115 protein-coding genes, 1 pseudogene and 1 riboswitch (2 of these 117 only partly in view) are annotated in these 115,343 nt (G+C 49.2%); of the genes and pseudogenes, 67 read left to right on the top strand and 49 right to left on the bottom strand.

Annotation, left to right across the window (positions count from 1 at the left end; translation table 11 throughout):
- The 10 genes from QQK89_RS25570 to QQK89_RS25525 all read left to right on the top strand — a co-directional run.
- Window positions 1–1,939 carry the 3' portion of a heavy metal translocating P-type ATPase gene (locus tag QQK89_RS25570; RefSeq protein WP_284241553.1) on the top strand. The gene continues 296 nt to the left of window position 1, outside the view, so only the last 1,939 of its 2,235 coding nucleotides appear in the window; its start codon lies off the left edge, out of view; its stop codon occupies window positions 1,937–1,939.
- Between the two features lie 31 nt (window positions 1,940–1,970).
- A riboswitch (cobalamin riboswitch) is annotated at window positions 1,971–2,202 on the top strand.
- A 145-nt stretch (window positions 2,203–2,347) separates the two neighbouring features.
- Window positions 2,348–3,349, top strand: coding sequence for an ABC transporter substrate-binding protein (locus tag QQK89_RS25565; protein WP_284241552.1), 1,002 nt, complete (start codon window positions 2,348–2,350; stop codon window positions 3,347–3,349).
- A 1-nt stretch (window position 3,350) separates the two neighbouring features.
- Entirely contained in the window at window positions 3,351–4,388 is a 1,038-nt protein-coding gene (locus QQK89_RS25560) for a FecCD family ABC transporter permease (RefSeq protein ID WP_284241551.1), read from the top strand.
- On the top strand, window positions 4,385–5,161 hold the full coding sequence (locus QQK89_RS25555) for a heme ABC transporter ATP-binding protein (RefSeq protein WP_284241550.1): 777 nt from the start codon (window positions 4,385–4,387) through the stop codon (window positions 5,159–5,161). Before QQK89_RS25560 ends, QQK89_RS25555 begins: the two co-directional genes overlap by 4 nt.
- Before the next feature lie 29 nt (window positions 5,162–5,190).
- Window positions 5,191–6,255: a nicotinate-nucleotide--dimethylbenzimidazole phosphoribosyltransferase gene (gene cobT, locus QQK89_RS25550; RefSeq protein WP_284241549.1), complete on the top strand. Its 1,065-nt coding sequence runs from the start codon at window positions 5,191–5,193 to the stop codon at window positions 6,253–6,255.
- Between the two features lie 12 nt (window positions 6,256–6,267).
- Window positions 6,268–6,876, top strand: coding sequence for a bifunctional adenosylcobinamide kinase/adenosylcobinamide-phosphate guanylyltransferase (gene cobU / locus QQK89_RS25545; RefSeq protein ID WP_284241548.1), 609 nt, complete (start codon window positions 6,268–6,270; stop codon window positions 6,874–6,876).
- On the top strand, window positions 6,873–7,853 hold the full coding sequence (gene cbiB / locus QQK89_RS25540; protein WP_284241573.1) for an adenosylcobinamide-phosphate synthase CbiB: 981 nt from the start codon (window positions 6,873–6,875) through the stop codon (window positions 7,851–7,853). The genes cobU and cbiB overlap by 4 nt, the downstream gene beginning before the upstream one ends.
- Window positions 7,835–8,647 carry an adenosylcobinamide-GDP ribazoletransferase gene (gene cobS / locus QQK89_RS25535; protein ID WP_284241547.1) on the top strand — a complete coding sequence of 271 codons (813 nt, stop codon included), beginning with the start codon at window positions 7,835–7,837 and terminating at the stop codon, window positions 8,645–8,647. Before cbiB ends, cobS begins: the two co-directional genes overlap by 19 nt.
- A gap of 23 nt (window positions 8,648–8,670) precedes the next feature.
- Window positions 8,671–9,762: a threonine-phosphate decarboxylase CobD gene (cobD, locus tag QQK89_RS25530; protein WP_284241546.1), complete on the top strand. Its 1,092-nt coding sequence runs from the start codon at window positions 8,671–8,673 to the stop codon at window positions 9,760–9,762.
- Window positions 9,759–10,469: an adenosylcobinamide amidohydrolase gene (locus QQK89_RS25525; RefSeq protein ID WP_284241545.1), complete on the top strand. Its 711-nt coding sequence runs from the start codon at window positions 9,759–9,761 to the stop codon at window positions 10,467–10,469. The genes cobD and QQK89_RS25525 overlap by 4 nt, the downstream gene beginning before the upstream one ends.
- A 55-nt stretch (window positions 10,470–10,524) precedes the next feature.
- Here QQK89_RS25525 and gluQRS read toward each other — a convergent pair whose 3' ends face one another.
- Window positions 10,525–11,493 carry a tRNA glutamyl-Q(34) synthetase GluQRS gene (gene gluQRS / locus QQK89_RS25520; RefSeq protein ID WP_284241544.1) on the bottom strand — a complete coding sequence of 323 codons (969 nt, stop codon included), beginning with the start codon at window positions 11,491–11,493 and terminating at the stop codon, window positions 10,525–10,527.
- Between the two features lie 125 nt (window positions 11,494–11,618).
- On the opposite strand from gluQRS, the gene corA reads away from it, so the two are divergent.
- The 13 genes from corA (at window position 11,619) to QQK89_RS25455 (ending at window position 25,854) form a co-directional block, all read left to right on the top strand.
- Window positions 11,619–12,572, top strand: a complete 954-nt coding sequence (corA, locus tag QQK89_RS25515) for a magnesium/cobalt transporter CorA (protein WP_284241543.1) — start codon at window positions 11,619–11,621, stop codon at window positions 12,570–12,572.
- Between the two features lie 50 nt (window positions 12,573–12,622).
- Window positions 12,623–13,426: a hypothetical protein gene (locus QQK89_RS25510; RefSeq protein ID WP_284241542.1), complete on the top strand. Its 804-nt coding sequence runs from the start codon at window positions 12,623–12,625 to the stop codon at window positions 13,424–13,426.
- 115 nt (window positions 13,427–13,541) lie between these two features.
- Window positions 13,542–16,028, top strand: coding sequence for an ATP-dependent helicase HrpB (gene hrpB, locus QQK89_RS25505; RefSeq protein WP_284241541.1), 2,487 nt, complete (start codon window positions 13,542–13,544; stop codon window positions 16,026–16,028).
- 28 nt (window positions 16,029–16,056) lie between these two features.
- Window positions 16,057–16,347: a DUF1294 domain-containing protein gene (locus tag QQK89_RS25500; protein ID WP_284241540.1), complete on the top strand. Its 291-nt coding sequence runs from the start codon at window positions 16,057–16,059 to the stop codon at window positions 16,345–16,347.
- A gap of 71 nt (window positions 16,348–16,418) precedes the next feature.
- Window positions 16,419–18,509: a HelD family protein gene (locus tag QQK89_RS25495; RefSeq protein ID WP_284241539.1), complete on the top strand. Its 2,091-nt coding sequence runs from the start codon at window positions 16,419–16,421 to the stop codon at window positions 18,507–18,509.
- A gap of 197 nt (window positions 18,510–18,706) precedes the next feature.
- On the top strand, window positions 18,707–19,444 hold the full coding sequence (locus QQK89_RS25490; RefSeq protein ID WP_284241538.1) for a DsbA family protein: 738 nt from the start codon (window positions 18,707–18,709) through the stop codon (window positions 19,442–19,444).
- A gap of 5 nt (window positions 19,445–19,449) precedes the next feature.
- Entirely contained in the window at window positions 19,450–19,902 is a 453-nt protein-coding gene (locus QQK89_RS25485; RefSeq protein WP_284241537.1) for a disulfide oxidoreductase, read from the top strand.
- A gap of 160 nt (window positions 19,903–20,062) precedes the next feature.
- On the top strand, window positions 20,063–20,752 hold the full coding sequence (gene modB, locus QQK89_RS25480; RefSeq protein ID WP_284241536.1) for a molybdate ABC transporter permease subunit: 690 nt from the start codon (window positions 20,063–20,065) through the stop codon (window positions 20,750–20,752).
- Between the two features lie 93 nt (window positions 20,753–20,845).
- On the top strand, window positions 20,846–21,949 hold the full coding sequence (locus QQK89_RS25475; protein WP_284241535.1) for a nitric oxide synthase oxygenase: 1,104 nt from the start codon (window positions 20,846–20,848) through the stop codon (window positions 21,947–21,949).
- A 22-nt stretch (window positions 21,950–21,971) separates the two neighbouring features.
- On the top strand, window positions 21,972–23,108 hold the full coding sequence (locus tag QQK89_RS25470) for a DUF3900 domain-containing protein (protein ID WP_284241534.1): 1,137 nt from the start codon (window positions 21,972–21,974) through the stop codon (window positions 23,106–23,108).
- Window positions 23,109–23,128: 20 nt separating this feature from the next.
- Entirely contained in the window at window positions 23,129–23,488 is a 360-nt protein-coding gene (locus QQK89_RS25465) for a Lin0512 family protein (RefSeq protein ID WP_284241533.1), read from the top strand.
- A gap of 129 nt (window positions 23,489–23,617) precedes the next feature.
- A complete protein-coding gene (locus QQK89_RS25460; protein ID WP_284241532.1) occupies window positions 23,618–24,916 on the top strand; it encodes a hemolysin family protein in 1,299 nt (432 codons plus the stop codon).
- Window positions 24,917–25,065: 149 nt separating this feature from the next.
- Window positions 25,066–25,854, top strand: a complete 789-nt coding sequence (locus QQK89_RS25455) for an undecaprenyl-diphosphate phosphatase (protein ID WP_284241531.1) — start codon at window positions 25,066–25,068, stop codon at window positions 25,852–25,854.
- Between the two features lie 65 nt (window positions 25,855–25,919).
- On the opposite strand, the gene QQK89_RS25450 is transcribed toward QQK89_RS25455, so the two are convergent.
- Entirely contained in the window at window positions 25,920–27,332 is a 1,413-nt protein-coding gene (locus QQK89_RS25450; protein WP_284241530.1) for a hypothetical protein, read from the bottom strand.
- A gap of 228 nt (window positions 27,333–27,560) precedes the next feature.
- Here QQK89_RS25450 and QQK89_RS25445 point away from each other — a divergent pair, with 228 nt between their 5' ends.
- A complete protein-coding gene (locus QQK89_RS25445; RefSeq protein ID WP_284241528.1) occupies window positions 27,561–27,839 on the top strand; it encodes a hypothetical protein in 279 nt (92 codons plus the stop codon).
- Between the two features lie 69 nt (window positions 27,840–27,908).
- Here QQK89_RS25445 and QQK89_RS25440 read toward each other — a convergent pair whose 3' ends face one another.
- Complete coding sequence (locus tag QQK89_RS25440; RefSeq protein WP_284241527.1) at window positions 27,909–28,538, bottom strand: DedA family protein; 630 nt, start codon at window positions 28,536–28,538, stop codon at window positions 27,909–27,911.
- Between the two features lie 194 nt (window positions 28,539–28,732).
- On the opposite strand from QQK89_RS25440, the gene QQK89_RS25435 reads away from it, so the two are divergent.
- The 24 genes from QQK89_RS25435 to QQK89_RS25320 all read left to right on the top strand — a co-directional run bounded on the left by QQK89_RS25435 (window position 28,733) and on the right by QQK89_RS25320 (window position 55,110).
- A complete protein-coding gene (locus QQK89_RS25435) occupies window positions 28,733–29,713 on the top strand; it encodes a serine hydrolase domain-containing protein (RefSeq protein WP_284241526.1) in 981 nt (326 codons plus the stop codon).
- 82 nt (window positions 29,714–29,795) lie between these two features.
- Window positions 29,796–31,757 carry a stalk domain-containing protein gene (locus tag QQK89_RS25430; protein ID WP_284241525.1) on the top strand — a complete coding sequence of 654 codons (1,962 nt, stop codon included), beginning with the start codon at window positions 29,796–29,798 and terminating at the stop codon, window positions 31,755–31,757.
- Between the two features lie 298 nt (window positions 31,758–32,055).
- Window positions 32,056–33,642 carry a PucR family transcriptional regulator gene (locus QQK89_RS25425; protein ID WP_284241523.1) on the top strand — a complete coding sequence of 529 codons (1,587 nt, stop codon included), beginning with the start codon at window positions 32,056–32,058 and terminating at the stop codon, window positions 33,640–33,642.
- 39 nt (window positions 33,643–33,681) lie between these two features.
- The gene (locus QQK89_RS25420) at window positions 33,682–35,007 is read left to right on the top strand and encodes a 5'-deoxyadenosine deaminase (protein WP_284241522.1); all 1,326 of its coding nucleotides are present in this window, start codon (window positions 33,682–33,684) and stop codon (window positions 35,005–35,007) included.
- A 63-nt stretch (window positions 35,008–35,070) separates the two neighbouring features.
- A complete protein-coding gene (locus tag QQK89_RS25415; protein ID WP_284241521.1) occupies window positions 35,071–36,153 on the top strand; it encodes an XdhC family protein in 1,083 nt (360 codons plus the stop codon).
- Window positions 36,074–36,676, top strand: coding sequence for a nucleotidyltransferase family protein (locus QQK89_RS25410; RefSeq protein ID WP_284241519.1), 603 nt, complete (start codon window positions 36,074–36,076; stop codon window positions 36,674–36,676). The genes QQK89_RS25415 and QQK89_RS25410 overlap by 80 nt, the downstream gene beginning before the upstream one ends.
- 184 nt (window positions 36,677–36,860) lie before the next feature.
- Entirely contained in the window at window positions 36,861–38,021 is a 1,161-nt protein-coding gene (locus tag QQK89_RS25405; protein ID WP_284241518.1) for a BMP family ABC transporter substrate-binding protein, read from the top strand.
- Between the two features lie 205 nt (window positions 38,022–38,226).
- Window positions 38,227–39,774 (top strand): ABC transporter ATP-binding protein, encoded by a 1,548-nt coding sequence (locus QQK89_RS25400; RefSeq protein ID WP_284241517.1) that lies wholly within the window; start codon window positions 38,227–38,229, stop codon window positions 39,772–39,774.
- On the top strand, window positions 39,771–40,892 hold the full coding sequence (locus QQK89_RS25395) for an ABC transporter permease (RefSeq protein ID WP_284241516.1): 1,122 nt from the start codon (window positions 39,771–39,773) through the stop codon (window positions 40,890–40,892). Before QQK89_RS25400 ends, QQK89_RS25395 begins: the two co-directional genes overlap by 4 nt.
- A gap of 17 nt (window positions 40,893–40,909) precedes the next feature.
- Window positions 40,910–41,839, top strand: coding sequence for an ABC transporter permease (locus tag QQK89_RS25390; RefSeq protein WP_284241515.1), 930 nt, complete (start codon window positions 40,910–40,912; stop codon window positions 41,837–41,839).
- Window positions 41,840–41,857: 18 nt separating this feature from the next.
- Complete coding sequence (locus QQK89_RS25385; protein WP_284241514.1) at window positions 41,858–42,751, top strand: FAD binding domain-containing protein; 894 nt, start codon at window positions 41,858–41,860, stop codon at window positions 42,749–42,751.
- A gap of 54 nt (window positions 42,752–42,805) precedes the next feature.
- Window positions 42,806–45,118 (top strand): xanthine dehydrogenase subunit D, encoded by a 2,313-nt coding sequence (gene pucD, locus QQK89_RS25380; RefSeq protein WP_284241513.1) that lies wholly within the window; start codon window positions 42,806–42,808, stop codon window positions 45,116–45,118.
- Window positions 45,115–45,636, top strand: coding sequence for a (2Fe-2S)-binding protein (locus QQK89_RS25375; protein ID WP_284241512.1), 522 nt, complete (start codon window positions 45,115–45,117; stop codon window positions 45,634–45,636). Before pucD ends, QQK89_RS25375 begins: the two co-directional genes overlap by 4 nt.
- On the top strand, window positions 45,617–46,108 hold the full coding sequence (gene uraD, locus QQK89_RS25370) for a 2-oxo-4-hydroxy-4-carboxy-5-ureidoimidazoline decarboxylase (protein ID WP_284241511.1): 492 nt from the start codon (window positions 45,617–45,619) through the stop codon (window positions 46,106–46,108). Before QQK89_RS25375 ends, uraD begins: the two co-directional genes overlap by 20 nt.
- A gap of 19 nt (window positions 46,109–46,127) precedes the next feature.
- Window positions 46,128–47,087 carry a factor-independent urate hydroxylase gene (gene pucL, locus QQK89_RS25365; protein WP_284241510.1) on the top strand — a complete coding sequence of 320 codons (960 nt, stop codon included), beginning with the start codon at window positions 46,128–46,130 and terminating at the stop codon, window positions 47,085–47,087.
- A gap of 5 nt (window positions 47,088–47,092) precedes the next feature.
- Window positions 47,093–47,470, top strand: a complete 378-nt coding sequence (uraH, locus tag QQK89_RS25360) for a hydroxyisourate hydrolase (protein ID WP_284241509.1) — start codon at window positions 47,093–47,095, stop codon at window positions 47,468–47,470.
- An 18-nt stretch (window positions 47,471–47,488) separates the two neighbouring features.
- The gene (locus QQK89_RS25355; protein WP_284241508.1) at window positions 47,489–48,889 is read left to right on the top strand and encodes an allantoinase; all 1,401 of its coding nucleotides are present in this window, start codon (window positions 47,489–47,491) and stop codon (window positions 48,887–48,889) included.
- 15 nt (window positions 48,890–48,904) lie between these two features.
- Window positions 48,905–50,161, top strand: coding sequence for an allantoate deiminase (gene allC, locus QQK89_RS25350; RefSeq protein WP_284241507.1), 1,257 nt, complete (start codon window positions 48,905–48,907; stop codon window positions 50,159–50,161).
- The gene (locus QQK89_RS25345; RefSeq protein ID WP_284241506.1) at window positions 50,158–51,399 is read left to right on the top strand and encodes a pyridoxal-phosphate-dependent aminotransferase family protein; all 1,242 of its coding nucleotides are present in this window, start codon (window positions 50,158–50,160) and stop codon (window positions 51,397–51,399) included. The genes allC and QQK89_RS25345 overlap by 4 nt, the downstream gene beginning before the upstream one ends.
- A gap of 102 nt (window positions 51,400–51,501) precedes the next feature.
- On the top strand, window positions 51,502–52,551 hold the full coding sequence (add, locus tag QQK89_RS25340; RefSeq protein WP_434481766.1) for an adenosine deaminase: 1,050 nt from the start codon (window positions 51,502–51,504) through the stop codon (window positions 52,549–52,551).
- A 99-nt stretch (window positions 52,552–52,650) separates the two neighbouring features.
- Window positions 52,651–53,322 carry a ThuA domain-containing protein gene (locus tag QQK89_RS25335; protein WP_284241503.1) on the top strand — a complete coding sequence of 224 codons (672 nt, stop codon included), beginning with the start codon at window positions 52,651–52,653 and terminating at the stop codon, window positions 53,320–53,322.
- A gap of 169 nt (window positions 53,323–53,491) precedes the next feature.
- A complete protein-coding gene (locus QQK89_RS25330; protein WP_284241502.1) occupies window positions 53,492–53,998 on the top strand; it encodes a metallophosphoesterase family protein in 507 nt (168 codons plus the stop codon).
- Window positions 53,973–54,806: a metallophosphoesterase gene (locus tag QQK89_RS25325; RefSeq protein WP_349816747.1), complete on the top strand. Its 834-nt coding sequence runs from the start codon at window positions 53,973–53,975 to the stop codon at window positions 54,804–54,806. Before QQK89_RS25330 ends, QQK89_RS25325 begins: the two co-directional genes overlap by 26 nt.
- Window positions 54,807–54,837: 31 nt before the next feature.
- Window positions 54,838–55,110 (top strand): HesB/YadR/YfhF family protein, encoded by a 273-nt coding sequence (locus tag QQK89_RS25320; RefSeq protein WP_284241501.1) that lies wholly within the window; start codon window positions 54,838–54,840, stop codon window positions 55,108–55,110.
- 86 nt (window positions 55,111–55,196) lie between these two features.
- On the opposite strand, the gene QQK89_RS25315 is transcribed toward QQK89_RS25320, so the two are convergent.
- Entirely contained in the window at window positions 55,197–55,844 is a 648-nt protein-coding gene (locus QQK89_RS25315) for a metal-dependent hydrolase (protein ID WP_284241500.1), read from the bottom strand.
- Between the two features lie 177 nt (window positions 55,845–56,021).
- Window positions 56,022–56,330 (bottom strand): hypothetical protein, encoded by a 309-nt coding sequence (locus tag QQK89_RS25310; protein ID WP_284241499.1) that lies wholly within the window; start codon window positions 56,328–56,330, stop codon window positions 56,022–56,024.
- A 143-nt stretch (window positions 56,331–56,473) separates the two neighbouring features.
- Here QQK89_RS25310 and QQK89_RS25305 point away from each other — a divergent pair, with 143 nt between their 5' ends.
- The 9 genes from QQK89_RS25305 (at window position 56,474) to QQK89_RS25265 (ending at window position 65,627) form a co-directional block, all read left to right on the top strand.
- Window positions 56,474–57,319 (top strand): HAD-IIB family hydrolase, encoded by an 846-nt coding sequence (locus QQK89_RS25305; RefSeq protein ID WP_284241498.1) that lies wholly within the window; start codon window positions 56,474–56,476, stop codon window positions 57,317–57,319.
- Between the two features lie 17 nt (window positions 57,320–57,336).
- Window positions 57,337–58,605 (top strand): D-alanyl-D-alanine carboxypeptidase family protein, encoded by a 1,269-nt coding sequence (locus tag QQK89_RS25300; protein ID WP_284241497.1) that lies wholly within the window; start codon window positions 57,337–57,339, stop codon window positions 58,603–58,605.
- Window positions 58,606–58,869: 264 nt separating this feature from the next.
- Complete coding sequence (locus tag QQK89_RS25295) at window positions 58,870–60,273, top strand: 8-oxoguanine deaminase (RefSeq protein WP_284241496.1); 1,404 nt, start codon at window positions 58,870–58,872, stop codon at window positions 60,271–60,273.
- Window positions 60,274–60,284: 11 nt separating this feature from the next.
- A complete protein-coding gene (locus tag QQK89_RS25290; protein WP_284241495.1) occupies window positions 60,285–60,797 on the top strand; it encodes an acyl-CoA thioesterase in 513 nt (170 codons plus the stop codon).
- A 303-nt stretch (window positions 60,798–61,100) separates the two neighbouring features.
- Complete coding sequence (locus QQK89_RS25285) at window positions 61,101–61,661, top strand: hypothetical protein (protein ID WP_284241494.1); 561 nt, start codon at window positions 61,101–61,103, stop codon at window positions 61,659–61,661.
- Between the two features lie 135 nt (window positions 61,662–61,796).
- A complete protein-coding gene (locus QQK89_RS25280) occupies window positions 61,797–62,519 on the top strand; it encodes an SDR family oxidoreductase (RefSeq protein WP_284241493.1) in 723 nt (240 codons plus the stop codon).
- Window positions 62,507–63,595 carry a threonine aldolase family protein gene (locus tag QQK89_RS25275; protein WP_284241571.1) on the top strand — a complete coding sequence of 363 codons (1,089 nt, stop codon included), beginning with the start codon at window positions 62,507–62,509 and terminating at the stop codon, window positions 63,593–63,595. Before QQK89_RS25280 ends, QQK89_RS25275 begins: the two co-directional genes overlap by 13 nt.
- 169 nt (window positions 63,596–63,764) lie before the next feature.
- Window positions 63,765–64,721, top strand: a complete 957-nt coding sequence (locus QQK89_RS25270; RefSeq protein WP_284241491.1) for an ATP-binding protein — start codon at window positions 63,765–63,767, stop codon at window positions 64,719–64,721.
- A gap of 24 nt (window positions 64,722–64,745) precedes the next feature.
- The gene (locus QQK89_RS25265; RefSeq protein ID WP_284241490.1) at window positions 64,746–65,627 is read left to right on the top strand and encodes a tetratricopeptide repeat protein; all 882 of its coding nucleotides are present in this window, start codon (window positions 64,746–64,748) and stop codon (window positions 65,625–65,627) included.
- A 591-nt stretch (window positions 65,628–66,218) separates the two neighbouring features.
- On the opposite strand, the pseudogene QQK89_RS29760 reads toward QQK89_RS25265, so the two are convergent.
- From QQK89_RS29760 to QQK89_RS25225, 9 genes and pseudogenes are all read right to left on the bottom strand, one after another.
- A pseudogene (locus tag QQK89_RS29760) lies at window positions 66,219–66,338 on the bottom strand (nitrous oxide reductase accessory protein NosL); the annotation flags it as partial.
- Window positions 66,339–66,556: 218 nt separating this feature from the next.
- Window positions 66,557–66,934: a FixH family protein gene (locus QQK89_RS25260; RefSeq protein WP_284241489.1), complete on the bottom strand. Its 378-nt coding sequence runs from the start codon at window positions 66,932–66,934 to the stop codon at window positions 66,557–66,559.
- Between the two features lie 155 nt (window positions 66,935–67,089).
- The gene (locus QQK89_RS25255) at window positions 67,090–67,284 is read right to left on the bottom strand and encodes a hypothetical protein (protein ID WP_284241488.1); all 195 of its coding nucleotides are present in this window, start codon (window positions 67,282–67,284) and stop codon (window positions 67,090–67,092) included.
- 147 nt (window positions 67,285–67,431) lie between these two features.
- Entirely contained in the window at window positions 67,432–67,854 is a 423-nt protein-coding gene (gene fosM / locus QQK89_RS25250) for a FosM family fosfomycin resistance protein (protein ID WP_284241486.1), read from the bottom strand.
- A 36-nt stretch (window positions 67,855–67,890) separates the two neighbouring features.
- Complete coding sequence (locus QQK89_RS25245) at window positions 67,891–69,108, bottom strand: MerR family transcriptional regulator (protein WP_284241485.1); 1,218 nt, start codon at window positions 69,106–69,108, stop codon at window positions 67,891–67,893.
- 108 nt (window positions 69,109–69,216) lie between these two features.
- Window positions 69,217–70,167: a GDP-mannose pyrophosphatase NudK gene (gene nudK, locus QQK89_RS25240; protein ID WP_284241484.1), complete on the bottom strand. Its 951-nt coding sequence runs from the start codon at window positions 70,165–70,167 to the stop codon at window positions 69,217–69,219.
- Window positions 70,168–70,783: 616 nt separating this feature from the next.
- The gene (locus QQK89_RS25235) at window positions 70,784–71,098 is read right to left on the bottom strand and encodes a hypothetical protein (protein ID WP_284241483.1); all 315 of its coding nucleotides are present in this window, start codon (window positions 71,096–71,098) and stop codon (window positions 70,784–70,786) included.
- A complete protein-coding gene (locus QQK89_RS25230) occupies window positions 71,095–71,460 on the bottom strand; it encodes a DUF6864 domain-containing function (protein WP_284241482.1) in 366 nt (121 codons plus the stop codon). Before QQK89_RS25230 ends, QQK89_RS25235 begins: the two co-directional genes overlap by 4 nt.
- A 157-nt stretch (window positions 71,461–71,617) precedes the next feature.
- Window positions 71,618–71,998: a MerR family transcriptional regulator gene (locus QQK89_RS25225; RefSeq protein WP_284241481.1), complete on the bottom strand. Its 381-nt coding sequence runs from the start codon at window positions 71,996–71,998 to the stop codon at window positions 71,618–71,620.
- 199 nt (window positions 71,999–72,197) lie between these two features.
- Between QQK89_RS25225 and QQK89_RS25220 the strand changes: the two genes are divergently transcribed.
- Both QQK89_RS25220 and msrA read left to right on the top strand, forming a co-directional pair.
- On the top strand, window positions 72,198–73,238 hold the full coding sequence (locus QQK89_RS25220) for an SDR family NAD(P)-dependent oxidoreductase (protein WP_284241480.1): 1,041 nt from the start codon (window positions 72,198–72,200) through the stop codon (window positions 73,236–73,238).
- A gap of 156 nt (window positions 73,239–73,394) precedes the next feature.
- Window positions 73,395–73,919: a peptide-methionine (S)-S-oxide reductase MsrA gene (gene msrA, locus QQK89_RS25215; protein ID WP_284241479.1), complete on the top strand. Its 525-nt coding sequence runs from the start codon at window positions 73,395–73,397 to the stop codon at window positions 73,917–73,919.
- A gap of 101 nt (window positions 73,920–74,020) precedes the next feature.
- Here msrA and QQK89_RS25210 read toward each other — a convergent pair whose 3' ends face one another.
- From QQK89_RS25210 to QQK89_RS25200, 3 genes are all read right to left on the bottom strand, one after another.
- A complete protein-coding gene (locus QQK89_RS25210) occupies window positions 74,021–74,272 on the bottom strand; it encodes a YolD-like family protein (RefSeq protein WP_284241478.1) in 252 nt (83 codons plus the stop codon).
- A gap of 339 nt (window positions 74,273–74,611) precedes the next feature.
- Complete coding sequence (locus QQK89_RS25205; RefSeq protein ID WP_284241477.1) at window positions 74,612–75,439, bottom strand: sugar phosphate isomerase/epimerase family protein; 828 nt, start codon at window positions 75,437–75,439, stop codon at window positions 74,612–74,614.
- A 22-nt stretch (window positions 75,440–75,461) separates the two neighbouring features.
- Window positions 75,462–76,655, bottom strand: a complete 1,194-nt coding sequence (locus tag QQK89_RS25200; RefSeq protein WP_284241476.1) for a Gfo/Idh/MocA family protein — start codon at window positions 76,653–76,655, stop codon at window positions 75,462–75,464.
- 16 nt (window positions 76,656–76,671) lie between these two features.
- Between QQK89_RS25200 and QQK89_RS25195 the strand changes: the two genes are divergently transcribed.
- Window positions 76,672–77,679 (top strand): AraC family transcriptional regulator, encoded by a 1,008-nt coding sequence (locus tag QQK89_RS25195; protein WP_284241475.1) that lies wholly within the window; start codon window positions 76,672–76,674, stop codon window positions 77,677–77,679.
- 90 nt (window positions 77,680–77,769) lie between these two features.
- Here the strand turns inward: QQK89_RS25195 and QQK89_RS25190 are convergent, their stop codons facing one another.
- A complete protein-coding gene (locus tag QQK89_RS25190) occupies window positions 77,770–78,765 on the bottom strand; it encodes a LysM peptidoglycan-binding domain-containing protein (RefSeq protein ID WP_284241474.1) in 996 nt (331 codons plus the stop codon).
- Between the two features lie 188 nt (window positions 78,766–78,953).
- Between QQK89_RS25190 and QQK89_RS25185 the strand changes: the two genes are divergently transcribed.
- Entirely contained in the window at window positions 78,954–80,057 is a 1,104-nt protein-coding gene (locus tag QQK89_RS25185) for an N-acetylmuramoyl-L-alanine amidase (RefSeq protein WP_284241473.1), read from the top strand.
- Window positions 80,058–80,152: 95 nt separating this feature from the next.
- Here the strand turns inward: QQK89_RS25185 and QQK89_RS25180 are convergent, their stop codons facing one another.
- From QQK89_RS25180 to QQK89_RS25140, 9 genes are all read right to left on the bottom strand, one after another.
- Entirely contained in the window at window positions 80,153–80,473 is a 321-nt protein-coding gene (locus QQK89_RS25180; RefSeq protein ID WP_284241472.1) for an NIPSNAP family protein, read from the bottom strand.
- Between the two features lie 34 nt (window positions 80,474–80,507).
- Complete coding sequence (locus QQK89_RS25175; RefSeq protein WP_284241471.1) at window positions 80,508–81,809, bottom strand: ankyrin repeat domain-containing protein; 1,302 nt, start codon at window positions 81,807–81,809, stop codon at window positions 80,508–80,510.
- Between the two features lie 163 nt (window positions 81,810–81,972).
- Window positions 81,973–82,566 (bottom strand): YjgB family protein, encoded by a 594-nt coding sequence (locus QQK89_RS25170; protein WP_284241470.1) that lies wholly within the window; start codon window positions 82,564–82,566, stop codon window positions 81,973–81,975.
- A gap of 130 nt (window positions 82,567–82,696) precedes the next feature.
- Window positions 82,697–83,254 (bottom strand): hypothetical protein, encoded by a 558-nt coding sequence (locus QQK89_RS25165; protein WP_284241469.1) that lies wholly within the window; start codon window positions 83,252–83,254, stop codon window positions 82,697–82,699.
- A 27-nt stretch (window positions 83,255–83,281) separates the two neighbouring features.
- Complete coding sequence (locus QQK89_RS25160; RefSeq protein ID WP_284241468.1) at window positions 83,282–84,352, bottom strand: SGNH/GDSL hydrolase family protein; 1,071 nt, start codon at window positions 84,350–84,352, stop codon at window positions 83,282–83,284.
- 24 nt (window positions 84,353–84,376) lie between these two features.
- On the bottom strand, window positions 84,377–85,969 hold the full coding sequence (locus QQK89_RS25155) for an MBOAT family O-acyltransferase (RefSeq protein ID WP_284241467.1): 1,593 nt from the start codon (window positions 85,967–85,969) through the stop codon (window positions 84,377–84,379).
- A gap of 9 nt (window positions 85,970–85,978) precedes the next feature.
- On the bottom strand, window positions 85,979–86,209 hold the full coding sequence (locus QQK89_RS25150; protein WP_284241466.1) for a phosphopantetheine-binding protein: 231 nt from the start codon (window positions 86,207–86,209) through the stop codon (window positions 85,979–85,981).
- Window positions 86,202–87,731 (bottom strand): amino acid adenylation domain-containing protein, encoded by a 1,530-nt coding sequence (locus QQK89_RS25145; RefSeq protein WP_284241465.1) that lies wholly within the window; start codon window positions 87,729–87,731, stop codon window positions 86,202–86,204. The genes QQK89_RS25150 and QQK89_RS25145 overlap by 8 nt, the downstream gene beginning before the upstream one ends.
- A 20-nt stretch (window positions 87,732–87,751) precedes the next feature.
- Window positions 87,752–88,687 (bottom strand): immunoglobulin-like domain-containing protein, encoded by a 936-nt coding sequence (locus QQK89_RS25140; RefSeq protein ID WP_284241464.1) that lies wholly within the window; start codon window positions 88,685–88,687, stop codon window positions 87,752–87,754.
- A gap of 124 nt (window positions 88,688–88,811) precedes the next feature.
- Between QQK89_RS25140 and QQK89_RS25135 the strand changes: the two genes are divergently transcribed.
- Window positions 88,812–89,561, top strand: a complete 750-nt coding sequence (locus tag QQK89_RS25135; RefSeq protein ID WP_284241462.1) for an aspartate/glutamate racemase family protein — start codon at window positions 88,812–88,814, stop codon at window positions 89,559–89,561.
- Here the strand turns inward: QQK89_RS25135 and QQK89_RS25130 are convergent.
- The 3 genes from QQK89_RS25130 to QQK89_RS25120 form a co-directional block, all read right to left on the bottom strand.
- Window positions 89,533–90,261 (bottom strand): aspartate/glutamate racemase family protein, encoded by a 729-nt coding sequence (locus tag QQK89_RS25130; protein WP_284241461.1) that lies wholly within the window; start codon window positions 90,259–90,261, stop codon window positions 89,533–89,535. The two genes, QQK89_RS25135 and QQK89_RS25130, sit on opposite strands and share 29 nt — an antisense overlap.
- Before the next feature lie 255 nt (window positions 90,262–90,516).
- The gene (locus tag QQK89_RS25125) at window positions 90,517–91,752 is read right to left on the bottom strand and encodes an amidohydrolase family protein (protein WP_284241460.1); all 1,236 of its coding nucleotides are present in this window, start codon (window positions 91,750–91,752) and stop codon (window positions 90,517–90,519) included.
- On the bottom strand, window positions 91,749–93,005 hold the full coding sequence (locus tag QQK89_RS25120; RefSeq protein ID WP_284241459.1) for an amidohydrolase: 1,257 nt from the start codon (window positions 93,003–93,005) through the stop codon (window positions 91,749–91,751). The genes QQK89_RS25125 and QQK89_RS25120 overlap by 4 nt, the downstream gene beginning before the upstream one ends.
- A gap of 186 nt (window positions 93,006–93,191) precedes the next feature.
- Here QQK89_RS25120 and QQK89_RS25115 point away from each other — a divergent pair, with 186 nt between their 5' ends.
- Together QQK89_RS25115 and QQK89_RS25110 are read left to right on the top strand one after the other, a co-directional pair.
- Window positions 93,192–94,124: a LysR family transcriptional regulator gene (locus tag QQK89_RS25115; RefSeq protein WP_284241458.1), complete on the top strand. Its 933-nt coding sequence runs from the start codon at window positions 93,192–93,194 to the stop codon at window positions 94,122–94,124.
- A gap of 61 nt (window positions 94,125–94,185) precedes the next feature.
- Window positions 94,186–95,157 (top strand): tRNA dihydrouridine synthase, encoded by a 972-nt coding sequence (locus tag QQK89_RS25110; RefSeq protein WP_284241457.1) that lies wholly within the window; start codon window positions 94,186–94,188, stop codon window positions 95,155–95,157.
- An 85-nt stretch (window positions 95,158–95,242) separates the two neighbouring features.
- On the opposite strand, the gene QQK89_RS25105 is transcribed toward QQK89_RS25110, so the two are convergent.
- The 10 genes from QQK89_RS25105 to QQK89_RS25060 all read right to left on the bottom strand — a co-directional run bounded on the left by QQK89_RS25105 (window position 95,243) and on the right by QQK89_RS25060 (window position 104,882).
- Window positions 95,243–96,280 (bottom strand): NAD(P)/FAD-dependent oxidoreductase, encoded by a 1,038-nt coding sequence (locus QQK89_RS25105; RefSeq protein WP_284241456.1) that lies wholly within the window; start codon window positions 96,278–96,280, stop codon window positions 95,243–95,245.
- 128 nt (window positions 96,281–96,408) lie between these two features.
- Window positions 96,409–97,995: an AraC family transcriptional regulator gene (locus QQK89_RS25100; RefSeq protein WP_284241455.1), complete on the bottom strand. Its 1,587-nt coding sequence runs from the start codon at window positions 97,993–97,995 to the stop codon at window positions 96,409–96,411.
- Window positions 97,996–98,118: 123 nt separating this feature from the next.
- Window positions 98,119–99,123: an ABC transporter substrate-binding protein gene (locus tag QQK89_RS25095; RefSeq protein WP_284241454.1), complete on the bottom strand. Its 1,005-nt coding sequence runs from the start codon at window positions 99,121–99,123 to the stop codon at window positions 98,119–98,121.
- Between the two features lie 215 nt (window positions 99,124–99,338).
- Window positions 99,339–100,217, bottom strand: coding sequence for an NAD-dependent epimerase/dehydratase family protein (locus QQK89_RS25090; protein ID WP_284241453.1), 879 nt, complete (start codon window positions 100,215–100,217; stop codon window positions 99,339–99,341).
- Complete coding sequence (locus QQK89_RS25085; RefSeq protein ID WP_284241452.1) at window positions 100,217–100,774, bottom strand: HAD family hydrolase; 558 nt, start codon at window positions 100,772–100,774, stop codon at window positions 100,217–100,219. Before QQK89_RS25085 ends, QQK89_RS25090 begins: the two co-directional genes overlap by 1 nt.
- 108 nt (window positions 100,775–100,882) lie before the next feature.
- Window positions 100,883–101,944 carry a zinc-dependent alcohol dehydrogenase gene (locus QQK89_RS25080; RefSeq protein WP_284241451.1) on the bottom strand — a complete coding sequence of 354 codons (1,062 nt, stop codon included), beginning with the start codon at window positions 101,942–101,944 and terminating at the stop codon, window positions 100,883–100,885.
- Window positions 101,945–101,971: 27 nt separating this feature from the next.
- The gene (locus QQK89_RS25075; protein ID WP_284241450.1) at window positions 101,972–102,967 is read right to left on the bottom strand and encodes a phytanoyl-CoA dioxygenase family protein; all 996 of its coding nucleotides are present in this window, start codon (window positions 102,965–102,967) and stop codon (window positions 101,972–101,974) included.
- 92 nt (window positions 102,968–103,059) lie between these two features.
- Window positions 103,060–103,968 (bottom strand): helix-turn-helix domain-containing protein, encoded by a 909-nt coding sequence (locus QQK89_RS25070; RefSeq protein WP_284241449.1) that lies wholly within the window; start codon window positions 103,966–103,968, stop codon window positions 103,060–103,062.
- Window positions 103,969–104,136: 168 nt separating this feature from the next.
- A complete protein-coding gene (locus tag QQK89_RS25065; protein ID WP_284241448.1) occupies window positions 104,137–104,397 on the bottom strand; it encodes a hypothetical protein in 261 nt (86 codons plus the stop codon).
- Window positions 104,398–104,594: 197 nt separating this feature from the next.
- Window positions 104,595–104,882, bottom strand: a complete 288-nt coding sequence (locus QQK89_RS25060) for a hypothetical protein (RefSeq protein WP_284241447.1) — start codon at window positions 104,880–104,882, stop codon at window positions 104,595–104,597.
- 198 nt (window positions 104,883–105,080) lie between these two features.
- On the opposite strand from QQK89_RS25060, the gene QQK89_RS25055 reads away from it, so the two are divergent.
- A complete protein-coding gene (locus tag QQK89_RS25055; protein WP_284241446.1) occupies window positions 105,081–105,497 on the top strand; it encodes a VOC family protein in 417 nt (138 codons plus the stop codon).
- An 85-nt stretch (window positions 105,498–105,582) separates the two neighbouring features.
- On the opposite strand, the gene QQK89_RS25050 is transcribed toward QQK89_RS25055, so the two are convergent.
- Window positions 105,583–105,777 (bottom strand): hypothetical protein, encoded by a 195-nt coding sequence (locus tag QQK89_RS25050; RefSeq protein ID WP_284241445.1) that lies wholly within the window; start codon window positions 105,775–105,777, stop codon window positions 105,583–105,585.
- 151 nt (window positions 105,778–105,928) lie between these two features.
- On the opposite strand from QQK89_RS25050, the gene QQK89_RS25045 reads away from it, so the two are divergent.
- Window positions 105,929–107,299: an S-layer homology domain-containing protein gene (locus tag QQK89_RS25045; RefSeq protein WP_284241444.1), complete on the top strand. Its 1,371-nt coding sequence runs from the start codon at window positions 105,929–105,931 to the stop codon at window positions 107,297–107,299.
- Window positions 107,300–107,307: 8 nt separating this feature from the next.
- Here QQK89_RS25045 and QQK89_RS25040 read toward each other — a convergent pair whose 3' ends face one another.
- The 4 genes from QQK89_RS25040 to rpmG all read right to left on the bottom strand — a co-directional run bounded on the left by QQK89_RS25040 (window position 107,308) and on the right by rpmG (window position 110,548).
- Complete coding sequence (locus QQK89_RS25040) at window positions 107,308–107,514, bottom strand: hypothetical protein (RefSeq protein WP_284241443.1); 207 nt, start codon at window positions 107,512–107,514, stop codon at window positions 107,308–107,310.
- Between the two features lie 225 nt (window positions 107,515–107,739).
- Window positions 107,740–108,795, bottom strand: coding sequence for a DUF4037 domain-containing protein (locus QQK89_RS25035; RefSeq protein ID WP_284241442.1), 1,056 nt, complete (start codon window positions 108,793–108,795; stop codon window positions 107,740–107,742).
- A gap of 37 nt (window positions 108,796–108,832) precedes the next feature.
- Window positions 108,833–110,278, bottom strand: a complete 1,446-nt coding sequence (locus tag QQK89_RS25030) for a sulfatase family protein (RefSeq protein ID WP_284241441.1) — start codon at window positions 110,276–110,278, stop codon at window positions 108,833–108,835.
- A 120-nt stretch (window positions 110,279–110,398) separates the two neighbouring features.
- Entirely contained in the window at window positions 110,399–110,548 is a 150-nt protein-coding gene (rpmG, locus tag QQK89_RS25025; protein WP_015844858.1) for a 50S ribosomal protein L33, read from the bottom strand.
- A 164-nt stretch (window positions 110,549–110,712) separates the two neighbouring features.
- On the opposite strand from rpmG, the gene QQK89_RS25020 reads away from it, so the two are divergent.
- Window positions 110,713–112,080, top strand: coding sequence for an APC family permease (locus tag QQK89_RS25020; RefSeq protein WP_284241440.1), 1,368 nt, complete (start codon window positions 110,713–110,715; stop codon window positions 112,078–112,080).
- Between the two features lie 54 nt (window positions 112,081–112,134).
- Here the strand turns inward: QQK89_RS25020 and QQK89_RS25015 are convergent, their stop codons facing one another.
- The 4 genes from QQK89_RS25015 to QQK89_RS25000 all read right to left on the bottom strand — a co-directional run.
- On the bottom strand, window positions 112,135–112,617 hold the full coding sequence (locus tag QQK89_RS25015; protein ID WP_284241439.1) for a DUF2975 domain-containing protein: 483 nt from the start codon (window positions 112,615–112,617) through the stop codon (window positions 112,135–112,137).
- Between the two features lie 191 nt (window positions 112,618–112,808).
- Entirely contained in the window at window positions 112,809–113,276 is a 468-nt protein-coding gene (locus tag QQK89_RS25010) for a hypothetical protein (protein ID WP_284241438.1), read from the bottom strand.
- Window positions 113,277–113,305: 29 nt separating this feature from the next.
- Window positions 113,306–114,214 (bottom strand): response regulator, encoded by a 909-nt coding sequence (locus tag QQK89_RS25005; RefSeq protein WP_284241437.1) that lies wholly within the window; start codon window positions 114,212–114,214, stop codon window positions 113,306–113,308.
- 4 nt (window positions 114,215–114,218) lie between these two features.
- On the bottom strand, window positions 114,219–115,343 hold the 3' portion of the coding sequence (locus QQK89_RS25000) for a sensor histidine kinase (RefSeq protein WP_284241436.1). Its footprint extends 165 nt past the window's final position; only the last 1,125 of its 1,290 coding nucleotides appear in the window; its start codon lies off the right edge, out of view — the gene reads right to left on this strand; the stop codon is at window positions 114,219–114,221.

Below are 115,343 nucleotides of genomic sequence, written 5' to 3'. Positions count from 1 at the left end.
GTTGCCGCTTCTGTCCGCCATGATTCAGCATCTGGCGCCATTTGCGCGGATCGAGCTGCCTGCCATGATGACCAATCCTTGGCTTCAGCTTGGACTAGCTACGATTATTCAATTTGTAATCGGCTTGCCGTTTTATATCGGGGCTTACCATGCGATTCGTTCGCGTGCGACAAATATGGACGTGCTTGTTGCAACCGGTACTTCGGCGGCTTATTTGTACAGCCATTATCTTGTGTTTAATGCGGACCGTACCGCTCTATTTGCGCATGAAGTGCCGCTATATTTCGAGACATCCGCCGTTGTTATAACCGCCGTTCTTCTGGGCAAGTTTATCGAAGCGTCCGTCACCTCAAGGGCGCAGCAGGATGCTTCTGGTTACAGCAAGCTGCTTAATGCGGTCGTGCGCGTGGAGCGGGCCGGAGTGGAGCTGGAGATCAAGACGGAATTCGTCCGCGAGAATGATTATGTGCTTGTTCAGGCCGGCCAGATCATTCCCGTTGACGGCATTGTCACAAGCGGCGAATCCGAAGTGGATGAGTCTTTACTCACGGGGGAAAGCGTGCCGCTTGGCAAACGTTCCGGCGACCAAGTATGGGCCGGCACGAAAAATGGCGGCAATACGCTGAGGATCCGGACAACGGCCGCCGGCTATGCGACGATGCTAAGCCGGATCGTGGATTTGGTCCGGCAAGCGCAAAGGTCCAAGTCCTTGATTCAGCGGCAAGTAGATGCGGTGTCCGCTTGGTTTGTTCCGACGATGCTGCTGCTTGCATTCGGTACGTTTGCGGTATGGGTAACCGCAGTAGATCCCGGCAATTGGACAACGGCATTCCGGTGCGCGGTTGCTGTTGTACTGGCGGCATGCCCTTGCGCGCTCGGATTAGCAACGCCAATCTCGCTTGTGGTTGCCTCCGGAAGACTGGCGAAACGGGGAATCGTCGTGAAAGAAGCCGGTGCGCTGGAGCGGTTAGCCCAGCTAAATATGCTTATCTTGGACAAGACGGGCACGTTGACCGAAGGAAAGCCGAAGATCAGCCGCATTCATGCACCGACGGGGAGCAAGCAAGGCTTGCTCAGGCTTGCCGCCGCGGTAGAGGCGAACTCCACTCATCCGCTTGCCATTGCCATTCGCGCGGAAGCCGTGCAAGCCGGACTGGTGCCGCCAACTGCCGCGGACTACTCTTATATGACGGGGAAAGGCGTCGAAGCTAACGTGGAACAGCGGAAGATCGGAGTGGGCAATGCAAGTTTTGTTGCGGCTAGAAATTGGACCTTCGGCAGTCCGACCATTCGAAGCTTCGCGGAAGAATGCCAGAAGCTTGGCGAAACGGTGCTTTATATCGCCGACAATAACCGGGTGATCGGGGCGATGTCTTTTTTTGATACGGTTAAGCCGCTCTCTAAATCCGCCGTGTCCAGGCTGCGCAAGGAAGGGGTGACGGTGCTGCTCGCAACTGGCGATCATCCGGCACCTGCGCTCAGCGCGGCGCAGACCGCGGGCATTCCGCACGAACGCGTATACGCGAATATGCTTCCGGAAGATAAGCTGGAGCTTGTTGACCAATTGAAGAAGCAGGATTACAAGGTGGGGATGGCGGGAGACGGCTGGAACGACGCGCCGGCTCTGGCAGCCGCGGATGTGGGTCTTGCCATGGGAGACGGGACCGACGCGGCCTTGACGGCTGGCCATATCACGCTGTTGCAGCCGCGGATGACGGCAATCCCCGAAGCGTTGCTGATCAGCCGCATGACGGTGCGCAACGTCCGGCAAAACTTGACGTTTGCATTTATTTATAACGCTCTCATTATTCCATTCGCCGCATGCGGCATGCTGCAGCCTTGGATGGCAGGCACGGCGATGGCGTTCAGCTCCGTTTCGGTCGTAGGCAACGCAATCCGCTTGGGAGCAAAGCTCAAAAAAGCGGCTGGACAATTCTAGAATATGGGTGGTATAGTTACGTAGGTCGAAATTGAATAATCGCGATACAGGTGCTGCGGAAGCGGAAGAATCAGCTGCTGCAAGCTTAATAGGGAAGTCCGGTTCAAATCCGGCACGGACCCGCCACTGTAAGAAGCGTTCTAAGCCTTCGTCATTACGAGGCTTTAGACCTTTGTGTCAGCAAACGTCACTGGAGCAATAACCGGGAAGACGCTGACGCAGATGCTTCAAGTCAGGAGACCTGCCTGTTCGCATGAACGCTGTACCTACGTGGAATTAGGGAAGTGTTGGAATGAGGGATCTCATCCTTCTTTGCGCATGCAAAGGGGATTTCCGGCATTTCCGGCACCTTTGCCGGGAATGCCTTTTTTATTTTCGTTTATCAAATAGAGGGAGTGCAAAGAAACCATGATGAAGAGGAACACAACAATTTCGAAGATGATGTTAGCCTTTATGCTAACGGCCATGCTTGTCTTTATGGCGGCATGCGGTGCGAATAACGCCAACAACAATGCAAATACGGGGAATGCAAACGCATCCGAGGCGCCGGTACAAAGCGAACAACCGGCAGACAGCCCTGCCGCTTCGGAGACAGCCTACCCGCTTACCGTAACGGATGCAACGGGGACGGAACTGACGTTTGAGAAAGCGCCAACGAAAGTCGTGTCTCTTGCGCCAAGCGAGACGGAAGTTCTTTACGCGGTTGGAGCGGCCGACGAAGTTGCCGGGGTGGATAGCTACAGCAACTATCCGGCAGAAGCGGCGGACAAGCCCAAGGTTGGCGATATGACGACCAATATTGAAGCGGTAGCCGCGCTTAATCCGGATCTTGTCCTGGCATCTTCCAGCATGAATGCCGATGCCGTTGAGCAGCTCCGTAAGCTGAACATTACGGTTCTTGCCACGGATCCGAAAACTTATGACGAAACAATTGCCAAAATCGAAACAATCGGTAAAATTATGAATAAGACGAGTGAGGCAGCGCAAGTCGCGACTCACATGCGCGACGTGAAACAACAAGTCACGGACGCCGTTAAGGATGCTCCGAAGAAACTCGTTTACTTGGAGTTCTCGCCGGGCTGGACGGTGGGCTCGGGCACTTTCCTGGACGAGCTCCTGACGATTGCCGGCGGCACGAACGTAGGCGCGGGGCAAGCGGGCTGGTATGAAGTTAGCGCAGAAGAAGTTGTGAAGGAAAATCCGGAAATTATCTTATATCCTGATCTTGGAGAGGATCCGAACCCGATCGTAACCGGTATTACAAGCCGCCCAGGCTGGAATGCGATTGACGCGGTGAAGAACAAACAGATGTTTGAGGTCGGCAACGACGAAACTTCCCGCGTAGGTCCGCGTCTGGCGGATGCGCTCTTACAGGTTGCAAAGGCGCTTCACCCGGATCTTGTGAAATAACATGAAAAGAAAATTAGCGGTCTATGGAGGAGCAGCCTTGCTCCTTCTTGCTGTTTCTATTGCTTTAAGTTTGTCGATCGGATCGTCGACGATATCGTTTGCCGACGTATGGGGAATTTTGTGGCATCAGCTGCCTTGGACGGATGATGCGGGCAACCGCTGGGGTGCCGGCGAGATCGCGATTGTTACGCAGGTCAGATTGTCGCGCGTTTTGCTTGGCGTATTGGTCGGGGCATGCCTAGGGCTTGCCGGGGCGGGTTTTCAAGGCGTCTTGCGCAATCCGTTAGCGGATCCGTATACGTTAGGCGTATCGTCGGGAAGTTCGGTAGGAGCGGCATTTCTCATTTTGTTCGGTTATCAGACGCTGCTTGGCGAGTGGACCATCCCGATTATCGCGTTCGCGACGGGGATGGCAACGCTGCTCGGCGTGTTTTTCCTTGCGCGCAGCAGAGGCGTTATGCAGATCGAAACGTTAGTGTTAGCCGGCGTTATTATTCAATCTTTCCTTGGCGCGTTTGTTTCGTTTATGGTATCGCTGTCCGACGATGTGATTAATCAGATCTTGTTCTGGCTCATGGGGTCGCTTGCGATGAAAAGCTGGGCGGACGTGTATATTGTTCTGCCATGCTTGATTATCGGACTTCCTCTATTGATCGCGTACGGACAAGCATTAAACCTGTTTGTGCTTGGCGAGCGGCATGCGGCTCATTTGGGCATAAGGGTAGAGCGGACAAAGTTGATCGTTCTGATTGGTTCCACGCTGTTGACGGCGGCAGCCGTATCGGTAAGCGGCGTGATCGGTTTTGTAGGGCTTGTCGTGCCTCATCTCATTCGGTTGATGGTGGGTCCTGATTACCGGCTGCTTATTCCTCTGTCGGCGATTGGCGGAGGCATGTTTATGTTATGGTCCGACACGATTGCCAGAATTGCGCTTGCTCCAAAAGAAATTCCCCTTGGTGTCGTAACCGCTCTGATCGGAGCTCCGTTTTTTGCTTATTTATTATACCGGCGCAAAAAAGGACAGGAGGGCCTCGGATGATTAACGTTCGACAAGTGAATATGCTGGTAGGCGGCCGTCCGGTGTTGAACAATGTCTCTTTCGATCTGGAACCATGCCGAATCCATGGGATTATCGGACCTAACGGAGTAGGGAAATCCACATTGCTTCAACTGCTGTCGGGGGTGAGGAAGCCATCCTCCGGAGAGGTCAGTCTGGATGGAGTCCGATTGTCTTCGTATTCCCGCAAAGCGCTTGCCCGCAAGCTCGCTGTCCTTCAACAGGGAGGACTGCCCCCGGCTGGATTTACGGTCCGCCAAGTTGTCGAGATGGGCCGTTTCCCTTATCAGAACTGGTTCGGCGACGAACGGGAAGATCATTCGATGCTGATCGACCATGCTTTGCAATCGATGGGACTTGCGGAGCTGTCAAATCGGACGCTCGATCAACTGAGCGGCGGGGAGCGGCAACGGGTTGCGCTCGCCAAAGTGATGGTTCAGGAGCCGGAAGTGATCTTACTGGATGAACCAACAACCTATCTGGACATCGGTTACCAGGTACAACTGCTGGATACGGTGCGGCAATGGCAACGGCAGCGAGGTTTGACCGTAGTGGCCGTCCTTCATGATTTGAATTTGGCAGCCTTGTATTGCGATCGGATTCTGGTGCTTCATAAAGGCGGGATTGCGGCAATGGGTGCGCCTCTTGATGTGCTGAGCGAAGCGTTGATCCGGGATGTTTATCTCACGGACGTGTCGATAGTCAAACACCCCGTAACCGGCACTCCGCAAATTTTGTTGCAGCCGAGTCCGTAAAATTGTAAGAAGAGAGGGTATATATACATATGGCGATTGAATTGGAGAAAGCTTTAGGCCAGGTTATAAAACGGATTGCGCCTTTTCGGGAAGAGTTGGCCTCGGAAGCCAAAGCGCATTCCGACCAGTTGACGAAGCCGACCGGAAGTCTGGGGAAACTTGAGGAAATTGCCTTCCGTTTGGCGGGTATCTCAGGCCGGCTATGGCCGGATTTGAGCCGTAAAGCGGTTGTCGTGATGGCTGGCGATCATGGCGTATGCGAGGAAGGCGTAAGCGCGTATCCGCAAGAAGTTACGCCTCAGATGGTATTCAATTTCCTGAATGGCGGTGCTGCCGTTAACGTGCTGGCCCGGCAGGCCGAAGCCGATGTATTTTGCGTGGACATGGGAGTTAACGCCGATTTGGACCATCCGATGTTGATCAGCCGCAAGGTTGTTCGCGGAACGGCCAACATGGCGAAGCAACCCGCGATGACGAGAGAAGAGGCGCTTCAAGCCGTCATGGCAGGCGTACAAGTCGCGGAAGAGTTAGCGGATAAGGGCTACACGTTGTTTGCGACCGGCGAGATGGGGATCGGCAATACGACTCCCAGCGCGGCGCTTACTTCCGTATTGACCGGTCTGTCGCCGGAGCTTTCGGTGGGACGCGGAACGGGGATCAACGAGGACGGCTGGCGGCATAAGATCGAAGTCGTTAAACGGGCAATATCAGTTAATCAACCTGATGCATCCGATCCGATCGATACGCTTGCCAAGGTAGGCGGCGCCGAAATTGCGGGAATGGCCGGATTTATGATTGGCGCTGCTGTCAGAGGTTGTCCGGTAGTTGTTGACGGATTTATTTCCTCGGTAGCCGCTCTCGTGGCCGTTCGGCTCGCGGAACAAGTGAAACCTTATTTGTTCGCTTCCCATTTGTCGCAAGAGCAAGGGCATGCCGTTGTATTGGAGTCGATAGGGCTCTCTCCCATGATTCAGCTTGATATGCGGCTAGGGGAAGGCACGGGCGCTGTCCTGTGTTTCCATTTCATAGACGCATCGCTCAAGCTCATGAGGGAAATGGCGACGTTTGCGAGTGCCGGAGTATCCAAGGAGTAGGTGACGCGAGTAATGGCCTATTTGGTAACTGGCGGGGCAAGAAGCGGCAAAAGCACCTTTGCGGAACAACTCGCTTCGCATCTTGGCGAGCAAGGCGTCTATATCGCGACCAGCCGCATCTGGGATGAGGAGATGGCGGAGCGGGTCGCGCTGCACCGGAATAACCGCGAACAAAGCGGTTTCCGGTGGGTGACGATCGAGGAACCGATGGCGTTATCCAGTCGGCTGCAGCAATTGGCAATGGAAGCGCAGAAGCTGAAGAAGCGGGGAGATCAACCGCCAGTAGTGCTTGTCGATTGCTTGACTTTGTGGCTGACCAACCTTCTCATGGAAGCAGAAGAACGGGAGAAGAGCGAGTCTAGTGCAACGGTTCAAGACTGGCTACTCAAACAGGTGGACGATTTGGATGCTATTGCCAAGGAAGCCGCCTATCCTCTCATCTTTGTGACTAACGAGGTGGGCGACGGCATCGTTCCCGCGTATCCGCTTGGGAGAAAGTTTCGCGATGAGGCAGGAAGATTGAATCAACGCATGGCGGGCGTTTGCGATAAAGTATTCCTCGTTACGGCGGGCATTCCGGTTGAATTAAAAGCGATTCAGTTTCAATGGGACAACTTATGATCTTTTATTCGCTGCAAGAAACGTTGCTTCTGATCGCCGCCGCAATCGGGATAGACTGGATCATCGGCGATCCGAAATGGCCGACCCATCCCGTGATTTGGATGGGTCGGCTTATTCGCATGCTGGAGACGCTGCTGCGCAGGAATGAAGCGGGTAGGAGCGCACGGCAGGTGAAATACCGCGGTATCCTTCTAACCGTAGTGACGCTTGTTATATCTTTTGTTGTCATATGGGGAATTACGGCTGTTGCAGCATGGATTCATCCATGGCTCGGTTATGCGGTCAGCGCTTGGTTTATCTCGACCACTATAGCCGTGAAGGGGCTTAGGGACGCCGCCATGCTTGTGTATCGTCCCTTAATTGCCGGGCGCTTGGAAGAAGCGCGTAAATACGTTGGTTACATCGTTGGCCGAGATACGGCGCATTTGTCGCCGTCCGAAGCTTCAAGAGCGGCCGTGGAGACGGTTGCCGAAAATACGGTGGATGCTTTTGTGTCGCCCATCCTATTTGCTCTTATTGGCGGTGCGCCGCTCGCCATGTTCTACAGAGCTGGAAATACGCTTGATTCCATGGTTGGTTACCGTAATGAGCGTTATGTTAACTTTGGTTGGTGTTCCGCCCGTACGGATGACGGATTGAATTATATTCCGGCACGACTCACAGGACTCCTGTTGATTATTGCGGCCTATCTCAACCGGGGGATGTCCGCATCGCGATCTTGGGCATCCATGCGCCAATTTGCCCATCGCCATCCCAGTCCAAACAGCGGAATCCCGGAGTCAGCGGTAGCCGGCGCGCTTGGGATTGAACTGGGCGGAATCAATTCGTATTTTGGACAGCCAAGCGAACGCGCCAGGATGGGCTGGCCGCTTAGAGCGCTGGACCCTTACGATATCGTCCGGTCCGTCCGGCTCTTGTATACGGTTAGTATTCTTATGATGGCTGGAGTGTTGGGCTTATGGTTAATTCTGTTCTAAAAAAGCATGGACAAGCGGTCGCTCTGGCGCTCCAGTTTCTTACCCGGATTCCTGTGCCGGTTGCCGTTCCGTTCGAACCGGTAATGCTGGCGCGGACCGTTATTTATTTTCCGGCTGCCGGTGTCATCGTTGGGGCTGTATTAGTTGGCGGGTTTGCCCTTCTGGAGCTAGTCTCCCCATCCATGCCGGCAGCGGTATTGCTGCTTGCGATTTGGACAGCCCTTAGCGGTGGCCTGCATCTGGATGGCTGGATGGATACGGCGGACGGCGTACTAAGTCACCGTTCCCGCGAGCGAATGTTGGAAATTATGAAGGACAGCCGAGTAGGGGCGATGGGGGTTATCGCGGCGGTATTGCTGCTGCTTTTCAAATTTTCCGTACTTGACGAGTGGTTGAGCCTTGGCGACAGTACGCATCGGTTATCCTTGCTCCTGATCATCCCCGTGTGGAGCAGATGGTGGATGGGAGCGGCTATTGCGGATTGGCCGAACGCCCGGCAAGGGGAAGGCATAGGAGCCTTGTTTCATTTGGCTTCAAGGCGGCATGTGGCAACGGGTTTGGTACTGGCGATTCTAATATCGCTAGTATGTTTGTCTCTTAACGGTTTAGATGGGCTGGAAACGCTGAGCATTGTGGCGGGTTGTTTGATCTTGACGATTGTTACGGGCTCGCTTATGGCCATGTGGCTTAACCGCAAGCTTGGCGGTTTGACGGGAGATACGTACGGTGCCATGAATGAAGCGGTGGAAGCCGTTTTATTGTTTGCGGCTTTGCTGGCGATTCGCGTTATTTAACGATGGGAAGAGGGGGAATTGGCATGCTGGAACGTTATGGACACGGAGGAGATTTAAGAACGGCGGAGGAGACCTTTGGGTTCCCTGCCCGGCAATTTATTGATTTCAGTTCGAATATGAATCCATATGGCCCGCCTGATGGCGTTAGACGCGTGCTTGTTCATTATGCGGAGCAGATCGACCGGTATCCCGATCCGGCCGTGAGGGGGCTGAGGAGCAAGCTCGCGCGGCTGCACCGCGTAGACGAACAATCGATCATGATCGGCAACGGGGCTGCCGAGCTGATTGATCTGGTTGTAAGGGCTTTAAAGCCTCCGGTTACCGCATTGGCTTATCCATGCTTTACGGAGTATGGCGACGCTGTGATGAAGTCAGGCGGCAAGATCGAACCGATTATGCTTTCTTCGGACAATTCGTTTGAATTAACGGAGTCGATGGCAGAACAGTCTAAAGCGAAATTTTACATGATTGGCTCGCCAAATAATCCTACGGGACAACTCGTTGATCCCGCTCTTATTATGAAGCTGGTCTATAATGGGGCAACGGTTGTCGTTGACGAAGCTTTTATGGATTTTATTCCGGAAGAAGAGAAGCTTACGCTTATTAGGGAAGCGGCTAACCATGAACGGTTGTTCGTCATCCGGTCCATGACGAAATTTTATGCGATTCCCGGCATTCGCCTCGGCTATATGGTTGGGGCTCCCCAGCAGATTGCGGCGATGCGGAGGCTTCAAGTGCCATGGAGCGTTAATTCGTTGGCGCAACAGATTGGAGAAGCGGTGTTGGAGGAGAAAGATTACGCGCTTCGCACGATGAATTGGCTGCAGGAAGAGAAACCGTGGCTCATTCAGAAGCTGGAGGGGCTTGGACTTCGGGTTATTCCCGGGAACGTCAATTATTTGCTCGTACAGCTGCCGGGCGTTCCGGGGTTAACAGCTGCCACTCTGCAATACGAAATGGGACGAATGGGACTACTGATCCGCGATGCTTCGCATTTCATTGGCCTCGATGAATCGTATTGCCGCTTTGCGGTGAAGCTCCGGCATCAGAATGAATGGCTGCTTGAAGCGCTGGGCCGGTGTTTGTCGAAGTTTCGGGAGGCTGGGAGAGCGTGAGTCAGCCGTTTCGCCAAGGAGATAAATATGATTCGAAGATATGGGAAGGCGTATGGTTACGGCTGTTAGAAGACCGTGTAGTTATCCATAGTCCAAGAAAATTAACGACGTTAAGTAATGCGATTCATACCGGAGGATTAGCCGAGGCGGATACCATCGTGAATTGGAAGGTACCGCTAGATTATGCGGGAACGGATCCTGCCAAGGACACATCCGACCAATTGGCAACCTGGGGATATGCGCCAGAACGCACAATAGGATTGCTTACCGCAGCGAAACTCACGCATGCTTCCGTAGCCGAAATGGAAGGCGACTGCTTCAAGTTGGTTTGCGTCACCACGGCGGGTACCCGCAATGCCGCGAGAGCAGGGTTGCCAAGAAATACGTTCTCTGCGTATTCGGCTGGCACCATCAATACGGTTCTACTTGTAGATGGTCAAATGACGGAATCGGCCATGACCAACGCGGTTATTACGTATGCGGAAGCCAAAGCGGCAGCCTTGCAGGATTTGCAGTTAAATGATTCGGAGACTAACCGGATCGCCACGGGAACAACAACTGATACGGTAGTCGTCGGAGTAAGCGGCAATGCGGTCTATTCCGCCGTTCATGCTTACGCCGGAACGGCAACAACGATTGGCAACGCAATAGGCCGTCTCGTATATGAGACGGTGCTGGAAGCTTGCCGGACACAACACGAGAGCTGATTCCAACTCACCGTACATGAGGGGCTGGAAAAAGCTCTCGTGTTGTTTAATCATGTTAATTAAAAAGTTGCTTCATCAAACCATCATGAATGGTAATCGGTTCCTTGGGGATCCGTATCGGATCGAATGACCGGATTAGTTCGTTTGCGGCAAGCGGTTCATACCGTTCAACTTGTCCGGCGAGATAAGCCAGCCACCCGACAATTCGTTCCGGCTTTACGCCGGCAGCTTTAAGCCCGGATAGCGAAGTATCGCCATGCCGTTTAGCAAGACGTTTCCCGTCTTCGCCCATCAAGAGCGGTACATGGGCGAACCGGGGAACAGGTAGGCCAAGCGCTTCATAGAGCAAGATCTGGCGAGGCGTAGAGTCGAGGAGATCGGCTCCGCGCAGAACGTCCGTGATTCGCATAGCGGCATCGTCCATCACGACGGCGAGCTGATAGCTGATAATGCCGTCAGCCCGGCGAACGACAAAATCGCCGCCTGCTCCCGGCGTGGACTGTTGTTTCCCCAATATTCCGTCCTCGAAGATGACAGATCTGCCGCCGTCGATCTTAAACCTCAAGGACGGTGCTTTGGAGTGCTGCCGCGCCTGACGCTCTTCTGGTGTTAAGTGGCGGCAAGTTCCCGCATAAGAAGGACCCTCCGAAGACAAGCCATGCGGTGCGCTGGCAACGGCTAGCAGCTCCGCCCGGCTGCAGAAGCAGGGATACAGCAAGCCGGACTTGTTTAATTTGTCTATGGCCTCTTCATAGAAGGAGATTCTCTCGCTTTGCGTATAAGGGGCATGGGGCCCTCCGGTATCAGGACCTTCATCCCAATCAAGTCCAAGCCAGCGAAGATCGGCGAGCGCTTGCTCGGCTAGCTCGGGCCGGCATCTTGGCCCGTCGATATCCTCCATCCGGAGTACGAACTTACCGTCTTGGCTTCGGATCTGCAGCCAGGCAAGCAATGCTGCCCAAGCGTTGCCCACATGCATCAGACCGGACGGCGTAGGCGCGAAGCGTCCGCGTATATTTGACATCCCGATCAACTCTCCTTTGTTGACACCGATGATAGCATGACTTTTTTGAGCGATGCAACTTTTTTACAGATTGACCTGAACGCGTTAGAATAAGAGAATCGTTGATTGCGATGGAGGATAAGGCAATGATTCGGATTAAAGGCTATACGAAACAAAAAACATGGATGAACGACATCAAGCTGGATGAGTTGAAGCAGCTGGATCTGGACTGGTATTGGTTTGATTTCAGCGAGCCGGTAGTGGCGGAGACCAAACTACTGGATACTTACTTTCACTTTCATCCGCTTGCGATCGAAGACTGTTGCCACTTGCTGCAGCGGCCCAAGCTAGACCATTATGACGATACGCATTTTTTCGTGCTGCATTCTATCGATCCAAGCAGCCTGGAGGTTCAAGAGGTCAATTTATTTATCGGCCCCCGGTTTATCGTCACTTATCACGTGAAGAACTCCGAAGAGATTAATGAAGCATGGAACAAAATTCAATCGGCTTCCAAGCTTGGCGACGACGGCTATTTATTTGCCGCCTATATGATCATCGATCAGCTTGTTGACCGGTATTTTCCTGCCGTGCAGGAGCTGGAGGAACAAGTGCTCGATATGGAGATCGGCAGCGGAAGCGACAGCTCGAACCAGATGACGATGGATGAAATTTTCAACATTCGTTCGAGGCTGCTGCGCCTCCGCAAAACCATCTTGCCGATGCGGGATTTGTTATACCGTACGCTAAATACGGAACGTATAGATGGTTTAACCGGTTATTTGGCGTTCTACCGGGATATTTACGACCATCTGTTGAAGCTCACGGAGATGACGGATGCCTCGCGCGAGATGACGGCCGATTTGCGCGACAGCTTTATGTCCTACAATTCGAACCGGATGAATGGGATTATGAAGACTTTGACCGTCATTACGACGATCTTTATGCCGCTCACCTTTTTGGCCGGCATATACGGCATGAACTTCAACAATATGCCGGAGCTTAGCTGGCATTGGGGTTATTTTGGCTTATTGGGTTTTATGGGCCTTATTGGCGTGGCGATGTATATCTGGTTCCGAAAAAAAGGCTGGTTTGATTAAGGAAAAGGTAATTTTCGTTATGGATTGGGGTAGCCATGGAGAAGCTGTCGATGAATGGACGCACAAGGAAGTTGTCCATCGCTGGGGTAATGGCCGTTATTTTGGTTCTATTGGGGCTGATGTTTGCGGGCATGATTTATTTGCTCTTCATCAAGAGTGATGGCTTGTCGCGAAATGAACATTATCCTACAGGCTACGTCTATATAGAGCTGGAAGCATCCAACGGGATGAAACTGCATGTTCTGGAGACAAACCCGTCTAACGTCACGCTTGCATCCATTCAGAACAATGTGGCGCTGTCGTCTTATTATGGGGTGAACGGTGGATTTTTTTATCAGGAGGCGCTGCTCAGCATGGCGGTTGTGGATGGCATGCCGGTTAACGGACCGCTAGGGCAGTACGGTTCCGGCGAGGAAAACACCAAGTACGCGCGCGGCACATTGGTGTGGGACGGCGCGACCGATCGACTGTCCGTACAAGTCGTGCGCAAGCGTTCAGAGTTAATAGTATCGGACTCCGCAAGATACTGGGCACAAGGCGGAATCAGCATGAGTCTGGGGCAAGATTCGGAGTGGGAGAAGCAGGCGGAGTTGGAACATGCGCCGTACCCGGATGACAATCGTTTTCGCTCCGCAGCGGTATTCGACCGTGAGGGAAAACTGTATTTGATTGTTAGCAGTACAAAAGGCTCTTTGGAATCCTTTCGCGAGGCCATTCTGGAAACAGTCGGCAAGGGCAAGCTGGAAGAGGGGATATTCCTCGACGGCGACGGCTCTTCGCAGCTCAAGTCCAAAGAGAAGGTATTAACCGGTGACCGTCGGCCGGTCGTTCAAATGATCAGGTTGATCAAATAATTTATGGCATTAATTAAAAAAAGATTCACGTCATTAATTAAAGTTGATTAACCACATTAATTAATGCGATTTGTTTATACATATTTATTGAGATAGAGAAGGAACGGGGAAATCTATGAATCAACTGCCGATAGATGCCGTGCTGCCTGAAGTATTGCGGGCTTTGCGGGAAGGGACGAATGCCGTATTAATCGCAGAACCTGGCGCCGGCAAAACGACGCGCGTTCCGCTGGCGCTGCTGGGGGAGCCTTGGCTTGCCGGGCGAAAGATCATCATGCTCGAACCGCGGCGGCTGGCTGCCCGTTCCGCTGCCAAATTTATGGCGGGAACGCTCGGCGAGAAGGTTGGCGAAACCGTCGGGTACCGCGTGAGGCTGGATACGAAGGTTAGTGCCAAGACAAGAATCGAAGTCGTTACCGAAGGCGTATTAACCCGCATGCTGCAGGAGGATCAAGGGCTGGAACAAGTTGGCGCGGTGCTGTTCGACGAGTTCCATGAGCGTCATCTGCACGGTGATCTTGGTCTCGCTTTAGCGCTGCAATCCCAGATGCTCCTGCGGGAGGATCTGCGGCTCATGGTTATGTCGGCAACGCTGAATGCGGAGCCGGTATCCGAATTGTTGGGCGGCGCGCCGGTTATCCGGAGCAGCGGACGAATGTTTCCCGTCGAGACGCGTTACCGCGCTTCTAGAATGGAAGGGAAAGTAGAACCGCATGTGGCTTCGACTATCATTCAAGCAATTCGCGAACAGGAAGGCGACGTGCTTGTATTCCTGCCCGGAGTGGGCGAGATTCGCCGCACGGCAAGTATTCTTGCTCAATCAGGTCTTCCCCCGCAGGTGCGGATTGCCGAATTGCATGGCAATCTGTCGCTGGAGGCGCAGGATGCCGCGGTTGCTCCTTGCAAGGATGGGGAGCGGAAAGTCGTGCTTGCCACTTCCATAGCCGAATCGAGCTTAACGGTAGAAGGCATACGCGTCGTAGTCGACAGCGGACTAATGCGGGTTCCGCGTTTCTCTCCCCGCACGGGAATGACAAGATTAGAGACAACGCCAGTATCGCAAGCTTCCGCTGATCAGCGGAGAGGACGCGCGGGAAGGCTAGCGCCCGGAATTTGCTATCGATTGTGGACCGAATTGGAACATCCTTATTTGCCGTTGCAAAACACGCCCGAGCTGCTGGAAGCCGATTTGGCTCCTCTTGCGCTCGAATTGTCCGTATGGGGCGTTGCCGATCCCGGTGAATTGATGTGGCTGGATGCTCCTCCTGAAGCCTCCTATCGTCAAGCAAGGGAGCTTCTGATGCTGCTGCATGCGCTGGATGGGGAAGGCCGCACTACCGGCTGGGGCAATCGTATTGCGCGGCTGGGTCTTCACCCGAGATTAGGTTTTATGCTGCTTAAGGCGGAAGAACTGAATTTGACGGCCGAAGCATGCGAGCTTGCCGCATTATTGAGCGAACGCGATCTGTTGCCGCAAGAGCGAACCGTGGATGTACAGCTTCGGCTTGACGCGCTTCATGGTCGTCATGGACGGGCGGAGGTTGACCGAAATGCCGTTCAGAGGATACGGGCACAAGCGAAACAGTGGAGACAGATGCTTGAGCCAAGCCGGGGAGAGAATGATTCGACCTGGAACGAGCCATCGCAGATTGGATTGCTTATCGCGCTGGCCTACCCGGACAGAATAGCCCAAAGAAGGACGGATGGACGCTATTTATTAGCAAACGGGAGAGGCGCCGTATTACCCGAGCTTCAGCCATTGTCGCGAATGGCCTTTCTAGCCGCTTGCGAACTGGATGATGCAGGCGGCGAAAGCCGTATTCGGCTGGCTGCCGAACTTCAAGTAGACAAGCTGGAGCAGGCGGCGGGCGAGCAGTTTCAAGTGGAAGAAGCCGTGGAATGGGATGCGGCCGCGCTTGCGGTCCGCGCCCGCCGGAGAGTGCGGCTCGGCGCCATTTTATTAAAGGAAACGCCGCTTCAGCAGCCAGCTCCGGAACGGATCGCACAAGCGCTCGCCGACGGGATCGCCCAAGCGGGGATGGGACTTCTTCCGATGTCCAAAGCAGCGAAACAGCTGCAAGCCAGAATGCTATTAATGGCGCGGCATAACAGCAGTTGGCCGGACGTATCCGAAGAAGCGCTGCTTGCTTCGGTTCATGACTGGCTGCTCCCTCATCTCTACGGCATGAAGAACCGGTCGGACCTGCAGAAACTTAATATGGTTCAACTGTTTGAAGGCCTGCTTAGCTGGGGACAGCGGCAAGAGCTGGAGGAGCAGGTACCAACGCATATGTCCGTACCAAGCGGTTCGCGCATTCCCATTGATTACAGCGATCCGGATGCTCCGTTTATCGCCGTACGGCTCCAGGAGTTGTTCGGCCTGCGTGAAACGCCGCGACTTGCTGGGGGCAGGCTTCCTCTGACGCTGCATCTATTGTCGCCCTCCCAGCGGCCGGTACAAGTTACAAGAGATTTGAGAAGCTTCTGGAATGAGGCTTATTTCGAAGTGAAGAAGGATTTGAAGGGGCGGTATCCGAAACATTATTGGCCGGACGATCCGTATGCGGCGCAGCCGACGAACCGGGTAAGACCGCGCAATTGACCTTTATCTATAGGAGGAACTTTAAATTTTGTTACTATTAATTATTTATTGGATTGTGATCAATTTTATTGCGTTTGCGCTCATGGGCATGGATAAAAGCTACGCTAGGCACAAGAAAAGACGGATACCGGAAAAAAGGCTGTTTGGCATCAGTGCCATTGGCGGTGCGCTGGGCGCTTGGATCGGCATGCAGGTATGGCGGCACAAAACCAAACATACATCCTTCCGTGTCGGCATCCCGTTGTTGTTCGTGCTGAATCTTGTCATCCTATATTACGTGATGGGACTCATCGGGATAAACGTTGGTTCCATTGCTTAATAGGTTTGTCTTATGGTATATTGGTTATTCGTTTTTTCAGAGAATACATTTCTTTTTAGGAGGTAACTGACATGACCACCGTTCAAAGTGCCTATCAAGAAGAGCAAGAAAGGCTGACTCGGTCGCTAGGCGATATTAAAAGTCAGCTGGCAGGCATCGGTCCCCGTTATACGGGCGACGACTTCACCGAGCAGATGCTCGATCTTCAGCGCGAGGAGCGCAGAAAAAGGCTAGAGGTTGCTTTTCGCGAACCTTATTTCGGACGAATTGATTTCGAGGAGCTTCCGGGCGGCGAGCAGAAGCCGCTGTATATCGGCAAAGCCGGCGTTGCGAAGCAAGGCAGCAACGAGTTGCTTGTCATCGATTGGCGCGCGCCAGTAGCGAGCTTGTTTTATTCATTTACAGGCGGGGAAGATGCGGCAACTTATACTGCGCCGGAAGGCGATATTGAAGGGTTTGTGCATCTGAAGCGCAATTTCATGGTGCGGCAAGGCGAACTTGTACGCATGGTTGACAGTTATGTAAGAGGGAAAGAAGAAGAGTCCGTAACGGACGAATTCCTGTTATACCGCTTAGGCGAGAACAAAGACAATAAGCTGCGGGACATCGTCTCGACGATTCAGCATGAGCAGGACCGAATTATCCGTTCCGAGCGCAACAAAGCGCTTTTCATCCAAGGGGTAGCCGGAAGTGGAAAAACAACCGTAGCCCTTCACCGGCTTGCATTCCTTCTGTATCAATATGCGGATCGGGTAAAAGCGGAGCGGATGATTATTTTTGCGCCGAACAGGATGTTTCTGGATTACATCTCCGGCGTGTTGCCGGAGCTTGGAGTCGGCGATATATTGCAAACGACGTTTGTGGATTGGTCGCTCGAGCTGCTTGGCCATGAAGTGACGATCCGGAGTGCTTCTGACGCGCTTGCTTATTGGTTCGAGGAGCACCGTACTGCCGAAGAAATGGCGAATGCAGCGGGCAGAATCAAAGGTTCGCTTGCCTTCAAGGAAGCGATCGACAACCGAATCGCCGAACTGGAACAGCGGATTGTTCCGGTCATTCCGTTTGAACCGTTGCCAGGGCTTGTATTGAAGCCCGAACAGATGATGGAATGGTACGAGACGGATTATGGCGACGAGACTTTGATGAAGAAACGGGACCGCTTGGTAAGCCGGATCCGCCGCTGGTTCGAATCGGAGCTCAAAATGCGCAAGATCGTAGATAAGAAGCTTCGTGCTAAAGCGCAAACTAAGTTGAATGCTTTTGCGAAAAAAATACCGTCCTATACGGCGCCTCAGCTGTATGCCGCCTTATTCCAAGGCAAACAAGCGGTATCCGTTATTCCGAAAGCAATCGCTTCCGCTACTGCCGCTTCCTTGAAAGAGGGGCAAGCGGAGGCGGAAGATCTAGCTCCGCTTGTGTATATTCATCTTCGTCTCTACGGCCTCACGATACCGGCGTACGACCATATCGTCATTGACGAAGCGCAGGACTACTCGCCGTTCCAGCTGGAAGCGTTGAAGCTGTGCCAAAGGACGCCTTCGATGACCGTTCTTGGCGACCTGCAGCAAGGTATTCATGCGTACGCGGGCATCAATAGCTGGACCGAGCTGACGGATTTGTTCAATGAGGAACAGACCGGGTTCTTCGAGCTTAACCGAAGCTACCGGTCGACAATGGAAATCATTGAGTTTGCGAACCGCATTCTCGGCGGCATGGGCGTTGGGGTGAAACCTGCCGTACCCGTGTTCCGGAGCGGCGATCCGGTTGAAGTGGTGCAGGCAGAACATGCAGCATGGCACAAGCAAATTGCGGATTCCGTAAGGGCGTGGCAGGCAACCGGCCATTTCCAGACGATATCGGTGATCGGCCGGACCGCTCAGCAATGCGCGGAGCTGCATGAATTCCTGCTGAAGGAAGGATTCGAAGCGTCTCTCGTCCAAAGCAAGCAGCCGGAGTATGGCGGAGGTTTATCCGTTGTTCCGGTGTATCTGTCGAAGGGGCTGGAGTTCGATGCGGTATTAATCGCGGATGCAGGAAGCGATATGTATACCCCGGATGACGCCAAACTTCTATACGTGGGCTGTACCAGGGCTCTTCATAAGCTGAAGCTGCTTCACCGCGAATCATTAACGTCATTAATTAAAGAAGAAATAACCGTTTAAATATGACAGTATTTCGTCATGTCTTAGCTAGTTATTGACATTAAAGCCCGTTGTAACTACACTGGCTACAAGTATAGGCAAATTCAAGCGGGAGCAGAGGTTTCGCGCATCCCGCTTAACTGCTCAAGACCGGTTCACGGGGCGACCTGTAACCGGACCTTGAGCAGCATTCATATGCCGGGGAGGATTGGACAAGTTTGGGCACTCAAGCAAAAGCTAAAACAAAGCAGCGGCCTCGGCCAACCGGCTATAAGCAGCCGGTCAAGAAGCAATCGAACAAATCGCTAATTGTGCTAACGCTGGCGATCGTAGCAGTTATCGTTGTTATTATTCTTGGCATCAATCATCAATCGAATCAACAGGCGGAACTGGCTAACAAGGTATACGATATCGATTATACGGGCTTGCCGGTGAAGGGGAATGCCGAAGCTCCAGTCAAGATTGTGGAGTTTGGCGATTACAAATGCCCGGTATGCCAATATTTTGCGCAGAATATTGAGCCTCAGCTGGAGAAAGATTTCATTGATACGGGCAAAGCTTCGTTATACTTTGCCAACTATACCTTTATCGGACCTGACTCTACGACTGCTGCACTCGCTGCGGAAGCGGTTCAGCAACAAGGCGGCGACGATGCCTTCTGGACGTATTACAAAACGATTTACGATAACCAGCAAGACGAGAAAAAAGAGTGGGCTACCTCCGATTACCTCGTACAGCTGGCGAAGAACGCTAATCTGTCAATCGACTTTGACAAGCTGAAGAAAGACATCGACGATAAGACGTATCAAGCGGATGTGAGTAAAGATAATGCGAAGGTTGGACCTCTTAATGTAACCGGAACGCCAACGCTCTTTATTAACGGTGTGCAATATACAGGCAATCTTGATTACGCGAGCATTAAAGCGGCAATCGACGAAGCCGTGAATAAGGAGTAGGAACCTTGACCACGACGACCGAATCCGAATTCGAAATCCATGAAAGCTGGTTTCAGCGGTATGGTTTATATCTGGCTTGGCTTGTCGCGTTAGTTGCTACATGCGGATCTTTGTATTTCAGCGAAATCCGCGGATTTATTCCATGCGATTTATGCTGGTATCAACGAATCTTTATGTATCCGCTTGTAATCGTACTTGGAATCGCAGCTTACCGGGGCGACCGGAGAATCATTGGTTATGTGCTTCCGATGAGCATCATCGGCATGTTGATCTCGATCTATCATAACTTCGAGATCTGGTTTCCGAAGGTTGGCGAAATGATGCCATGCCGGTCCGGCATACCATGCAATTATGACTATCTGAATTGGCTAGGTTTCATTACGATCCCGCTCATGGCTTTGACGGCATTTATTCTTATTATTATTTTCCTCGTTCTTGGCCGCGAGAAGAACAATTAATAGCATTAATCATAATCGCCCATTCCCTGACGGGTAAGGAAAAGCTTGCAAGAGCTGCCTTCCATCCTGCGGAATGCGGCGATTTTTGCTATTCGAATCATTTACACGTTGCTTGTTGCTTGTCTATAATGAAACACATCATGGGTTAGTATCGGAGTGAATGAGTTTGCCGGATTGGACGTTTGAACAATGGGCGGAACCTTTATTGCTGTCGCTCAAAATTTGCATTACCGCCAGCGTGTTTGCCGCCATATTGGGCGTATGGGCGGCATGGTGGATGACTCGCGGCAAAAGGCGGGGCAGACTGGTGATCGAGACCGTCTTTATGCTGCCTCTTGTCCTTCCGCCAACCGTCATCGGCTTCTTGCTGCTCGTTATGCTTGGCCGCCGAGGGTGGATTGGCATCGCCTACGAATGGTTATTCAGGCAGCCTATTATTTTCACTTGGATTGCCGGTGTAGTGGCGGCTGTCGTTGTTGCGTTCCCGCTTGTCTATCAAACGATGAAAACCGGCTTCCAAGGCGTAGAACGCCATTTGGAGGACGCGGCAAGATCGGCAGGGGCTAGTGAATGGCAGGTATTCCGCTTTGTTACGCTTCCTCTGGCAGGAAGAGCTTTTATCTCGTCCTATATTCTTGGATTTGCGAGAAGCCTAGGCGAGTTTGGCGCAACGCTGATGATTGCCGGTAATATCCCTGGCGTCACGCAGACTACTCCTACAGCCATTTATACGGCCGTCGAATCCGGCCACATGGGTCTGGCATGGTCCTGGACGGCAGCGATTATTGCGGTATCGTTCCTTATGTTAATTGTGACAGGACGGTTAAATGAATCGTTGAACAATAAGTGAACATGCCCCGATTCCACCCCGGTAAGGTGGCGGAAGGCCTAAAAATACGGTATCGTAGGAAGAAAGTCGTTATTTTGGAGAGTAGGCACGAACATGATTGCAACAGAAATGTACATAGAGGCAGAGCAGTTTATTGCCGTTTGTTATACAGAGCTTGGCAAGTCGGAAGCGGAAGCGAGAAGCCGTCTTGCTGAAATAGAACGATCCATAACCCAGTACGGCAGCTATGAACATACGTTGGAAGAGCTTAGACACGGAGCGAGAATGGCTTGGCGCAACAGCAACCGTTGCATCGGCCGTTTGTTCTGGCAATCGCTTGAGGTGATTGACGCTCGCTCCTTGCACGATGCCGATCAGATCGCCGAGCAAATATTTAGCCACATTAAATATGCGACAAACGAAGGGCGCGTCCGTCCGACCATAACCGTATTTGCGCCTCGGCAAGGGGATAAACAGATCCGAATCTGGAATCACCAGCTGGTGCGGTATGCCGGTTATAACACGGAGCAAGGAGTCGTTGGCGATCCTGCATCAATTGATTTTACCCGTGTCTGTACCTCATTAGGCTGGCGGGCTGCAGGTACCGATTACGATGTTCTCCCGCTTGTTATCCAAGTAGATGATGAGCAGCCCCGGTGGTATGAGCTGCCGGAAGGCCTTGTGAAGGAAGTGCCGTTGTCACACCCCGATATCGGGCGGTTTGAGGAATTGGGGCTTAGATGGTATGCCGTTCCGTTTATCTCGGACATGAAGCTGGAGATAGGCGGGGTCTCGTATACCGCCGCGCCTTTTAACGGCTGGTATATGGGAACGGAGATTGGCGCCCGCAATCTGGCGGACTTCAACCGTTACAATAAACTTCCGGATGTGGCCAAGCTGATGGGGCTGGACACCTCGACCAACACATCGCTATGGAAGGACCGCGCGCTTGTCGAACTGAATGTTGCCGTGATCCATTCGTTCAAGAAGCATGGCGTCAGCATTGTTGATCATCACACAGCGGCCGAGCAATTCATGCGGTTCGCCCAGCAGGAACAGAATAACGGGCGCAAGCTCACCGGCAATTGGTCCTGGCTCATTCCGCCGATGTCTCCGTCCACGACGCCGGTATGGCACCGCGGATTCGATAATACGGAACTAAAACCCGCATATAGCTACCAGGCTTTGCCTTATAGCCGGGATGATTATAAAGTCTGAAGACATGGGGGAAACATAAACAGTGGATTTCAGAATGGAATATTTATCTTTCTTTGTTATTGTCACGGATGGCGATGACAACTCTTCTACGAAGCGTTACAAGCACTTTCAGACGCTGGAGGAAGAGGATTACGAAGACAGCGAGATCAAGCGGTTTCTGGACGGCGAATTCACCCGGATCGTCAAAAGAAAAGTCGAGCGTAACCCAAACACCGAGAATGCGCCTACCAAGATCGGACGTTTCATGGTTGAACCAGGGTATGAACTCGGGAGCAATCAGAACTATAACTTGTTCCAACGGCTGAGGGATGCAGACAGCAAAGAACGGTTTATAGGCATCGCCGACGAGCTGGTACATATCTATATGGATACAACGGCGGTTCGCGGCGGAGCGTTTATCATAGCGAGAGCGAAGCTAAATACCTATTTCGACGAACCGTTCCTATTCCTGCTCAAATGCGACTTCGAACCAAAAATCGCGAGAATTTCCGACGAGCGCAGTCTGATCTCCCATGTGGAGATGGCAATCAGCGCAAGAGGAATGAAGTCGATCCAATATCCGCATATGCCGGAAGAAGGTTCGCTTGACCATTGGGAACTCAAAATCCATCAAGCCTCCCATGCCCGTTATTTCGAGGATTTCCTGAAGTTTGTTTCTTACGAGAAGCCGCTGCCGGAAGTGATGGGCGAGCAAGTGCTTGGCATGGTGCAGCAATACATGGAGGACAAATGGCAAGCGGAGCCCGAAAGCACGGAGCGGCGCGAGGAAGAAAACGCGATTGAAGTATGGGCGGCAAGCGAAAAACGCGAGCTGCAGGAATATTGGACGCATGAGCAGGTGACTACCGCTTCGGCGGCGCTTGTTGAGCAAAAGCCGGACTTGCCGTTTTCCTTCAAATTAGGCGGAGTTACGGTGAAAGGGCTGCTTGCGGATTTTGGCATCACTTTGCATTTCGCTAAACATAATGGACGTTATGTAGCCGTAATTGAAGGCGAGTCGTTTCAATTCGAGAAAGGCGTTTCGCCCGTCGAACTTTTGGCGCCTCCGGATTTGGAACAGATCTTGCCGATTATCGGCACCAACGTCAAAGAGGAAGAACCGGCGATTCAGCCTTACGAAGAGGCGGAAACAGCGCAAGACGATGACGTACCTTGGTAACGCAAACGGAGGGGTAAACGATGGACAACTTATTTATTATCGAGATCGGGATGGGCTGCGACCTGCACGGCCAGAACGTGACGAAAGCCGCGGTGCGCGCCGTTCAGAACGCCATTCACCATAATTCCATGCCAGGGCTTCGCTCCGTTCTCCCGGGCGGCACGCTGGACAATATGAAGGTTCATGTGAAGCTGGCGGTACCTTGCGATAAGGAACTGCTGGATGTCGAGCAGGTGAAGGCGGCGTTGCCTTACGGTCAGGTAACCATTGAAATCATGGACGGCGGCATGCTGACGACAAGCGGTGTAGTATTGCCGGACAAAGAGGATAAGAATGATCTGATCTACATCGTTAACGCGTCGGTGGAAGTCGGATATTAATAAGCGAGATGCAACTTGAACCGTATCCGGATCCAACAGATCCAGGTACGGTTTATTTTTGCAGGATTCATGCTCGGCGAAGCGGGGTAAAATACATGTAATTACGAACAGTGCCGAGGAGAGTCGCCTATGGTTGTTAAACTGATCTTGTTTGCGGTGCTGCTTTTTTGTTCTGCTTTCTTCGTAGCAACAGAATTCGCAGTCGTCCGTCTCCGCCCCAGCCGCGTGAATCAATTGGTGGCAGAAGGTGTCCGTAACGGGGCAGCCGTACAAAACGTCATTACGCATTTGGACAGTTACTTGTCAGCTTGCCAGCTTGGCATCACAATAACTGCGCTTGGACTTGGTTGGCTTGGAGAACCCACCGTGCACGATATTCTGGATCCGTTATTTCATAAGCTGGAAATTGGCGGAAACCTGGTCAATGTCTTATCGTTTATTTTGTCCTTCGCAGTCGTGACCTATCTTCATGTCGTGCTTGGCGAGCTTGCGCCAAAGACGGTTGCCATTATTAAGCCCGAGCAAATCAGCTTGGCGGTTGCTCCCATCATCATTATTTTTTATAAAGTGATGTTTCCGTTCATCTGGCTGCTGAATGGGTCTGCCAATAGTATCGTAAAATTGTTGGGATTCAAGCCCACGGGCGAACATGAAGCGCATTCGGAAGAAGAGATCAAAAGCATCATGTCGGAAAGTTTCGAAAGCGGGAAAATCAATCAAAGCGAGCTCAGCTACGTGAACCGGATTTTCGAATTCGACGAACGGTTGGCAAGAGAAATCATGGTTCCGCGCACGGATATGGTATGTCTGTACATGGAGAATTCCAAAGCCGACAATATTTCGATTATCCGGAAGGAGCAGTATACGCGGTTCCCGGTTGCAAAAGGCAGCAAAGACAACATTGTGGGCATTATCAATACGAAACAGTACTTTCTGCATTATTTCGGCAACAATGACACGGATGTCGCCACCATGCTTCAGCCTGTCATGTCCGTGCCCGAGGTCATGCCCATCAAGAAGCTTCTTCGTAAAATGCAGCAGGAGCGGGTTCATATCGCCGTATTGCTTGACGAATACGGAGGCACTTCGGGTCTTATTACCATCGAAGATATATTGGAGGAGATCGTTGGCGAAATTCGGGATGAATTTGATGCCGATGAAGTGAAGGAGATTGATGCCATCGAGCCGAATCGTTTCATTGTAGACGGCAAAGCATTGATCAGCGAAGTGAACGAAGCGATTGGCTGCCAACTGGAAAGTCATGACGTGGACTCGATTGGAGGCTGGTTATTTAATCAGTATCCCGACCTTAAGGTCGGGGAGTCTCAGGAATTCGAGCAGCTTACGTTCATCATTCGGGAGAAAGAGCGGCATCGGATCCGCAAGATTGAAATAATCGTCCGTGTCTTTAACCCCGTTAACGATTAAGGACTATTGTGCCGTATTCCGCTAACCGGGATGCGGCTTTTCGCCTAAAACGAACGTTGCTTTCGCTTGTCTTTTGCATGTGCTATGATATTAAGGTTGGTTACCGCAGAAAACAAAAAGAAAACATTTTAGGAGATGGAGGACTACATTTGGGAGATTTATTTAATGCCATTATTATGGGCATCATTGAAGGTCTTACGGAATTTTTGCCTGTCTCTTCTACAGGCCATTTGATTCTGACAGCAGATTTGTTAAACTTCCAGGATGACCGCGCAAAAGTCTTTGAGGTTGTTATCCAATTTGGCGCCGTACTAGCTGTCCTCGTGTTGTACTGGAGAAAGTTTCTCGGCTTGCTGAAATTCGATTTCAAAAAAGGATCGGGCGTTAACGCCATTCATTTCATGCTTGCCATGATTCCTGCCGGCGTTGCTGGCGTGTTGCTGCACGGCTTTATCAAAGATTATTTATTTAGCTCCGGAACGGTGCTTATTGGTCTCGTAGCAGGCGGTATTCTGATGATCGTAGCAGACCGGATGAAAAAGAAAATTACTGCGGAAGAGCTAGATGACATTACATACAAGCAAGCTTTTGCAATTGGTATGTTCCAGGTTCTCGCTTTGTGGCCAGGCTTCTCGCGTTCCGGATCGACGATCTCCGGCGGTATGTTCTTCGGCGCAAGCCAAAAAGCAGCTGCGGAATTTACATTCATGGTGTCGGTACCGATTATGGCGGGCGCCAGCGGCATCGACTTGATCAAAAGCCGTGAATTCCTCACGGCATCGGATGCTCCGCTGTTCATTATCGGCTTTGTTGCGGCGTTTATCGTTGCGATGATTGCGATTGTCACGTTCTTGAACCTGATCAAGCGCCTCAGCTTGTCGTGGTTCGCGTATTACCGGTTTGCGCTGGCTATCGTGTTTGCGTTTATTATTTTGTAACCAAGCAAAAAAGGATGACCCGTTTGGCTTAACGCCGGGGGTCATCCTTTTTTTTCATTGCGCGATTACACAAGGAACATAGCTACAATGGTTGTAACGCAAAGCCCGATAATAACCGGCTTCAAGTTGCGGCGCGCCAATTCGAACGGGCTTACGCCGCAGATTGCGGCAGCAGGGATAAGCGCCCATGGAACCAAGGTGCCTCCGCCAACCCAGATTGCCGCGACTTGGCCTAATGCCGTCAACGTTGCGACTCCCGAGCCGATTGCTCCGCCAAAGAGCTGAGCGATCGAACCCGCAAGCGAGATGCCGGAGAAGCCTGAACCGTCGAGTCCGGTTACCGCGCCAACAAGCGTAAGCGTAACAGACCCGACTTCTCCGTTCACCGGAACGCTGTTAGCTAGCGCAACGCCAAGATCGTTGACGATGCCTTGCGAACCTGCGGGAAGCGTATCGCCGAATATAGCCGTAAAGCCGGAGTCTCCAAGGTAGAAGAACGCCGCGATCGGGATGACGGGACCAAATACTTTAAATCCGAACAAGAACCCTTCGATCAAATAACTTGTTGTTTTTTCAAGACCTTTGTTCTTATGGGCCATCATGGTGATGAGAAGCAGGATAAAGATAGCCGTACCGCCAACAAGCGCGGTTGCATCGCCGCCTTGCAAGTCAAGCGCGAACATCGTTACGACGTCGGCGGCGAACAATAAGGGAATAAAGATGGCTAGCGCTATTTTGGTGCCGTACGACAGGACGTTTTTGTATTCAAGATCTTCGCCGCCGGTCAGTTCCTTGTCGCCTTCCACCTTGGATATGATGCCGTCATTCCATTTGCCGCTCTTCATGTCCTTGCGCATGAACCAGAAGGCCGATACGGTCGTTACAACGCCCATAACGATAACAAGCGGGATACTTGCCTGCATGACATCGCTGACCGGCAAACCAGCCGCATCGGCGGTCAACTTAGGAGCACCTTGGATAATATAATCGCCCGATAAGGCGATGCCGTGACCAAACAAGTTCATGGCCATGGCCGCGCCTAATGCCGGGAGACCGACCCTTAGCGCAACAGGCAGAAGCACGGCGCCGATTAGGGCTACCGCAGGCGACGGCCAGAAGAACCAGGAGGTAATCATCATGATAATGCCGATTCCCCAGAAAGCTAAGGCCGGCGTTGCAAGAAAGCGGGCAAATGGGGAAATCATAACTTCATTTATACCGGTCCGGATTAACACCCGGCTCATTGCGACAATTATGGATATAATGAGGATAGTGCCCATTAATTCTGTAATGGCATAAATAAAGCTGTTGAACACACCGCTGACGGAATCGCTAAGCGATTCGGTTGCCAGGAGGCCAAGCACGAAAATACCGACGATGCATATAAGCGACGTATCGCGTCTCATCACCATAAAGCCTATAATGGCGACGATAAAGACGAGATAAACCCAATGCAGCGCCACTAAATCAATGGCCATAGGAATATCACCCTCTCGTGGGATAAACGGTAGCGGGTTCCGCTTCCGTAATGTACAGTATGCAACGCACCGAATGGGCGTTCATCACGGCCGAGAGGAGTTTGTGACTAAGAAACGCGAAGCTTTATTGACGATTGACGAATGCAATAAACCGTATACAATAATAGACAGGCTGTTTTTTCACGAAAATTCGGAAATACGTTCATGCCGGAAGGAAGATTAGAACAGATGGAAAATGTAAAACTATTGGCTGCTTCAATGACTTATACGAGAGAAGAAGGCTATGTCGGCCGCATACAATTCGAGATGGAAGGCCAGCCGAATCAATATGAGATGACGATACATAGCCGGAAAAGAACGGAATGGGGATACGGTTTGTTTTTCCTCAACGAATCCGGTGACGAAGATCAGCTGTTAGCCGTGGAAGACATGCTGGAAGAGGATGACGAGCTGTTCGATTACCTCGTTAATGCGGCGGAAGAGCAACTGGATCCTAAGTTTAAATGAGCAAAAACCTCCGGCTTCCCTATGAAGGAAACCGGAGGTTTTTTCAATTTGCGGTGCGATCGGTCAATTTTATAAAGTGCGTTCGGCCTTTTCGTTTTTCTTGGCGTTGCTGCGGTTGCGAATGAACAGCCACACGCCAACTCCGGCCGCTATTGCAAGCAGGACATAAACGACAATCATGCCGTTATCGGCGATCGCATTGCCAATCGATTGCACGCGGTCGCCTACGAAAGTGCCGATAATAAAATAAACCAGAGTCCAGACAAAAGCGCTTGGATAAGCAAACAGGGCAAAACGTCTGTACGTCATTTTGTTCGTTCCGCCTACGAAAGGCATCACATGCCGCAGAACGGGGAGAACAAGGCCGATGCTAAGCGCAAAACCGCCGTATTTTTCGCTCATGTGCTGCGCTTGTTGAACGAATTTGTCCATGTTTTTTTTCTTCATGAACCAATCGAATACTTTGCTGCCCGCAAACCGGCCGATGGAATAATTAAACGTCATAGCCGAGCAGATTCCGAGGAATACCATTAAGTAAGCGGGTACCGGACTAAGCAGCCCGGAAGCTGCGAATGCACCGCCGGTCATGACGACTACTTCGTTAGGAACAGGCAAACCGATTAAACCAAGGCATAATACGAGAAAAAGCGAGACATATCCGAATTGCTCGATAACGGATACCAGGAAATCATATCCCATTGTAAATTCATCCCTTATTTAATTTGCTTGAATCAAGTGAAAATCATTGAAAGTCACTCCTATTAGGCTAACATAAATGGCGGAATTTCGATAGGTCACCCTATAGTGAAATCATGAGTACACCTATATAGGGTGACCCGCTTGAAGCGTTTCTAATACGGCAGATGCATCCTCATAAGAAAGGTTGATCCTGCATGACGACAACAGAGAAATTGGAGGATTCCTATCTGCGTATTGCCAAGCCATCCGAAGCGGATCTAGACGAGTCGAAGCTGATGCAGATGGCGGAATGGCTGGAGCCTTGGAAGATGAATTCCGTCCTTATTTTGCGGAATGAGACAATCGCTTGGGAATGGCATGCGAATGGAGAAGATGCGGTACTGCCGCTTCTCTCCTGTACCAAAAGTTTGTTGTCCGCTCTGATTGGCATTGCCATAGAAGAAGGGCATATTCAAGGCGTTGACCAGCCTGTGGCTGATTTTTTCGATCAAGTCCCGGATTCGCCCGTTCGAATCAAACATTTGCTTACGATGACTTCAGGCTGGGATTGGCCGGATTTCGACAAACCTTACAAAGCCATGAAAAAAGCGGAGGACCCGATCGGGTTTGTGACGGAGAGACCTCTCATAAGCGAGCCGGGAACGGCGTATTTGTATAATTCCGGGGGGTCTCATCTCTTATCCGCCATTCTGACAGCCGCTACAGGGCAAAGCGCGCTCGAATACGCGACAAGCCGCCTGTTCCTCCCGATGGGCTTCCGGCAAGCCAAATGGACGTCCCACAAAGGCATCAATGAAGGCGGGACCGGGCTGCAATTGTATGGCCGCGATTTGGCCAAGCTGGGACTTCTGTATTTGCGGGGAGGGGACTGGTTTGGCAAGCAGCTGATCCCATCCGCCTGGGTGGACGAGTCGACGCGTAGGCATCACCGGGGACTTCTTCACTACGAACCGCCCATCTATGGAGCGTACGGTTATCATTGGTGGCAGTCGCCTGCCGAGCATAATGGCGCGTTTGATTGTTATTTTGCCTTTGGGCACGGCGGGCAATATCTGCTTGTAGCACCGGATGAACGGCTCGTTGTTGTGGTTCGAAAAGCACTGGCGGGACGCAACGAAGCGGTCAAATCTCGTAATCTGATATTTGAACATATTGCGGGAGCCGCAAAAAAGTAGTCTTACGGGTGCAACCTTTTGCTCTAGGATGCGTTTAATCTATGTCTGTTCAAACCATTCCGATAGAGAAAAGGAGAATCCAATGTTTAAGAAAGTCAGCTTAGTCCTACTTGCTGCCTTGATGCTGTTTGCAATCCCTGTAGCGGCACAAGGGGCAACCGGCGGTCAGAATCAATTGATCCTTCTTCAAAAAACGAAACAAATGTACCATAACGGCAAGCTTTATTTGGCTGCACAGCCGCTCACGGAACTGAAAGGCACGACTTATATTTCCGCAACTGCCATTGCCGGCAGACTTGGAGCGAAGGTCCAATACGATGCGAACAAGAAGGAGTACGTTCTCACCAGCGCGGCAAATGAACTTCGTTACGCGGTAAACAAGTCTTCCTATACGGTTAACGGTACACGTTCCACGTTTACGGGCGCGCCATTCGTACAGCAAGGAAGCCTTATGATTCCGCTTCGTTCGGTATTGAAGCCATTCGGGATCGCCTTGACTACGATTCCTGCCCAGAAGAAGATCGTACTGAGCTGGACGACTAAGCCTGTAGCCAAATTCAACATTACAGCAGGGGTTGTATTTGCCGGTCAAACGGAAGTAACTTATGGCGACATGTCGTATTCGCCTAGCGGCGTTGCGATTGTGAACGAACGTTGGGAAGGCAAGCAGTCTGTTTTTGAGGAAGCGGGTACCTACACGGTAACCAAATGGGTTCAAGATGCTAACGGCGTCTGGAGTGATCCTTATTCGGTAACGATTAACGTCGTGCCGCCGAATCTTCCGCCAGAAGCTCGTTTTGCAACGGACAAGTCCTACTACAAGATGGGCGAACTTATTCAATATAATGATATAAGCACGGATGACGAGAACAAGATCACAAAACGCGAGTGGGTCAATAACGCAAAAGCTTTCTTCGAACCAGGAGAACAGACAATTACGTTGAAAGTAACGGATGCTCACGGTCTCACAAGCGAATTCTCCCAGACGGTATCGATTACGGACGAAACATTGTATACGAAGGAAGAGTTCGATCAGCTATTCACCGAGCAAGGCGAGAAATTCACGATTAACGGTGCAGGCGTACTGAAGCTCCCAACACAACCTTATACGGTTGTTTCCAACGGTCAACAAACGTTTATCCGCAGCAACAGCCCCGAGATGATTAATGACGAAGGTATCTATTATCAGGATACGGCTAGCGGAAACGTACGCTTCCTAATCCATAATCAGAATAACCGTCTTAATCCGGTGAAAGTCTATATTGTAGCAACAAACGAGAATGCTACGGCGGCAACCGTTACGGATGAGCGGATTGGTCTAGGCGGTCCTGCGCCGTATGTATCCCAAGCAGGCAAAGCGGCAACGGCCAATTATCTGATGTCCAGAACCGTTAATCCGGTTGGTACAGTTACGAACATTCCTGCAGGGCAAAGCCGGGTTATTCTTAGCCCGCTTAGCAGCAAAGAAGTGGTGAACGGCCGGATCATCACGCTTTATGCGGACGTGACGACTTCCGCACCGATCAAATTCAGCGTTGTTGTCGTAGATGCGAACAAAGACGTACTGCAGGCATTGCCGCAGCTTCCGATTCTTCCTCGCGACGGCAAACACGTACGCGGTACATTCGAGCAGGCGAACCGCAGCATCAACGTATTGCAGACGATTGGCGACGTGCCATCCCGCATGATTCTGGCTGACAAAGTGGTAGACACTCGCTTGTCCGGCTTTGATGTATTGACGGGCGACGCGATGTCCAATGACGGTAATAACGGAGCATTGTATGTCATGAATTTATGGCATGTACAGCCTCATACGCTTATTGCCTTGAATCCGCGCGGCGGGCATTATGCCGGCGCATTCCTCATCAACAACAAGCTCGTTTACGCGACGAATACTACGATTCTGAACAATGCCAACGAAGCAAGCGTTCTATATCGGACGGGAGATACGGAAGAGGCGGTATCCATCGTGTTTACGCCGGCTTCCGGCAGTAACCTGCCGATTAACCTGCTGTTCCTGCCATTGCCAGAAGCGAAGCAATAATAGCAATTATAAGTGAAGGAGTTGTCCCGAAAGGGGCGGCTCTTTTTTTGTGTGTGGTCAAAGTTCTGCGGGGAAGGGCCTTTCCGAGACCTCTGCTTCTAAGTCATATGTTACGCTGTTATGTCATATATTTGGTTGTTATATCCAAATTGTGAAGAATTGTGGACAGGTTTATCATAGTTTAAGAGTTTATGCCGTTAAATATATTCACATTTCTATTGATTAAAGGCAATCTCTGATTTAAGATGTTATATAAAATGACGTCAGAAGATGTTTACATTGGATGCGGAGGTGCGCTATGCATTTGACGGTAGAACAGGCGCTGAATGTTTTCCCTTTATCGGAAGGGAAATTAGTTGCCGGGACAGCAGGGCGCAATCGGATCGTGAAATCCGTCAACGTGATGGATGCCCCGGATATTACCGATTGGATCAAGGAAGGGGAAATGCTGTTTACGACGGCCTACCTGATCAAAGATCATCCGCAGGATGCAACGGAGCTGCTAGCCAAGCTGAACCAGCGGGGCTCGTCGGGGCTAGGGATTAAGCTCGGCCGATTCTGGGACGCGATTCCCGATCAACTAATCGCCTGCGCGGATGAACTCGGATTTCCATTAATAGAGCTACCCTATCAATTCACCTTCTCGGATCAGATGAGCGGTTTGTTTAAGGAAGAACTCCGCCGCAATACCGGCGTATTGCAAGATATATTCGACAAGCAAGTCCGACTGATGAGAATGGCGCTTAAGACCGACCATATTAATGAACTGTTTGATGCGGTGGCCGATATCATCGGGTTCCCTATGGCAATCGTAGGTTCCAGAGGGCAGATCATGTACAACAGTTCCCAAGTGACGGATTCGGAATTAACGGGCAGCTGGCCTTGGCCGCAGCAGCAGAAGTGGATGAAGAGCAAGCAATGGCAGGCGTTTCGGATTCCTCTAATGAAGCAAGCGCGGTGCACGGGATTTGTTCTTTTTTTCAATCCGCAGCTATTCTTGTCCACGATTGAAGAAAGTTTGTATTTGCAGGCTGCCGAGCTATTATCCTATCAGATGAATTTTAATTACGAGGATTATTTCGAGTTGTCGGTCCAAAAAGATTTCGGGGTTCTAATTAAACGGTATCTCCGCAACGGATTGCCCATTGATAAATTGGTAGAATATGCAGACCGCTGGGAGCTTGAAATTTTTCATGGCCAGTATACCTGCGTGCTTAGCGATTGCCCGCAAGTGTCTTCCGGACAACGAATGGATAAACTGGAGAAGCTGAAATCGGATTTTTTAAGCCATACGAAACTGCAGGAACGCAAGGGTATGCATATTGTAATGGAAGAAGGTTTATTATCTGTCTTCCCGGAGTTAGAAGGGCAAGCCGACGGGAGTCTGGGATCCGCTTTGCAAGCTTGTTTCGCATCGATCCAGCAGGGGAGCGGATGGAGCCCGCGCGCGATGGTCAGCAGCCGGAAGAAGAGAGCCGATCAGCTCTATGAAGCTTTTGATGAATGCAGGCAGACTCAAAGGCTGTCCAGCGAATGGGGAGTTGGGCAAGCTATTATTTCGTTTGATACGATGGATTTAGCCATCGTGTTCGAGCATGTGTCGAGAGATCGGATGGAAGCTTTCTGCAACCGCTGGCTTGGCGGACTCGTCAGCAAGGATCCGGATTATGCGAATGAGATGTTGCGCACGCTAGAGACTTACCTTGAACAAGACGGCCAGTTGAATGAAACGGCTAAGAAGCTGTATATCCATCGCAACACCGCGACCTACCGGATCGAGAAGTTGAGTGAACTATTAGGCGTTGATTTCAAGAAAATGAACGATTTGCTCAGGCTAAAGATTGCTTTCTTATTCCGCAAGCTGCTTATTAATGAACAATCTTAACGAGAATCAAATGGTCTACACAACAAAGGAGCGGGATACATGGGATCAACGTTAATCCGTAATGCCGTCATTATGACGATGAACGCGGCAGATGATATTTTCACAGGGGATGTTCTGGTAGAAGGGAATAAGATTACCCAAATTGGTCCGAATATTCAGGAAAATACAGCAGAACGCATCATTGATGCGGACGGAAAAGTACTTCTTCCCGGCTTCATCCAAACGCATATTCACTTGTGCCAAACCTTGTTCCGCGGACGTGCTGACGATCTTGAACTGATTGATTGGCTGAGACAACGGATATGGCCGCTAGAGGCAGCCCATAATGAAGAATCCGTCTATTATTCGGCGCTGCTTGGCATAGGGGAATTGATTCGAAGCGGGACGACAACCATTCTCGATATGGAGACGGTTAACCATACCGAATCCGCCTTCCAGGCTATTCTGGAGAGCGGTATACGGGCGGTATCCGGCAAGGTCATGATGGATCACGGAACCGAGGTGCCTCTAGCGCTTCAAGAAAAGACGGAGCAGTCGCTGAAGGAGAGCGTGGAGCTGCTTGAGAAGTGGCATGGCGCTGCTGGCGGGCGAATTGAATACGCGTTTTGTCCGCGGTTTGTAGTTTCTTGCACGGAAGATTTGCTCGTTGGCGTAAGAGACTTGTCGGCACAATACGGCGTGAAGGTACATACCCATGCGTCGGAGAACAAGGAAGAGATTTCGATCGTAGAATCGGAGCGCGGCATGCGCAACGTGGTTTATCTCGATCATATCGGTCTCGCGAAGCCAAATCTCATTCTGGCGCATAGCATATGGCTGGATGATGAGGAAAAACGGATTATTTGGGAAAGAGGCGTTAAGGTGACGCATTGCCCGGGTTCTAATCTTAAGCTGGCATCCGGTATTGCCGAGGTGCCGGCATTATTGGAAGAAGGTATCCATGTTGGGATTGGAGCGGATGGCGCGCCTTGCAACAATAACCTGGATATGTTCCAGGAAATGCGGCTAACGGCTTTCATTCAAAAGGTGCAGCATGGTCCAACCGTAATGGACGCCAAGAAAGTATTGCGTATGGCGACAATGGGCGGGGCGCATGTTCTTGGATTGGAGAACCAAATCGGAAGTATTGAGGTTGGCAAGCTGGCCGATTTGCAGTTGCTTGATTTGGAAGATTTCCATGTCTATCCTTCATTTGATGCGGACTGGTATTCGAGAGTAGTGTACGCAGCTACGCGCGGTGATGTAGATACCGTTATGATCGACGGTCAAATCGTGATGGAGAGACGCATTATGAAGACGGTCGATAAGCCGCTAGTTTTGCGGGAGGCAGACCGGACCCTAAAGGAATTGCTGGCAAGACTGTAAATTCGCAAGGTCTGCTAGTTTGTGACCGACATCCTGGATCGGCTTGGAAGGAGGGATTGCCAGATGGATATGATCAGTATCTTGCGGGCGATCAGGCAGCTTGAACAACCGGCAGTTCTCGCAACCGTCATTGAGGTAGAAGGGCACGCGTATCGCAAGGCAGGCGCGGCTATGCTGCTCTTGTCTAATGGGGAGTCCATCGGGACGGTAAGTCCGGGTTGCATAGAATCGGATCTGTTCGAGCGTATTTCATCCGTATGCGAGACGGGGCGTTATGTCGTTGTTGAATACAATATGGATCCTGACGAGGATCCGATATGGGGTGAAGCCGTAGGTTGCGGCGGAGTGATCAAGGTGTTGCTGGAGCCGGTATCAGGCGCATTCCGAGAACTGTTGCTCGAGGCGCTTCATGTGCTGGATACCGGTAGGGATGTTCGGATCGTTCGCAGCCTTCAGGGAGAAGAGCTTCATTATGAGATCGTCGCACAAGAAGGCGAGAAGTCTTCCGAGTTGGCCACCGATTGGGAATTCGACCTACTGTTATCCAACCGTCAACGAGTTATTTTGTTTGGAGCCGGTCCGGATGCCGTTCCCATCTACCAGCTGCTTGCGCAAAGCAGCTTCCATGTGATCGTAGCGGATTGGCGGCCAAACCTCCTGGGTTCCTTCCCTGGTGCCGAATGTTATATCGGAACGCCTGAGCGGCTGCGCAATCAATTGCAATTAAACCATGATGATGCCGTACTCGTGTGCAGTCATCAACTCTATTACGACCGGGAAATGATTCAATGGGCATTGACCGCCGGACCCCGGTACATTGGAGTAATGGGATCGTCCAAACGAATCGATCTATTATTTGACGGTCAAGTCCCGCCTCCTGCTGTCAAAGCTCCGGTTGGTTTGTCCATCGGAGCGGAAGGTCCTTACGAGATAGCGGTTAGCATCGCCGCGGAACTGATCGGATTACGCAAGCAATGGCGGAGTTTGGTTCGAGAAGATCATGATCCAAAGGGGGAGCAACATGAACGTGTCCGGCATTTATTTGGCGGCGGGGCAGAGCAGCCGCATGGGCAAACCGAAGTTGCCGCTCGAGCTTTCACCGGGCGTAGCGCTCGGCAGTATGGCTCTTCGTGTTCTATTGGCTAGCGGGCTCGGGCGGATATTTGCGGTCGTCCGCCCGGACGATCCGCTTCACTGGCTGCAGGAGATTAGGAATGATCCCCGATACGCTACTCAACTTCATATCGTCGTCTGCGAAGAAGCGAGTCTTGGAATGTCTTATTCCATTCGTGCGGGAGTAGACGCCGCGCTGTCCAGCCTCCCTGAATCCGATGCGGTTGTCATTGGGCTTGGTGACCAACCTTTTGTCACGGCTGCCATGGTGCGGCGTCTTCTTGCCGTTATGGAGGACAATCCAATGCTGGATTATGCCGCATCCTCCGTAGAAGGGATTGTAATGCCTCCTGCCGTCATTCGGCAATCGATGTTTCCGTCGCTTCGAGGTTTGAGAGGGGACATGGGAGCGCGGAAATTATTTAGCTCGGCGGAATATGCCGGCGAGATTATCGCTTATGGTGGCGAAGAAGCGGATCTCTTGCTTGATGTGGATGACGAACAAAGCCTTCGGGTTGCGGAACGGCGCTATCGTCGAAATCGGGATCGAAGATAAAATGTTATGTTTTATTACATGAGTAATGAGTTGAACGTGCATCATGCACAATGACATTTCGTAATTTTAGACCTCTCCACCAATCTCATGTCAGATATATTGACGTTGGTATATTGCGGAAGTATATTGAGACTACATCAGCCATACCGGTCATGATGATGATAGAGAGTCGGGGAGGAACTATATGAAACATCTTGCAAAAGCACGTTCAGTGGGGTTGGCTTTACTTGTACTTATGGTCGTTATATTGTCCGCTTGTTCCAGCAACAACAATAACAAGCCAAGCGAAACGGCCAACAGCGGCGGCAATGCTTCGTCATCTACGGAGCCGGCAGCAACAGATAGCGGCAAGAAGATGCCGCGCGTCGCATTTGTCTACATCGGTCCTCCAGGGGACGGCGGTTGGACGTTCGAACATGACAACGGCAGAAAGTACATGGAAGAAAAGCTTGGCATCAAAGCTGACACGGTTGAGAACGTACCGGAGAGCGCGGACGCAGAACGCGTTATCACCGAATTGGCTCAGAACCATGACGTTATTTTCACGACAAGCTTTGGTTACATGGATTACACGCTGAATGTTGCGAAGAAGTTCCCGAATGTGAAGTTCTTGCACACAGCGGGATACAAAACAGCGGATAACATGGGTACTTACTTCGGCAAGAACTATGAAGCTAGTTACCTGACGGGTATTGCCGCAGGCAAAATGACGAAATCCAATGTTATCGGCTATGTTGGCGCATTCCCGATTCCCGAAGTCATCTATAACATCAATGCGTTTGCCCTTGGTATCCAAAGCGTGAATCCGGATGCGAAAGTAGACGTGGTATGGAGCAACACCTGGTACGATCCAACAGCGGAACGTCAAGCGGCGATCAGCTTGCTGGACAAAGGAGCAGACGTGCTGCTCGCTTATCAAGATTCCCCCGCAACCTTGCAAGCGGCTGCCGAACGTGGAGCGCTCGCAGGCGGCAACGACTCGGATATGACCCGTTATGCGCCGGAAGCTTACTTAACGAACCCGACTTGGAACTGGGGTCCGTATTATACGCAAGTGGTACAGTCCGTCATTGACGGTACTTGGAAAAGCGAGCAATTCTCCGGCGATATGAAGGATGGCATGGTTGGTCTTGCTCCGCTTGGATCTAGCATCCCGGACGACGTGAAGAAGCTGGTTGAAGATGCGAAAGCCAAAATTCTAAGCGGCGAGCTGGATGTGTTCAGCGGACCAATTACGGATGCATCCGGCGCTTCGAAGCTGGAAGCCGGCAAAGCGCTCAGTCTTGAGCAAGTTTTGGAGATGAACTGGTTCGTAAAAGGCGTGGAAGGAACGATTCCTCAGTAACCTCAACCAGCCAAATGGCCGATCAACAAATCCCTTACCCAAGGGATTTGTTGATTTATAGGCCTGATCAATCTTCACAAATGGACTGGAATGACGTCCATTTGTGTGAACATTCTTTAAGCACATGCTTACGAAGCAAGAATCTTCACAAATGGACGGAAATGATGTCCATTTGTGTGAACATTCTTTTTAGGAGGAACCGCGAATGCTAGAAACCTACTCCGTGGAAATGCAGCGCATCGTCAAGCAATTCGGATCCGTCGTTGCCAATGACCAGGTTGATTTCAAGGCAAAAGCAGGAGAAGTGCATGCATTGCTTGGAGAGAATGGAGCCGGAAAAAGCACGATGATGTGCATGTTGTCCGGTGTCTATCGTCCAACAAGCGGCGAGATTTATATTCATGGCGAGAAAGCGAAGATCCGTTCGCCGAAGGATGCGATGAAGCTTGGAATCGGAATGGTATTTCAAAATTTCCGGCTCGTTCAAACGTTAACGGCAGCGGAAAATATTATTTTAGGCGAGAAATCATCGTTCTGGCGCGGACCGGGCTGGATGAAGAACAAGCAGGAAGAGATTGACGCGATTGCTACCAAATTCGGTCTCTCCGTTCCCGTTGACCGGCCCATCTGGCAATTGTCCGTCGGCGAGCAGCAGCGGGTTGAGATTGTGAAGACGTTGTACCGCGGCGCTGACCTGATCATTCTGGACGAACCAACTTCCGTGCTTACGCCGGGAGAAGCGGAGCAGCTCTTCGTGACGCTGGATCAGCTGAAGGCGGAGGGGAAATCGGTTATTATAACCACTCACAAACTGAAAGAGGTTATGGCCGTCTCCGACAGCATCTCCATCATGCGCAAAGGCAAGCTTACCCATAGCATGGCCGCATGCGATACGAATGAACGCGAGCTTGCAAGGCTAATGGTCGGCAAAGAGTTGACGGTTCAGAAGCCGCTGGCTAGCCGTCCAAAAGGCAAACCGCTTGTTATCGTGGATCAGCTTGACGTCTTTGCCGACCATGGCCGCAAAGCTCTGGATCAAATGGAGTTTAAGGTGCATGAAGGCGAGATCGTCGGGGTGGCCGGAGTAGCGGGCAACGGGCAGAAGGAGCTCGCGGAAGTACTGACGGGACTTCGTCCTTACCGGAAGGGAAGCATTACGTTTAACGGCAACCCTCTTAAAAACGCATCGGTACGCGGAGCCATCGAAGCAGGCATTGCCCATGTACCCGAGAACCGGATGAAAAGCGGCCTAGCCGGAAGCCTCGGCATCGTGGATAATCTGTTGTTCAAATCTTATCGCACGGGCGAACGTTCCCGCTTCGGCTTCCTTCGTTCAAGGGCGAACCGCAGCTGGTCGCAATCGCTAGTTGAGCAATTTGATGTTAAGACACCGGGTTTGGATACGCCCGTCAGACAACTCTCCGGGGGCAATCAGCAGAAGCTGCTGTTTGCTAGGGAAGTCGAGCAAGATCCGCTCTTCATGGTGGCGGTTCATCCGACGCAAGGGCTGGATGTCGGCGCGACGGAGGGCGTTCACCGATTATTGACGGAAATGCGCGGACAAGGCAAAAGCATCTTGCTCATTTCGGAAGACCTGGATGAGGTTATGCAGCTGTCCGACCGCATATTAGTAATCTATAACGGCCGCATGGTCGGAGAATTGGCGAGAGGGGAAGCGACCCGCGAACAAATCGGATTGTATATGGCCGGCGTGCGGGATGCGGAAGACTCTGAGGAGGAGAAGGTCGTATGAGCAAGCAGCCTGTACCAAGCACTCTAGCAATCGAACAACCGGATACGGCATCCCGCCGCAGCAAGCTGCTGTCCTTCAGAATTGAACTGGATCCTTCCAGGAAAGAAAGCCCGTGGTGGATGACAATCGTCTCCGTCCTGCTTGCTTTGATCTTCTGCGGCATCTTCATCGCAGCCAACGGCATGAACCCGATTACGGTTTATTCCAAAATGATTACGGGGGCATTTGGCACGACGTTTGGCATAACCGAAACGCTTGTCAAATCCATTCCGCTGCTCTTGTGCGGGATAGGCGTGGCGATCGCTTACCGGATCTCGGTCTGGAACATCGGGGCCGAAGGGCAATTCCTCGCCGGTGCGATGGCCGCAACGGCGGTCACCGTTTATTGGCCGAATTTGCCCGTCTACTTGGCAATTCCGGCTATGGTTGCAGCAGGAATCATAGGCGGCGGCATTTGGGGACTGTTAACGGCTATTCCGCGGACGTACTTCCAAGTGAATGAACTGATTACTTCCCTGATGCTTAACTACGTGGCGCTTCTAGCGCTCAACTATTTCGTATTTGGTCCTTGGAAAGATCCAAAAGGCTTTAATTTCCCGGGTACGCCAGTGTTCACAGAGGCGCAATCGCTACCGCTATTCGGAGATACGAGGCTGCATCTAGGCTTGGTATTTGCCATCGTCTGCGTTTTGCTCTACGCCTTCCTGATGAAATATACCCGCTGGGGATATGAGCTGCGCTTGATTGGCGCCAATCCGGAAGCGGCGAAAAACGCCGGGATCAAGATCAGCCGCCATATTTTGCTCGTTATGCTGATCAGCGGCGGGATGGCTGGCCTAGCCGGAATGGCGGAAGTATCGGGCGTCACTCACCGGCTCATGTACGGCATCTCGCCAGGTTATGGTTATACCGCCATTATCGTGGCTTGGCTGGCAAAGCTGAATCCGGTTGGCTTGGTTATTTCCTCGTTCCTGTTCGGCGGACTTATTGTCGGCGGTTTCAGCGTTCAGACGATTGGCCTTCCATCTTCGATCTCTTCGATGATACAAGGTGCGATCCTGTTCTTCTTGATCGCAGGCAATATGGCCAGCAAATTCCGTATCCGGAGACAAGGATAGAAGGGGTGGTGTAGACCATGGACGTATTTGTACAAATCATAGTAGCTGCCATCTCATCCGGCACACCTCTCTTGTTCGCAACGCTTGGCGGTATCTTGATCGAACGCTCGGGGATTATTCAACTCGGGGCAGAAGGTCTCATGCTGATGGGAGCGGTTATCGCTTGCATGACCTATCTCCACACCGGCAACTTGGCGCTTACATTAATTGCTGCATGTGCGATTAGCGCCGTGCTTGGCGTCGTCCACGCCTTTATGTGCGTCACGCTTAGAGCGAATCAGATTGTAAGCGGGCTTGCGTTAACGTTATTTGGAACCGGGCTTAGCGCGTATCTGGGCAAAAGCATTACCGGACAGCCGGTAGCCGGCGCAGTTCCGAAGGTAAACCTGACCTGGTTGGAAGACGTACCCGTAATTGGCGGAATATTCTCTCATCTCGATATCTTGACTTGGTTCAGCTTCATTCTTGTTATTGTCCTGCATCTCTATATTCACCGTACGTCCTGGGGCCTTCATCTAAGAGCGATCGGCGATAATCCGCCAACGGCTGATGTCATGGGCATCCGAGTTCAATCGTTCCGTTACGGCTATATCATTATCGGCTCCATGTTAATCGGCCTTGCCGGCGCAGATCTCTTGCTGGTCTATTCGCCAACTTGGATCGAAGGCATGACGGCAGGCAGAGGCTGGATTGCCGTAGCTCTTATTATTTTTGCCAGATGGAATCCGATCCGCGCTTTATTCTGTGCTTATTTCTTCGGAGCTTTGGATACGATTGGCTTCCGCATTCAGTTGATCGGCAGCGAGGTGCCATCCTACTTCCTGAAGATGATTCCTTACATTGTAACGATTCTGGTCCTGATGTTCCTTGGCTGGCGCAATCGCAATAAGCCGTCGGGCTCGCCGGAATCGCTTGGAACTCCTTATATCCGTGAACAAAGATTCTAATCGAAAGGGGATGGCGATATGGCTGCAAATGCACAAGGAGTGGCTGAGGCACCTTTCGTCTGGCATCCATCCAATACGGCGGAAGCCTGGCAACTGAAACAGACGTTTGGAGCGGAAGGTGTATTCACTGCAGGGGGCACGCTGCTTCGGACGCAATGGGAGTCGGGGCTGGCGGCCATGCCGACCCATCTCATTAATGTTGGGGCAATCGAAGAACTGCACAGACTTGGAATGGATGGAGAATCGCAAACAGGTCATATCGGAACGATGATTACGCTATCGGAAATACGGACCAGCCCGCTCATTCATAAAAACTTCCCGCTGTTGACGGAAGCCGCCAGGAACATTGCCGCCCCGTCGATCCGCAACTTAGCCACCATTGGCGGGAACGTATTATCGATGGTAGGGGACTCGATACCGGCTTTACTTCTCTATGATCCTGTCTTGCATTGGCATGACGGCTCCAATGGACTCGAAGAGCCGCTGTCTGAATGGCTATCCACCGCAGCCGTTCATGCCGCATGGAAGGAACGGCTTCTGATTGCAGTTGAGCTTGCCAAGCCAACTTTGGATACGAATACGAAGCGATTCGTCGCTTACCATAAAGTCGGCAGAAGGGATGCTTTTACGCCTTCCGTCATCACCGCCGCCATAAGCTTGCAGCTGGATCCCGATCATCGGCTAAGCGATGTGCGTATTGCGTTAGGCGGCGGACAAACGATACCGTCCCGGCTTGAGGCGGTGGAAGCTTTTCTAACCGGCAAACCTGCGGACAAGAAGGCGATTACCCAGGTTTACGGCATGATCCTCGAAAGCTTCGAACCAAAGGGAGATGCTTTCGTACCGGTTAGTTACCGTAAGAAAGCGGCTGCGAATCTGATCGCGTCGGAATTATGGAAAGCATCAAGGTGAATCCGCAAGCTTATTGGCGGCGGAACGCATGAGAGAGAGGACGGGTGGTCATACATGCTGTTGAATCGGAAAGGAAGCGGGGCACGTTGGCGGGTTCGCCCAGACGGACCGGATAAAGTAACCGGCAAGCTGGCGTATCTGACTGATATGACAAATCCAGACATGCTGATTGGCCGCGTATTGCGAAGCCCTCATCCGCATGCGCGGATTAAAGCGATCCGCACGGATCAAGCTGCGGCATTGGATGGCGTTCATGCCGTAATTACCCATAAGGATGTTCCGGGGCTTAACCGGTACGGCATTGCGCATCCGGATCAGCCGGTATTGTGCGAGGAGTTCGTCCGTTACGTAGGGGATGCCGTAGCAGCGGTTGCGGCAGAATCGGCAGAGATTGCCGAGCAAGCGCTCAAGCTGATTGAAGTTGATTACGAGCTGCTTACCATTGTAGACGATGCCGAATTTGCCTTAACAGGCGATGCGCCTCAGTTACATCCTCAAGGCAATCTGCTTCACCGCAAAACGTTCAGCCGCGGCGAGGTAAACGCTGCTTTCGAGCAGTGCGCGCATGTGGTGGAAGAGACCTACTATACGCCGCGGCAGATGCATACGTACATGGAGACCGAAGGGGGATTGTTCATCTTCGGCGAGGACGGACGGTTGACCGTCTATGCTCCTACTCAGCATGGATTTATGGACCGGATGCAGCTATCCCGCATATTAGCTATTCCGCAAAGCGAGATCAGAATTGTCTCCAGTCCAATCGGCGGGTCATTCGGAGGGAAAGACGAGTTAAACGTTCAGCCATACGGCGCGCTGCTGGCTAGAGTTACGAATCGGCCCGTGAAGTTCCATAATTCCAGATGGGAATCGGTTAGAGCCGGACTGAAACGGCATCCCATGAAAATCTCGATGAAAACCGGCGTAGACGGTAACGGCCGCTTAATTGCCCATCAAGTCCGGATTATTGCCGATACCGGCCCCTATGCAACGCTTGGCGCTGAAGTGCTGAACTTTGCCGTCGAGCATGTGATAGGCCCATACCGGTATGAGCATGTGGATGTTGATGGTTACTCGGTGTTTACGAATAACGGCATGTCCGGCGAGTTCCGCGGATTTGGCGGGAATCAGGCGATATTTGCGCTGGAGGGACAATTCGATCGTCTGGCAGAAAAGCTCGGCATGGATCCTTGGGAGCTCAGGCTTCTCAATATGAGAAAGCCGGATGATCCCGGTCCGTTTGACCAGCCGATTGCACAGACGGAAGGCGCAAAGCAAGTATCGGCCGCAATGACAGCCAGCAGCTTGTGGCAGGAACGGGGCAAGCATCTCGGTGCGGAAGACGAACATGCCGAACCTTGGATTCGAACAGGCGTCGGCGCGGCATTTACGATGCATGGTGCCGGACTTGGCTTCGGTATTCCGGATCCTGGCGCCGGGAAGCTGGTCCTAGCTTCCGACGGCAAGATTGAAGCGGTATTTAGTTACGAAGAGTTTGGCCAAGGTTTAATTGCCACGCTCGAACAAATGCTTGTGGAACAGTTCGGTTTTGCTTCTGAAGATATTCGTATCGTGATTGGCGATTCGGATGCGGTCATGGACGGCGGATCAACGACGGCATCCCGCGCGACCAGCATGATGTGGAAATCTTTGCAGAACTTACGGCCGCTGTTCGAAGAAGCCGTCCTTACGAAAGCTTCCGCTATTGTAGAGTTGCCTGCGGGGCAGCTGAGGTTTGGCGAAGGAGGCATTTACGCCATTGAACAAGGTTCGGATGCCCATGCGGCAGAACGGCTTATGACTTATCGCGAGCTCGCCGTCGCCATTGGCGAACCGGTCACTTGCACCACGCAGTTTCATTTTCCAACTTCGACAACCGATTTGGTAGGAGCCCATTTCCTCTATACCTATTCGGCGGTTGCCGTAAAGGTAGAAGTTAACCAGTTAACCGGACGGATTCGCGTTCTTCACCAATATCATGCGGTTGCTGCCGGACCGGTCATCAATCCGCAAGGTTTCTTGGGGCAAATCGAAGGCGGCAGCAGCATGGCGCTCGGATTCGCGCTTACTGAAGATGCCGTTATGAGCGAGGGTCAATATGTGACGAAAAATCTGGACACGTATCTGGTGCCGACGATAGCCGAACATCGCGGGACGATTGATGTCCATCCGATCGAAGATCTTCCGCAGGAAGATAACCACGGTCCGCGTGGAATTGGCGAAGTAGGATCGGTAACGCTCGCGCCAGCTATCGCGGCCGCAATCTATGATGCGGTAGGGATTCGGGTAACTAAACTTCCCGTTGATCCGGAAATTCTGCTCGCGGCATCAGTTGACCAATTACTGGAAAAGGCGGTGAGCGGAGAATGAAAGACTCGATAAACCCCCTGTCACCGCTCGACACAAGAGCGATCCCATGCACCATCAACGGCAATGATGTGAGTCTCCATGTACCGCCTGCCAAACGTTTGCTTCATGTATTAAGAGATGATCTAGCCATGACCGGGACCAAACGGTCCTGCGATATCGGCCGCTGCGGCGCTTGCATGGTAATGGTAGACGGCGCTGCGGTCAACTCCTGTCTGACGATGGCCTATCAATGCTCGGGCAAGTCGATTACAACGATCGAAGGCGTCTCCGCAGGGGGCATGGACCCGATTCAACGCGCTTTCCTGGAAGAAGGCGGATTCCAGTGCGGTTATTGCACGCCGGGAATGATTATTTCGGTTAAAGCGCTTCTTGATCATAATGCGGATCCGTCCCCGCTTGAGATTGAAGAAGCGTTATCCGGTAATATTTGCCGATGCACCGGTTACGGCGGCATTAAGAGAGCGGTTCAAAGAGCGATAGAGTGGAGGAAAGAAGGTTATGAATCTGGCAACGATTAATGAGCTGTCCAAAGAGTCCTTCATAGAAACCCTTGGCGCCATCTTCGAGCATTCGCCTTGGGTGGCTGAGGAAACGTACGGCCTTCGTCCTTTCGGGAGCGTTGACGAACTGCATGACGCGATGGTCAATGTTGTGCTCCGGGCAACAGCCGAGACGAAGCTTGCTTTGTTCAGGGAACATCCCGATCTGGCCACGCGAATCAAGATTGGCGAGTATTCGACGCTGGAGCAGCAAGGAGCGGGACTCGACAGGTTAACGCCGGAAGAATTTGAAATCTTCTCCTCAAGAAATAGGGAATACACCGGCAAGTTTGGTTTTCCATTTATATTAGCCGTACGCGGCAAGGATAAATCCGATATATTGGCCGCCATGGAAGCTAGAATTCATAACAGCCAGGAAGAAGAGGCGGAAGAGGCATTTTGGCAAATCGCCTGCATTACGAAATTTCGGTTGCATGATCTCATTACGTAAATAGAAGGGATGGATTGATATGCTTAAACTTCGCAGTGGTCGTACTCTTTATTATGGCAAAGGTGATGTTCTTACTTATCGCACTTATGCTAAGCCATTATCCGTAACCGCTATACCCGAATCTGCCTATATCGGTGACAGCAATGTCATCTTTTCTCATAACATCACATTCGCCGTAAGCAGCGAGCAACTTCTGACTTCGTTCACCGAAGGAGACAATTCGCTTGTAGTCGCCACGGATTCGATGAAAAACTTTATATTGCGCCACACGGCTGATTATGAAGGCAGCACGACGGAAGGTCTTCTCTCTTTTATAAGCACCAAATTTATGGACCGCTACCCGCATATCGATGCGGTAGAATTAAGCGCCGACCGGATTCCTTTTCAGACGCTGGAAGTAGCCTCTCCTTCCGGGGTAGGTTTGGAGCAAAGCCCGCTTGTATACCGCCGTTCCCATAACGATCATGCCAGCGCTTCGATGAAGCTGAACCGGAAGGACGGGGCGCCTGTCGTAGACACGCATGAATGCTCCATTACCGACCTGCAATTGATTAAAGTAAGCGGCAGCTCATTTTACGGCTTTGTCCGCGATGAATATACGACGTTGCCTGAAAGCTTCGATCGGCCTCTCTTTATATTCCTGGATATTTACTGGAAATACGATCAATTTGGCGATGCGGCCGACGCGGATCAAGGCCGTTATGTCCCTGCCGAGCAAATCCGCGATATTACTCATAACGTATTCCATGAGATGAAATCGCCATCCATACAATTCTTGATCTATCAAGTCGGCCTCCGTATTCTTACCCGCTTCCCGCAGTTGTTGGAGATCAGGTTCGAGTCCAATAACCGCACATGGGAGACGATCGTGGACAATACGGAAGCAGATCCGGCCGGCGTATATACCGAACCTCGCCCGCCATTTGGTTTCCAAGGCTTTACGATGACCCAAGAAGATTTGATAACGGACGGAGAGTGAAGCGGATGAGCGGCGGACGCATTACAACCCATGTGCTGGATACGTCTAGGGGCAAGCCTGCTATTGGAATAAACGTTGAGCTTTGGTTAATTGAGTCGTCTAATTCGGCGGAGAGCCGTACCTTATTAAGAACAGCGGCGACGAACGAGGATGGCAGGTTAGATGCTCCGCTGCTTGACAGTGATGAGATGCTGGCAGCCGTCTACGAGATCGTTTTTTGTGCGGGAGATTATTTCCGGGATGAGAAAAGGCGCCACATTCTCGAAGCCGAGCCCGTGTTCGACCGCGTGCCGATTCGATTCTATGCGGCGGATGCGGAAGCTCACTACCATATTCCGCTATTGGTCGCACCAGGCGGATATAGCACGTACCGCGGAAGTTAGAGTAGAGGAGGCAGCAGGATGAACCAGGTCTTTGATCGGATGATTCGAAACGGGAAGGTTGTTCTCCCAGGCGGAACCTATAAACGCGACATTGGCATAATAGACGGTAAAATCGCGGCGATCTCCCCATCGCTGGCCGATTCCGCCGCCGATGAAGTGCTGGATGCCGAAGGCCAATACGTGCTTCCCGGCATGATTGATATCCATGTTCACTTTAATGAACCCAATTTTGGCCATTGGGAAGGTTTTGCTACCGGGTCAGCGGCATTAGCCGCCGGAGGCTGCACCACTTACGTGGATATGCCGCTTAACGGCAACCCTCCTACGGTTACTCCTGAAGCGCTTGCTTTGAAAGGGAATCTAGCGGTAGGGAATTCTTCCGTAGACTATGCGTTCTGGGGCGGTCTTGTCCCGGGTAAGCTGGATCAGCTGGAGAAGATGGCGGCATTAGGCGTAAGAGGTTTCAAAGCATTTATGTCTAATCCCGGCGGAGAAGGCGAAGGCCGATTTCGTGAAGTCGACGATCTGACTTTATATGAAGGCATGCAACGGATTGCCGCGTTAGGCGGATTTGTTGCTCTTCACGCCGAAAGTGATGCCATTACTTCTCAATTAGCAGAGCGGGCCATACGGGAAGGGCGAACCGATGCCCGTGCTTTTGTCGCCTCCCGTCCGGTCATCGCCGAGCTTGAGGCGGTTAATAAAGCGATCTTATTCTCGGAGCAGACGGGCTGTGAGGTTCATTTTGTCCATATCAGCAGCACCCAGGCTATTGAATTGATCGATCAAGCCAAAAAACGCGGCGTTAAAGTGACGGTAGAGACATGCCCCCATTATCTGGTGCTGACGGATGAAGATATGGCAAACATCGGTCCCGCCGCCAAATGCGCGCCGCCGCTTCGCAGCGCGGAGCAACAAGATGGCTTGTGGCGGTTAATTGCGGAAGGCAAGCTGGATGTCATTGCTTCCGACCATTCTCCTTGTCCGCCGGAGCTGAAGTTTAGCGAAGAGCTTACCTTTTTCGAAGCATGGGGCGGCATTGCCGGCGCGCAGAACAGCCTGGAGCTTGTCTTTGACGAAGGTTATATCAAACGGCACATCCCACTGCATCAGCTAGTCGAGCTGCTGTCAGCCGGTCCCGCGAAGCGATTTGGCCTGTATCCGCAAAAAGGCGCCATTGCCGAAGGCGCAGATGCCGATCTAGTCTTTGTTGACGCAAGCCACTCTTACACGCTAACAGAGGAGCACTTGCAGCAGAGACACAAAATAAGTCCTTACCTTGGCCGCGAGTTTGCCTGCAAAGTGACAACAACTTTGGTAAGAGGCTTAACGGTCTATACCGAAGAACAAGGCGTTCACCCTGCTAGTCAAGGGCAGTTATTGCTAAAATCCGTAAATGCACCACAACAAACCCCATAGCAGGAGGCTGTTACGATGAGGATCCCGATGGAACAAGAAGCCGCCTCCTTTGTCTCTCGCCTTCTTGATGAGCTGGCCTCATTTGGTGCAGATGAACTCGGAGGGGTAACCCGTCTTTTATATACGCCCGAATGGCTGCAGGCGCAGCTATTCCTGGCGGAGAGAATGAAATCGCTTGGCATGGATGTCCGGTTCGACCGGGTCGGCAACCTATTTGGCCGGCTGGAAGGCAGCAGCAAGGAAGCGCCGGTCATACTAACCGGCTCGCATATCGATACCGTGCGTTCGGGAGGGAATTACGACGGTGCCTACGGCATAGCCGCAGGCATCGCGGCAGTTACGTATTTGAAGGATACGTACGGTCAACCGGTGAATACGTTAGAGATTGTCTCTTTCTGCGAGGAGGAAGGCAGTCGATTCCCGCTTACCTATTGGGGTTCGGGCAACATGACCGGCCTTTACGAATGGCAAAGCGGCGGAATCGTGTTTGATTCCGAGGGCATTAGCCTGCAGGAGGCGATGGAAGCGTCTGGCTTCGGCAAGCCGGAGCAGGAATCCAGCAAACGGGAAGATATCGGAGCTTTTGTCGAGATTCATATCGAGCAAGGACCGGTATTGGAACGTCAACGCAAACGGATTGGTATCGTAGAAGCGATAGTTGGCCAACGCCGCTACGTCGTCACGGTGCGTGGCGAGACCAATCATGCCGGAACGACACCGATGTCGATGCGCCATGATGCGCTTGTTGGCGCAGCCGAGATGATCCTTCAGCTCGAAGCCGATGCGCTTGTCAGCGGCGAACCGCTGGTCGCTACGGTTGGTCGGATTGAATGCGTGCCGAATACGCCAAATGTCGTGCCGGGCGAAGTCAGCTTTACGCTTGATATCCGACATATCGATGAATCGGCCATCACGAAGTTTTGCGATCAAGCGATTGCCAAATTTAACGAAATGGCCAAGTGGCGCGGATTGGAACTGTCCATTGTTCCATGGCTAGAAGCAAAACCCGCCCCGATGAACCGGGAACTAAGCGATAAGCTGGAAAGAATCGCGAATGATCTGTCCTTGCCCTATCGCCGCATGGTGAGCGGAGCGGGGCATGATGCCCAGATGTTCACCACGCAATGTCCGACGGCTATGCTGTTCGTGCCAAGCAAATCCGGTATCAGCCATTCGCCGCAGGAATATACATCGCCTGAAGAACTGGCCGAAGGGGTATCCGTATTGGCCGCATTACTATATGAGTTAGCCTACGAGGGGATATTGCCATGAAACGATATGCCGAACTAGCGCCATCCCAAAGAACGATAATGACGCCGGGTCCTGTTGAAGTGGATCCGAGAGTGCTGCGTGCGCTTTCCTATCCGATATTGGGCCAATTCGATCCACAATTCACCGCTTATATGAACGACACGATGGAGATGCTTCGCGCCTTGTTCCGTACGACGAATCATTGGGCGTTCCCGGTTGACGGCACTTCCCGTTCCGGTATCGAAGCGGTGCTGACTAGCCTGATCGAGCCGGGAGACAAAGTGTTGATCCCCATCTATGGCCGGTTTGGCAATCTGCTCTATGAGATTGCTGAGCGAGTTTGCGCCGAGGTTGCTTTTATTGAGAAGGAATGGGGCACCGTCTTCGATCCGGAGGAAGTAATCAGCGCCATTCACCGCGAGAAACCAGCTCTTGTGCTGATGGTACATGGGGAGACATCTACCGGCCGCATGCAGCCGCTCTCCGAAATCGGAAAGGCATGCCGCGAATTAGGCATCCTATTTGTTGTAGATGCCGTTGCTACGATAGGCGGAGTGCCCGTGAATACGGATGAATGGTGTATAGACGCCGTTATAGGCGGAACGCAAAAATGTTTGTCCGTTCCTTCGGGCATGGCTCCGATTACGTACAATGAACTTGCGGCGGCTAAGATAAATGCCCGCAAAACCATTGAACGAGGGCTCCGGACGGCAACGGATAGCGAGCTTCCCAACCTGGCTATCAAACGGCCCGTTATTCAGAGCAATTACTTCGATCTCGCTCAACTGCAGGACTATTGGAGCCCGGCCAGACTGAACCACCATACCGAGATGACTTCCATGTTATATGCTTTGCGAGAAGGTCTTCGTCTAGTGCTCGAAGAAGGGCTTGACGAACGTTTCGCCCGTCATCGCCTTCACGAATCGGCCTTGGTGGCAGGGCTTGAAGCGATGGGCCTTACCTTATACGGCGACCCGAACTGCAAGCTGCCGGTTGTTACGTGCATTACGATTCCTGAAGGCATTGACGGAGAATCCGTTCGAAGCATGTTGCTTCATACCTTCGGAATCGAGATCGCGAGTTCATTTGGCAGTCTGAAGGGGAAAATATGGCGGATCGGCACAATGGGCTATAGCTGCCGTCAGCCAAACGTGCTTCAGCTGCTTGGCGCGCTGGAAGCCGTGCTTATCCGTCACGGAGCGAAGCTTCACACCGGAGCGGGACTGCAGGCCGCACTGGATGTTTATGATCAAACATAGTAAAATGACGAAATGAGAAACGGTATCCACCTTTCAGGCTACTTGCCGGAAGGGAGATGCCGTTTTAGCTATCCATCATCCGTTAATCCTCCTGGAAGGAAGGTGTACATATTGAATCAAGCACAATACGAACAAATAAAGCTGCTGCCAAAGATTGACCTTCACGTGCATTTGGACGGCAGCGTGAAGCCGGATACGATACGTGATCTAGCTAAATCGCAAGGCAAAGCATTGCCTGTTGCTTCCGAAAATGATGATCTTACCCCGTGGATGCAAATCGATGAGAGCTGCACCAGCTTGGTCGAATATTTGAGCAAGTTTAACTTTGTGCTGCCGTTTATGCAGACAGCGGAATCGCTCGAACGCATAGCGGAAGAAATCGTGGAGCAAGCTGCCGCTTCGAATTGTCTATACGTGGAAGTAAGGTTTGCGCCTATACTCCATACGCTCGAGGGCTTGTCTGCTAGCGATGCGATTAAGCATACGATTGCCGGATTACGGCGTGGAGAACAAATGTTCGATGTCAAGGCGAGAGTTATCGTCATCTGCATGCGCCACGATTCGATAGAGAATAATCTCGAGGTTATCGACGCAGCGCGCGATTATTACGGCAAAGGCGTAGCAGCCGTTGATCTGGCAGGCGACGAAGCGGGATTTCCGCCAGGACTGCATCGCGAAGTGTTCGAACGGGCTAGTAAGTACAACTTGCCCATTACGATTCATGCGGGTGAAGCAGGCGGTTCGAATAATGTCAGAGAAGCCATTACTGAGCTTGGCGCGGCTAGAATCGGTCATGGTGTTCGGATCACGGAAGATCCTTCGGTTATGGAGTTAGTGAAATCCACGCGAACGCCGCTAGAGATGTGTCCGGTCAGCAACATCCAGACGAAAGCGGTAAGCGGTTGGGATACGTATCCGATTCGCCGATTTATGGAGGAAGGGATTCTCGTCACCGTCAACACGGATAATATGACGGTGTCGGGCACAACGATGAATCTCGAGTTTGAGATGCTTGCCGAGCATTGCGGATTTACGCTCGAGGAGCTTGCTCAGCTGACAAGGAACAGCGCGGAAGCGGCCTTTTTATCGGAAGAGGAGAAATCAGAACTCCGGGAAGCGGTTCAACAAGCGTTGCAAAAGCTTGGATTGTAAATCTTTTTTAAAGCAAACGGCAGGGATCAAATAAAGAACGGCGAACCTCCCATGTAGAGTTGAATGGATACGAATCACACAACAGGGAGGTCATGACCCATGCATAGACTATTAGCCGTAATCGGTGATTATTATCATCCGCATGCCGTGATTGAAGAAGGGTTAGAAGAGAGTCTGTCTTCGTGGCTCGCTAGCGGCAACGTAAGTTTGACTTATGTAACGGTAGACCGGCTTGCGCAAGCGCTGCTGGATAAGCCCGATGCGGTCATTCTGTTTAAAGACGACAAAATCAATCCGGCCGACGAGAACCCGGCACACTGGCTGGATCCGGAAACGGAACAAGCGATGCTTCAATACGTGTATGATGGCGGCGGTTGGTTTTCCTGGCATTCGGGCCTTGCTTCTTATCCGGAGGATGGGGCTTATGTCTCGATGACGAAAGGGTATTTCAAGTATCATCCTGAGCAGAAGCGGGTAAGGTTCGAACCCGTAGCTAGCGGGTCAGCGGATTCTAGCGAGCATCTTGCCATTAACCCGGCTTGGGAGTTTGATTCGTTAGAAGAACATTATTTCGTTTATTGCGATGAGGCAAACACCAATGTGTTCATGCGTACGTATTCGGAGGACGGAGAATCCATTGGCGGCTGGTCGCATGGCTACGGCAAAGGACGTGTATGCTGCCTGACGCCGGGCCATAACCTCCATACGCTCATTCTGTCCGAGATGAAACAGCTGGTAGAATCTATTGTAAGATGGTGCGCGCGAGCATAAAACCGCGATTCGCCGCTTAAGCTCCTTCTATAGAGGAGCTTCTTCTTTTTCTGCTATAATGGCGGTATGTACATATGGTGGTGCTCGTAGTGGAAAAAATAATCGCTTCAGCATGTGCAGCATTATTCCTAACGTGATCGAAATCGGATAACAAAGGAGCACAGCGCTAATGAAAATAATTGTCGTCTCGGATACCCATATGCCGCGTATGGCCAAAGCCCTCCCGCCAAGGCTTTTAGCGGAGCTCGCAAACGCCGATCTGATTATTCACGCCGGAGATTGGACCAGTTCATCCGTGTATAGCGAGTTGTCAAAGTTCGCGCCGGTCAAAGGGGTAGCCGGCAACAATGACGGCGAGATCATCGTCAAGAAGCTGGGATACAAAAAAATCGTAAGCGCAGGCGGTAAACGGATCGGCCTTGTGCATGGCCATCTTCCGTATTCCGGCAAGAAAGCCGAGCAGAACGCGGCACTGGCTTTTACGCCTAATCAGGTTGACGTGATCGTATTTGGCCATTCCCACGTTCCTTATATGAAGGAGCATAACGGCGTGCTGCTGTTTAATCCCGGCTCGCCAACGGCCAAGCGGAAACAGCCCCAATATTCGTTTGGCGTTATGCATATATCGGATGGGGAGTTAAAAGCACGGCATATTTTTTACGATAATAAGATATGACGCTACAAGTAACGCAACAAGGGAGGAAGGCATCATCGTATATATCCTTATCGGGCTAATTGCCCTCGCGGCTCTGATCTACAGCCTGTTTATTCTTCCAACGCAATGGCTGAAGATAGAGCGTATTCAATACAAGACGGGAGCGGGTATTAAAGTACTGCAGATCAGCGATATCCATATCGAACATATCCGGATTCCGGCAAGCCGTCTGAAGCGGTTGATCCGGTCCGAACGTCCCGCGTTTGTATGCATAACCGGCGACTTCACGGAGCTTGCCCCATATTTGAACAAGGTAGATCGTTATATCAAGGAACTAGCGTCTGCGGGCGTGCCTATGTTTGCGGTGTACGGGAATCACGATCATCATCTGGCTCCGGCTGACTTGCAGAAGTTGACACGTATGCTAGAGAAGGCTGGCGTCCGCCTGCTGCATAACGAAGTGTACCACGCGGGGCAATACGAGTTGATCGGCATAGACGACTGGACCAGCAAGAAGAGCGATCCGGACAAAGCATTCGAGAAGGCTGATCCGGCTAAACCTGCGATCGTGCTGACGCATGATCCGAACGTAGTGCTACATATCAAACATCCATTCACGTATCTCATGGCGGGTCATTTCCACGGGATGCAATTCCATCTTCCGTTTCTGTTCAAATATTTGCGGAAAGGCGCGTTGCCGGCGGCAGGTATTTATAAAGGCATGCATCAGATGGAGAACGGGATGATCTATATTTCGAAAGGGATTAGTCAGACCGGAACAAACGCCAGATTCCTGATCCGAAGCGAAGTGACGATCCATGAGTTATAAGAGAAAGCTTTGAAGAGGAGGTGAGAGACCGATGAAAATGAGCGTTACTCCTGCCGCAACGGCACTATTCAAGCAAGATTGGGGATTTCGAACACACGACAGCGTGCGCATCTTCGTACGTTACAGCGGCGGCGGAGAAGACGCCTTCGCCTTCGGGATTATGAAGGATACCGCCCGTTATCCTGCGGTAACAACCGTAGAGGACGGCATTACGTTCTATATGGAGGAAAATGATGCGTGGTACATGGATGGAAAAGACCTTACCATCGACTGCCGCAATGACAATATCGTATTTCTTCGTTAATTTCATGACTTGTATGCAAAAAGACGCTTCAACCATGTACAAACCTGGTTCTGAAGCGTCTTTTGCCGTTTGTTAGTACCCTTATCTTATAGAAACGGAATCTTGAATGATTTCTTGATCATGGGATACAGCCATTTCACTCCGCTTGGCGTTAACGTATCGGCAACCAGATGAGAGAGATAACCGATGACGGCAATCTGCATAAGGCCTTCCAGTTGCAGTTGCTGTTCCAAGCCCCAAGCAATCGCACCCCACGCAATAACCGCCCATACCGTATGGGTAAGCCCTCTGTGCTTGAGCCATGGCGCCCAAGCAATAAATACGCCTAGACCGATTAACCAACTGATGCTTAAGTTGACGCCTCCATATAACAAGGCAACGCCAACCGCGCTAACAAGCGCATTCCTGATCATGCCGCCTTGGACGACAAGTCCCAGCAGAAGGAGAGTAGCACAGGCAATGCTTAGCGGTATGTTCCAATACTTATCGCTTATGTACAAATAAACCGCAACGGCGGTAAGCAGCCAGCCGCTTCCTTGAAGAAGGTTGTGGAGCCACTTGGACAACTTGCCCGCTTTCGAGCTCAATAAGCTAGGCCCGTCGAGGTCGGCGCTTAATGCCGAGAAGGCCGCAACGGCAAGATAAGTTGCCGCATTGGCGATTGAGAACGGGTAATGGGCTGCGGCAGCCGCCCCGATTGCAACGCCGATCGTTAAATGAGTCGTGCCTTTCATGGGACCTCCTCTGACTGATTTGCAAGCATCAAACATATGTTCGCCTTCCTATTATAGCGCATATGCTCGGTTATTGCCACCTAGGTTAACATAAATATCCTTATGGTAACCTATCAAGTCAGAGATCAACAGCAGGGGCCGACCAATCCAATCAGTAGAAGACTTGCCGGTAGAAAATTAACGATTTTTCCTTGGACGGCGGTCAATTTCCTCGGACACGACAAATGCCAGTTCCTCGTTCCCGAACAAAGAGAGAACTTGAAGCAACGTTGCATCGTCAATATCGCCAGCTTGTTCCTTAGGTGCCGTTAATGTCATGGCTTCGACCAACCGTTCATTTGTGCCTTGCTCAGGATAAGCCTGCTTATACAACGCGACGGCATCCAATCCAACATTCACGCACCATTGGGCGAACACAAGAATCATTGTATCTTCATCCTGTTTATATCTTTCTATGATAATCTGTTCCATTTCTTTTGAATTCATTGCTATTTCTCCTTTAAGACGGTAATATAATGTACGAAAAATTATTCATAATAGACGGATTGTAATATTATTTTTGACAGAATACAATCTAGCATTTTACCATATATGTAAAACATATTCGATCAAACGAAGGAGGAACGGAATTGCCTTCTTGTTATTTAACGGATCTTGACGGTACCTTGCTTCGTGCTGACGAATCGATGTCGGATTATACGGTCCTTCAGTTGACGGAAGCGCTGGAAGCGGGCGTAATTATCAGCTATGCGACGGCGCGAAGTTATGCGAGTTCTTATCGGGTAACTTCTGCCATCCCGTGGCGGTACCCGATTGTATTGTATAATGGAGCAATGATCTTTGATCCTGCGTCGAAGCGGGTTATCGGTGGCCATTGGCTAAGTCCGGATCTATCCCATTTAATCATGGAAGCGGGACGGTCGCACGGGTTAGTCCCACTCGTGTTCGCTTTGGATGAAGAGGATCAGGAGAAGGTTCTGCACGAGAAGCTGTCGAGAAGCGGCGAGGTTGCGTTTTACAACAGTAGACCAAATGATCCTAGGTTTCGCGAATACGACAAAATTGCCATTACTGAAAATTATCGTTCTTTGATTATCACTTATATTGGTTTATTTGAGGAATTGGAGCCGTTGAAGCAACGGCTTGAGCAATTATGCGGGGGACTTGTTCATATTCAGTTCATAAAAGATGTCTATATTAAAGATCATTATTTTCTTGAACTAAGCCATCCTATGGCCAATAAAGGGGATGGCGTCCGGTTATGGGCACAACTCGTTGGCATGGAGCTCGAAGCGGTCACCGTATTTGGAGACAACTTGAACGACCTTGGCATGTTCCGAGCAGCAGGAAACCGAATCGCTGTAGCGGATGCCCATGAGCAGATTAAACAATTGGCGGATCGCGTCATCGGCACCAGTAACGAAGATGCAGTAGCCAGGTATATAGCATTAGAGCGGCAAGGTTTGACTACATGAGGATAAAGAGGGGAATTATGAGACCACTTCAAGGCCTGATTGTTATGTTATCTATGCTTCTTGTATTACTATCACCGACTGCCGTATTTGCGGAACAAGCTATCAGTACGGCGGAGGAACAGCAGGTGGAACAGGTTGACGGGCAATTGCCCGAGCTGACTCATTCGGGAGCAGCCATACTGATCGACGCCAAGTCGGGAGCCGTGCTCTGGGCACACAATGAAACCGAACGTCTTTATCCAGCCAGCATCACGAAGATCGTGACCGGCATTATTGCGCTTGAGCAGTCCGATCCTTCGGATATTGTAACGGTATCCAAGAACGCTCGCGGCGAGGATGGTACAAGAATCTACCTGGCAGAAGGCGAGCAGAAGCCAATGCTGGACCTGATCGAAGGGATGCTGATCAACTCGGGTAATGATGCGGCGACCGCTATTGCCGAGCATATAGACGGCACGAAGGAGCAATTTGCGGTACGCATGAATGAATTTGTCCATAAGCTTGGACTGTGGGATACCAATTTCGTTAATCCGAGCGGCTTGCCCGACGAGAATCAATACACGACCGCTAAAGACATGGCGAAGATTGCGCAATACGCGATGCAGAACGAACAGTTCCGGGAAGTTGTTTCGACAAAGTCGAAGCCATGGATCGGAGAAGAATGGGAGTCCAAGCTCATCAATCATAATAAGCTTCTGAGCAGCTATGAAGGCGCGATCGGCGTGAAGAACGGGTTTACCCAAGCGGCGGGATATACGTTGGTATCCGCGGCTGAGAGAGGCGATATGGAGCTGATTGGCGTTATTCTGAAAGGCGATACCGATTCGGGCGTGTACAAGGATATGAGCCAGCTTCTGGACTATGGCTTTGCCCATTTTACAAGCACGATGTATATGGCTGCTGACGAGAAGCGTACGTTTGTTGCGCGGGATTCCGGCAAACCCGTTAAATTTACTACCGACAAACCTCTGTACGTTACCGTTAAGGACGGCGTTGATCCTACCGTAGCGGTGGATGCGAACGGCAAAGTATACGTACAATCTTCGGAGGTGTATAACCCTTCCGAGCCGGCTGCAGCAATCATGCCGATCGTTCCGTTTGCGGAACAAGCGGAGGTCCAGATCGCGTCCGTAACGAATTCCAACCCTTTGACGAATAGTGATAACGTGAAATCAAAAGGCTGGAGTGTGGGGGTTACGGTTACCTGGTCGGTTATGTTATTGTTTATGCTGCTATCTGCTCGCGTCATGTATGTTAGGCAACGCAGAAGAAGATTATATAAATAATCGAATATAGAGGGCTGTCCCGATAAGGACGGCTCTTTTTTTATTGGAACGCTTCGGCATAAGCATGGACCACAAACGATTGGCGGTTTTTTAGGTATAGGTTACAATCCTTCCTCCAAACCACAGCTTTACTTGTCCGGTTCGTTTACAATAGGGCTAGTCAGACAAGGGGGAAATGGAAATGAACCATACAAGTGCGAGGCGCAAGGGCGTTCATAATATCGTTCAAATAGAGAATCCTATCTTTGAACGGGCGGTGACCCGATGAGTACTCTTCTGATCCGAAATGCCCGCAGCATTGTAACGATGGATGGCGAGAATCGAGTGATTCGCAATGGAGATATGTATATTGAGGGTCAAGAAATAATAGCCATTGGGGAGAAGCTGCCGTATGAAACGGCTGATCGCGTAATCGATGCTACGCACAAGATTGTTTATCCGGGTTTGATCAATACTCACCATCACCTATACCAAACGCTTACGCGCAATATCCCGCTGGCACAGGATTGCTCGTTATTCGACTGGCTGCTCACTTTGTATGAGATTTGGCGGCACTTGGAACCAGAGGACGTCTACCTAAGTGCCATGACCGGTCTTGGCGAGCTGCTCAAAAGCGGCTGTACAACTTCGTCGGATCATTTCTACGTATTTCCGAACGGTGTCTCCGAATATTTGCTCGATGAAGAGATCCGCGCGGCATCCGAGCTAGGCATACGATTCTTCCCGACTAGAGGATCCATGAGTCTAGGGAGGTCTAGTGGCGGACTTCCTCCGGACGAAGTGACTCAGACGGAATCGGTTATATTGCGGGATACCCAGCGCGTCATCGAGAAATATCATAACGCGAACCGGTTCTCGATGCTGCGTGTTGGCGTGGCGCCTTGCTCGCCATTCTCCGTGTCCAGGGATTTGCTGAAGGAGTCTTCTGCTCTTGCCCGCAGTTACGGCGTTCGGATGCATACCCACTTGGCGGAGACGATGGACGAGGAACAATTCTGTCTGGAGAAGCTAGGCGTTCGTCCGCTCGAATACATGGAGCAGACAGGATGGATCGGCGACGATGTTTGGTACGCACACGGCATTTGGTTTAACGATAGCGAAATACATAAGATGGGGGCTTGCGGTTGCGGTGTAGCGCATTGCCCGTCGAGCAACATGAAGTTGTCTTCCGGCGCTATTCCGATCCGCAAGCTGCTGGACGCAGGCGTGAAAGTAGGACTAGGCGTTGACGGTTCCGCATCAAACGATGCCTCCAACATGCTGTGGGATTTGCGAATGGCTTATCTTCTCCACAAGCATGAGCTTCAAGAGCGAGGATTAACGACAAACGAGACTTTGTCGATTGCTACCCGAGGTTCAGCTCGCGTATTGGGCTGGGAGAGCGATATAGGATCGCTTGAGGTCGGAAAAGCCGCGGATCTGTTCATGCTCGATTCGCGCAAATTAGGTTTTGCAGGGGCATTGTTTGATGACGCAGCGCTTCCGCTAACGGTAGGGGCTGCTCAGGCGGATATGACGATCGTAGGCGGACGTGTCGTTGTGGAGAACGGCATGCTGGTTGGCGTAGATGAGGAAAAGCTGGCGTTCCGGACGCAACTTGCCGCGGACCGGCTGGTGAACTCGGCAACCTTGCGCCTTGGCGTCGATTACAGAAAGTATAGAGGATAGGAGCGATTTCAATGGAAGAACGTTATTCGCGCGCATCCAGATGTTACAAAACGGCTCGGATATTCCCGACCGATGTTAATAATCACAATACGCTGTTTGGCGGCAAATTGATGGCGTATATCGACGATATTGCTTCCATTGCCGCAACCAAACATTGCCGTCGGGCAGTGGTGACAGCTTCAACGGACTCCGTTGACTTCCTGCATCCGATCCGTCCCAGCGATGCCGTTTGCCTCGAGTCGTTCGTGACGTGGACGGGCAGAACTTCCGTGGAAGTATTCGTTAAGGTCATTAAAGAAGATTTGTTAACAGGAGAGCGGACGGTAGCGGCCACCTCGTTCCTTACCTTTGTCGCTCTTAATCGAGACAACCGGCCGGTGCCGGTGCCGAAGGTTATTCCGGAATCCGAGGAAGAAACCAAACTGTACGAAACGGCTCCCCATCGAGCGGATATGCGCCGAATCCGGCGAGAGGAAAGCAAGAAATTCGCCGATTATTTGACGGTAAGCCATCCTTGGGATTAGCAGCCCGAACATAAAAAATGCGCATTCAGCTCGAATGCGCATTAACTACGTATTGAATGCAGCCATATACAAACAAGGCTAACACGACACATAATCCCACGATAATATACACTGCTTTACGTCCATTCATAATCTGCACCAGCTTTCTTATGTACATCGACTTCATCGATCTTTGATCTATTATATACGAATATGGTAGTAAAGTCATGGCGTCCCGGTCTTGCTTCATTCCCGGTTGTTACATATACTTTTATAATCGGGTTATACCGAAAGGAAGTATAGCAAGAGGGGAATGACGACAAAATGGAGCAAGCTTCCAAACCGCAGCAGGATGCCACCAACATTCCGCAGGAGGAATTTTTCGCTGCTGCCGCATTATTTTGCCGCGCATATCCTGTATTCGTCGCGGAGATTGACCGTGTAGAAGCCGAACGCGGAAAGCTGAACGATTTCCAGCTCATGCGCGCGGTTAACAAAGCCAAAGAAGGTATCGTTATCTTAGGCTGGGATTGCCGAAAAGCCGTTAATGCGTTATTTGATACGTATGTCGAGATTTACAAGCACAACAACAAGGAAAATGCCGATTATTGGGCGGAATCCACTTTTGGCTGCAGCAAGACGCTCTTCTTTGAACCTCCTGCTATGGAGGAAGAAGTAATAGAGGAGAACGGTATACCTCTGGCTTTGCGGATCGAGCATCTGTCTTCGCTTATTCATGAGCAAGAAGCAGAGCTTCTGCAAAATTACAGAGAGCTGTACCGGCTGAAGATTGCTGCCGCCCACGAGGCCGAAGCGGAAGCCGTCTACGAGGCAATAGAGGCGGCGCTTGAACCGATGGAGCAGAACAAGCAAGAGGAAGAGTAAAGCGCATGACAACAAAACCGCTGCCAGCTTGGCAGCGGTTTTGCCCGCGAGGGGCCGAAATCGATTTCAACGGTAACTTCGTGTGTTATACTCGAGTGTATTGCATTGCAGGTTGATGAGAGGAGACCGGAAGCCATGAGCAAATCGATCGTAGTAACGGGAGCAGACCGTGGGGTTGGACTGGCACTTGTAGCCAAATGGCTGGAAGGCGGCCATCGTGTTTTCGCGGGACAATATGCCGACAGCGCCGAGCTAACGGAATTGCAACAGAGATTCGAAGAGCGATTAACGGTTATACCGCTTGACGTATCTAATGATGCCAGTGTGAAGCATGCCTATGAACAGGTATTATCCCATACGGATAAGCTTGATGTTCTGATCAATAACGCAGCAATCTTGGGAGATATCCGAAATACGATTCAAGGCGATCTTCAGTATGAAGAAATGTTGAATGTATTTAATGTCAATGCGCTGGGAAGCCTGCGTATGAGTCAGGTTTTTACGCCCATGCTGCTGCAAAGCAATTCCAAGCTTATTGCCAATATCTCTTCCGAGGCGGGTAGCATAACGGACTGCCGTCGAGATGCCTGGTATGCATATTGCATGTCCAAAGCGGCGCTCAACATGCAGTCGAAGTTAATTCATAATAGTCTTAAGCCGCTTGGCGGAAGGGTTCTCGTCATCCATCCTGGTTGGGTGAAGACGCATATGCAAGGCAAGCTGGACGAAGCGGCAGAGCTTACTCCGGAACAATCCGCTGCTGGCATTACGCAGGTTATTCATGCGGCAATGGCTAGAGATGCATCCACGATGGATTGCGAATACATAGATTACGAAGGTAGGAAATTGAATTGGTAAAGACGCTCTTGGAAGTATTTAACGAGGTGAAATACCCGGTTGTTGGACACGGCAAACGGAACGTGCAAGTGTTAAAGGATACATTTGATCATTTGAGTGGCGATATCGATAGCGATATTTATGGAACGGGCAAAGTCATCGAGGATTTCCAAGCGAAAATCGCCGCTTATCTTGGCAAGCCGTCAGCCGTCTTTTTCCCAAGCGGAACAATGGCGCAGCAGATTGCCTTGCGGCAATGGTGCGACGAGAAAGGCAGCCGCAAGGTCGCGTATCATCCGCTTTGCCATCTGGAGATTCATGAGCAGGACGGGCTGAGGGAGCTTCATCACCTTGAGCCTGTGTTGCTAGCGGACAAGGACCGATTGATCACTCTGGAAGATGTACGGCAGATGGATGATGATGTTGCCTGCTTGCTGTTGGAGCTTCCGCAGCGCGAAATCGGCGGACAGCTGCCGGCTTTTGAAGAGCTGGAAGCTATAGCGGCCTATTGCCGGGATAAAGGCATCAAGCTTCACTTGGACGGGGCAAGACTTTATGAGATTTTGCCGTATTACGGGAAATCGGCTGCAGAGGTTTGCAGTTTGTTTGACAGTGTATATGTTTCGTTTTATAAAGGAATCGGAGGCATTGCCGGAGCTATTCTGGCCGGTGAAGAAGCGTTCACCAAGCAATCGAAGATCTGGAAGCGCCGACATGGCGGCGACTTGATCAGTCTCTATCCTTACATTATTAACGCAGATCAGGCCTTTGACGAACGGTTGTCGAAGATGGAGCATTACTACGAAGCCGCAGTCGAGTTGGCGGAAATGTACAATAATTGCGGGGGATTGACAACTCGCCCGGTGGTTCCGGTGTCCAATATGTTCCATGTCCATGCGGATATGCCGAAAGAGACGTTCGAGAAGGTCCTGATCGACGTGTACGAAGAAACAGGGATTGGTCTCACGGGCAACGTAAGAGAAGCCGGACAAGGATCCTATTACGAGGTCAGCTTAGGGGATCGTTACGAGGGAATTCCGAAAGATCTTTTGAAACAGGCTTTCGTACGTCTTCAAGCGAAAATGAACGATAAGTAGAATGGCATATGAAAATTAACAAAGAGGCCTATGCATGCAGCATAGGCCTCTTTGTTATTCTTCTTGTTTTACTCGCCTATCGCTCCGCTTCATGAGAATGTAAAACAAAAACTGAAAGGAATATGATAAAATTTTCAATAGCCATGTTACAGGCTAAGGAGGAATCAAAATGTCAGATTACGATGAATTATCGGAAAAACGTAAAAACAAGCTGAAGCTGATTCAGTTCAACAAAGATGACCAATCCTTGATTGAATCGGACAAACCTAAAGAAACGTTTGAAGATGTCGGCGGTTTGGAAGACGTCAAGAAGAAGATTCGGATGAATTTTATCCTTCCTCTCAAGCAACCGGAAATTTTCAAAGCTTATGGCAAGGAAGCCGGCGGCAGCTTGTTATTGTTTGGACCTCCGGGTTGCGGAAAAACGTTTCTGGCGCGCGCGGTTGCCGGCGAGATTGACGCTAATTTCATCCATATCGAGCTACAGGCTATCCTATCGATGTATGTCGGGCAAAGCGAACATAATTTGCATGATGTCTTCCAAAAAGCGAGAGAAAATAAACCTTGCGTTATATTCATCGATGAGCTGGATGCTATGGGCGGGAGCCGTCATCAAATGAGGCAACATCACGAACGAATGCTTGTTAACCAGCTTTTGACGGAGCTTGACGGACTGCAATCCGGTAATGACCAGGTATTTGTAATTGGGGCGACCAACACGCCATGGTATTTGGATTCCGCATTGAGACGTCCGGGAAGATTTAATCATCTTGTGTTTGTACCACCGCCTGAGGAAGCAGAACGTGCCACGATCTTGCAGTTGAAACTTGCGGGTAAGCCAACAGGTTCATTGAATCTGGACAAACTTTCCGCTGATACGAAGCTTTTCTCCGGGGCAGATCTCGAGCAGGTCGTAAATGATGCGGTTAATTCGGCTATGGAAAGAACTTTTGAGACTGGCGAAATCCAACCAATCACGCAAGATGATATGCGCAAGTCTGTAAAAGAACGAAAAGCAACTACTATTGAGTGGTTTGCAACAGCTAGGAACTATGCTACTTTTAGCGATGTAAATGGCGACTATCAGATCGTACTTGATTATGCGAAGAAGCATGGCATCAAATAACGGAAACGGCAGGAGGATTTCTACGTGGAAGACACGATAAGGCCAGAATCTCTTTCAGACTATAGCGCCGTATACCAGTTGATGAGCTGGAAACGGTATAAGGAAGCATTAGCCGAGACGGAGAAGCTGTTGCGGGAGGATCCTCAAAACCCCGATTCTTATGCGCTTTATGCGCAGATCTGTCTTCTAATGGGAGATTACGATAAAGCACAGCATTGGGTCGAGGAAGCGTTACGCCGGGATCCTGAGCATCAATTAGGATGGTATGTACGCGTATCCGTATTTTATGAGACCGAAAATGCGGCGGCATTTGATGAGGCACTCAAGGAAGCACAGCGAATTGACCCCTATGAAGCGCATTATTATTACTTGGAAGCCAATCAGCTCAACAAGAAGGGTAAATTCAAGGAGGCTAAGGCACGAATCGAGATCGCACTCGAGTTGGAGTCCGAGAATGCGCAATACCTGTCTATGTTGAGCTATATTGAAGCGCTGCTTGGGCAAGATGAGGTATCCCGAGAATTGGAACGCGAAGCACTTCGTTATGGTACCGAAGAGCCTGTTATTCTGATGTATCTGGCTTGGGCAGCCGCCAGGCGCGGTGATTATAAATTGCAAGAAACTTATATGCGCAGCGCAGTACGTTTGAACCCGGAAGAAAAACAATACCAGGACGAATATTTAGAGTCACTACGCCATCAATATCTGCTTTATCGAATTTGTTTGTGGCCAAATAAACTGTTTCGCAAAATGAAACGTTGGCAAATCTTTGTGATCTGGGCAGCAGGATGGATATTATTTAAACCATTGCTAATTCTATTCATTATCCTACATATTATCGCGCATTGGTCAACCAGAGCCATTGTGCATGTGAAAATCTTCGGTTGGCGCAGAAGGCGAACTTAAATGAAATAATCTAATCGGACTGATTCAGTAAACGTGAATCAGTCTATTTCTTATTTCTTACAATAACAATAATGAGGGGGTTGATAATGTTTTGTTGTAAGCGCTTGCATTATTAGGCATGACAATTGTGATAGAACGTGGATTTAAGTGAATGAATATTGGATAATTTGCGGTTTAGCGATACGATACGTAATTACGAATAATTTGAGTATAGATTAAGTAATAATCAATCAAACTGGTAACGCATGAAATTTACTAATAACGAAATTTATCATTTAAGTTGCAGCAGTTACAGTTACAGGATAATAAAAGTGTAGAAACAGAAATACAAAAAGAAACGATACATTAGAAACGGAAACGAAACTCAAACAATAAGACAAACAACTAACACAATGTAGAAAACACTAACACAATGTAGAAAACTGATGATAACGGCGATTCAGGGTTTTGTACTGCATAACTTCTTCACAAAACCCGTATTTTATACATATGTCTATAGATCGGTATAATCGTCAAAATCATCATCATCTCATCTATTATATTATAATTTTATCTACATTCATTTTAGCATTTAACGATTCTTTCCTTCCCATTCGTACAGCCGATATCGTCAAACTTCAAAGACTGCCCATCTACCGTAACGATTTGGGTTGCGAACGCATCGTCCTTAATTGACATGTTACAGATCGAGCATTTGTCCGTTTCCTCGTTACCCGTATTGAAGTGCCATCGCCATATTCTGGCACTTCAAAGACTGCCCATCTACCGTAACGATTTGGGTTGCGAACGCATCGTCCTTAATTGACATGTTACAGATCGAGCATTTGTCCGTTTCCTCGTTACCCGTATTGAAGTGCCATCGCCATATTCTGGCGTATAAACCTCGACGTACCGGCTGTATCACAATTGTTTATTCTCTGTTTGACCGATTAGAGCTGCAGGCTAATCTTTCTCTCGTGATCATCTTTCTTCAGAGAAACAATCGCCTTCCAATCGCCATTCATTGGAAGATAAACTTGGGTATGGTATTCTCCTATTCCACTTCTCTCCATTTGCTCCTTCAGCTTATGATTCATACCCGACATGGACATGGAAAGATTGATTCGAACACGGTCGACATCTACAAGATTTCCAGCTACATCTTTTATAACCAAGTTGTATTTGTGGACAGTGGTATCGCCTTTGTTTGGAGTGTCTTCAATCGATACTGTCAGACCATCCAGGAATGGACTTGATGACACCTTTGTTCCTAGACTGTAGACAGCCAGCAAGATAACCAACATAGCGATAGTTGCCGCAGCGTACATTTTATACCGCTTACTCTTCATCATGATTTGTACCGTAGGCTAATCACTTCTGCATGAATCATTTAATTTAACTCCTCGACTCTAATCTCTGTGAATAGTCTAGCATGGGGACAATAGCAACCACAAGACTAGTACAACAAACAGCAAAGATATAATTAACCGAAAACATTGTCTACCGAATTGTCCATAAAAGAATCGAACACGGACATGGCAAACGGAATCAGGTAAAATAAAGCAAATCCACAAACGCTTGGTCCAAGAAACATCAATGCTGCCGAAGTATCCTGTCGGATCCATTTTTTTATCTTTTTCGTCAACAGGTAACCACGCCAAAAACCCCACTTCTTCATTCACCGTTCCCTCCCCCATTCCATAGAGAATAGGGTAGAAAAATGAAATAAAAAGTAGGGTTATTTTTAAATTTCCCTTAAATGTCCTTTTACGCAATCGAATTTGATTGCGCGTAAGAAGCGCCGGGAATGCGGATAAGGAAGTCCTTAATCGAAAAACTCCATATGCGCTTTTTCTTGTTTGTAGTAATCTATTCTATCTTGTAGAGTACCTGTATGAAACTCAAACTTATGACCATCTGGGTCAGTAAAATAAATAGACTTTCTATCTTTTTCATCTCTTGGACGACTTGACAAGATGTTTACGTTAAATTCCATTAGTTTCTCGTACATTTCTTCAAAGTCATCTTCTTCTATTGAAAATGCTATATGTGTATAGGATTGGCTTATTTCATTACGGGAAATATCTTTTTCTACATTCAGGGCAATCCACATTCCATTCAAATCAAAATAAGCAGTACTTCTACCCTTAACTAACAATTTTGCATCAAAAACATTTTGATAAAACGCAATAGAATTCTCTAAATTAGAAACTGAAAATAAAAAGTGATTCAAACCTTTTGTAGACACCTTACCACCTCGTAATTAGACTTCTTAATTAAATAGTTATTTGGAAAATATCTTTCTGGACCGGAAAAAACCGGATTCCATCGTAATATAGATTTTTCCGTCTCTTTTCAAGATTTCCCTGTTCAAATAGGCTCTAAAGGCTTTTAATTTATCGCCCTTCAAATAGTTTCTTGCGTTCATAGGTGTTGAAGTCATGTAATGAATGAGTGGCTCCGCCTCATCTACCTCCATGTAATCTTCGTACCGCAATAACTCAACGTCTGAGAAGTGGGACGACAAAATCTCCTTTCCGTTATCCAAATGAAACCTCTCCATAACATCATCCAGCACTCTAAGTTCCGGGTCGAATGCTCTCGCTAGCTGCTCTATTTCCTGAAGATGTTCTCTGCTCATGGTTGAGGTATACAGGAGGCCATCGTTCTTAAGGATCCTACGGCATTCGGTCAGAGCTTGCCCGATATCGAGTACATGATAAAGCATGTGATTCGCAATAACCACATCAAACTCGCCATCGTGGAACGGAATGGATTGCGCGTCGGCGAGAAGAAAGGCAAAGCTGCCGCTGATCTCTTTTACATTGGCGCGAGCGGCCTCTAACATGCCGGGAGATGAATCGGTAAGCATGATGCTCCAGGAAGGTGGTATCCTGTCCCTATTTCGACTCCACAAGGAGGCATCTCCACAACCAAGTTCCAATATTTTCAGATCCGGTGCCGAGCCGAGCTGATCGAAGAACCATCGGTGCCAACCGATTTTATTGGCGCTGAAGGTATCGTACAACTGGATTCTGGCCTGCAGCCGGAGCGCGTTGCGGTACTGCTCTCCCCAATCTTTCTCGGTATGAATCGTCTGAATGATTTCGAACAAGCTATCCCATGACGTTTCCGCTTGATGGTTCTCCAGTACATCTAGTGCTTCATCGATTGCTTTGGATACATATTGCATGTGATCGATTTTGGCTCGGATCACTTCTTTTTGAAGGATGAGTGAGCTTCTTAAATCCTGCGCAAGAAATGAGCCTTCATGAATGATAGGCTTTATTTCGGCAAGACTCAGACCGATATATTTGAGCGAATGTATTTTTTGCAGCCGAACTAAGTCGTCTTTACTGTACATTCGGACAGAAGCATGGTTAACGTAAGATGGCTTCAGCAACCCGATCTGGTCATAATACCGCAAGGTTCGGAGGGTTAATCCCGTCCGTTTCACGATCTGTCCAGTCGTCCAATATTCTTTGTCTTCAGGCGCTGGCATCTACAAGCCCCCATAGCAACAAGTGTTAAGTTAATTATACAATCGACATCAAAAGAGGAGTACCTCCCCTTAGGATGAACTCCTCTTTTATCTATACTATACCCTCTCCTATACGATTCGAGGAATGTCTCTTATATCACTATAGACGATCTTTCCCATTCCTCGTGCCACGTTCACCATTTCATCGGCACCTTGGGAGGGCCCTCCGATTCGAAGAACCGCATCGCAATGTTTCAAAAGTCGAACGGAGGATGGATGGAAAATTCGATTAAAAATATCGTCTCCGATCTGCTGTGAACCTGCTTTCTCGATTAATGGAAGAGCATACCATTCGCCAAGTACAGGCAAATGGCCTGCCTCATATACCTGAAGCGCGGTATCGTTCATTAATTCGATGTTCCTCTGAATCAAATCCGGATTGTCTCCCGTTCCCGAACGATAAGGTCCCGCAATGAGGATATGCTGTTGTCTTAAAACGGGATCAAGCAGCCGATTGATTTGAGCGTATTGCAGCAGCATAATCGTTTTTCCGTCTTTGATCTCTCCTGTCTGTATCATATCGATCGCCTGCTGAAAGGGATATTCCAGCACTTCAATGTTTTCTTGCTCTTCCTTGACTCCTCCGCCCTCTCCAACTTTCATGTTTGAAGAATATTCCGCGACAAAAAAATGCAAAATTTCCGTTACGGATCCTGGCGACATGTAGGCTTCTCCGATTTTTTGTACGTTGGTTATTCGGTAACCGGTCTCTTCTTCGGTCTCCCGGCGGATGCTGTCTTCCGCGCTTTCCTTGTCCAACAAACCTGCGCAAGCTTCGATTAGTAACCCCGTCTCATTTCCGTTTACGTAAGTCGGGATCCGGAACTGCCGAGTCAAAATAATCGTCTGCTGCTCCCGATTATAGAGCAAGATTGTTGAACCGTTCCCTCGATCATATGATTCCCTAGACTGACTATTCCAGGAACCATCCCTTGCTTCACTCATGTAAGTAATTTTCTTAAGCACATACCAGTTATCGGACAAAATTTCCTCGTTTACGATTCGGATCTTTGGATTCATCGTATCCCTTCCTTTCGATGAATCTCATTATATCGGGTTACGCAACGTCACCTTCAAGTCTTTTTTCTTAATAAAACCAAATAAAAAAGTCGCAGCATATGCGACTTCCGTTTTGTGCATTTGGTGTTATCAAGCTTTTCTTGTATATCCATCCTCATATAATTCTAGTTAATTCACTGTTGATTACTCGATGTGCGGCAACAAAATGATCTTTCGGACTAATCCCAAACGATGCAAATTGAACTTTTGATTGATTGGTAATAAATTGAACTTCATACTGCTTAGCATTTCCCACAAAAAAGCTATTATAGGTGGATGCGTGCGGTTTCACAATAAACGAAACATGGTGTATTAATTTCTTCTTACCGTTTAATGCATACACTTTGATTGTCACTCTAGCCTTCTTATGTTGATTCTGATTTAACGAGTTTACAACAATATCTTTGGATACAATCTTATCTTTCTCCGTTAAATTATTCAGAGGTCCAGTCGTATATTTACGGATCGTACTCACACTCCCTTTCATTAACAAGACAGTATATGAAAGTCATTTCGCTATACTATCTTATTCATTCAGGGAGTTATGCGATTGGACGTCGCTGATTTTGCAACTCGACTAGCCTCCATCTTCTTTTGACCTCGATCCTATCAAGTAACCGATAATTGTCGATTCAACAGGTAGCACCACAAGCGTCCACATTTCCTTTAAACCAAAGTCAGGCGAACGATATTGGTCGGGGATCAGAGTATAGACCAGAGCGATGAGAAGCACGCCGAGCGTAATCGTACCGACGATATACAGGCGTACGTTCTCGCCTGAACCAAAGAATTTCCCTAGAAAGCCAAGTTCCGCTTTGCGTTTGTCGTTTTCCGCGTTCGCGGCGATGATCTTGCTGGCTACCTTCGGATCCTGAATTTCGATTTTGTTCATATCGGCACGACCCCCTCTCCCGCAAAGAAAGTAAAGGCCAACGTCCAGGATGTCGCATCGTAATTGATTGTCACTTCATAACGTAACGATAGTTTGCGGTTGTTCAACACGCCGAGCTGAATCATATCTTGATTACCGATTGGCTTCCCTCTCGGAAAATTAACGCAAGCGATGCGAACTTCGTTGTATCGGACCAGCTCAATATTCGTCATGAAGTCGTCTCGTTCCGATTCGTGTTCAATGCAAAATATGAATGTTAGCGGATCGCTCTCTTCCGACAATATAATTTCGATCGGATTCATTCCATAGGCCAGTACACGGCCGTGATATACGGCTTCGAATCCGCCGGACTTAATTTTCATCGTTTACACCTCCGCGGTAAGTTGTTATCGTACAATCTCATTACTATAGTGTACGGGCAGGGGTTTAAATTCATGTCTATCGATCGATCATACCGGCATAGCAGCCGAAATAAAAACAGCGTTACCGGTTTAATCGGAAACGCTGTTCTTTGTTAGCTTACGTTTGATTAGCTTGACTTTGTTTGATTTCGGCATACCGTGACAGTTTAAATTCCACTAGTAGAAGCGCTTGATCAATTTGCTCTTTTTGCTGCATGAGCTTATCACGTTGTTTTTTTACGATCTCTTCACGATGCTCGATTGAAAACCTCGTATCATCGAGCGGCATAATCATAATTTTTTTCATTTCCTCAATACTCATACCAATGCTTCTAAAACATTGAATCATTTGCAAGTTGTATATATCTGTACCATTGAATATCCGATACCCATTATTATCACGTTCTATATTGGGCAATAACCCGGCTTTGTCATAATAACGGATTGTATCTGTCTGCATACCTAATTTCTGTGAAACCTCTTTAATTGTATATTTCATGGACCCACCATTCTTTCCGTATTCATTTGTCTGAATACTATCTTCTTACAGTACTTTAGTCAATTATGCAAACTTATGTGTTCTTCAGCTAATTCATATGAAAATATTGTTCTTGCCTTGGAGTGCACTCCAATGTCTATAATTCGTGTCAGACAATTTTGATACAAGTATTTAACTATAGAAGACGGAGATGATCACAATGAAGGTGTTGACTGTACAATCCCCTATTCAATCTCATTACGGCGCTAAAACAACAGCCAAAGAAATCCTTAAGAATATGGATTTGAGCGGGAAAAACGTCATCGTAACCGGCGGTTATTCCGGTGTTGGACTTGAAACGACCAAAGCTTTAGCCAATGCGGGAGCTAATGTTTTCTTGCCAGTTCGGAGTATGCAAAAAACGGAACAACTGTTGAAAGGGTTGCCCTCCATTGAAAGATATCCTATGGATTTAATGGTACCTTCATCAATTGATGCTTTCTCAAGCTGGTTTTTGGAAAAAAACATTCCATTGCATATTCTTATAAACAACGGTGGAATTATGAATCCCCCATTAAGAAGAGATTCGCGCGGATATGAGTCTCAATTTTCCACCAATCATTTAGGCCATTTTCAATTAACCGCGAGACTCTTTCCTGCCCTGAAGCTGTCAAACGGAGCTCGTGTTATATCCATATCGTCTAGAGCACAGCGTTTAGGCGGAGTATTATTCGATGATCCTCATTTCGAGCATACGGAATATAACGGCATGCGGGCGTATGCGCAATCAAAGTCAGCGAATGTATTGTTTGCTGTGTGGTTGGATCTGATTGGTCAAGAGCAAGGAGTGCGCGCTTTTGCCGTCCATCCGGGCTTAATTCCAACTACTAATTTAGGAATCCGTAAATTTGAGAATGATCCATCCAAATTAAAACGCGGAATTGCCAGGATTATTCCTGCGATCATGAGAGCGTTACATGTAACCGAACTCATTAATATAAGCAAAAGAGCAAGAAAGATGAGTGTTGCAGATGAGTTCAAAACGATCCAGCAAGGAGCTGCAACATCCATATGGTGTGCAGTAAGCAGTGATTTAGAAGGAATGGGAGGTGTCTATTGCGAAGACTGCAATATTGCATATTCAGTGCCTGCCGACAGCAATGAACCATATGGCATACGCCCCTGGGCAATTGACCCTCTCCTTGCAGAGAAGTTATGGAGATTGAGTGAGGAACTAACAGGTGTAGCTTTTAAAATATGACGACGGTAAAGAGCTAGTGGATGAATTAAAACTAATTATATCTAGATATCATTGAATATAACAAAATATAATTGTGTTTTAGAATATGATCACTTATTATTAGAAATTAAATAGCATCGTTTGAAGCTACATCTAACTAGAAAAGAGGAATGAAATATGCTGCAAAAAGCAACTTTTGCAGGGGGTTGCTTCTGGTGTATGGTAAGCCCCTTCGAGGAACAACCTGGTATTCACGGGATCTTATCCGGATATATGGGAGGACATATTGAGAATCCGACCTATGAGCAAGTACTGACAGGTGAATCAGGTCATCTGGAAGTCGTTCAAATTACCTTTGATCCGGACATTTTCCCTTATGAGAAGTTATTAGAACTTTACTGGCCCCAGATCGATCCGACAGATGCGATTGGCCAAGGAAATGACCGTAAAAGCCAATACCGTGCTGCTATCTTGTATCATAATGAAGAACAAAAAACATTGGCACTCAAGTCGCGTGAAGATCTAGCCAATAGCGGACGCTTCGATAACCCGGTTGTAACGGCAATTGAGGAAGCATCGGTATTCTATCCGGCTGAAGAATATCATCAAGGTTATCATAAGAAGAACCCTGAACATTATAAAGAATCCCGTATTTATTCAGGTAGAGAAGCTATTATTGAAAAATATTGGAGCAATAATTAAGGCACAAAAAAAGCAATAGGCAATCAATATCGCCTTTTGCTTTTTATTTTTTATATTATTTTGCTAATTCATAGGATCTATAGATGCCTGGCAGACCTAACTCAATCCCTTGGATAATTCATGTTCATAATATCCATGAAAGGAACCTTATCCAACCCGTCTGCCGTATTCACATGGACCTTGCCTGTTCTGGAATCCATCGCTACGATTTGTCCCCGTACGCTCTCTTCTCTTCCCCAAACGGTCAACAGAATCACGGATTCCTCCTGAAAAGCCTCCACCAGCTGATTTCCTATCTCCTCCAGAACGAATTCGTCTCTGGTAGGTCTCTTCGGTACTTTCTTTTTTGCCACGTTCGTCACGCCCTCGCTTAATATCTTGAAACTTTATTATAATATCTTTGCACCTGACAAGTCTTCTATATTCGTTCACGAATACGTACAAAAATTTTCCTGTTAAATATCAAAACCACGATATACGCTGCTTTGATGGGAATTTTGCAACTTCGACCAGCAAAAGATGTATTTACTTCAACAGACACAGATCGCTCTTAAGCTATCTAAAAAAGAGAAGCACTACAATTCTCAATGAGAATTATAGCACTCCTCCTACCTACTAATCATAAAAAGCCGCAATTTATGCGGCTTACATATGTTACTATATTCTTCTCGTCCGAAAGAGTCCTTAGACCTCTATTCCCATGCCATCTCAGCATGCTCCAGTAGCCGCTTCAGTGCACGAACAGCAGTCACGACACGTTTCGGATTGCTGGCATGCGGCAGGTAACTGGAGAGATGCGGCTCCACGGACAGGAATCCGTCGTACCCGCGTTCCCGGAGCGCACGCAGCAACTCTTCTATTTGTCCCTCTCCCACTCCCGCCGGAACAAACTGCCTTGGGTCGCTTGTCGCGTCCTTGACATGGATATACGCCGTGTATGTTTCCAATTTGGGATAGGCATCGCTCATCGGCTTGACATGGTTGATGACGAAATTTCCTGGGTCAAATGCGAGCCGTAGCGAATCCGAAGCGCAGTGCTGCAGGATATCGAGACAGCGATCGTCTGTGGCGCCATACAAGTGATCGTCATTCTCCAGAATTAGAATGACTCGATTCTGTTCGGCAATCGTGGCCAATTGCTTCATCCGGTTCAGCACTTCATCCCGGCAATCATCCAAGCTACTGTTCTCCGGCAGATAATAAGAGAAGAGTCGAATATATGTGGTGCCAAGCGTATGCGCAGCTACAATCGCTTTGTGCAGGCTTTCGATTTGCGGCGCAAACTCGTCCTGGAGCGAATATTTACCTATAGGAGACGCAATGGATGAGATGCCGAAGCCGCGTGCTTCGGTGATTGCACGAATTTGCCTGAGCTCCTCGCCGGTCAAATCAAGGACATTTTTGCCCCATACACCGCGCAGCTCTATATAGGAAAGCCCCTCTTGCTGTAGAACGTCCAACTGTTCTTCAAGATCATGCGAGATTTCATCGGCGAAGCAGGTCAATTTAACTTGTGCCATGATTCCTCTCCCCCCATTCCAATTATTTAGTCGTTCCAAAGGATGCGGACATGTCTTCGCTCGAAGCTCGCGAACGGACAGCTTTCTTCACATAGCTCGAGGTGCGGATGCGTTCTTCTAGCTCCGCTTGGAATGCATCCCCGTCGATTGGCACCGTAATGGGACGCTTCTGAAACGAAGACAACATGATGCCGTTCGCCAATGTCAGTGAACCAAGCCCTTCTGGACCTTCTGCAATCAAGTCGACCTGCTGGCCGAGCAAACGCTGTATCAAGCGTTCCGTCACGATATGATGGCCATTCGGCGCATCGGCATGGACGAATATTTCTTCCGGGGTAATGTCCCATTCGGCAAAACGCTGATCCGTATCTCTTGTAAATTCGTGCATCGATTGCGGATATCGGTAATGCAGCAATTTGCCGTTTTCCAGTATCAATTTTCCCAAATCGCCGACGATTTCCATTCTGTTCGTGCCCGGCAGCTCCGCTGTCGTTACGATGAGATGCCCTACCATGCCCCCGGGATGCTCGAAATACGCCGTGACTTCATCCTCGACCTCAATATCATGATATTTGCCAATATGCGCATGGCCTGAAATCAATTCCGGCAGTCCAAACAGCCATTGGTACATATCAAGCGTATGCGGACATTGGTTCGTCAAGATACCGCCGCCTTCACCTGCCCAAGTCGCGCGCCAGCCTCCGCTATCGTAATACGCTTGGGATCGAAACCACTTCGTATGTATCCATGTCGCGCGTGTAAGCTTGCCGAGCAAACCGCTTTCCATGATTTCTTTGAGTTTGGCGTAATAAGGGAGTGTCCGCTCTTGAAACATAATGGCAAATTGCAGGTCTGGATGATGTAATTTGGCAGCTTCGTATGCTTGAATCATTTCCTTCGCGGCATTGACATGCACTGCGATCGGCTTTTCACACATCACATGAATGCCCCGTTTGAACGCTTCTATCGCAATGAAGGGATGATCATAATGCGGAACGGCGACGATTACAACATCGATTTTTGCGTGGTCCAGCATATCGACGGCATCGTAATACGCTGAAGCCCCGCAGTCTTTCGCCGTGGAATCCGCGATCTCTTTGTTCGTGTCGCAGACAGCGACGAGTTTTACATGATCCATCTTGCGTAAATAATTCACATGATGCGCTCCGATGCTGCCGATTCCGACAAGTCCGAATGTAATGATACGATCGCTCATAAGGTGAACCTCCTGATTGCGGTTTAATGAATTCGCTGTATTTATCGAATGGATTGGAACCAACCCTACTCCCATCCTATCGCATATCAATTACAACTTCCTTGACGAAATTGCCATGAAAGTGGATAATATTGCTCAAAATAACAAGGGGAGATTCCGTTTGATCAATGAGTATATCGCCCAGTTCGACGAGCATGTTCATTTTCTGCACGCGGTCCGGACACCGCCGTTCAGTATCCATTTCCATCTGCATCAAGGCTGCGAAATCTTCTTTCTGATCCGGGGCGATGTAAACTATTTTGTCGATAAAGCCGTTTATCCTCTTCAGATCGGCGATCTGATCATTACGAACGAGCATGAAATCCATAAGCCTGCTCTCCTGTCAGATTCGCTTTATGAGCGCGTAACCATTGAATTCAACCCGGCGCTTATCGCCTTATTTCAGACGGAGCAACTGCAGTTGCTTCAATGCTTCTATAACCGCCCGATCGGCGAGCATAACAAAATCGCGCTGAACGAACAGGAGAAATCGCAGCTCGCTGAGCTGTTTGCCAAGTATAACGACTTTACAAAGCATCCTCGTCCAGAATCCCCAGTCCTAAAGCTAGGTTGCCTGCTCGAAATTCTAGTTGCGATTCAACGCAGCTACAATCGGAATCAAGAGAATCAGGACAAGAACAGTGGCATGGATTTGCCGCCGAAGCTAGCTCCTATTCTGACCTATCTCGATCAGCATCTGGCCGAGGATTTGTCGCTGGAACGTCTCGAAAGCCTGTTTTACATTAGCAAATACCATCTAAGCAGGCTGTTCAAAAAGCATACCGGAAGCACGATTCACGAGTATATTATCTACAAGCGCATCGCATTGGCCAAAACCCTGCTAAGAGAAGGGCGCAGCGTTACAGAGGCCAGCATGGATGCGGGATTTAACGATTATTCCGGCTTCCTTCGCATGTTCAAAAAGAAGGTCGGCGTCCTGCCCAAACATTACGCGAAGCAAAGCCAAGTTTCTCTGCTCAAGTGAATTCGACCACCTATAGAAACAGAGCAGCAGCAGTCATGGACTTGAAAATAAAGTCCTAGACTGCTGCTGCTCTGTTGTATTCAATGCGACCTAAGCCTTTGGAATTTTCAGCACCGTCCCGGCTTTCACATCGTTAATATTTACAATGTGATTGTATTTCGCGATAACCATCACATAGTTGTCGGAGCCATAATAGATTTTGGAGATGCTGTAGAGCGTCTCGCCGCTCTTTACGGTATGAATGGATGATCCTACTGCCCCATTTTCTTCATCAGGCCTGTCGTTTTTCAGGGAAGGAATGACGAGGTTGGTACCTGCTTTCAATCCTGCATTTTTATCAAGCTTGTTTTCTTTCGCGATAGCATCCACATATCCCGCCGATTTGTAGAACATTCTCGAAACTTCTGACAGCGTATCGCCTGCTCGGACCAGATAGGTAGCGGGCAAATGTATTTTCGAATAGTCTTTGGTTCCTTGCTGGCCGATATCTATTGAGCTGGTTGTTGATGACAAGGCAGGAATCTTAAGCGTATCTCCAACTTTCATATCATTAATAAGCAAGATATGGTTATGCTCTGCAATGAGCGAGTAATAATCCTTAGATTGATAGAACTTCTGGGATATCAAGCGTAGCGTGTCGCCTTTTTGGACCACATAGGTGGTTGAAAGCTTCTTCGTTTTAGTAAGGGCTTCCGTTGATTGCAAAGGTTTTTCTGTCTGTGCAGGCTTAGGATTCTCCGTCTGTTTATCGCTTTCACTGACCGGTGTGTTAGATGCGGAAGGAGCAGGTTCTTCTGTCACATCATCGTAATCCTGTGTAGGTACTTGTTCCTCATCGCTGTCAACGTTTCCGGTGGCCATGGGGTCATCTGACAATGGTTCGTTTCCGCCATTCCCATTATTAAGGGACTCCGATTGCTCCGCATCCCCGGTAGCTAGCGGAAGGTTAGAATCCACTTTATTCGAATATTTGTTGTACAAAACTCCGCCAATGCCAATGAGCATGATCATTATCGCCAAATAGATGATGAGAATGGTTTGTTTTAAGGTGACCTGTCTGCCTTTGGCATGTTTGCTGCTGCGCATGCTTCTTTTTTCCAAAACGTAATCTTCTCCTTTGTTCCTCCATTTAAACCTATTCTATCGGACTTATTGAATGCTATGGAATGGGCCTAAATAGCCAATTAGCCTACTTTATATAGGTCTGCACAAATCTAGCAATTTCAGCTATAATAGTGAACCAAACACATCCTATGAATATGAAGGAGACTTATATGAACAAAATTGTATACCTGACAATTTTGCTCTGTGGGATTAGTATTTTTGGTTCTATACCAAACCCTGCGGAAGCAAGCGGTAGTTATACGGCCAAGGTATATGCCGACTCATTGAATGTCCGCAGTGAACCATCGCTCGAATCGTTGCTCGTAGGCGGTTTAAAGAAAGGCGACATTGTCACCGTTTCTGCTGAAGAGTATGGTTGGCTGCGCATCAAGTCGGACCGCGTCTCCGGTTGGGCGGCAGGACAATATATGAAGAAAGTCGATGGTAATGTCGTTACGGCATCGGCGACTGTTCAACATGACAACGTATCGGCCAGTACAGCCAACAGGGCGACTGTGTTAACCGATATGCTTAGGTTAAGGGCAGGTGCCGGATTAGATCATAAGATTCTGGGATTTCTATCAAAGGGTGAAATTGTTACGGTAATAGACAACCTGGATGGATGGGCACGGGTCCAAACTCAAGATAAGCAACTCGGCTGGGTATCGGATCGTTATATCGAGACAGGCGAAACACATACGGCGGTGGTTTCATCGGGGCAATCGAAGAGCCTTAAGGGGAGAGTAATCGTCATCGACCCCGGTCACGGCGGAGACGATCCCGGAATGATAGGAACTACATATGAAACGCTTGAGAAAAATCTTAATTTGAGCACTTCCTCCTACTTAGAGGATGAGCTTCTAAGCCGCGGAGCGCGCGTCATCATGACAAGAACGAGCAATGAAGAGAAGCCAAAGCTTGCCGATAGGGTCAAAATAAGCGAATCCGCCGGCGCGGACGCATTCGTCAGCATCCATTATAACTCTTCGGAGAAAAACACTTCCGGCATACTTACCTTCTATTATTCGGATTCAAAAGATCAGCCATTGGCCCGCGCGATTGAAAACAGGCTTGCGGACGGCATCGGCTTGAAGAGCAATGGGATTTCATACGGCAATTTTCACGTTTTGAGGGAAAATGATACCGTATCCTCACTCATAGAACTCGGTTTCTTGTCCAACGCAAAAGATGAATCCATCGTCCGCGCCTCCGACTACCAGAGAAAAGCAGCCAAAGCCATTGCGAATGGACTGGAGGATTACTTCAGCAAGTAATGGATTGTTTCGTTAATCCCCCTTAGTGGCTAAGGGGGATTTTTTATGTCGCCTAGTCATTGCTGCCATCTTGTTATGGCGCTGCTCTACTCGCTTCAGTCCTTGAAAAATTCAGCTTGATTCATAAAATATTCTTCGATTTTTTCGACTATGAGCCCTCCGTTTTCTTCCGAATCGCGCTTTACTTGAATCCATTCGCTGTCTTTCTTAAACTGCTCCCATAACCTTTGGCGCTGCGCCATATCCTGAAATTCCATCACATAATACAGTTTGTTTTGGCCTGTTGCATCGATCCAGAAATTCACGACCTTCATTCCAAGTCTGGCAAAAATTTTTAAAGTATGCTCATTAAATCTGTTTTGAATGGCGTCCATTCGACCTTTGTAAATCGTATAGATTCGCAACTCGTATACCATGTTATTTCCTCCCTAAACGAATCTAATTGTTGCTTTACTTCGATGCTCCATGACGAATAAGAACCTGTTTCACATGCTCGCTACCTGCTGCTTGAGTTGGAGGTTTAGCTCCTGCTTGGACGAGGCTTTCCGCAACCTCGGCATAATTCCCTTCAGGATTTAGAATATGTAGCGATCCCCATATACAACTGTTCAGTGGAGTTGCTCCAAATTCATTTAGAACATCCTGGGAGGCGCCATGTTCTATGAGCAGCCGGACAATCTTATCATTGCCTTGTCCCGCGGCATGATGAAGGGCTGTCGCAGAACGTTCGCTTCGGCGAGCATCGACAAGAAAGCCAACTTCAAGCATGAGTTGAACGGCTTCCGTATGATTATTCCATGCCGCATCCGAAATGATACTCTGCTCTTCCGGCTGAAGAGATTGGACAATACCCGGATGTTCCTTCAATATACTATCGACGGCTTCTCGATCTGCCCGCATACAGGCAAGCAGCAATCTCTGCTCATCAGAACTGTAGGACAACATAAGTTCTGTCATTTCTTCATGACCTAGCCGCTCCGCGTAATAGAGTGGTCTCATAGCTCTGCCGATATTGTATTCATAAATATGACCGCCTGGAGCGGTGAAATCTCCTTTCCCGACCTGTACCTGCAACGAGTTCGGATCTTCCTTCAACATACGGCGGACAAGCTCGATATCCCCTAGCTTACACGCCATAAACATATCCGTTTGCGCACCGCGTTGCACGAGAAGCCTGCACCGCTCCAGGTTGTTCACGGCATATTGAGCGGGAGTACCGTTGTGGTCTATATCTCGCTTATCAATATCGGCACCGTGATTCAGCAGGAAATCGATGATCTCCTGAGAACCGGCATAATGCAAAGGAACCTGTCCATCAGGTCCACGCAGATTGACGATGTCCGGTTCCTCTTCTACCATTAACTGAAGAATATCCAGCATTCCCAGCGCAGCCGCAGCATGCGGATCCACAATGGCTCCCCTTTCGATAAGATAACGGGATAAGTCGTAATGATCATGGTGCAGGACGCCGAAGCCTCCCGCCCACCAGCTGCTCTTGGCATTGATATTCGCCCCGTACTCCAGCAATACGTCAACCATCTTCCGGTCTCCCCTATTTGCAGCACTTACAATTGCAGGCGTATCAAAAGCAAACCAAGGTTCATCGATCTTAACGGCCAGCAACGGATGCAGTTGCAGTAATCGCTCTACAGCTTCCGGGTCGTTGCCGCTAACGCCTTGTTTAAATTGTTCAATGATACTTCTGTCTAGCTCATCGCCTGAAATCACCAAATGGTTCTTCTTATCGGTCAATTTGATTATTCCTCCTTGTATGCTAGTTTGGGGCTTGTATAAAAAATACTTTAAAAATAGTCCATACTATCTTCGATGATTATTCTTCCAATACCTTTAACGAAACGGCCTTGATCCTATGAAACTCAGGAACAAGGCCGCTAATTGGTTTATATGATGTGGCTTACTTAATAGTTTTGTTCACAAGGTTAATATGGTTTAAACCATTTCCGCTTACGCCATCAAAGATGAATTCAAGTTGATAGTTACCGCGAACATAGGTAATTTTCTTTTGCGTGGTTTTGCCCGATTTAATCAGGACGGACTCATCAGGAGTACCCCAGTGTTGAGTAAGCATCTTGACGGTGATTCCCCCCAAGTTGGTTTCCCGCTCAACATTTGTTCCGAAATAGCGCATTTCCTTGATTTTCCCTAATTTATAGCTAATTGCATACCCAGGGTGTCCCATTTCAGCGTGATAAACATCGAAGTCGTCAGAATCCTTCGCAGGAGATTCTGCTTCTCCAATCGCTTTGATAACCGACTGATGGGTAGTTGAACCAATCGTAAACCCGTGGAAATTAGGGAACTGGCCTTTAAGGGCTGGCTTATAGAAGCTCATCAGCGTTTGGTAAGCTTTGGCATGCGCATCATCGACAGGAGCTGCGCTTTGAGCAGCAACAACAGGGGATGGGATAGTTCCAACGGCAGTCAAAGCTAAAGTTCCAGCTGCTACTGTTACCACTGCAATTATTTTTATGGATTTATACAATTTCATTATTTTCTACCTCCTCGGGATATCGGGGGTGTTCCCCGTTCAAGTTGCATTAGCTTTGACGCATGTACACCTCCGTTTGTTGCAGGCAATTTGTGGTGTACAAAAACTTTATTATTGGATACGGATTTGATCAGATTTTGGCCAAGTACTCGATTGAGGTCACTTGATCGTTTTCAATGACGAACCGCAATTGGGATTTGCCTTGATCATAGACGTACAAATTCAAGTTGTTGGTGAACTTGTCGCCGTAAGCTTTGATTACGTCGCTTTTCTTGTTGAACAAGGTGACGCCTTCCTTGGTGGCCACCGTATCGTCGAACAGTATGACGGATGCAATATAATCGATGCCGTCTTTCTCGTAGGCATATACGTCGAAGCTGCTGTATTGGTAAATTTTATTAAGTCCCGGAAAAGCGCAGGCTTGCGATTCGAAATAACTTTGCGGCGTTCCCAATTGCTTCAAGATCGGCGTCGCTTCGGCATGCATCGGAATCGCGATGCCGTTTGCCTCAAACACGAAGCTGTCACCGCTTGTTTGTTCAGGCATCACGGAAGCAGCCGGCAAAGTAGCGCCATCTTCCGTCTGCGTCAACGCATTTGGCGACGGGGCCCCTTCCTCCGCCGGTTTGTTCCCGCAACCGGATAACGCCAATAGCAAAGCGATCAACCCTATACTTGCTTTTTTCAACGTAAACACTCCTTTACTCAATTGTTATCACGTTTCCACTTTATAGCGTTTCAGGTATCCGTATTTGGCGAGTTCGTCCAATTGATCCTGCTTCATCCGATCGTAGAAGTCGATTTTCTTTTGCCAGATCCCACTCCACGTCTCGTCCGTACGATGATCTTGCAAACCGTACGTATCCGCCAGGAATGCCCCGAAGTACGATGCCAGCTTTTCCGCTCCGTATACGTTCAAGTGCAATCCCGCGTCATAAGTATCCGTCTGCAGGTCGATTCCGGCGTCGTTCATGTTCTTCAGAAGATTGATGTAGGTTAAATCGTGGGCCGCGGCATATTGCTCCATCTGGGTATCCCACTCGTCGTACCAATGCGGGTAGATCGTAGGCGCTTTGACTAATACGAGCTCAATTCCGTTTTTCTTGCACAATTCCGTCAACCGATCCAAGTAACTGTAGGCGTTGGAACCGAAGCGGTAATCGGGCAACCTCGGCGCTCTCGGAACTCTCCCCGCCGGCTTCACGTCTGCTCTCATATAATACCCATTGTGGAACAACTTCTCCTTGTCGAATAAGTTCGTGAAGTCGTCTTGGTTTAATTGATCCCATCTGGAATGAAAACGCAATAATGGCGCAAGGTAATCGACGAGATGCTCGCCTCTCAGCATGGACGCTTGAATGCTCTTCAGCTTGATTGGCGAGAGTTCCATCCCATCCAGCGTCATTCGGTTATACTCTTCTTTTTGCGGTTCATTGTACTGCATTGCGAGAACGTTATAGACGACAACTTTTGGTTTCTCGTATTTCAGCGTCTCCTCCAGCAAATAGTACGACTGCCAGATCAACTGCTGCGCGCTGCCGCGGATATAGCTCGTAATCCCGTATTTCTCCCACAGCGTGACCGGCGAGAAATTCTCGTACACTTCACAATCCCCGAGGAAAATGACGTCGAAATCCTTGCGGCTGTCTTTGTAATATTCGCCGATGAGCGAACCCTCGACGATGCCGGATACGTATTTGGGCATCAGCAGGCGTTGCAGCATATACAACGAGCCGAAGAGCAGAACGATCGCGACCACTCCGATAATAAGCTTCTTCCGTACCAATATCCCCTCATCCCTCCATAGAAATTAGAACTGATTATAAATGAATTGCTTCGCGTCATAACCGACGCCGTAAGCGCCGAAGACGAGGATCGAGAGGATCAGCATGCCGTAAAGCGAATACCTTACGCCGATAGGCTGCGCTTCTATCTTCTCTCTCACGCTTCCGCTTCTTTGAAGCAAGCTGACGATTCCAACGACCGTTAGACTCGACAGTATCAAGACGTAGTGGCTAAACGAGATGCCCAGATGAAGCAACGAACCGTCGAATAAGATTTGATAATTGAAGGCCGTGAACATGGACCCGAACATCCTGAACGTCAGCGGCACGTCCATATAACAGTCGAACAACCGGATCGCACTCATCAAGAGCAGCGTCCTAACGACTTGGAAAAAGCGGAATCCGAACGTATGCTTTACTTTGAACTTCTCATGGAACCATTCGTAGAACGGCTCCAGTTCTTGCGAGATAAGAATGATGACGCCGTTGGCCAGTCCCCATGCGATGAAGTTCCAGCTGGAGCCGTGCCAGATGCCTGTGGCGAACCAGGTAGTTAGTGTCGCTAGATACACGGGCGCTCGTTTGCCGATCGCGTTGCCGAACCGCCGGCGGGAGAACTTCGACAGGGCAAGCATCGGCTTCGAGACGGACATCGGGAAGAAAACGTAATCCCGGAACCAAGCGCCCATCGAAATATGCCACCTGCGCCAGTAATCCGTAATCGACTTGGCGAAATACGGTCTAAGGAAATTCTCCTGAACCTTGATGCCGAGCACCTGGGCAATCCCGATCGTAATATCGATACCCCCGGAAAAGTCAGCCAACAATTGATACGCATATAACAACATGCCTACCAACACAAACGCACCATTATAATGATCGGGATCTTCGAAAATCGTGCGAACGGCGACTATCAGTTGATCGGCGATGACCAGCTTTTTGAATAATCCCCATGCGATTCTTTGCAAGCCGAACTTTACGTTGCGGCCGTCGAAGTCGTGCGGGCCGTACAACGTCTTGCCTAATTGATCGAATCGGCTAATCGGTCCTTGTATGACTTCGGGGAAAAAGGAAACGAACAGCGCAAACTTGAACAGATTGCGCTCCGGCGGAAATTTGCCCCTATAGACGTCGATCAGGTAAGCCGCGCTCTTGAACGTATAGAACGAAATGCCAAGCGGAACGGCGATTGTCCAGAAGGAAATGCCGTCTTCACTTCCGAAAGCCCGGGCGATAAGATTGATATTTGCGATTGCGAAATCGCTGTATTTGACGCAAGCAAGAATGCCTAAGGCCACGAACAAGGCGAGAAGCATCGGGATTCGTTTTCTTGCTTTCATCTTGGATTTGTATTCGTTGATCTGAGGCTTGGTCCATTCCTGTTTATGTTCCCGCAAATGCGCGGATTCGGTCTGCGCCAAGTCGCCGATTCGGCGTCCGGCATAATAAACGCTAACTGTCGTCGCCGCGATATAAGCAAGAAATTGGAGCCCCGATAACGCATAGAACAAATAGCTGGCGCCAAGAAGCAATACCCATTGGAATTTTCTCGGAATGATGTAATAAACGACAAACAAGACAACGAGAAAGAGAATGAAACCGTATGAGGTGAAAAGCATGGTCTCCCCCTATAAATCGTCGGATAGTCTGGAGATTAGCGCATACAACGCTTGGGCGGAATTGAAGTTATCCGGCGTAATTTCCTCTACGGGAATCGTCACGCCGAACTCGGCGTCGATCTCCGCAAGCAGCGTGACGATGTCGAATGAATCCAATACTTTATCCTTGATTAACGTATCGCATTGGCGAAAATCGATATCAGGATGCATATCCTCCAATATTTTCAATAACTCATCCATGTGCATAACTTCCTTTCTTGACGAAAGCTTCATTGAGGTACACGCGATCGATCTTTCCGTTCGTTGTGAGCGGCATCGAGTCAAGCGGTTCAATCCGATTGGGAATCATATACTTCGGCAGCAGGAGCTTCAGTCCCTTAACGATCGATCTGGCGTCCGTGTCGCCTACGAAGAATAAGACAATCTTCTCCGTGGTTTTGTCGTATACGCAGCATGCGCTTTGGATGCCTTCCAGCCGATTGACGTTTGCCTCGATTTCTCCCAGCTCGATGCGATACCCCATATGTTTGATTTGGTAATCTTTGCGAGAGACGAACATCAGCTCGCCATGCTCGTTGTATTTGCCCAAATCCCCCGTCCGGTAAATCAGTTCGGGATAGAGGCCGTTCAGCGGATTTTGCACGAACACTTCGCTTGTCTTCTCGAAATCCCCGTAATAACCTAGCGTCAGGCATGTGCCCCGAATACAAATTTCTCCGACTTCCCCGGGAGCGACTTGACGATCGTCTGGACCAAGCAAGAGGATTTCGGTATTCCGAAACGGCCTGCCGACCGGTAGAATCTCTTGTTCCCCAAGCGCCCTTTCCACCTTGTAATAACACGACATGCCGGTCGCTTCGGTAGGTCCGTATAAGTTATAGAAATTCGCTTTAGGCAATGCGCTTCTCCACAGATTGAATTGTTTCACCGGGAATACTTCGCTGCCGAAAGCGACGGTGTGCAGATATTGCGGAACCAGCTTGTCCAGCACTTTGAAGGAAGAGATCATCGTTAATGCCGATACAACCCAGCATACGGTGTTTATGCGGTGCTCGTTCAGGAACTCTACCAATTTGAGGGGGAACATGAACAAGCTTTTCGGGATGATATAGGTCGTCGCTCCAAATTTCAAGGTCGGAAATAGTTCCTTAAAGCAAGCATCGAGATAGAGCGGCGTTTGGTTCCCGAATACCGTATCTCCGCTAAGCGATAATACGTCGGATAAGTTTTCGATATAATCGATGACCGATCTATGGTTGGCGATGATGCCCTTCGGAACGCCCGTTGAGCCGGACGTGAAGACGACGTACACAGGATCCGTGTCCAAGGCGGAAAGGCGTATTCGGGTTAATGCTCCGTCGTCGACAGGACCTTGTATCAAGTCGTCGAACAGATGAATGCCCCCTTGAAAACCGATGGCATCGGCGGTTTGCTTCGTCGACTCGTCGCAGATGATCGCGCTTGGATTTATCTTCCGAATGATCGTCTCGATACGGTTGCGGGGCATCTCATCGTCGAGCGGTACGTAGAAATTGCCACTGTAGATGACGCCATAATAAGCCGCGATCGCTTTTGGACTCCTGTTCATGAATACGACAATAGGTTGCTTTTGCAAATTGAGGCTGTTCAGAAACGTGCCAACCGCTCTGGATTGCCCGTACACTTCTTGGAACGTAAGGCCGAATTCGTCGTTCGCGTAAGCGATTTTGTCCGGTACTCTCCGTACCGTATGTTCTAAATACTCCATGACGTTGAACTGCATTGGCAACCATGCCCCCCTTCTTATTTGAGATACTTGCTTCTTTCTTTGAGCGGTTTGGTCGGCGTTGCGGGATGTTTTCTCTTATCGTATAGATAGTAGTTCTTAAATTGCTTATTGAATAATGCCAGCTCTGCGTCCGTAAGCAGGAATGTCGTATTCTTTTTGATCGTGGGAGTCGTATCGAAGTGATACCAGACGCCTTCAACTTTGACTAAACTCCAGTAATGTTTCGATTTTCTGCCTTTGTCCCGGATCACGGTTTGCGTTTCGAAGCCGCTTCGCTCCATCAGCTTCCTTGCGGTGGCATAGTAGACAAAGCAATCGCCCGTACCTTGTTTAAACCCTTGAAGCGCGCCTTTTCGCCAATCGGTGTGGCTGGAACTGTCGACATAGCCAATGTTGTACTTCGTCCATTTGAAGATCGCCCATAACTTGTCGACTTCCGTCATGTCTTTCGTCAAGATCTTGGCCAGTACGGTGTCCGCCAGTTTATCCAGTTCGTCTTCGTTGACGGGACTTGCAGGCTTTACCTTGACCGTTACCGTTGCTTCCGCTTGGGTAGCGTTGCCTGCGGCGTCCTTAGCCGTGTACGTAATCGTGTAAACGCCAACTTTCTTCAAGTTAACGCCGCCCGTGTCTACGCCCAACGAGACGTTAGTATCATGATTATCCTTAACGATTACGCCGGTCTTGTAGGAAACGCGGTCTCCGATAAAGACGGTTAAATTTTTGATTCCCGTGATTTGGGGCGGCTCCGTGTCAGCCTTGGTGTCCGGCGTAGCAGCAGATGCGGCAGTCGGCACAGCAGTTGGCGTTTCAGTCGATGTGGCAGCCGGATTGGAATCCGCCGATGTCCGGTCGATAGAAGTCCAAATAACTACCCCCGCTATAAGAGCAATGGCAAATCCAAAGATCACCTTGATACGTCTAGTGCGTCTAGTTCGTTTTGTGCGCATGCGGTAACCCCATTCCTGTCGAAACTTTACGAATAATTTCAAATCATTTCACTATACTATAGCCAAAACCGGATTTTGGAATTCAAAAATTAACTTGTTCATACAAAATAAGGTGAAAATAATCGTGCAAAATAAGGTAGAAATGATGAAGCGACACCAATTAGGCGTGATCGGCGGGATGGGACCAAAGGCGACATCCGTTTTTTTCGACAGAGTTATTGAATTGACCAAAGCAGAAGCCGATCAAGACCATATCGACATGATTATTTTGAATCATGCGTCATTGCCGGACCGTACGAACTCGATCTTTGAGCGGAAAGACGAGCAATTCCTTCGGCTGATCCAAGCGGACATCGCGCTGCTCGAGCATGCGGATGTGCCGAACATCGTGATGCCTTGCAATACGGCGCACCGTTTCTTCGACGACATTCAAGCCATGACGGCTATTCCGATAGTGAACATGGTAAGAGAAACGGTTGAAGAATTGCTCGCGAAACATAAAGCCAATCGTAAAATCGGCATTCTCGCGACCGACGCCACCCTTCAAACCGACATTTACTCGGATGTCCTGCGGCAATACGGCCTTGAGCCGTTTATCCCGAGCCCGAGCATGCAACAAAGCATCATGAGCATCATCTATGATGATATTAAGAAAAACGGATATTCGGATGCTCGCGTGCTTGAAGGTATTGTGACGGAAATGCTCGAGCGGGAAAAATGCGACGGCGTTGTTCTTGCGTGCACGGAATTGTCGTGCATTGAATTAAGCGAATCCGTGCGCCCTTACTGTATCGATGCCTTGGACGTGCTTGTGCATCGGTCCATTATGTTGTCCGGCGGTACAATCAAGCTCCCGCGCGCCGAGACGTTTTAACTCTTTTGCCTGAACGAAGAATCGATTGCTCTACGAGTACATCCATAGCATCTATGCAATATCGTTTAATGTTCTGGCGCAATGGTATGCTTGATAATTCCGTGCAAGCAATGACGACGCAGTCACAACCGAAATCGCTAAGCAGATGCTCGATGATCACCTCGATTTCCGCTGGTTTAACGTGTTGATTTTTCTTCAGTTTCTTATAAATGATACTCATGATACGTTGCTGTACTTCTTCATCCGGCTTGTATAGTTGAAGTTTCAACTTTTCACATTCTTTGCTGTATATCCCGTTATGCAAGGTTCCATCAGTCGCCAATATCCCCACTCTGCTGCCTGTACCAAACTTATCCGCCACAAGCTTAAGGGTCTCGGTAACCATATTAATAATCGGAATCGTGGTCATTTCCTGCATCTCGTCATAAAAGCAATGCGCGGTGTTGCATGGTATTGCAATATTAGACACGCCGGCATGATGAAGGAGAGCTATATCTTTAGCTATTTGATCTATGAATAGATCGCCTTCCTTCTTTCGAAGAGCATCGGTCCGGTCAGGAAGACTCGTATGATTGAGAATAATCATATTAATGTGATTCTGATCCATATCCGCACTCGTTTTGTTTATTATTTTTTCAAAAAAAACCGAGGTAGCTTTGGGACCCATTCCCCCGATAATACCTAAGCTCCCATGTTCCATCTTCGTTCACCCACTTAGCCTCAGCCATTTCGCTTTAGTACCGTTAAGAGCACTAAACTAATCTTGCAAAAAACATATCTCAAAAATATATACAAGTTGTAACATAGTTGTAACAACCGAATGGTTAAGGTACATGTTTTCACGCGGCAAAAAAAAGCACCAAACGAACAAGGAGCGTCTCCTTGTTCGTTTGGTGCTTTAGTTTATGGTGACGGCGGCAGAACGCACGCCGGTATCTCCAAAGAATACGAATGTTTACTGTTCAAGCAGACTCTTCAACGAGCCGGAAACGACTGCGCCTCCGAATAATACCGCTTTGCGCTCTGCCCGCCGTGCTACCGCTTCCGGGGAGCAGCTGGCTTGCACGAAGACGGCGTCGGCCTTATCGCCAACCGCAGGCCACACTCGCTTGCCATTGGCGTCAAGCGGAATCGTCCCTCCTGTGATGAAGCCGAGAGACTCCGCGAGCGAACGTTCGTCAACAAACCGGTATAACTCGGCGAGCATGCCTGCCTTCTCCAGGCAATCCCCGATGCCAAACGGCGACCAATGATCGGTGATGCTGTCATTGACTAACTCTACTTGGACTCCCTTGGCATTCAGCATCGGAATCGGCATGATCAAGTTGCCGAACGGTACCGTCGAAGTGATGGAAATCCCTAATTCAGCAAACCGCTGCGCCAGTTCATCGGCAGCTTCGCTCGCGCCCGCAAAGCCGAACGCGTGGCTTACGGTTACCTTGCCTTGCCAACCCGCCTGCTCCGTAAGATCGGCAAGCCGGTGCATTGTGGTCAAACCGGGTTCGCCGCGGTCGTGAATATGGATGTCGACTCCCGCATTCGTTTGAACGGCGATGTCCATGATCGTCTGCAGCGATTTCTCGATATTCTCGTCGACGGTTGCCGGGTCCACTCCTCCGACATGGGTAGCACCTTGGTTCATCGCTTCCCGTACCAGCTCGATAGCATTGGAGCGAAGAAGTCCATGCTGGGGAAACGCAACGATCTCATGCGTCATTTTGCCCGCGAATGTCTCAAACGCCAGCATCGTTGCCTCCAAGTTCTTCATGCCGACGATCGGGTCGATGTTGCAGTGGGTCCTGACATGGGTAGAGCCGAAGCCAAGCAGCATGCCGAGCATGCTTTCCGCCCGTTGCCTAGCCGTCGGCAGCAGCTTCGGCAGAAGCTCGCGTTCTTCTTCGAACCTTCCGAAAATGCTGGATACGGGACGAACCGCTTTCCATGGGCCGCCGTAATAGGTTTTATCGATATGGATGTGCATTTCCTTGAAAGCAGGCAGCATCAGTAGCCCTGCGGCATCAAGCTGCGGAAGCCCGTCGCTTGGTCGATTGCCGGAGATTATTGCCGCGATTTGGCCATCCTCCACGCGGATATGACAGATTTCCGTATCGGTTCCGACGATGGCATCGTCTTCATAGCGGTAACCGCATTCCAAGCGAACGTCGATCAGCCAGTAAGCCGAATATTTCATGTCGTCACCTTCTCTCTAAGCGATCCTGAAACGATCGTTCCTTTATACATGACTGCCGGGCGTTTCGCTCTTCTGGCGACCGCTTCCGCCGAGCAGCTCGCTTCCGCGAATACGATGCTAGCTTCGTCCCCCGGCTTCGGCCATGCTTGTCTCCCATCAGGATCAAGCAGCGTTCGACCTCCCGTTATCAAAGGAATTGTACCCGCCAGCGCTTGCTCCGTGTTATATCCAAACCTTTGTGCCAAGCGGCCCGCCCGCTCGAGGATGTCGCCGTTGCCGAATGGCGACCACGAATCGAAAATATTGTCGCAGCCGACAGCAACCGGCACGCCTTTCGCGCGAAGGAATGGAACAGGCGGAATCATTCGCCCCAGCGGGACGCTCGTGATGATCGTGATGCCAAGATCAGCCAATAGCTGCGCCGTCTCGTCCGCTTCCCGGCCTTCCATATCACCCAGCGCGAATGCGTGGCTGATCGATACCCGGCCTTGCCAGCCGGCCTCTTCCGTCAATTGCGCCAATCGCTTGATCGTCGCAAGACCGATGCTTCCGCCGTCGTGCAGATGCAGATCGACATCCGCGTCCGCCTCCACGGCCAGCTCCATCATCTGCTGCAGCGATCTTTCCATGTCGCCGTCCACGGTCGCCGGATCCACGCCGCCAATCAATCCGCAGCCCCTGGCCAGCGCCTCCCTGACAAGGCCGGCGGATTGTGTCCGAAGAAGCCCATGCTGCGGAAAAGCGACGATTTCGACGGACAGCTTGCCCTCGAAGTCGGCAATCGCTTCCTGAATGGCCTCCAAATGACGAAGCCCTACCTCGGGGTAAATGTCGACATGCGTGCGCACATGCGTCGAGCCCGCCTGAAGCAACGTATCAAGCAGCCTCTCGGCTCGTTGTTTCATAGATGTTGCCAACTCGGGCAGCGTGTTCTTCTCGATCTCGAAACGTTCGAATAGGGTCGATGCCGGACGAACCGGCCGCCAACGGTCGCCAAGCAGCGTTTTATCCAGATGGCAATGCTTCTCGATGAAGGACGGCAAAGCGAGAAGTCCGCGCGCGTCAACAGTCGATTCCGTTTCGCCTTGTTTTGCTTCATGCGGCATCTCGCCGCTTGCGGCTTTAATATCGGCAATCGTGCCGTTCTCGATCAACAAATCATATAAACCCGTGGTCGTCCCCGTAACGAAGCCATTTTCTTTCGTAAGCCCGTTTTCCAATCGGACATTCTTCAACCAATACGTTTCATGCATGCTCCCTCACCTCTCCGTACGTATTCATTCTGCCTGAGTCAGTTCCGCTTGCAGCAATATCCGCTCGATCCCACCTTCCTACAACGTTTGATATAAATATGCTACCATGAGTAAAACTAAACGAAAAATATATATATAATTAGTTTCACTTAACTTTTTCATATAGGAAAAGGAGCCGTTTCGCACATGGACATTAGACAACTTCGGTATTTTATAGCGATTGTGGAGGAAAAGAGCATTTCAGCCGCCGCGCGAAGACTATTTCTCTCGCAACCGCCAATAAGCCAGCTATTGAAAGCATTGGAAGATGAACTTGGGGCAAAACTGGTGGAAAGAAGCGGAAAGTATTTAGAGGTTACGGAAGCCGGAAAAGCCTTGTATAAATATGCGTTGCAAATGGATCAGTTAATGGAAGAAGCGAAAGCGGAAGTGAAGGAAGTCGGAAACGGAGTAAACGGAAGACTGGCCATAGGCGTTAATACGTTTTCGGTTGCGGATTTACCCGAAATCCTGCTCCATTTTCAAAGGCAATACCCAAAGGTCACCTATAAAATACAGCAAAACGAGTCCGCGCAGCTCTGTCGATTAGTCAAAGACCGCGAAGTCGAACTAGCCTTCATTCGATTACCGCTCGGGTTGGATGAATTTTCGGTGCTGCATCTCTATGCCGAACCGTTTTATTTGATCTCGTCAAAGAAACAGAAATTGTTCGAAAATGAAGTATCGCTTGCAGACGTTCAAAACCATCCGCTCCTACTGCCAAGCACGCAGGGATTAGGCGTGCATTATTTGATTTTGGAGGCATTTTCCCGCCTTCAAATGCGCCCCAACCTTGTTGGCGAATGTTCCGACATTGCGCTCTTGATGGATTTGGTGTCATCCGGATTCAGCGTGTCGATCGTGCCGGAAACGCTGCTTAAAAGATACAAAGGATATGCAATTCATGCGCACAAAATAACCGACTCGCCTCTCATGACGGCCCCGGTCGGTTTAATATGGCTGAAGAATCACCTTTTATCCAAGACGGCGCAAAACTTTATTCAGTTCATTCAAAAGGATCTAAACACCCTTTTCCTACATGATTTAGTTGCTAAAACGCAAAAAAATGATACTATGTAATGATGGGTAAAAGACTTACAATCAACTAAACAATATAAACGCTGCATAAGAAGGAGATTATATGAGTAACGAGAATTTTTGGCTTGATTTGCCGAAGCCATTTTTTATATTAGCTCCAATGGAAGATGTCACAGACGTTGTATTTCGTCACGTCGTTAGTTCAGCTGCTAAACCCGACGTATTTTTCACGGAATTCACAAGTACGGATAGTTATTGCAACCCTGTTGGAATAGAAAGTACCCGTGGCCGGTTAATGTTCACGGAAGATGAGCAACCCATCGTCGCTCATATTTGGGGCAATAAGCCGGAATTGTTTGCTCAGATGAGCATAGATATGAAGAAGCTTGGCTTTCGCGGGATCGATATCAATATGGGATGTCCTGTGCAAAACGTTGCGTCCAATGGAAAAGGTTCTGGATTAATCCGGCATCCTGAAGTTGCGGCAGCTATTATTCAAGCAGCCAAAGCAGGCGGATTACCCGTTAGCGTCAAAACAAGATTGGGTTACACCGAGGTTGAGGAGTGGCGCGACTGGTTAACGCATATATTGAATCAAGATATAGCGAATCTTTCTATTCATCTTCGTACCAAAAAAGAAATGAGCAAAGTAGATGCGCACTGGGAACTCATCCCCGAAATAAAAAAATTACGCGACGAAATTGCTCCAAACACGCTATTAACGATTAATGGTGATATCCCCGACCGCGCAACAGGAATGAAATTGGTGGAACAATACGGCGTTGACGGCGTTATGATTGGCCGCGGTATCTTCACCAATCCGTATGCTTTCGAACAAGAACCCAAAGAACATAGTGCGAAGGATTTCCTCCATCTACTACTGTTACAGCTCGATCTTCACGATAAATATTCAGCCATCCTGCCACGTTCATTTAAACCGCTTCTTCGGTTTTTCAAAATTTATGTTCGTGGATTTAGAGGCGCAAACGAATTAAGAATTCAATTAATGGAAACAAAATCTACGGATGAGGTTCGTCGTCTAGTGAATGCTGTACTAGAGCAAGAATTGAATTGATCAACAGATCAACAATAGAGAGACCTATCAAAAGTTCAATGAACTCTTGATAGGTCTCTCTTCGTCATCCTGTTAGCGGACGCTGCTATTCATCGGATACGCCAAGCGCTTTGTTCCGTTCTTTAAACCTCTCGTTATGCGACGATACATAAGCCATTCTTGGTGCCTCGGGATCCATGTACTGTTTGGCGCTGTTAAGGGCTAAAGCTGCATCTGTGAACGCTCCTGCTATGAGGTTGAGCTTGCTTTCGTAATTGGCGAAGTCGCCAGCCCCGAATATGCCCGGCAAGTTTGTCTCCAGTTTCGGGGTGACAAATATGTTCCAGTCGTCCATATCCAGACCCCAATCCTTGATGCCCGTAAAATCGGATTTCAGCCCGTGGTTGACGATAACCTCGTCGATTTCTAACTCTCGCGAGTCACCTGATTCGATATGGGTAATCGTCACCCTTTCAATTGTCTTTCCGTTGCCGCTGTATAACTGCGAGACTTCATATGGCGTTAGCACATCGGCAACAGACTCCTTCATTCTAACAATGTTCTTCTCATGTCCGCCGAAGCGGTCGCGCCTATGCACGACTGTAACCTCAGCAGCGATATGTACTAGCTCGTTCGCCCAATCGACAGCGGAATTTCCGCCGCCCGAAATAAGGACTCGTTTTCCTCTAAAAGGCTCTAATTCCTGCACGGTATAGTGAAGATTGGTCACCTCATAGCGGTCGGCACCTTCGAGCTCCAGCTTTGCCATTCGCAGAATACCGCGGCCGATAGCCAGAATGACCGTGCGCGTCCAGTGCTTCTCCCCCGTTGCCGCCTCCAGAATGTAGGTCGAATCCGCTTGTTTCTCCAATCCGATAATATGTTGGCCGAATACAATTGTCGGATCGAACGTCTTCGCCTGCTCCGACAATTGGGCGATCAACTTCTCGCATAGGATCGGCGTAACCCCTCCCACATCCCAAATCATTTTCTCGGGATAAATAAGCATCCGTCCCCCAAGCTCGTCTTTCGCTTCTATTAACTTCGTCTTTAAATCCCGCATTCCACTATAAAAGGCAGTATACATTCCCGCAGGACCACCGCCGATAATCGTCACATCGAATAATTCAAGCTGCTCCGTCAATTGATGTCCTCCTCCAGCTGGCGTCTATAACGCCCAAACTATGATAATCATTATCAATGTAATTGTAGCTTCAGCGATGCGGCAATAACAATGGACAAAATCGACGGAGGCTTTATATAAATACAAAATCATGCTAACGATCGCAAGATATCATCGATTTTTTTGCCGTTCGATATGATTCCGTTATTCATCCAAGTTAGAAAATCAACCTCGTAAACTTGATTGTTTCTTACAGCGGGCAGATCCCGCCATTCTGGCTGCGTAAGCAGTTCCCTCTCCTTGCCTTCTGCCTGGCTATGCCACTTATCGAAAGTAATAAACAGATGATCCGCGGTTAACGTATGCAAGTCCTCTACTGAGAGATTGAACATGCCCGGTCTATTCGCTTTGGAAGCTACGCCTACTGCGGAGTGGGAGCGCAAGCCAACGTCGCCGTAGAGAACAGTCGAAACAAAACCTTGCCCTTCATCCGTATATTGAATAATGTGGTCCGCCGAGATACGCAAGAAGGCAACCGTTTCGCCTTTCATAACCTGACTGAGCGTATGACTCGCGCTCCGTGCTTTGGATTCATATTCTGAGATCATATCTTCGGCTAATTCCGTCCGGCCGAAATAATCCGCGACGGTACGAAGCAGCGTACGCCAATTTTGGGTCTCCTCGCGTAGAATGCACGTATTCGATATGCGTCTGCACTGCGAATATTGCTGTTGCTCGTAACGATCCATGAGCAAGATCAAATCCGGCTCATAACAGGAAAGTTCGTCAAAATTGCCGCCGTTTTCGTCAAAAGTCGGAATATGGCTTAAGCCTAAATAGTCTTGTTTTCCCCATTTGGAATGCCAATACTGCGCGATAGGCTGCAAATCCAGCGCGACTATGAAATCCTCCAAATACGGCGCTACTATTCGGAGTGTCCCCTTGCGGCTGCGACGATATTGTCCGGGCGAAATGCCTACCGTCTGCTTGAAACGACGATTGAAATAATATTCATTGTTGAAGCCTGCATGGAGGGCAATGTCGAGCAGCTTGTCATCCGTGCTTGCCAGCCATTTCTTGGTTTCATTAATCCTAACTTCATTCAAGTACTGGAGCGGTACTTGACCCGTTGCCTCTTTGAACAGGCGGGTATACTTCCAGCGATCAATGCCTGCAAGAGAGGCTAGCTCCTCCACGGTCAGAAGCTCGCGGTAATACTGATGAATATGCCGTATGCTAAGCTCTACCCCATGTCGCTCGCTATCCGTTCCCCCATCCTGGGCTGCAGGCGCGTTTTGGCGGAATAGAAAGAGCAAGAGCTCTTGAAATCTAACAAAACGTTGGAACTGCTCGAGCTCTCCTGTCGTCTCGCGGAGTCCATATAATTCATCAAGCAGCTCCAACGTTTTCGCAAAAGGTGCGCAGGCAAGCTCTTGCTTATTCGGCAGCAAGCTCGAAGCCGCCTCGTAGTCGCTTGTTACGAAGCACAATCGGTAATAGCTGTACATTCCTTCTTGATCAACGGATATTGAACTCCCAGGCCTTTGCAAATAGCATTTTCCTTGGCCCGTCCCGCTCGTTATAACGAGCAGTTCAAAGTTCTCCTTATCATTGTTGTCGCTGTCGTACAATTCACTAGCTTCTGCTTGATCACCAACAACATTTAAGTGGATGGATCGCAGCACATAATGGACTAAAGGTGCAGTCCCTGCTCGTTTGCACAGTTCAATATCCATTGTTCCTATCAAACCGCCTTCTCGATTGATATTCATTCTCATTTGATTTATTGTAAATCAAAAAGAGCCGTCCATCAACACTGTTGTTGAAAGCGGCTCTTTCTCTATTGCTCTTAATTGCTGCTAAGAAGCCAGCAACCGAAGCAAATCATCCATCTTCAATCCGTTGGCTGTAATAGCTCCCGTCTGCCAATACGATCTCTCTACGGGATAAACATGGCCGTTCTTAATAGCGGGAACGTTTTGCCATAACGGATCAGCCATCATTTTCTCAAGCGCCTTTGCGTTGCTCTCTTCCTCCCAAGTCCCGTTGGACGGAAGCAGAATAATATGATCTGCGTCAAGCTCGGGAATGACCTCGTTTGACAAGACGATATTGCCCTCTGTCATCTCCTCGGCGAACTTTGGTGCCTTCAGCCCAAGATCTTCATACAAGATTTGTCCAACAAACGTATTATGAGTGCCGAAAATATTAATCGATTTGTCTGCGACGTTCATCCGCAGAACAACAAGCTTTTCTTCGCCGATTGCCGCGTTCAGCTTCGCCTTCACATCAACTATACGGGTTTCGTAATCGGCTAGAACCTGCTCCGCTTTGTCGCTAAGACCAAGCAAATCGGCGATTAAAGTCAAAGTTTTGCGCGAATCCGCAAGTACGTCATCCGGCAAGCGGAACGTCGGCGCCACTTTGGAATAAAGCTTGTATTGGTCTGCATCGACCTCTCCGGCGCCGATGATCAAGTCCGGTTTGGACACAAGCATAGCTTCAATGCTGCCAGTCACGTCGAACAACGGTACATCCAGCTTTAAATAATCCTGCTTGCCCCACATTGGGTTATAATATTGCACAATAGGGGTTACCCCAAGCGCAACTAAATAATCTTCACGATAAAGAGCTGAGACTCGCTTTGGATTTGTTGGAATTTCCACCTCTCCAAAGGCATCGGTTACGACGCGCGTTTCCGTCTGAGGCGGGGCTTCGCTTGGCGCTGTGGTCGCCTGCCCAGGCTGGTCGGCATTCACCGTGGTCACAGCTTGATTGTTCGTCGAGCCGCAACCTGTCACTGTAATTATTGCTGCCGCTATTAGCGATATCCATCCTGTCTTCATAAATCCCGATCTTGCCATGATTTAATTCACTCCCAAATGTTGTATGATCTCTTGCAATACAATCCACTCATTCAAAATGATAATCATTATCAATTCGAATGACTAGATTGTAACCCGAATAGGATTGCATGCTCAATACACATTCTCAACGGCCGGCTTTATACAAACTCGTTACCTCAAATTCTCTACAAAAAAAACGCTGCCCTATTTGCTTGGCAGCGTTTAGTAAGTTCTTAGCGATCATTCGGTAGTTCTGAAGGTACAACGAGGCCATGGATTTCAAGGGATTGCTCATGCCTTAATTGTAAATCTCTCAGGAATTCAATGAATCCGACCCGAGGCTCCCAGCCTATAATCCGCTTAGCTTCGGATAAATCATGCTGCTCAACTTCATCCGGCAGAGCAATGTTATAAAGCTCCAGCAGCTTAGTGATTCCTGGAATCTGTTGTTCACACCACTCTGGCCCTAGCTTGGCGAAATGGCTTCGCACATTCTCAGGCATGCCATGGTTCGTATGGATAATCGTCCGGAACAATCCAAAAGCTTCTGCTGCAGCAGCTTCCAGCGCCATAACCGTCGCCGATGCGACGTCTCTTCGGTCAACGCCATTTCGCAATAGTCTTGCGCCGAACTCCAGGTACGGCCTAGGAATAAATTCATGATAGCGGAGCATTGCAATCGAAGCACCTGTCATCTCGTGGTAGGCTCGGCAAAGATCTTCGCCGATGACTTTGCTGACCCCGTACACAGACCCCCAGCCGTAAGCCATTGACGAGGCATAAACGATGGAACGAATGCCTTCCTTTCTGCATGCTTCGAATACATTATAGGTTCCATCTACGTTAACCGCGAATATCGTATCGTCGCTTACCGGCGGTTGATGGCTGCAATGCCATGCGGCTAAATGAATAACTCCATCCATGCCTTGCACCGCTCGCTGAACATCGGATACAGTCCTTGTATCGCAACGAATAAACTCTGCCGTTCCTTCATTAATCATTGCAGAAGGAATGACATCCGCCATTCTTACTTGATGGTCAGCTTGGAGCAATTGCCGGCAGACGGCTTGTCCTCCATTACCGGATGCGCCGGTTACGAGTACCTTCATCATTAACACTCCTTCACATTTGAGACGAGTTCTGCATTCAGACGATCTGCTAATTCTACAAGCGCGAGTGGCTCGGAGATCGAGTAGTCAGGTTGCTCCAATGCATCCAGCGAAGTTTTCGGATAACGCGTGGTCCAGTTCAGATGTACGCTCGTGATCCCAACTTGATTCGCTCCTCTTACGTCGCGAGACAAATTGTTACCAACCATGATGATCCGGTTTCGGTCTTGCTCGTCAAGCTCCATGGCAGCCATGGCGGCTTTGAACATACGCGGATTGGGCTTATCGACCTTCATCTGCTCGGAGTAGATGAGTACCTCGAAGTAATCATATAGGCCGTTTATAGTGAGCAAATTTTTGAATGATTGCGCTAAACCATCTGCTACGATTGCCAGACGGTAGCCATGTTCCGCCAACGTTCGAACCATCACATCGGCTCCTGGAATGACTTTGCCGTCAATAACCGTTCCGTGTTCGTCACGCACTTCCGTGCCTTCATCAATAATCGTATCTCCGCAATCGAAAAAAATAATGAGTTCCTTCTCTTCAGCGTTCATCATTTGGTCCCCTTCAGCGTCGAATGTTATGACAAGCTGCCCAATCATTGTCCTTGAACTTTAGACTGCTTATCTGTGAAATTCTTGAAGGAAAGGTTACTCTCCTGCTTATTAACCGAAATTCACGCCTAACTTGATGCTGAGATCCGGGCGCCGGTCGACATATTGTTCGTAGCCGTCTGCCGATTCTAGGAAAGGAACGACGGGATTGATGACTTCTTCGCAGTTAATTTGACCATTCTTCAGCATCTCCCAACATACGTCCTCAATTCTTCTCCAGCTCCAGCGCGGATAGTCCGGGTTTGGCTCGCTGCATGCGCGGGAGAAGACGATGTTGGCGTTATTGAAATGCGCTTCGCGTCCCAAATCAAGTCCTCCTTTGAAGGCACGCGCCCAGCCGACAAATGCGATGGTGCCGCCGTACGCCAATCCTCGCAACGCTTGTTGAAGCGCAAATTCGCTTGCGCTTGTCTCGATAACGACGTCCACACCTAACTTGTCCGTAGCTTTCTTCAGTTCGAGGCCCACGTCTTGATGTACAGGATCGATGGCTGCATCCGCGCCAGACCGGAGCGCAACTTCGCGACGCTTCTCGATTGGGTCGATCACGGCTACCCAACTTGCGCCTGCAAGCCGGGCCATTTGCGCGGCGATCTGGCCGATGGCACCAAGACCGAAGATGGCAACGCGATCGCCAGCACGGACATGCGCGTCGCGAATGCCGCCAAGCGCGAATTGGGCAGGGTCGAAGCAAACCGCGTTTTTCCATGACATGTTGGCCGGAACCTTCTTCAAATAATAGTTGTTAATGGCGTTAACGATATGTGTCTCTCTGACGCCGCCGTAGCAGCAAACCCGGTCACCGACAGAGTAATCCGTTACGTCCGCGCCGACTTCCGCAATGATACCGACCCATTGATTGCCGAGGTTCCAGCGTCCGAAGCCGCCGTCCGTTGCATGGTCGCTCTCCTCCCGTTTCAGGAACATCTTCCATTCTTCGTCAAAATAATCGGCTGTATGCGGGCTCTCGCCACGGAAACCGGCTAGCTCGGAACCGTGTTTCGGCGAAGCGTATTCGACTTTGACCTTGACTTCGTTCGGTTTAATCGGTTGTTCCTCGTAATCGGCGATAGCGGCTTTGCGCGGAGCGGCTGCCAGTAATTGTTTGGGCATGTTCAAGAACCTCCAATGACCGTGTGATTATTCCTTTTTCATGCCCATAGGCATCATCATGCCGTTATCCATCCCCATCATTGCAACGCTGCCGCTTGCTTCTTCTTCGTCGGTCAAATAGACTTCCGTTCCGAAGGCCGGCTCGGCATACGGATGAGTAGTACATCCTCTTGCTAATATTTGACGGTAATTGCCCGAATCCCCTTCAAATCCATCATGATCCCAAGGTACTGAGGAACGGGCATTGCAGTAATGGCATACATACGCACGGCGATACCTGTCTGTCGTGCGGTTCGGGTACGAGCGATGGAACAAATGAGAGTCGAAGAACAATACGTCCCCGGCGCTCATTGGTACGGGAATCGGCGGTGGATAGCTCTCGACCACTTTAGAAAGCGTATTCACTTGATCGTCTAGATGGCTGACATTCTCAACGCCATGCAAATCGGCGAACGCGTCAAGCGCATGAACATTGCCTCCTCCCATTCCTTCCGGAGGATATACCGGTTCATGATTGGATCCGGGCACGACCCATAAGCAGCCGTTCTCTTCATCAACCTCCTCCAGAGCAATCCAAGCGCCAACCAATGTATCCGGATGCGTGCGGATGTAGCAGGAGTCCTGATGCCAGCCCTGCCCGCCTTTGCCCGGCGGATTCAAGAACAACATGGATTGCAAAGCATAGACATCGGGTCCAATAAGCGCCTCAGTCACGTCTATAATGCGCGGGTTCAGCATGCCTCGTTCTGCGGCGGCATTCACTCGGGATAACATATGGATTCTTGTCGCGGCGGCGAATTCTTCTTTTAGAGGATCACTATTGTTCTTGTCTGCTTGTTTGCTTGGATCCAGCTGGCTTAGACGCTTTTCCTCCGCAAGCTCATACAGTTCGGCAACCTGTGAGGAATCGAGCAGTCCGCGTACAATTAGAAATCCGTCTCTATGGTACTGCTTGTATTGCTCGACGCTTACCAAATACCGATCGTCCCGTTGCTTTGACTTAGGAGTGTAAAATTTGCCCATTAAAGGTGCCTCCTTCATAGTTAACGCTTTACTCTTATTCTAAGAGAAACACTGCCTTTTCCTCCATGGAACGATTCATATAATTGGTGTGTTTATTTGATGTAGTCTTCTTGGACGATAACTAACCGGTTAGCGGGAAAATGAACGGAGGTAGCCATGGCGAGCGGTTCAGCCGTATGGCGGAACAATGGTGCATTTGAACGTTTTATATATTCGGATGGGGTGATCCCGCGAATTTTCTTGTACATTTTAGAGAAATGATGTTCATCCGAGAAACCTACCTGGAACGAAATCTCTTTGATTGTACCTTTGCCTCGCAGCATCCATTCCTCCGCTCTTCGCATTCTGAGCTCCAGCAGAAACCGCTTCGGCGACATGCCCGTCCATTCGGTGAACACTCTCGTGAAATGTCCATGCGACCAGCCCGAGCGGCTAGCGATATCGTCAATTCTGATCGTATCGGACAAATCTTCGGACATCAGATCGATCGCCTGTTGCACGTGAATCGGAAGCAGCTCTGCCGCTTGCAAGGTATAAGCATCCGGAGAAGCCAGCTCTTCCACTATCACCTGCATCAGCGCCATCAATTTTCTATGCCAATAAGGCGGCTGGCGGTTAGCGATCCACAGCATTTTTTTCAATAGACCGGGAACTAGCGGGAATTGTTCAGCCGGAAAGATCGGAGAGCCTTCAAACAAGCCTTCATATCCGGCCTCCCGGCTTCTTAGCGCCATGGATTCAAAATGAATGAACAAATGACGAACGTTTTTCTCCGAGTCAAAACGGTATTCGTGCTCTTCCCCGGGTCTTGTAACTAACAGGCAAGGTTCGTTTAAGACATAACTCTTGCCGCCTGCCGAATAAACCACGCTGGTGCCTTCAGGGAAATAAATTAATTCATAATCGGAAATCGTGCGCGGACCTAGTATATATCCCGACTGCACCCACAAATCTCCAATGCAGTGAATTTGAAGGGGAAGCTTGTCCTGAAAGGCTGTCATGGTCATCCTTCTCCTTTAGCAGTTGTTGTTCTTATTATCATATTCTTTGTTCAGCGCTAAGCCCCTTTTTATTGAGAGATCAAATAATGAGCTGAGCGAATGCGGTTGACGCCCCAAACAAAAAAACCGCAGAATATGCGGCTTCTCATCTACTATGTTTCTGTCGCTTCACTCGGCATTTTGTGCCTCGTCTATTTTTTCCTTCCTGACGATTCTTCCTTCTTCATCCTCGTCAAAGGAATATTCGTTATCGCAACCTTCGTCTTCGCACTTTAATCGGGTTGTATTTAAATGCCCTTCTTTAAATACAAAGGTTGGTTTCTTTTCCGGTTTTCCATTTCTAAGTATGTTATATTCGTTGAAATGAACGATTTGTTCGAAGACGATTAGTTTCTTTCCGCAATCACACATAGGAACTAGATAATTCATTGATGCCCATCCCTCGTTCCATTTCAGAATTGTGCCTTTATGATACGTTATATTCGCCGTGAGGGATTAATGACTTGGACATCTGTCCCTATATCTATAAACGTCCCGTAATATTCCATGTAATCAGCAAACATAAGACCCGTAAGATGTCCGCTTCATGCAGCGTTCATTCTTACGGGTCTTATGTTTGTTAAGTCCTATTTTTTCGAACGTTTCTTGGAAGAAGCTTTAACTTGTTGTTTCCCGCGTTTCACGCTGGAAACCATAACGTTTTTCTCTGTATGCGTATAATAATGCTGATAAACAGGGCAACAATGGTGTTGCTTCACTGTTTCGATATTTTGAACGACATTGATAAGCTGTGGATGGTAGTAGTTCTCGTACAAGGTAATTGGAGGATCATAAATCGTTTGGGTTGGACAATCGGGACAAAAGTTAGCTTCATTCATACTTTCTACATTACCCATGTAATAGTTACGGTTCACTGCACTTATCCCCTTCCGGTTTTTGAAATACAACTTATTGTATTCACATAACCGCAATACGGCCTGTACGCTTGACCCGTGAGGCGATCGCCCCCCATGTTTATGCGGTTTGGTGGGAGAGACAAATACCGTGTGCTTAGATTTCTTGGTTTGACATCCAATTTATCATAGTGATACTGTATACACGAGGTGATCAGAATGGCAGAAACAGCCAATAGCATGTTTGTTAATCTACCTGTTAAAGATCTAAAGAAATCGATTGCGTTTTTCGGCGAAGTAGGTTTTGAATTCAACCCGAACTTTACTGACGACAATGCAACATGTATGGTTATCGGAGAAAACATTTACGCCATGTTATTGGTCGAAGGATATTTCAAAACCTTCACTAAGAAAGAGATTGCAGATACATCCAAAGTGACCGAAGTCTTAGTCGCATTAATGGTCGAAAGCCGCGCAAAAGTGGACAAGCTAGTTGACAGCGCGATTGAAGCTGGCGGCCAAATTGCCAATGACACGCAAGATCTCGGCTTTATGTACCAGAGAAGTTTCCTCGATCTGGACGGTCACCAATGGGAAATCGGCTTTATGGATGAAAGCGCGATTTCACAGGGATAAGAATAGTTGTATGGTTTGCTTCAACATAAAAAGAGATGGTGTCTCCAGACATCATCTCTTTTTGATTTATTATTTTACGTACATGTCATTCCTCTGTATTATCGCTTGCCTCACTGCGTTTGTTGCTTATATTGGTTAATGCAAACTCCTCTTTGTCCATTCCCAACTCCGAAGCAATCTTTTTCTTGATGACCATGGCTTGTTGCAAGCTTGTTGCCCGATATTCAACGGTAGTTCCAGACGGATCTTCGAATGAATAATAGTTCTTTTTATTTGACATGACCATGTTCCTCGCTTTCGATGTACAGTTATCTAACTCATTATCTCCCCGTACGGTCATCCACATACCGATTCTTATACAGATATAGTGACAAAATTCATTTCTCTCCGTATGATTGTTATGGAATAATTTGGCGAGGATGTGTATCTATATGAAAAAGAATTCGCGTAAGTTAATGTTTGCCCTCTTGCTGTCTGTTATGATGCTATTTCAATTCGCTCAGCCGTCGGCCGCTGATGGAGAGGTCAACTATGACTTTGATCGAATTGAAGTTGTATATGCAGCTGATTTCGCTGTATATCCCCAGTATGCCGCTGCCGATCATTGGTTAACTGCTCTCGCAGGCGGAACGGACAAGCCCGTGCAAATCCTATACGGTATCGTTCATTTGTTCACAGGAGAGCGGTATATCGAAGAACAGTTTATTGGGATGTCCGGCGAGGGCGGCTCGGAGCGCTTCTTAAGCAACTCAATAAGCAATGAGTTTAATGAGTTAAATATGCGGTTGAAACAATCCTCCATCCAGTTCTGGTCTGGCAAAAAGCTTGATGACGCGACGGTCGTAAAAGATTTTAATCAGCCGATAAAGTCGGTGACCCTTGTCCAGTCCTTCGACCAGCAAGGAATATTGACGGGATATCAACTGAACGCCGCGCCACTCTATTTAATGAACAATCCTCCGGCCTCGGACTTCTTCGTCAGCTCATATAGCTCAAATCCCACTACTATGGTGCAATCTGGTGAATTAAACGGCGTGGAAGTCGAAACACAACCGGAGAAGCCAAACCTCGAAGAATCGCAGGATCTGTTGCGAGAAGAAGTATCCATTCTTTCCGCATCCGCTTCATCCGGTTCCCCCTCTACTAGCCAGCGGATACAACAAGCGGATACTTTGAAGGGACTTGGTCTCTTTATGGGAACCAATTACGGATATCAATTAGGCGAGCCTATAACTCGGGCGCAAGGAACCGTTATGCTGCTACGGCTTTCCGGCGAAGAGGACGACGCTACAGGAGTACAACTGAAGTCCAGCTTTACCGATGTAAAAAGCTCCCATTGGGCTGCTAAGTCCATTGCGTATGCGGTAAACAAAGGTTATGTCAAAGGCATTGGGAACGGTGCATTTGCTCCGGATCGTTTAATGACGGGCAAGGAATTTCTGACCTTAATCAACCGATTGCTCGGTTATCCGGGCGCAACGACTTCAACTGCGGAGGAATTGTCACATACCAATGGGTTGCTGGCAGCGGATGCCGCTTCGAGGCTTGCCAATGCCAAACCTTTCCTGCGCGGCGATATGGTCGAGGTTGTTTACGCAGCTTTGCAAACAAAGCCAGCCGGCATGAGCAAGACTTTGCTTCAATCTCTCGTCGAAGATAAAGGTTCGATTAGCGCTGAGCTCGCCACCGCCAGCGGACTGTACGTTAAGCCGAACTCGCCTGCTTACTATATTCCAAAACCGGGCAGCGATCCAATGGATTCGATAGAGCAAGCGATTCGGCAAAAGCTTAATAATAAGTGATACGTCTATTAAAACAATAACGTCTTATTTGAAACAGCCGCCTCGTCTTCTTCAACAGAAAGATCCAGACTACCGTCTTCTAACAGATGCGCCGGGTACTTCCTGTCCAACATCAGCATAACGTCCTCAATCAGCCCTTCCTCCAGTACAGAGGCTGTATTTTGCTTCAACCCTTCAAGTGTGTGTTTAACGAAATCCAAAGATTGTTTAGTCATTGATAATTCCCCCATATGATTAATAGTCGTATTCTCATAATAAAAAACACTTGCTCCAAGACTTAAAAGGAGCAAGTGTTCAACATCGCCTGAATTCAGGCCGGCATTAGAATGGATCGTCACCTACAAAAAGAATAACGTTGAATGCTGCTGCTTTCCTAATATATACCCGCTGAATAAAAGTTTGAAACACAATCAAAAAAAAAAGCCGCTGTGTGCGGCTCTCTAGTCTTTAAATAGGTTTTTGAACGTAGTTCTCGCAGATTCTCCTCTACTCTCTGACCACCTGCTCATTTTTCTGAAATCTGTGTTATCCGTGATTAGATCTATGTTGCCGATTAAACGTTTTTTGGATAACCGTTGAATATCTGGATCTACAATTTGATTGGCGATGAGACTGGCGATAGCTTCGCCGTTCATTACTTTGAAGGGCCGATCGAAAAAGGATGTCACGCCCTCAGGAATCTCTTCCGTTATCCCTAATGCGTTGTGCATTCGGGATAGATGTGTGTAAGCTTGATTCAGAGCATGTTCGCGTTCTCTCCACGTTGCAGCTGTTTGTGCCGTCCAAAGATGAGGCATGAGCGAATTAGAGCAGTTCAAGTTGTTGAATGCGGTCCCCAACCATTTGGGGTAAGGAGCATATTGACGTTCCATAAGAAAGCAAAGATTAATGATGTCACGGACCAGGCGTGAAGCGATAATAGCCGATCCCAATTCGTCGCCGATATAACCCGAACGGAGCATCAGATGTTCTTCTTGACCAATGCGCTGCCAACAGGATCCCATCAAGTACAACCATATATCGCTAGGATAATATTCGAATTGTTTGCGTAATGCGGACAGTTGACCATGATCGTCCCTGTAAACTTCCCCGCGTGTTATTTCGAGCAGCGACTGCGAGGGAAACGTTAGCCAATCCACTAGTTCTAATTGTGCGTCTTGGTTAACAGCAAGGTAACTTTCGATGAACATTGGCACCGTAGTAATGACGGTCTTCTCTATATCGACGGGAAAACCATAGAATCGTTCCGGAGCTCGCTCGCGAAGCGTTGATTGGATTTGGTCGGAGTAACCGAAATCTGAATGGTTAAGAAATAAGTAAACCCTAGGCACCCAATCGTGATCCGTAGACATTTCCGTATCATAACCGAGAACTTCGCTGCCGGGACCCATTAATGCCGATGAGTAAGACAACAAAGGGTATTGGTCCATCATGAAAGGCTCAATGATTTCCATATGAAATCGACGGCATAATTCTATTCCTTTAACAAAAGACATGATCCATCCTCCAGTTTTTGCAACAGCTCGCTGCGATTCACCAAGGCGCAACCCGAGGCGGCAGCGGATCAACGGTAAATGCCATCCGGTCGCATAACCGGTTCATTAATTCAAGCTTCACGGCTATGTATGCGGGGTCGTGCCACAAGTTGTTGAATTCGTCAGGATCGTCTTCCAGATCGTAAAGCTCCCCGAGCGAATCCCCGTGATAAACGACAAGCTTATGGGTGGCGGTACGGAGCATGGTCGCCCAAGCAGAGCGCTGATTATGCTTGAAATTAGCATCATTGGATTCGCAATAAATATCTTCCCGGTGCAGGGTATCTATATTAGCGGATAGATAAGGCCACAGTGACTTCCCTTGCATCCCTTCGTACACTTTAATGCCTGCCGCGTCCAGCAGCGTTGGAGCCAAATCCACCAGTTCAACCAGTTGCTTGTTTCGCCGACCGCCTTGAATATAGCCGGGCCAGGATACGATAAGCGGCACGCGTACGGAACATTCGTAGAAATGCGGTCCCTTCAAATACATCCCGTGATCTCCAAGCAGTTCACCATGATCGGACATAAACACGACTATCGTATTGTCCAGCTGTCCGCTTTGCTTTAGTGCTTCCAGCATTCGGCCGACCTGCTCATCGATCAGATCCACCATAGCCCAATAGGCTGCCTTCAATAACCGGTGATCGTTGTTGTCCATCTCTGAGAAAGGCAGATGGCCTTTCATGCCATAAGCGCCTTCATGATCGATCCTCTGGTATAAGGGTTTTCCTTCAAGCTCGCCTTCCTTATATTTCGGAAGCGGGATTTCGTCAAGTCTAGCGAGATACTTGTCCAGATATGCTTTAGGCGGGTCAAATGGATGATGAGGGTCAAACATATTGCATATAAAAAACCAAGGTTTATCGTAATCTGCGTTCGTCTCTATAAATTGTACGGCTTTTTCCGCGCACCATGTCGTCTGATGGTCTTCCGCATCAGGGCCGGTCTGCACATGCTTGGAACCTTCGATATGCGGCGCTTGGAATGTCTTTCCTTTCTGCTTCAGCCACTGGGTATATTCGTTAGTCGGCCATTCGGACATCGGATGATGGGACCAGAAGAACTGATGGAAGCCATCGTCGATCCGTCTCTCGGTTGCGCTATTTACCGATGGATGGCAGGCCGATAGATGCAGCTTCCCGGACAATCCGCAAGTGTAGCCCTCATCCGCAAGCAACCGTGAAATCAGCTTTTCATCCGCAGGAATGTTTTGCCCGTTAGCCCTGCATCTTGTCGTTCGAGGATACCGGCCGGTCATAAAGCTGGAACGGCTGGGCGTACATACCGGACTTTGGCAATAAGCATGATCGAATTGAACGCCAGTCCGGGCAAGAGAGTCAATATGAGGCGTGTTCACCCACTCGTTACCGTAACAACCTAAAGTGTCGTATCTCTGTTGGTCCGTACATATCCATAAAATGTTAGGCTTGCCGCTTGTCATTTGCACGCTTCCCTTCTGCCATGATCGCAATATTGGAAATTACATATGTACATTAGAATACTACAAGGTATAAGTTGGAAAAGAAAGGGAGCAGAGACTTAGATCTGCTCCCTTTCCTATTTATCTGGTCTCTCGATGAAGCGTCATTTTTTTATGGGAAGGACAATATTTGCTAAGCTCCAGCCGGCTCGGATTATTTTTCTTGTTCTTCATCGTCGTGTAATTGCGGGCACCGCATTCCGTACATGCTAATGTAATGATCACTCGCATGATGATTCTCACCTGCCTTTATCATCATGGTATGTATGGGCTGAACCTTGTGATCAGCACGAAATAAAGAATATGCCGAAATTCATCAACATTTATATTTATGCATGAGCCAAGTTGTGTTATATTACTTAAACTGCACAGTCGATCATCAGGAGGAATAGGAATTGCAAGCAACATTGAAGCGAACACTCGGACTATGGTCTATTGTCATGCTTGGACTAGGCTATATGGCTCCGATGGCTTTGTTTGATACTTTTGGAATTGTATCGGGATCCACCGATGGACATGTGCCTGTCGCGTACGCGATTGCTCTTGTCGCCATGCTGTTCACGGCCTTCAGTTACGGAAGAATGGTAAAGGTCTTCCCAAGCGCAGGCTCCGCTTATACGTATACCCAAAAAACAATGAACCCCCATTTAGGTTTTCTGGTAGGCTGGTCCTCCTTGTTAGATTATCTGCTTCTCCCTATGGTCAATGCGCTGCTGTCGCAAATTTATCTTTCAGCGATTTTTCCCGAGGTGCCGCCATGGATCTGGGTTGTAGCTTTTGTACTTATCATTACTTGCGCGAACATATGGAGCCTCACTTCTATTGCTAAATTCAATACCTTATTGGTTCTTTATCAAGTGTTAATTGTCGTTATTTTTATCATTCTCGCGGTTCGGGAGTTAATGAACGGTGAAGGGTATGGCAGCGTTCTTGCTTCGGGACCTCTATATAATTCGGATATGCGGATTTCTTCCTTGGTTATTGGCGCAACGGTATTGTGCTTCTCCTTCCTAGGATTTGATGCGGTAACCACGTATTCGGAAGAAACGCCAAATCCGTCTTCGACGATTCCTAAGGCGATTTTCCTTACGGCTCTTATTGGCGGATTGTTATTTATTATCGGATCTTATTTTGCTCAAGCGCTCTTCCCTGATGTCACCAGCTTTAATGATCCTGACGCGGCATCGCCTGAGATCGCCCTTTATGTAGGCGGTAAAATCTTTCAGTTGTTCTTTCTCGCCGCTTCACTCGCTTCAACCGTAGCATCGGGACTGTCCTCGCATGCAAGCGTCTCCCGTCTACTGTACGTAATGGGGCGGGATAACGTATTGCCAAGCAAATTATTCGGATATGTGCATCCTCGCTTGAGAACGCCTGTCCTGAATATTATTATCGTTGGTCTGCTCGCCATGACCGCCGTATTTTTTAATTTGGAGACAGCTTCTTCTTTCATTAGTTTTGGAGCGCTGATTGCATTTACGTTCGTAAATCTGTCCGTGATTGTACACTATGCGTGGAGAAAGAAAATGTATTCAACCGTAACCGGCTTTTTCTCTCATATCGTAATTCCAACAATAGGCGCGGTGTTCGTGTTTATTCTCTGGTTTAACCTGGAGCGCAACTCCTTTATGCTTGGCCTGAGCTGGGCAGCCTTAGGGATCATCTACCTCCTGTTTGTAACGAAAGGATTCAGAGTCAGACCCGGCAACATTCAATTTGAAGAAGCTGGCGAGTCTCCGAGAATCGACGTTCAAGCGAAATAAATAACTTATGCAAAAACTCCTGCCGAACGAATCCGGCAGGAGTTTTTGCATAACTCAGATCGTAAGCTCATTATCCGATTTCATTCGAATAACTTCCTGTAATAATCGTTGGAGAACAGCGGCAAACACGGCGATCACCATGGAGGCGAAAATAATGATCGAACCAAATGGCATAAAGCTTGGGGGATCCACGTTCTTCGCCATGAGATAATACAGCGGCATACCTAACAGGTAGATCGCACTGATGGAGATCGCGCAATATTTGATGTTCTTTAAAGCATTTACGGATAATACCGAGAACGCTTGGTTCTTATCCATATAAGTTAAAAGCTTATACGCTTGATACAAAGCCATGTAGAAAGGAATGGCTGCCGCATACATATCGATCATAACCAAAGATTTCAAATAAGTCATGTCGGGGTACGATTCTGCGGCAAAATTCCCGATCCTAGGCACAAGGAATATACAAAATGCAAGAATTGGAATTCCAATTACAATATCGGCTAGTTTCAAAAAGAGTGTTGTTCCCCGTCCCATCAAGAGCACCTCGCTAATCTTAATAAAGATACTCTAACACAATTATTTATTGTTTCACAGTAAATTTGCATCGTATTTTATGAGATTATTATTGTCAGATTATAAATAAGCACAAAAAAGGAGCATTCCTCCTGAACGAGTAATGCTCCCTCTTTAACCTGAACCTTAATATTACTTGCTTCAATTTCGAATCAGGCCGTCTCTGATGGCCCCATTCCGTCCGGCCCATCAACGATGTCGATTACCCCGACGGCAATAATGGATACTGCGGCTGCTTTGCCGAGTTTCTTGGCTCCGTCTTTAATGAGCTGCTTATCGTTTTCCTTTATGCCCGTTACTACGTCTTTGCCGCTCTCGACTACATACTCGATTCCTTGGCCAGCGCCTCTAACCGTCGTCTTGACGGCATTTCCCAGATCATTTAATCCGGTCTTTGCCTGATGGTTATCCGAAGTTATGATTCCGGCTCCTACATCCCATACGCCGCTCGCCGCTTGGCCTGCGAGTTCACCGGTCTTTGCCGTTACTCTTTCCACGTCATTGCCGATCTCTTTTATATAATCGCTGCGAACAAGCTCTCCGGCAACGCGCACAGTACCTCCAAGTACTCTGCCCGTAACATCGCCCGCCAGCTTTCCAATGCCTTTAAGCAGATCCATATTCGAACACCTCCTTATGTTAACTTATTCTACAATTGATTTTTCATTTTATCCTCCGTCTCCAGATGTAGAACCTGAAGAAATTTCTTGATATTAACCTTGCGTTTCTCCTGCGGACCTTTCTCGTCGATTTCCCTCATCTTAAGGCGCACATCTTCGAAGTCGAAATACAGCGGCGCGTAATGCTCGAATTTCGGGTGACTGTAATCCGTAAGCCCGATGCTCGCCAGGTTGGATAAAGCAGCGATGACAGTCCGGCGAACCCGTTGTTCGACCGCTTTCCCTTCCTTCTCAAGATCGCCGCCCGCCGGCTTGCTTGCCCGGGCACTGGCTTCGAACAGCGTTTTGAGCTGCGGGAAGCCTGCTCCCCCTCCCTGCTGCCGCGTGCTTAACCATGACAACATCTGGATGATATCGTGGCTGCCGCTTTCCCCGATAATCCCCATGTCCATTAAGATCATGCGAACTATTTCTTTGGCATCGCGTTTCTTCCGCATGCCAGCAGGTTCGGATTGGAGATCATCAAGCTTGGCAATGGATTGCTTGATTTCCTTCAAATACCGGGCCATTCGCGATTGCTCGCTTACTTTGCCAAGCACGGCGTTGACCTCCACCCGGTTAATCGGCTTGTGAATATAAAACTCAATGCCCGCTTGATAAGCTTTGCCGATCATTTCTTTGTTCTCGATCTGGGAGATCATCACATACTTGCCCTCGTAGCCTTCCTGCTTCAGCCGGGCAATGGTTTCGATTCCGTCCTGGTCCGGCATTAATAGATCGATAAGTACGACATCGGGGTTCTCGTCAAGGACAAGCCGCTTTCCTTCAACGCCGCCGGCCGCCAAGCCAACTACTTCGCCAACGCCGTCTTTCTCGATAATCGTCTGGAGCATTCTTCTGCTTACCGCATCGTCGTCGACAATACAGAATGATAGCATCGGCTTACACTCCCTTCTTCAACTTAGCGGTTGGAAACATGGCGGCGAAAGTCGTTTCAGAGCCCTTTCCCGGTTCCGTCAGGTGGAGTCTGCCCGTGAACGAGCTGACAATATCTCGAACATGCGAGAGTCCGATGCCGGTTGCCGCTACGCCTTCCTGATTGAATTTGGTCGTAAACCCGGGCTCAAACACCATATCTTGATCCTGCAAGGCGATTCCTGTCCCCGTATCGCTAATGATAAACACAGTATCCTCATTGCGTTCTAATACGCGGATGCGTATCGTTCCCAGCCGGTCAATGGCTTCAACCGAGTTGGCCGCCAAGTTGTTAAGCACGGTAAGTAGCGGAATGTAGTGAAGAGTCTTGTAATCGATGCCGATATCCTTCTCAATCCGAATGTCTTTCTTCAGCATCCGGCTGTATTCGCCGTTTGACTTGCCCACTAGCTCGACGATCTCAGTTAAAGACATTTCCGGTGCGCTCTCGAGGTCAACCAGCTTTGTCAGCCCCGCCAGAATACGCTGCGAATCCTTCTTCACTTCGTGAATTTGCTGCGTAATTTCAAGAACGGTTCGGCTGTGTTCGTTATGCCCTTCCTTGTTCAATTGACTGTACAGAGCATGGCTCTTCGCGGTTATTTGTTCGATGACATCCATCGATTTGCGCAAATAGAAGGCTTCGCCATAAAGTCCGCTGCCAACATTAATCATTTGCTCGATCCGTTTGTGCTGCTCGGCGTGAACGCTTCGCATTTGATGCACGGCGATGCTGCTGTAGATACCCGTCGTAAAATAACAACGCACCACGGCGATACCCGATATGAGCAACCACTGATTCGATTGAAAATACGGCAGTCCAAACGTCACGCTGCGCATCAGCAGTTCCGCTTCATTGGAAACCATGTCGATCAGCGACACGCACGCACCGAGTATGAGCGGATTCCACTGTTGCAATCGGCGTTGAATCAGCGCTATGCCGGATCCGAAGACAATGTAATAGAGCATGGCCGGAAAATGCGTCTTCAGGCTATCCGCGAGATAGAACGAGCCTGCCGAAGCGGCTCCGGCTCCGTCAAGCGATATCCGAAACAGCATAACCGTCGCGCCAACGTATATTCCCATTCGCCA

This window comes from Paenibacillus glycanilyticus, from assembly GCF_030161375.1.
Lineage (GTDB): Bacteria > Bacillota > Bacilli > Paenibacillales > Paenibacillaceae > Pristimantibacillus > Pristimantibacillus glycanilyticus_B.
Note: the sequence above shows the minus strand (reverse complement) of the source record. Positions and strands in the feature narration are given on the sequence as shown.

What these genes read in the sequence shown, in the direction of transcription:
- QQK89_RS25315 (WP_284241500.1), bottom strand. Translation starts at nt 55,844, where the DNA reads ATGAAAGGCACGACTCATTTAACGATCGGCGTTGCAATCGGGGCGGCT.
- QQK89_RS25400 (WP_284241517.1), top strand. Translation starts at nt 38,227, where the DNA reads ATGCTAGAAACCTACTCCGTGGAAATGCAGCGCATCGTCAAGCAATTC.
- QQK89_RS25245 (WP_284241485.1), bottom strand. Translation starts at nt 69,108, where the DNA reads ATGCCAGCGCCTGAAGACAAAGAATATTGGACGACTGGACAGATCGTG.
- QQK89_RS25390 (WP_284241515.1), top strand. Translation starts at nt 40,910, where the DNA reads ATGGACGTATTTGTACAAATCATAGTAGCTGCCATCTCATCCGGCACA.
- QQK89_RS25180 (WP_284241472.1), bottom strand. Translation starts at nt 80,473, where the DNA reads ATGGTATACGAGTTGCGAATCTATACGATTTACAAAGGTCGAATGGAC.
- QQK89_RS25310 (WP_284241499.1), bottom strand. Translation starts at nt 56,330, where the DNA reads ATGAATTCAAAAGAAATGGAACAGATTATCATAGAAAGATATAAACAG.
- QQK89_RS25190 (WP_284241474.1), bottom strand. Translation starts at nt 78,765, where the DNA reads ATGCGCAGCAGCAAACATGCCAAAGGCAGACAGGTCACCTTAAAACAA.
- QQK89_RS25410 (WP_284241519.1), top strand. Translation starts at nt 36,074, where the DNA reads ATGGGCAAACCGAAGTTGCCGCTCGAGCTTTCACCGGGCGTAGCGCTC.
- QQK89_RS25565 (WP_284241552.1), top strand. Translation starts at nt 2,348, where the DNA reads ATGATGAAGAGGAACACAACAATTTCGAAGATGATGTTAGCCTTTATG.
- QQK89_RS25385 (WP_284241514.1), top strand. Translation starts at nt 41,858, where the DNA reads ATGGCTGCAAATGCACAAGGAGTGGCTGAGGCACCTTTCGTCTGGCAT.
- QQK89_RS25200 (WP_284241476.1), bottom strand. Translation starts at nt 76,655, where the DNA reads ATGAGCGATCGTATCATTACATTCGGACTTGTCGGAATCGGCAGCATC.
- QQK89_RS25085 (WP_284241452.1), bottom strand. Translation starts at nt 100,774, where the DNA reads ATGATGAACGCTGAAGAGAAGGAACTCATTATTTTTTTCGATTGCGGA.
- QQK89_RS25070 (WP_284241449.1), bottom strand. Translation starts at nt 103,968, where the DNA reads ATGACAGCCTTTCAGGACAAGCTTCCCCTTCAAATTCACTGCATTGGA.
- QQK89_RS25035 (WP_284241442.1), bottom strand. Translation starts at nt 108,795, where the DNA reads ATGTCTTTTGTTAAAGGAATAGAATTATGCCGTCGATTTCATATGGAA.
- QQK89_RS25430 (WP_284241525.1), top strand. Translation starts at nt 29,796, where the DNA reads ATGTTTAAGAAAGTCAGCTTAGTCCTACTTGCTGCCTTGATGCTGTTT.
- QQK89_RS25280 (WP_284241493.1), top strand. Translation starts at nt 61,797, where the DNA reads ATGAGCAAATCGATCGTAGTAACGGGAGCAGACCGTGGGGTTGGACTG.
- QQK89_RS25330 (WP_284241502.1), top strand. Translation starts at nt 53,492, where the DNA reads ATGAAAATAATTGTCGTCTCGGATACCCATATGCCGCGTATGGCCAAA.
- QQK89_RS25320 (WP_284241501.1), top strand. Translation starts at nt 54,838, where the DNA reads ATGAAAATGAGCGTTACTCCTGCCGCAACGGCACTATTCAAGCAAGAT.
- QQK89_RS25030 (WP_284241441.1), bottom strand. Translation starts at nt 110,278, where the DNA reads ATGACAAGCGGCAAGCCTAACATTTTATGGATATGTACGGACCAACAG.
- QQK89_RS25115 (WP_284241458.1), top strand. Translation starts at nt 93,192, where the DNA reads ATGGACATTAGACAACTTCGGTATTTTATAGCGATTGTGGAGGAAAAG.
- QQK89_RS25225 (WP_284241481.1), bottom strand. Translation starts at nt 71,998, where the DNA reads ATGAAATATACAATTAAAGAGGTTTCACAGAAATTAGGTATGCAGACA.
- QQK89_RS25080 (WP_284241451.1), bottom strand. Translation starts at nt 101,944, where the DNA reads ATGCCCAAACAATTACTGGCAGCCGCTCCGCGCAAAGCCGCTATCGCC.
- QQK89_RS25045 (WP_284241444.1), top strand. Translation starts at nt 105,929, where the DNA reads ATGAAAAAGAATTCGCGTAAGTTAATGTTTGCCCTCTTGCTGTCTGTT.
- nudK (WP_284241484.1), bottom strand. Translation starts at nt 70,167, where the DNA reads ATGAATCCAAAGATCCGAATCGTAAACGAGGAAATTTTGTCCGATAAC.
- QQK89_RS25040 (WP_284241443.1), bottom strand. Translation starts at nt 107,514, where the DNA reads ATGACTAAACAATCTTTGGATTTCGTTAAACACACACTTGAAGGGTTG.
- cobU (WP_284241548.1), top strand. Translation starts at nt 6,268, where the DNA reads ATGGCCTATTTGGTAACTGGCGGGGCAAGAAGCGGCAAAAGCACCTTT.
- QQK89_RS25355 (WP_284241508.1), top strand. Translation starts at nt 47,489, where the DNA reads ATGAACCAGGTCTTTGATCGGATGATTCGAAACGGGAAGGTTGTTCTC.
- QQK89_RS25110 (WP_284241457.1), top strand. Translation starts at nt 94,186, where the DNA reads ATGAGTAACGAGAATTTTTGGCTTGATTTGCCGAAGCCATTTTTTATA.
- cobT (WP_284241549.1), top strand. Translation starts at nt 5,191, where the DNA reads ATGGCGATTGAATTGGAGAAAGCTTTAGGCCAGGTTATAAAACGGATT.
- QQK89_RS25300 (WP_284241497.1), top strand. Translation starts at nt 57,337, where the DNA reads ATGAGACCACTTCAAGGCCTGATTGTTATGTTATCTATGCTTCTTGTA.
- QQK89_RS25435 (WP_284241526.1), top strand. Translation starts at nt 28,733, where the DNA reads ATGACGACAACAGAGAAATTGGAGGATTCCTATCTGCGTATTGCCAAG.
- QQK89_RS25095 (WP_284241454.1), bottom strand. Translation starts at nt 99,123, where the DNA reads ATGGCAAGATCGGGATTTATGAAGACAGGATGGATATCGCTAATAGCG.
- QQK89_RS25155 (WP_284241467.1), bottom strand. Translation starts at nt 85,969, where the DNA reads ATGCTTTTCACCTCATACGGTTTCATTCTCTTTCTCGTTGTCTTGTTT.
- QQK89_RS25235 (WP_284241483.1), bottom strand. Translation starts at nt 71,098, where the DNA reads ATGAACAAAATCGAAATTCAGGATCCGAAGGTAGCCAGCAAGATCATC.
- QQK89_RS25285 (WP_284241494.1), top strand. Translation starts at nt 61,101, where the DNA reads ATGGAGCAAGCTTCCAAACCGCAGCAGGATGCCACCAACATTCCGCAG.
- QQK89_RS25185 (WP_284241473.1), top strand. Translation starts at nt 78,954, where the DNA reads ATGAACAAAATTGTATACCTGACAATTTTGCTCTGTGGGATTAGTATT.
- QQK89_RS25255 (WP_284241488.1), bottom strand. Translation starts at nt 67,284, where the DNA reads ATGAAGAAGTGGGGTTTTTGGCGTGGTTACCTGTTGACGAAAAAGATA.
- gluQRS (WP_284241544.1), bottom strand. Translation starts at nt 11,493, where the DNA reads ATGTCAAATATACGCGGACGCTTCGCGCCTACGCCGTCCGGTCTGATG.
- QQK89_RS25205 (WP_284241477.1), bottom strand. Translation starts at nt 75,439, where the DNA reads ATGGCACAAGTTAAATTGACCTGCTTCGCCGATGAAATCTCGCATGAT.
- QQK89_RS25510 (WP_284241542.1), top strand. Translation starts at nt 12,623, where the DNA reads ATGAATGGACGCACAAGGAAGTTGTCCATCGCTGGGGTAATGGCCGTT.
- cobD (WP_284241546.1), top strand. Translation starts at nt 8,671, where the DNA reads ATGCTGGAACGTTATGGACACGGAGGAGATTTAAGAACGGCGGAGGAG.
- QQK89_RS25440 (WP_284241527.1), bottom strand. Translation starts at nt 28,538, where the DNA reads ATGGGATATGATTTCCTGGTATCCGTTATCGAGCAATTCGGATATGTC.
- QQK89_RS25290 (WP_284241495.1), top strand. Translation starts at nt 60,285, where the DNA reads ATGGAAGAACGTTATTCGCGCGCATCCAGATGTTACAAAACGGCTCGG.
- QQK89_RS25295 (WP_284241496.1), top strand. Translation starts at nt 58,870, where the DNA reads ATGAGTACTCTTCTGATCCGAAATGCCCGCAGCATTGTAACGATGGAT.
- QQK89_RS25145 (WP_284241465.1), bottom strand. Translation starts at nt 87,731, where the DNA reads ATGCAGTTCAACGTCATGGAGTATTTAGAACATACGGTACGGAGAGTA.
- QQK89_RS25005 (WP_284241437.1), bottom strand. Translation starts at nt 114,214, where the DNA reads ATGCTATCATTCTGTATTGTCGACGACGATGCGGTAAGCAGAAGAATG.
- uraD (WP_284241511.1), top strand. Translation starts at nt 45,617, where the DNA reads ATGAATCTGGCAACGATTAATGAGCTGTCCAAAGAGTCCTTCATAGAA.
- QQK89_RS25075 (WP_284241450.1), bottom strand. Translation starts at nt 102,967, where the DNA reads ATGGGCAAATTTTACACTCCTAAGTCAAAGCAACGGGACGATCGGTAT.
- modB (WP_284241536.1), top strand. Translation starts at nt 20,063, where the DNA reads ATGAGTTTGCCGGATTGGACGTTTGAACAATGGGCGGAACCTTTATTG.
- corA (WP_284241543.1), top strand. Translation starts at nt 11,619, where the DNA reads ATGATTCGGATTAAAGGCTATACGAAACAAAAAACATGGATGAACGAC.
- QQK89_RS25170 (WP_284241470.1), bottom strand. Translation starts at nt 82,566, where the DNA reads ATGAAATTGTATAAATCCATAAAAATAATTGCAGTGGTAACAGTAGCA.
- QQK89_RS25335 (WP_284241503.1), top strand. Translation starts at nt 52,651, where the DNA reads ATGCATAGACTATTAGCCGTAATCGGTGATTATTATCATCCGCATGCC.
- QQK89_RS25230 (WP_284241482.1), bottom strand. Translation starts at nt 71,460, where the DNA reads ATGAAAATTAAGTCCGGCGGATTCGAAGCCGTATATCACGGCCGTGTA.
- QQK89_RS25450 (WP_284241530.1), bottom strand. Translation starts at nt 27,332, where the DNA reads ATGGCCATTGATTTAGTGGCGCTGCATTGGGTTTATCTCGTCTTTATC.
- QQK89_RS25345 (WP_284241506.1), top strand. Translation starts at nt 50,158, where the DNA reads ATGAAACGATATGCCGAACTAGCGCCATCCCAAAGAACGATAATGACG.
- QQK89_RS25150 (WP_284241466.1), bottom strand. Translation starts at nt 86,209, where the DNA reads ATGGATGAGTTATTGAAAATATTGGAGGATATGCATCCTGATATCGAT.
- hrpB (WP_284241541.1), top strand. Translation starts at nt 13,542, where the DNA reads ATGAATCAACTGCCGATAGATGCCGTGCTGCCTGAAGTATTGCGGGCT.
- rpmG (WP_015844858.1), bottom strand. Translation starts at nt 110,548, where the DNA reads ATGCGAGTGATCATTACATTAGCATGTACGGAATGCGGTGCCCGCAAT.
- QQK89_RS25015 (WP_284241439.1), bottom strand. Translation starts at nt 112,617, where the DNA reads ATGGGACGGGGAACAACACTCTTTTTGAAACTAGCCGATATTGTAATT.
- QQK89_RS25125 (WP_284241460.1), bottom strand. Translation starts at nt 91,752, where the DNA reads ATGAAATATTCGGCTTACTGGCTGATCGACGTTCGCTTGGAATGCGGT.
- msrA (WP_284241479.1), top strand. Translation starts at nt 73,395, where the DNA reads ATGCTGCAAAAAGCAACTTTTGCAGGGGGTTGCTTCTGGTGTATGGTA.
- QQK89_RS25100 (WP_284241455.1), bottom strand. Translation starts at nt 97,995, where the DNA reads ATGGATATTGAACTGTGCAAACGAGCAGGGACTGCACCTTTAGTCCAT.
- QQK89_RS25460 (WP_284241532.1), top strand. Translation starts at nt 23,618, where the DNA reads ATGGTTGTTAAACTGATCTTGTTTGCGGTGCTGCTTTTTTGTTCTGCT.
- cobS (WP_284241547.1), top strand. Translation starts at nt 7,835, where the DNA reads ATGGTTAATTCTGTTCTAAAAAAGCATGGACAAGCGGTCGCTCTGGCG.
- pucL (WP_284241510.1), top strand. Translation starts at nt 46,128, where the DNA reads ATGCTTAAACTTCGCAGTGGTCGTACTCTTTATTATGGCAAAGGTGAT.
- QQK89_RS25065 (WP_284241448.1), bottom strand. Translation starts at nt 104,397, where the DNA reads ATGAATTATCTAGTTCCTATGTGTGATTGCGGAAAGAAACTAATCGTC.
- QQK89_RS25465 (WP_284241533.1), top strand. Translation starts at nt 23,129, where the DNA reads ATGGACAACTTATTTATTATCGAGATCGGGATGGGCTGCGACCTGCAC.
- QQK89_RS25405 (WP_284241518.1), top strand. Translation starts at nt 36,861, where the DNA reads ATGAAACATCTTGCAAAAGCACGTTCAGTGGGGTTGGCTTTACTTGTA.
- QQK89_RS25055 (WP_284241446.1), top strand. Translation starts at nt 105,081, where the DNA reads ATGGCAGAAACAGCCAATAGCATGTTTGTTAATCTACCTGTTAAAGAT.
- QQK89_RS25375 (WP_284241512.1), top strand. Translation starts at nt 45,115, where the DNA reads ATGAAAGACTCGATAAACCCCCTGTCACCGCTCGACACAAGAGCGATC.
- QQK89_RS25270 (WP_284241491.1), top strand. Translation starts at nt 63,765, where the DNA reads ATGTCAGATTACGATGAATTATCGGAAAAACGTAAAAACAAGCTGAAG.
- QQK89_RS25495 (WP_284241539.1), top strand. Translation starts at nt 16,419, where the DNA reads ATGACCACCGTTCAAAGTGCCTATCAAGAAGAGCAAGAAAGGCTGACT.
- QQK89_RS25475 (WP_284241535.1), top strand. Translation starts at nt 20,846, where the DNA reads ATGATTGCAACAGAAATGTACATAGAGGCAGAGCAGTTTATTGCCGTT.
- QQK89_RS25420 (WP_284241522.1), top strand. Translation starts at nt 33,682, where the DNA reads ATGGGATCAACGTTAATCCGTAATGCCGTCATTATGACGATGAACGCG.
- QQK89_RS25555 (WP_284241550.1), top strand. Translation starts at nt 4,385, where the DNA reads ATGATTAACGTTCGACAAGTGAATATGCTGGTAGGCGGCCGTCCGGTG.
- QQK89_RS25050 (WP_284241445.1), bottom strand. Translation starts at nt 105,777, where the DNA reads ATGTCAAATAAAAAGAACTATTATTCATTCGAAGATCCGTCTGGAACT.
- QQK89_RS25445 (WP_284241528.1), top strand. Translation starts at nt 27,561, where the DNA reads ATGGAAAATGTAAAACTATTGGCTGCTTCAATGACTTATACGAGAGAA.
- QQK89_RS25560 (WP_284241551.1), top strand. Translation starts at nt 3,351, where the DNA reads ATGAAAAGAAAATTAGCGGTCTATGGAGGAGCAGCCTTGCTCCTTCTT.
- QQK89_RS25010 (WP_284241438.1), bottom strand. Translation starts at nt 113,276, where the DNA reads ATGGATCTGCTTAAAGGCATTGGAAAGCTGGCGGGCGATGTTACGGGC.
- QQK89_RS25395 (WP_284241516.1), top strand. Translation starts at nt 39,771, where the DNA reads ATGAGCAAGCAGCCTGTACCAAGCACTCTAGCAATCGAACAACCGGAT.
- QQK89_RS25220 (WP_284241480.1), top strand. Translation starts at nt 72,198, where the DNA reads ATGAAGGTGTTGACTGTACAATCCCCTATTCAATCTCATTACGGCGCT.
- QQK89_RS25140 (WP_284241464.1), bottom strand. Translation starts at nt 88,687, where the DNA reads ATGCGCACAAAACGAACTAGACGCACTAGACGTATCAAGGTGATCTTT.
- pucD (WP_284241513.1), top strand. Translation starts at nt 42,806, where the DNA reads ATGCTGTTGAATCGGAAAGGAAGCGGGGCACGTTGGCGGGTTCGCCCA.
- QQK89_RS25425 (WP_284241523.1), top strand. Translation starts at nt 32,056, where the DNA reads ATGCATTTGACGGTAGAACAGGCGCTGAATGTTTTCCCTTTATCGGAA.
- QQK89_RS25130 (WP_284241461.1), bottom strand. Translation starts at nt 90,261, where the DNA reads ATGGAACATGGGAGCTTAGGTATTATCGGGGGAATGGGTCCCAAAGCT.
- cbiB (WP_284241573.1), top strand. Translation starts at nt 6,873, where the DNA reads ATGATCTTTTATTCGCTGCAAGAAACGTTGCTTCTGATCGCCGCCGCA.
- allC (WP_284241507.1), top strand. Translation starts at nt 48,905, where the DNA reads ATGAGGATCCCGATGGAACAAGAAGCCGCCTCCTTTGTCTCTCGCCTT.
- QQK89_RS25415 (WP_284241521.1), top strand. Translation starts at nt 35,071, where the DNA reads ATGGATATGATCAGTATCTTGCGGGCGATCAGGCAGCTTGAACAACCG.
- QQK89_RS25090 (WP_284241453.1), bottom strand. Translation starts at nt 100,217, where the DNA reads ATGATGAAGGTACTCGTAACCGGCGCATCCGGTAATGGAGGACAAGCC.
- QQK89_RS25120 (WP_284241459.1), bottom strand. Translation starts at nt 93,005, where the DNA reads ATGCATGAAACGTATTGGTTGAAGAATGTCCGATTGGAAAACGGGCTT.
- QQK89_RS25260 (WP_284241489.1), bottom strand. Translation starts at nt 66,934, where the DNA reads ATGTACGCTGCGGCAACTATCGCTATGTTGGTTATCTTGCTGGCTGTC.
- uraH (WP_284241509.1), top strand. Translation starts at nt 47,093, where the DNA reads ATGAGCGGCGGACGCATTACAACCCATGTGCTGGATACGTCTAGGGGC.